Origin of the sequence: Streptomyces sp. NPDC048255, from assembly GCF_040652415.1 — a bacterium.
Lineage (GTDB): Bacteria > Actinomycetota > Actinomycetes > Streptomycetales > Streptomycetaceae > Streptomyces.
In genome coordinates this window covers 1-93,160 of the sequence record NZ_JBEZMA010000027.1, presented here as the reverse complement: position 1 = coordinate 93,160, position 93,160 = coordinate 1, and the positions used below count along the sequence as shown (strand labels likewise).

Genomic DNA, 93,160 nt, shown 5'->3' with positions numbered 1-93,160 from the left:
GCCCGGTTACATTCCGAACCCGGAAGCTAAGCCTTTCAGCGCCGATGGTACTGCAGGGGGGACCCTGTGGGAGAGTAGGACGCCGCCGAACAATCATTGCGGAAGCCCCGCACCAACCCGTTCCGGGTTCGGTGCGGGGCTTTTCTGCGTTCCGGGCACGTGTGCGGTCTCCTGTAGGGTCAAGGGGCATCGTTCAACTTTTCTATCGTCACAGTGGAGGCCCCCGGGTGGAGGTCCAGGAGACTCGGGTTCAGACAGACCGAATTTTCACCATTCCGAACGTCCTGAGCATGGCTCGCCTGGCCGGCGTACCCCTGTTCCTGTGGCTGATCCTCGCGAAGCACGACGGGTGGGCCCTGGCCGTCCTCATGCTCAGCGGTATCAGCGACTACCTCGACGGGAAGCTCGCCCGGCGCTGGAATCAGATCAGCAACCTGGGGCGGCTGCTCGATCCGGCCGCGGACCGGTTGTACATCCTGTCGACGCTCTTCGGTCTGACCTATCGCGAGCTTCTGCCACTGTGGCTCACCGGCGCCCTGCTGGCGCGTGAGCTGATGCTGGTGGTCATGGTGTTGATCCTGCGCCGCCACGGCTATCCGCCGCCGCAGGTGAACTTCCTGGGCAAGGCCGCGACCTTCAATCTGATGTACGCGTTCCCCCTGCTCCTGCTCAGTGACGGCACCGGTTGGTTGGCCTGGATGGGGTCAGTTTTCGGATGGGCGTTCGCAGGATGGGGTACAACCCTCTATTGGTGGGCAGGAGTGCTGTACGTGGTCCAAGTCCGCCGTCTTGTGAAGGCGGACGCCACGGCCGATTGAGCTCGCTCGGCGCCGGCTGACGCGGAGGAGTTGCGGAGTCACCGTCGGGACGGGTGAGGTCGGCGAGAACGTCGTCTCTCAAGGAGGACTCTTCCGACATGAAGGCCGTCGTGATGGCCGGTGGCGAAGGCACTCGTCTTCGCCCCATGACCTCGAGCATGCCCAAGCCGCTCCTGCCGGTCGCCAACCGGCCGATCATGGAGCACGTGCTCAGGCTGCTCAAGCGGCATGGGCTCAATGAGACCGTGGTCACCGTGCAGTTCCTGGCGTCGCTCGTCAAGAATTACTTCGGTGACGGCGAGGAGCTCGGAATGGAGCTCACCTATGCCAACGAGGAGAAGCCACTCGGGACCGCCGGCAGCGTGAAGAACGCCGAGGAGGCCTTGAAGGACGACACCTTCCTCGTCATCTCCGGCGACGCGCTCACCGACTTCGACCTCACCGACCTCATCCGTTTCCACAAGGAAAAGGGCGGGCTCGTCACGGTGTGCCTGACCCGGGTGCCGAACCCGCTGGAGTTCGGCATCACCATCGTGGACGAAGAAGGCAAGGTCGAGCGCTTCCTGGAGAAGCCGACCTGGGGACAGGTGTTCTCGGACACCATCAACACCGGCATCTACGTGATGGAGCCGGAGATCTTCGACTACGTGGACCCGGACGTCTCCGTGGACTGGTCCGGAGATGTCTTCCCCCAGCTGATGAAGGAAGGCCGGCCGATCTACGGCTACGTGGCCGAGGGCTACTGGGAGGACGTCGGCACCCACGAGAGCTACGTCAAGGCGCAGGCCGACGTGCTCGAAGGCCTGGTCCAGGTCGACATGGAGGGCTTCGAGATCTCCCCCGGCGTGTGGATCGCCGAAGGCGCCGAGGTCAGCCCTGACGCGGTGCTGCGCGGGCCCCTGTACATCGGGGACTACGCCAAGGTCGAGGCCGGTGTGGAGATCCGCGAGCACACGGTCATCGGCTCGAACGTCGTCGTGAAGAGCGGGGCCTTCCTCCACAAGGCCGTCATCCACGACAACGTGTACATCGGGCCCCACAGCAACCTGCGCGGCTGCGTCATCGGCAAGAACACCGACATCATGCGGGCCGCGCGGATCGAGGACGGCGCCGTCATCGGCGACGAGTGCCTCGTCGGTGAGGAATCCATCGTTCAGGGGAACGTGCGGGTCTACCCCTTCAAGACGATCGAGGCCGGTGCCTTCGTCAACACGTCGGTCATCTGGGAGTCCAGAGGGCAGGCACATCTGTTCGGAGCCCGGGGAGTCACGGGCATCCTGAACGTGGAGATCACCCCGGAGCTGGTGGTACGGCTCGCGGGAGCGTACGCGACGACCCTGAAGAAGGGCGCGATCGTCACCACGGCCCGTGACCACTCCCGAGGTGCCCGAGCGCTCAAGAGAGCCGTGATCTCGGCGCTCCAGGCCAGCGCCATCGACGTACGGGACCTGGAGAACGTACCGCTCCCGGTGGCGCGGCAGCAGACCGCGCGGGGCAGTGCCGGCGGGATCATGCTGCGCACCTCGCCGGGGGTGCCGGACTCCGTCGACATCATGTTCCTGGACGAGCGGGGAGCCGACCTCTCGCAGGCCGGGCAGCGCAAGCTGGACCGTGTGTACGCGCGGCAGGAGTACCGGCGTGCCTTCCCCGGCGAGATCGGTGACCTCCAGTTCCCGTCCAGCGTCTTCGACTCCTACACCGGCTCCCTGCTGCGGCGGGTGGACACCACCGGTATCGCTGACGCCGGGCTCAAGGTGGTCGTGGACGCCTCCAACGGCAGCGCCGGGCTCGTCCTGCCCAGCCTGCTGGGCCGGCTCGGGGTGGACGCCCTGACGATCAATCCCGGTCTCGACGAGACCAGGCCCACGGAGAGCACGGAGTCCCGGCGGGCGGGCCTGGTGCGGCTCGGGGAGATCGTGGCCTCGGCGCGGGCGGCCTTCGGGGTGCGCTTCGACCCGGTGGGCGAGCGGATCTCCCTGGTGGACGAGCGCGGGCGGATCATCGAGGACGACAGGGCCCTGCTGGTGATGCTCGACCTGGTGGCCGCGGAGAAGCGCAGCGGCAAGGTGGCGCTGCCGGTGACCACGACGCGGGTCGCCGAGCAGGTGGCCGCCTACCACGGTACGCAGGTGGAGTGGACGACGACCTCGCCCGACGACCTGACCCGGGTGGGCCGGGCGGAGACGACCATCTTCGGCGGCGACGGCCGGGGCGGGTTCATCGTTCCGGAGTTCAGCAGCGTCTTCGACGGCTCGGCGGCCTTCGTGCAGCTGCTCGGCCTGGTGGCGCGGACCCAGCTCACGCTGAGCCAGATCGACGCCCGGATCCCGCGGGCCCACGTGCTCAAGCGGGACGTGCCCACGCCGTGGGCGGTGAAGGGGCTCGTCATGCGGCGGGTCGTGGAGGCGGCCGGAGACCGGCAGGTGGACACCACCGACGGGGTGCGGGTGGTCGAGGCCGACGGGCGCTGGGCGCTGGTCCTGCCGGACCCGGCGGAGGCGGTCACCCACCTGTGGGCCGAAGGCCCGGACGACACCTCGGCGCAGGCCCTGCTCGACGAGTGGGCCGCTGTGGTGGACGGCGCCGGGCACTGAGCGCCCTTCGCCGTAGGACGTGGGACCGAAGTCCTGTGGGCCGGGCGCGCGGCGTGCGCCGCCCGGCCCACAGGGTGGGCGCATTCGGTGTGTACGGCGCCGACATGCGACGATGAGCGGCATGTCGCAGCCGTCCCACAACAGGAGTTCGGCGTCCCCGCCCGCGCGCCCGGACGCTTCCATGTCGCTGCTGACGCACGTGATGGACCACAGTCTCGACGAGGGCTACGCGGAGGCCTCGGCCCGGCGCGAGGCCGAGGGCACGACAGGTCTGCCCCGCACCCTCAAGGCCAAACTGGGGCTCGCCGCCGGGCTCGTGCTCGCCGCCATGGTCGTCACGCTGGGTGCGGCCGAGGCGCGGATAGCCGCTCCGGTGCTGGCCAAGGAGCGGCAGGAACTGATCGACCGGGTGGAGCGGGCGGACGAGCGGGCCGACGGCCTGGGGCAGGACATCGACCGGCTGCGGGAGAACGTCGCGGACCGCCAGCGGGCGGCGCTCAAACAGCACGGCGGGGACCAGGGCCAGCTCGTGGCGCTGCTGTCCGGTGCCACGGAGGTCCGCGGCCCCGGCGTGAAGCTGGTGGTGGACGATGCCAAGGGCGCCTCTGCGGGCGATGGCGGCGGTCCGCGGGAGAGCGCAGGGTTCTCGGACACCGGCCGGCTCCGCGACCGCGACATGCAGAAGATCGTCAACGGGCTCTGGCAGTCCGGGGCCGAGGCCGTCTCCATCAACGGGCAGCGTCTGACGGCGCTGTCGGCGATCAGGGCCGCGGGCGACGCCATACTGGTCGACAACAGGCCGCTCGTGCCGCCGTACGAAGTGCTGGCGGTCGGTGACAAGAAGCGGCTCGGGACCGCGTTCCAGGACTCGGCCGACGGCCAGTACCTGCACGTGCTGCAGGAGAGCTACGGGATCCGCTACACCCTGTCCCCCCAGGACGAGGTGCGGCTGCCGGCCGCTTCGAGCATGACCGTGCGGACGGCCACAGCAGAAGAGCAGCAGAAGGGTGCATCGTGATCGCGGTACTGGGCCTCGTGGCCGGAGTGGTGGCCGGACTTCTGGTCCGGCCCGAGGTGCCGGCCGTGGTGGAGCCTTATCTGCCGATCGCCGTGGTGGCGGCGCTGGACGCGGTGTTCGGCGGCTTGCGCGCGATGCTGGACGGCATCTTCGTGGACAAGGTCTTCGTGGTGTCGTTTCTGTCGAACGTGGTCGTGGCCGCCCTGATCGTCTTCCTCGGCGACAAGCTGGGCGTCGGCTCGCAGCTGTCCACGGGTGTGGTCGTGGTCTTCGGCATCCGCATCTTCTCCAACGCCGCGGCCATCCGCCGGCACGTGTTCCGGGCGTGAGGCCGATGAGTACGAGCGACAACCCGCCCGAGCGGCCCGAGGGACCGCAGGGTTCCGGTGGGCCCGTGGACCCGGTGACTCCCGGGCCGTCCACGCCGCAGACGCCGGCGACGCCCCCGACGCCCCCGACGCCTCCGACGTCCCCCGGTGGGCCGGCGCAGCCGGCGGCTCCCGGCGGGCCCGCGGAGCCCGGGCAGACCGGCCGGCAGCGGCTCGCGGCCGGGCTGTGGCCGCCGCGGGTGAGCCGCGCGCAACTGATCGTCGCGCTGCTGCTGTTCGTCCTCGGACTGGGACTGGCCATCCAGGTGCGGTCGACCAGCGACTCCAGCGCGCTGCGAGGTGCCCGCCAGGAGGACCTCGTACGGATCCTCGACGAGCTCGACGGGCGGACCAAGCGCCTGGAGGACGAGAAGCAGCGTCTGGAGGATCAGCGCAGGGAGCTGGAGAGCAGTTCCAACCAGGCCGAGGAGGCCCGCAAGCAGACCGTGGAGAAGGAGCGCCAACTCGGCATCCTGGCCGGTACGGTGGCAGCGCAGGGGCCGGGCATCACGCTGAAGATCACCGATCCCACGGGCCAGGTGACGTCGGACCAGCTGCTGGACACGCTCCAGGAGCTGCGGGCGGCCGGGGCCGAGGCGATCCAGATCAACGGTGTGCGCATCGTGGCGAGCTCGTACTTCTCGGACGCGGACGGCGGGGTCGCCATCGACGGTAAGAAGATCACACAGCCTTATGAGTTCAAGGTGATCGGCAAGCCCCAGGACTTGGAGCCGGCGCTCAACATCCCCGGCGGTGTGGTCCAGACGCTGGAGAAGGAGCAGGCGACGGTGGCCGTCACACGGTCGGCGAAGATCGTTGTGGATGCCTTGCGGGTTGCGAAGCAGCCTGACTACGCTCGGTCGTCATCGTCATGAGACGGGGCGGAGTGTGGACCGGCTCACGTGGGCGGATGCCTGCGGGGGGTCGGCGCACCGAAGTCGCGGTGCGTGGTGGAAACTGTCTGGTGGTTACGGACGTTGTGAGAATGTCCGGGTCGGCAGGTGTGTGCATGCGGAGTTCGTCCTGCCCCACGGGCGGGTCTATTTCGGTCAAGGGGAATCGCCCGTGAAGTTGTTTGAGAAGTTGTTCGGCAAGAAGAACCGCGAGGAAGGCGGCGCGGCACGGCACCGTGCCGGGCAGGGTAGCGCGGAAGGGCAGGGCGACCGGCCGCTCTTCCGCGACGAGGTCGCGGGCGGCGGTGATGTTCCGGGCGCCCCCGGCGCGTCGGCTGTTGACCCTGCCGGTACCGGACGCATAGGTTTCGGTGAACCGTCAACCTCAAGTTCGGGTGGAGGGTTTGCCCCCGACCCGTATGCCACCAATGCCTCCGCGGGGCAGCCGCGGCGCGAGGAGCCGTCCATGTCGGCCGAGCAGATTTGCAGCAGGTGCGGACACCGCAGCGATGCGGCGAGCCGGTTCTGCTCCAACTGCGGGGCGCCGCTGCGGGCGGGCCTGACGCCGGAGCGTGCCTCGGAGACCACGTCCACCATCTCGATCTCGGGCCTCGAGGCCTACGAGGCCGAGGTGTCGGGACAGACGCACGCGTCGTCCTCGCTGTCCCCCGAGGCCCAGGCCGCGGTGGAGGCACTGCCCCCCGGTTCCGCCCTGCTGATCGTGCGGCGCGGTCCCAACTCCGGCAGTCGCTTCCTGCTGGACGGCGAACTGACCACGGCAGGCCGGCACCCGCAGAGCGACATCTTCCTGGACGACGTCACCGTCTCCCGGCGGCACGTCGAGTTCCGCAGGAGCCAGGAAGGCGGCTTCACCGTCTCCGACGTGGGCAGCCTCAACGGCACGTACGTCAACCGTGAGCCGATCGACTCGGTCGCCCTCCACAACGGCGACGAGGTCCAGATCGGCAAGTACCGGCTGGTCTTCTACGCGAGCCTGCGGGGCATCTGATCCGTCAAGGAAGGCCCCATGCTGCGCACCCCGACCGGCGGTGCCCCGAAGAACGGCACCGCCGGGACCACCGGCCCGGCCGGGCGGCTGGTGAGCATCGGAACGGTGCTCACCCAGCTCCGTGACGAGTTCCCCGAAGTCACGATCTCGAAGATCCGCTTCCTGGAGGCGGAGGGGCTCGTCGAGCCCAGGCGCACACCTTCCGGATACCGCAAGTTCAGCCCCGAGGACATCGAGCGGCTGGCGCGCATCCTGCGCCTCCAGCGCGATCACTACATGCCGCTGAAGGTCATCCGCGAGCAGCTCGACGCGCTCGACCGCGGGGAGCAGATCCGCATCCCGGCGCCCACGGCGCACCGGGACCCCGGTGGCGCGGTCGACCCCGCCAGCCCCGCCGCCCTGTACGGCGAAGTGGGCCGTGAGCGGCCCACGGCGCCCCGTGTGGGCCGGGCGGAGCTCATCGCCGCCGCGGAGGTGGACGAGGTGCAGCTGGTCGAGTGGGAGTCCTACGGGCTGCTCGCCGAGGCGCCCGGCGGCGGTTTCGACGCCGAGGCCGTCACGGTGGCCCGGCTGGTCGCGGACCTGGGGCGATTCGGGCTGGAGCCGCGGCACCTGCGGGCGATGAAGGCCGCCGCAGACCGGGAGGCCGGCCTGGTCGAGCAGGTCGTGACGCCGCTGCGCAGGCACCGCAATCCGCAGACCAGGGCGCATGCCGAGGCCACCCTCAAGGAGCTCGCGGGGCTCTCCGTACGGCTCCACGAGGCCTTGGTACAGACCGCTCTGGGCGTCCGTTTGCGGTGACCGCGCTGGTCGGAGTGGAGCCCCGACTACCCAAACCTGCCAGGCAGGTCCTAGGGTTGCTGTGTGAACGAGCTCGACGTTGTGGGTGTCCGGGTGGAAATGCCCTCCAACCAACCGATCGTGCTCCTGCGTGAAGTGGGAGGCGACCGGTACCTCCCCATCTGGATCGGTCCAGGGGAGGCGACCGCCATTGCCTTCGCACAGCAGGGCATGGCCCCTGCCCGCCCGCTGACGCACGACCTGTTCAAGGACGTGCTGGAGGCGGTCGGTGAGGAGCTCACCGAGGTCCGGATCACGGATCTGCGGGAGGGCGTCTTCTACGCGGAGCTCGTCTTCGCCAGCGGGGTCGAGGTGAGCGCGCGGCCTTCCGACGCCATAGCCCTCGCCCTGCGGACGGGGACGCCGATCTACGGCAGTGACGGCGTGCTGGACGACGCCGGAATCGCCATTCCGGACGAGCAGGAGGACGAGGTGGAGAAGTTCCGCGAGTTCCTCGACCAGATCTCGCCCGAGGACTTCGGCACCGGCCCGCAGTGAGGCGCCGGCCGCGTCGTCCACGCGGAACTGCCAGCCCATTCGAGTAGCCTTTCCCCGCAAAGGGATACGGGAAACCACTCTCAGGGTGATTATCACTCGGCGTGCCGAGTGTGGCGATCGTTGACGCACCCCTGGTGACTGCCTACCTTCAAGGTGGGCAGGTCAAGGACGGAGGGTCGGCGTGAGGATCACGGGCGACGGTACGACCGGGGGCACCCCCGCACGGAGTGACGGTGGACCGTACCCGTTGCACGGCAGCACGGTGGGTTCCGCGCGCCGCCAGCCGGAGTCGACACCGGTCGGACCGGTGAGCGGCGACCCGGCGCCCGAGCAGGTCGGCTACCGCGGGCCGACCGCGTGTGCCGCGGCCGGGATCACCTACCGGCAGCTCGACTACTGGGCGCGCACCGGGCTGGTGGAGCCCAGCGTGCGCCCCGCCTACGGCTCGGGCACCCAGCGCCTGTACAGCTTCCGGGACGTGGTGGTCCTGAAGATCGTCAAGCGCTTCCTGGACACCGGGGTGGCGCTGCAGAACATCCGCACCGCCGTGCAGCACCTGCGCGACCGCGGATTCTCCGACCTCGAGCGCCTGACGCTGATGAGCGACGGCGCCACCGTCTACGAGTGCACCTCGCCCGACCAGGTGGTGAGCCTGCTGCAGGGCGGGCAGGGCGTCTTCGGCATCGCCGTGGGCGTCGTGTGGGGCGACGTGGAGAACGCGCTGTCGCAGCTGCACGGGGAGCGCGTGGACACCGGCGAGACCGTGGTCGGGCACAACCCGACCGACGAACTGGCGGCCCGGCGCAACCGGGCCGGCTGAGCACCTGCTCTTGAGGCCCGCCCGCCCGGCCGGGACCCGGTCCGCCGGGTCGGCCGCGTTGTCAGAGGCGTGAGGGACCATCGGGGTGTGAGAGCCGCGCCGACCATCCTGCACCTGGACATGGACGCCTTCTACGCCGCCGTGGAGCAGGCGTCGAAGCCGAGCCTGCGCGGGAAGGCGGTCATCGTCGGGGGACTGGGGCCGCGCGGGGTCGTCGCCACCGCCTCGTACGAGGCCCGCCGGTTCGGGGTGCACTCGGCGATGCCCATGGGGCAGGCGAGGCGGCTCTGCCCGAACGGCGCCTGCCTGATTCCGCGCTTCAGCCTCTACCGCGAGGTCAGCGACGTGGTCATGGCCCTCCTGCGGGAGCTGTCACCGCTCGTGGAGCCCCTCAGCCTCGACGAGGCCTTCGTGGACCTGGAGGCGGGCGGTACGGCCTTCGACGGGCCCGGGGCCCGGGCTGCGGGCGAGCGGCTGCGGGCGGACATCAGGGCGGCCACGGGGCTCAGCGGGTCCGTGGGGCTGGCGGGGTCCAAGATGCTGGCCAAGGTGGCTTCCGAGGAGGCCAAGCCCGACGGGCTCCTGCTGATCGAGCCGGGCACCGAGCGCGAGCTGCTCGCCCCGATGTCGGTGCGGACCCTGCCGGGGGTGGGGCCGGCCACCGGGGAGCACCTGCGCCGGGCCGGGATCACCATGGTGGGGGAGCTGGCCGAGGCCGGTGAGGACGAGCTGGTCCGCATGCTGGGGCGCTCGCACGGGGTCGGGCTCTACCGGATGGCCCTGGGGCTGGACGACCGGCCGGTGGTCGCGGAGCGGGACGCGAAATCGGTGTCGGTCGAGGACACCTTCGACGTGGACCTGCACGACCGGGTCCGGATCCGCGGCGAGGTCCAGCGCCTCGCCGACCGGTGCGTACAGCGCTTGCGGGGGTCGGGGCACTCGGGGCGCACGATCGTGCTGAAGGTGCGGCGGTACGACTTCTCGACGCTGACGCGGTCCGAGACGCTGCGCGGGCCGACGGACGACGCGGGGGTGGTGCGGGAGGCCGCCGCGCGGCTGCTGGAGTCCGTGGACACCACGGGAGGGGTGCGTCTGCTGGGGGTGGGGGTCACCGGGCTGGCGGATTACACGCAGGAGGACCTGTTCGCGCAAGCACTGGCCGCCGAGCCGGCCGCGGAGGGCGGGCCGGCCGGAGAGGGCGGCACTGCCGGGGAGAGCGGGACGGCGGGGCCTGAGGCGGCCGCTGGGCCGGGTGGGGAGCCCGGAGGGGCTCCGGGGGCCCAGGAGGGCGCGGAGGCGCCCCCGCAGCCGGAGCCGGCCGCCGAGCGGCGCTGGGCGGCCGGGAGCGACGTACGGCACGCGGTGTACGGGCCCGGATGGGTGCAGGGCAGCGGGGTCGGGCGGGTGACCGTACGGTTCGAGCAGCCGGGATCGGCGCCCGGCCGGGTGCGGACCTTCCGGGTGGACGACCCGGAGCTGGAGCCGTCCGATCCGCTGCCGCTGGTGGGGGAGGGGTCCGCCGTGCCCGCGGACAGGTCCTAGCTTCCCGCGCCCTGCTCCCCGGCCAGGCGGCCGAAATCGCGGTCGGGGTCGGCGGCGGGCGGCTGGTGGAACTCGCTGGGGAGGGTCACGTCCAGGCCGTAGTGGTGGTAGAGCTGGAGTTCCTGTTCCGGGGAGAGGTGGCGGCCGACGCCGAAGTCCGGGGCGTCCTTGATGAGGGAGCGTTCGAAGGGCACCCGCAGGGTGTCGCCCACCAGCTCGCTCGGCTCCAGGGGGACGAACGCGTCCCGGCTGAACAGCCCGGTCCGGACGGCGGCCCACTCCGGGGTGCCCGTGGCATCGTCGAGGTAGACCTCGTCCACGGTGCCGATCTTGGTGCCATTGCGGTCGAACGCCTTGCGGCCGATCAGGCTGCGCGGATCGATGTCGGTCTGCACGGTCCCTCCAAATGGTCGCAACTGCTCCGTAATGACTACAGAAGTGCATATCGGGAGCGGAGGCCACTCGGGGAGGGTCCGGATCCTCGCTGGTAGGCTGGGTGATGGCTGTCGACCCTGTGCGGGAGAGTCCTCCGAGAGAACGTGACGGAGGCGCCGAAGGAGCAAATCCTCCCCGGAATCTCTCAGGCATACGTACCGCACGGACGAGGCCACTCTGGAAAGCAGGAGCGGGTACCGGGCACTCAGTGCAGGTTCCTCTCCTCACCGACGGTGAAAGCCGGATCTCTCGGGAGACCCCCGTGAGGCCCGGTGAAGCTCTCAGGTTGAGATGACAGAGGGGGAGGCCGTCCGGGTGCCCGCGCCGTGGTGCCCCTCGCAGGTCATACGACCAGGAGGCCTCCGTACATGACCGCCAACCGCATTCCGCTCTCCCAGCTGGAGCGAGGCATCCCCTTCGAGCAGCGCCACATCGGCCCGGATGCCGAGGCGCAGGCGAAGATGCTCGCCCAGGTGGGCTACGGCTCCCTGGACGAACTGACCGCCGCCGCGGTACCGGATGTGATCAAGACCGCCGAGGCGCTGAACCTGCCCGAGGCGCGGACCGAGGCCGAGGTGCTCGCCGAGCTGCGCTCGCTCGCCGACCGCAACCAGGTGCTGTCCTCCATGATCGGTCTCGGCTACTACGGGACCTTCACGCCGCCGGTGATCCTGCGCAACGTCATGGAGAACCCGGCCTGGTACACCGCGTACACGCCGTACCAGCCGGAGATCTCGCAGGGCCGCCTCGAGGCGCTGCTGAACTTCCAGACGGTCGTCGCCGACCTGACCGGCCTGCCGACCTCCGGCGCCTCCCTGCTCGACGAGGGCACCGCGGCCGCCGAGGCGATGTCGCTGGCCCGCCGCGTGGGCAAGGTCAAGGGCGGTGTCTTCCTGATCGACGCCGACGCGCTGCCGCAGACCGTCGCCGTGATCGAGACCCGCGCCGAGCCCACGGGCGTCGAGGTCGTCGTCGCGGACCTCTCGGACGGCATCCCGGCCGAGATCGCCGAGCGCGGTGTCTTCGGCGTGCTGCTCCAGTACCCGGGCGCCTCCGGCGCGGTCCGGGACATCAAGCCGGTCATCGACCAGGCGCACGAGCTCGGTGCGATCGTCACCGTCTCCGCGGACCTGCTCGCCCTGACCCTGCTGACCTCCCCGGGCGAGCTGGGCGCGGACATCGCGGTGGGCACCACCCAGCGCTTCGGCGTCCCGATGGGCTTCGGCGGCCCGCACGCCGGCTACATGGCCGTCCAGGCCAAGCACGCCCGCTCGCTGCCCGGCCGCCTCGTGGGCGTCTCCGTGGACGCGGACGGCAACAAGGCGTACCGCCTGGCCCTGCAGACGCGCGAGCAGCACATCCGCCGCGAGAAGGCCACCAGCAACATCTGCACCGCGCAGGTCCTGCTGGCCGTCATGGCCGCGATGTACGCCGTCTACCACGGCCCGGACGGCCTGCGGACGATCGCCCGCCGCACCCACCGCTACGCCTCCCTGCTCGCCGCGGGCCTGAAGGCCGGCGGGGTCGAGACCGTGCACGGCGCCTACTTCGACACGATCACGGCCCGTGTCCCGGGCCGCGCGGCCGAGGTCGTCGCCGCTGCCCGCGAGGGCGGGGTCAACCTGTACCAGGCCGACGCCGACCACGTCTCCGTCGCCTGCGACGAGACCACCCTGCGCGCGGACGTCGAGGCCGTCTGGGCGGCCTTCGGTGTCACCGCGGACATCGAGGCGCTCGACGGGACCACGGCCGACACCCTGCCCGAGGGTCTGCTGCGCTCGGACGACTACCTGACCCACCCGGTCTTCCACCAGCACCGCTCCGAGACCGCGATGCTGCGTTACCTGCGCAAGCTCTCGGACAAGGACTACGCGCTGGACCGCGGCATGATCCCGCTGGGCTCCTGCACCATGAAGCTCAACGCGACCACCGAGATGGAGCCGGTCACCTGGCCCGAGTTCGGCCAGCTGCACCCGTTCGCCCCGGTCGAGCAGGCCGAGGGGTACCTCACGCTCATCACCGAGCTGGAGGAACGTCTCTGCGAGGTCACCGGCTACGACAAGGTCTCCATCCAGCCCAACGCCGGCTCCCAGGGTGAGCTGGCCGGGCTGCTGGCCGTACGCGCCTACCACCGCGCGAACGGCGACGAGCAGCGCACCGTCTGCCTCATCCCGTCCTCCGCGCACGGCACCAACGCCGCCAGCGCCGTCATGGCGGGCATGAAGGTCGTCGTCGTCAAGACCGCCGACGACGGCGAGGTGGACGCGGACGACCTGCGCGCCAAGATCGAGCAGTACCGCGACGAACTCTCCGTGCTGATGATCACCTACCCGTCCACGCACGGTGTGTTCGAGGAGCACGTCGCCGACATCTGCGCCCAGGTGCACGAGGCCGGCGGCCAGGTCTACGTGGACGGCGCCAACCTCAACGCCCTGGTGGGTCTGGCCAAGCCGGGTCACTTCGGCGGCGACGTCTCGCACCTGAACCTGCACAAGACCTTCTGCATCCCGCACGGCGGCGGCGGTCCGGGCGTCGGCCCGGTCGGTGTCCGGGCGCACCTGGCCCCGTACCTGCCGAACCACCCGCTCCAGCCGACGGCCGGCCCCGAGACGGGCGTGGGTCCGATCTCGGCCGCTCCGTGGGGCTCGGCGGGCATCCTGCCGATCTCCTGGTCGTACGTGCGCCTCATGGGCGGCGAGGGCCTCAAGCGCGCCACCCAGGTGGCCGTGCTGGGCGCCAACTACATCGCCAAGCGCCTGGAGCCGCACTACCCGGTGCTCTACACCGGCCCGGGCAACCTGGTCGCGCACGAGTGCATCATCGACCTGCGCCCGCTGTCGAAGGCGACGGGCGTGAGCGTGGACGACATCGCCAAGCGTCTGATCGACTACGGCTTCCACGCGCCGACCATGTCCTTCCCGGTCGCCGGCACGCTGATGATCGAGCCGACGGAGTCCGAGGACCTCGCCGAGATCGACCGCTTCTGCGACGCGATGATCGCCATCCGCGGCGAGATCGAGCGGGTCGCGGCCGGCGAGTGGCCGGTGGACGACAACCCGCTGGCCAACTCCCCGCACACCGCGGCGGCGCTGGGCGGCGAGTGGAACCACCCGTACACCCGTGACGAGGCCGTCTTCCCGGGCGGGGTCACGGCTGCCGAGAAGTACTGGCCGCCGGTGCGCCGCATCGACGGCGCGTTCGGTGACCGGAACCTGGTGTGCTCCTGCCCGCCGCTGGACGAGTACGACAACTGATCGCTGTAGCTGCGTGAAAGGGCCGGCCCGGGAGTTCCTCTCCCGGGCCGGCCCCTTTTCCGTGCTGTCAGGCCGCCGCGAGCGGGCGGTGCGGGGCGATGATCTGGCCGTCCGGCAGCAGCTCACCGGTGTCCTCGAAGAGCAGGACGCCGTTGCACAGCAGGCTCCAGCCCTGTTCCGGGTGGTTGGCCACCGGGAGCGCGGCTTCCCGGTCGGCGGAGTCGGCTGACGGGCAGGCTGGCTGGTGCTGGCACATGGATGCGTTCTTTCGCTGCGATGTGGTCTGCGTGCTACGGCTCGATGCGTGGTTCATGGCCGTCCCCCTGGGTCATCCCCGCACCCGCGGGGAGCTTGTCATCAGTCTTCCCCCACGACAGCCGCTTCGCAGGTATTTCCCCGCAGCTGTCCTCATAGATTGATGACGCATCACTCGTGCGGGCGGTTCAGGCCAACTGCCCTGTCATTTCGGGTGGTTCACGAGTGGTCCCAGCGGACTAGGCCGAATGGGTCACTCGGATCAGGCGGCGGGCGCGGCCAGCGAAGGAGGGGCGGCGGCGGGGGTCAGTCTGTGGGTCAGCACGGGCAGCAGTTCGGACACCAGGTGCGGCCGGTGCGCTGCGATGCCGGGCGGGGCCGGTGCCAGCGGCACCAGCACGTCCTCGTCGGCCGGCAGCCCGGCCGAGGCGTCGGCGCCCACCGCCCCGTGCAGCCACAGGGTCAGCATGTACAGCTCCGGTACGGACAGCAGCCGCGGCTGGTAGCTCTTGCCGAGCGACTCCGCCTGGTGCAGGGCGCGTTCCGTCGCCGCGACGTAGGGGCCCTCGAAGAAATGGGAGAAGGTCCAGCCGTCCGGAGTCAGCCGGGTGTCGGCCGCGGCGACGTAGCGGTCACCACTGCGGATCAGGAACCGCCATCCTGTGAGCCGGGTGCGGGGCGGCCTGCCGCCCGCCGCGAGGCTCGACAGTTGCAGCCGGTCCAGCACGTGGACCGGCAGCGGGAGTTCGGCGGTCATCGGACCCTGCAGCGCGCGCAGGGCCGGAGTGTGCGCCTCGTGGACGGCGGTGGGGGATCCGAGTGCCGCGAGGACGCTGCGCAAGGCGGGTGCGGGAGCCGGGGGGACATGCAGCGGCATGGTGGGTCGCCTCTCACTTGGGAGACCGGTGGAACGGGGGCAGGTGCGGACGGCGCTGTCGCATTCTGGGGCCAGAGGGGGGCTGAGGGGCAATGGCCGCGCGCCAACTCTCTGCCTCGTTTGCGGAGTTTATACGACATGTGTTCACGCAGTGTTTCGGCTAGCTGTCCCGGCTATTGCCGACAAGGCGCTTACCGGTCCCGCTGTCACGGGATTCATGCCGTACGGGCGCGAACATGTCGCGCTGACCTGGGAGGCTACCGGACGGGGGCTCGGCTGGAAAGCGTCGGTTATCGAAAACCGGCAAAGTCGCCGCGGAATTTGCGCGGAGCGAGTTGCCAGGTGAATGTGCCGAAGCGCCGTTCGGCCAAACCGGCGCGCGCTCCTCGCCACTCGCGCCCCCACGGCGTTATGGATCACTCTGCCGGGGCATCATCGACCGTACACGCGCGCCTGGGTGCACCGGGCCGGGCGCACTCGAGGAGGGACGCTTCGATGGGGGAGAAGGTCGTGGCAGGCGGGTTCGACCTGTCCGATCGGCAGCGGTATCGAAGGAAGCTTCACGAGTGCCTGGAGGGGCTGGAGCGGCTTCTGGCGGAGAAGAGGTTCGATCGCCCCAAGAACATGATGGGGCTGGAGATAGAGCTGAATCTCGCGGGTGCCGACGGGTTGCCGAGAATGGTGAATGCGCAGGTGTTGGAAAGGATTGCGAGCACCGATTTCCAGACCGAACTCGGAATGTTCAACCTGGAGGTGAACGTCCTTCCGCACCGACTCGGCGGCCGGGTATTCGACCAGCTCGCCGAGGAACTCAGTGCGGGTCTGGCATATGCGCACCGGCAGGCATCGGAGATCGACGCCGGGGTGGTGATGATCGGAATTCTGCCGACGATCTCCCGCGACGACCTGGTCACCGCGAACCTTTCTGCGGTGGACCGCTACTCGCTGCTGAACGAGCAGATCCTGATGATGCGGGGTGAGGACTTCGCGCTCGACATCGACGGCGTCGAACGGCTCGTGTGGACCTCCGGGTCGATCGTGCCGGAGGCCGCCTGCACCTCCGTACAACTGCACCTCCAGGTGACCCCCGCCCGCTTCTGCGACGTGTGGAACGCGGCGCAGGCGGTGACCGCCGTGCAGATAGCCGTCGGCGCCAACTCGCCGTTCCTGTTCGGGCGCGAGCTGTGGCGGGAGTCGCGGCCGCCGCTGTTCACGCAGGCCACCGACACCCGGCCGCCGGAGCTCCAGGCGCAGGGGGTACGGCCGCGCACCTGGTTCGGGGAGCGCTGGGTGGACTCGGCGTACGAGCTCTTCGCGGAGAACGTGCGCTACTTCCCGGCCCTGCTGCCGATCTGCGACGAGGAGGAGCCGCTGCGGGTGCTCGCGGAGGGCGGGGTGCCGAGCCTGCAGGAATTGGTCCTGCACAACGGCACGGTCTACCGGTGGAACCGGCCCGTGTACGGGGTCGCCGACGGGGTGCCGCACCTGCGCGTGGAGAACCGGGTGCTGCCCGCGGGGCCGACGGTCGCCGATGTCGTCGCCAACGCCGCCTTCTACTACGGGCTCGTCCGCACCCTCGCCGACGAACCCCGCCCGGTGTGGACCCGGCTGCCCTTCGCGGAGGCGGAGGCCAACTTCGACGCGGCCTGTCGGTACGGGATCGACGCGCGGCTGCGCTGGCCCCGGCGCGGCCGGGCCGGGGGGCTGGTGAGCGTGCCCGCCGTACGGCTGGTCCAGGACGAGCTGTTGCCGATGGCCGCGGCCGGGCTGGACGCGTGGGGCATCGACCCCGCCGACCGGGACCACTACCTCGGCATCATCGAAGAGCGCTGCCGGCGCCGGGTGAACGGGGCGACCTGGCAGGTGGACACCTACCACCGGGCGCTGGCGGCAGGTCTGGAACGGGACGAGGCGCTGGCCGCGGTCACCCGCCGGTACAGCGAGCTGATGCACAAGGGTGACCCCGTGCACACCTGGCCCGTCGGGCTCGCGGAGGAGGAGGTGAGCACCACGGCGGCCGTCGGGCGCTGAGCCCACTGCCGCCCGGAGCCGTCCGCTACTCGTCCGGCGCCGTCCGGTGATCCTGCCGCGACCACCCCCTCGCTCCGCCGAGGAGGCAGTATGGGGTGGTCGTCAACGGGATGCCGCGGTGGCATGGAGGGACAGGAGCGGGGCGTGCGGGCGGAGCCGGAGCCGGTGGTCGTAGGGCTGGATGAGGGCGGACCGGGTACCGGACGGGCGGTCCTGCGCACCGAGACGCTGCTCGTGCTGGCGCTGTCACTGGGCGCGAGCGGCGTGTCCGCGCTCATCAGCTTCATCGGCTCGCTCACCAAGCCGGGCGGGCTCAAGGACCAGGCCGCCACGCTCAACGGCTCGTACGCCCCCGGCCGGCCCTGGCTGGACCTGGCCTGGCAGCTGTTCGGCATCGCGAGCGCGCTGGTACCCGTCCTGCTCGTGGCGCACCTGCTGACCCGGGAGGGCGCGCCGGGGCTGCGGGTGCTGGGCTTCGACCGCAGCCGTCCCTGGGGCGACCTGGGGCGCGGCGCCCTGGTCGCGGCCGGGATCGGGAGCGCCGGGCTGGCCTTCTACCTGGCGGCGCGGGCCACCGGGTTCAACCTCACGGTGGTGCCGGAGGCGCTGCCCGACGTGTGGTGGAAGTTCCCCGTACTGATCCTCTCCGCGGTGCAGAACTCCGTGGTGGAGGAGGTCATCGTGCTGGCCTACCTGCTGCGCCGGCTCGATCAGCTGGGCTGGTCCCCGACGGCCGCGCTGCTGGCCAGCTCGGTGCTGCGCGGCTCCTACCACCTCTACCAGGGCATCGGCGGGTTCATCGGCAACATGGTGATGGGCGTCGTCTTCGTACTGGCCTACCGCCGCTGGGGCCGGGTGGGGCCGCTGGTCGTCGCGCACGCACTGCTCGACATCGTGGCCTTCGGCGGGTACGCGCTGCTCGCGGGCAAGGTGGGCTGGCTGCCCACGCCGTGACGGGCCGGGCGGGCCGGCGGAGGACCTGTCGCCCTGCCCGCCGCGCCCCGCCCCGTCCCGGCCCGCGGCGGTGGGACCGGCCGTCACGCGGAGGTGAGGAGCTCCCCGTCGAGGACGGTGACCGCGTGTCCGCTCAGCAGCGTGCGGTCGCCCGCCAGCGTGACCCGGACCAGACCCCTGCGGGCTCCGCCCTGGAGGCCGGTCAGCTCGGTGCGGCCCAGGCGCCCGGCCCAGAAGGGGGCGAGCGCGGTGTGCGCGCTGCCCGTCACCGGGTCCTCGTCGATCCCGAAGGCCGGGAAGAAGCCCCGCGAGACGAAGTCGTACCCGCGGGAGGGGTCCTCGGCGGCCGCGGTGACGATCACCCCGCGCTTGGCGAAGGTGCGCAGGGCGGCGTGGTCCGGCGCCAGTTCGTGCACGGTCTTCTCGTCGGCGAGCTCGATCAGCAGGTCGCCGATGTGAGCGGCGGTGTCGTGCACGGACAGGATCGGGACGCCGCCGAGCGCGTGGTCCACCGCGCCCGGCGCGTCGGCCGGCGTCAGGGAGGACGTCGGGAAGTCCATGGTGATCGTGCCGTCCTCGGCGGTCTCGGCCGTGAGGACGCCGCAGCGCGCGGTGAACCGGATCAGGCCCGTGGCCAGGCCGCTCGTGGCGAGGACGTGCGCGGTGGCGAGCGTGGCGTGGCCGCACATGTCGACCTCTGCGGCCGGGGTGAACCAGCGCAGTGCCCAGTCGGCGTCCCCGCCGGGCGGCAAGGGGTGGGCGAAGGCGGTCTCGGAGAGGTTCATCTCGGACGCGACCTGCTGGAGCCAGGCGTCCGGCGGGAACTCGGAGTCGAGGAGCAGGACCGCGGCGGGGTTCCCGTGGAAGGGCCGGTCGGTGAAGGCGTCGACGATTCGGATGCGCATGTCCCCGACGGTAGGGCGCTTCCGTGAACGCTGACAAAGGCCAATCCGGGGTGATTGGCATCCTCTTTCCCGGGGAACCCCGGACGGTCTCGCCGGGTCGGCCCGTCAGCGCAGGTCGAGTCGCATCAGGACGCGGGGATGACCGGCCAGCACCGAGGTGGTGTCGGCGGCGTGGGTGAACCCGGCGCGTTCGAAGTTCTTCCGGATCCCGGCGTAGGCCATCGTCAGGTCGACCTTGGCGCCGCCGTCGGCGCCGTTGTCGATGGGATAGGCCTCGATCGCGGGCGCGCCGCAGCTGCGGGCGTACTCGACCGCGCCGGCGATGAGGGCGTGCGAGATCCCCTTCTTCCGGTGGCCGGGGCGTACCCGGATGCACCACAGCGACCAGACCGGCAGGTCGTCGACGTGCGGGATCTTCCGGTTGCGTGCGAAAGAGGTGTCCGAGCGCGGTGCCACGGCTGCCCAGCCGACCGGTTCGTCGCCGTCGTAGGCGAGCACGCCCAGGGGCGGTCCCGTACGGCACAGCTCGGCGACGTAGTCACCGCGGGCCGTGCCGCGCAGCTCCTTGTTGAGCTTGGAGGGGATCCGGTAGCTCAGGCACCAGCAGACGCTGGCGTCGGGCGACTTCGGCCCGACCAGGGTGCGGAGGTCCTCGAAGACCGAGGCCGGGCGGACTTCGATGGTCATGGCACCACGATGCCATGTCCGGGCGGTTCGCTGAAGTAGTTTCCGATATATCGTTGACGCATCGCGATGGGTCAACGATAGTTGAGATATCGGACAGTCATCGGACGGCCGATGACGAGATCGCGAAAAGATGAAAGGAGCGCAGTCATGCGTTCACGCGGACAGCACGGACAGGACCACGGACACGAGCGGGGCCGGGGCCACGGCCACTGCGGGCCCGATCGTCGGGAGGAGTTCGCAGGGCTGCGCGCCGCCTTCGGCCCGTTCGGACCGCCCTTCGGCGGCGGACCCTTCGGCGGGCGCGGCGGCCGCGGCGGACCGCGGGGCCGGGCGCGCCGCGGCGACGTGCGCGCCTCGATCCTGGCGCTGCTCGTCGACCGGCCGATGCACGGTTACGAGATGATCCAGGAGATCGTCGAGCGCAGCGGCGGGGCCTGGAAGCCCAGCCCGGGCTCGGTCTACCCGACCCTGCAGCTGCTCGAGGACGAGGGTCTGATCAGCAGCGAGAGCGAGGGCGGCAAGAAGCTGTTCACGCTCACCGACGCCGGCCGGACCGAGGCCGAGTCGGGCCCGGCGGCCCCCTGGGCCGAGGCGGGGCGCGGCTTCGACTTCGAGGCGATGAGCGAGATCCGGACGGCCGGATTCGGCCTGATGGAGGCCTTCGGCCAGGTCTGGAAGACCGGTTCGGCCGAACAGCGGGACAAGGCCGTCGCCGTCATCAACGACGCCCGCAAGAAGCTCTACCTGATCCTCGCCGACGAGCACTGAGCGGCGGCCGGCCGCCGAGAGCGGCGGCCGCGGAAGGCAGGGCGGCGCGCCCCGTGGGATCTCCTCGCGGGGCGCGTCGCCGTGCGTGCGTCGGTGCGCACGTACCTACGGGTCGGGGGAGGTCAGGCGACCAGGCCGGCCAGCTTGCGCAGCGATTCGTTCAGCGCGGCGGTGGCGGAGTCCTTGAGCTTGCCGGCCATCAGGGAGACGGCGGCTCCCGTGAACTCCCCGTCGATGCGGACGGTGGTGGCCCCGCCCTCGGGGGTCAGGGTGTACCGGGTGAGGACGGCCACGCCCATCGGGCCCTTGCCGGTGATCGCGAAGAGGCGCTCGGCCTCCAGCTCCGAGACCGTCCAGACGACCTCGGCGGGGAACCCCATCATCTTCATGTTCTCCGCGAAGGTGGCCCCGACCGCGAAGGTCTCCGGGCCGCCCTTGGGGAAATTCGTGTGGGTCATGCTCCACTGGCCGTAAGCGTCCCAGTCCGTGAGCTGGGCCCAGAGCTTCGCGGCGGACGCCTCGATGCGTGATTCCGCGGTGACTTCGGCCATGCGACCACCCCTTCTCGTCGGGTACGTGCGGCGGAACGTAGCCCTGGCGGCCGGAACATTCAATACTGACGACCTGTCAGATATTGCCGGTTCCGGAACGGTGCGGCGTCGAGTCCGTCTCAACAGGCGTCTGGTGCATGACGGTGCTGACCGGCCCTGTCATGATGGCCCGATGCAAGCGTCAGGGAGAAACGCCGGACTGGGCCTCGCCCTCGTCTCGGCGTGCGCGTTCGGTGGTTCCGGAGTGGCGGCGAAGCCGCTGATCGAGGCGGGTCTGGACCCCCTCCACATGGTCTGGCTGCGGGTGGCCGGGGCAGCGCTCGTGCTGTCCCCGCTGGCCTGGCGCCACCGCGACCTGGTGCTCCGCAAACCCGCGCTGCTGGCCGGCTTCGGACTCGTCGCCGTCGCGGGCGTGCAGGCCTTCTACTTCGCCTCCCTGTCGCGGATCCCGGTCGGAGTGGCCCTGCTGCTGGAGTACCTGGGACCGGCGCTCCTCCTCGGCTGGATCCGCTTCGTGCAGCGCAAGCCGGTGACCCGGGCGGCCGCCGCCGGCGCCGCGGTGGCCGTCCTGGGCCTGGCCTGCGTCGTCCAGATCTGGGCCGGGCTGAGCCTGGACCCCCTCGGGGTGCTGCTCGGCCTCGCCGCGGCCTGCTGCCAGGCCTTCTACTTCGTCTTCGCCGACCAGGGCGCCGACGGGGACGGGGCGCCCGACCCGATCGGGGTGATCGCCTACGGCATGCTCGTCGGCACCCTGGTGATGACGGTGATCGCCCGGCCCTGGGAGATGGACTGGGGCGTACTGGCCGGACAGGCGGCCGTCGGCGACACGACGATGCCCGCGGCGGCGCTGCTCGCCTGGGTGGTGCTCATCGCGACCGTCTTCGCCTACCTGACCGGCGTGGTCTCGGTGCGCAAGCTCTCCCCGCAGGTCGCCGGGGTGGTGGCCTGCCTGGAGGCGGTCGTCGCCACCGTGCTGGCCTGGGTCCTGCTCGGCGAGCACCTCGCGACCTGGCAGATCGTGGGCGGGGCGCTGGTGCTCGGCGGAGCCTTCATCGCGCAGTCCTCCCGGGCCACCCCGCCGGGCGCGGCCGACCCGGCCGTGCTCGACCCGAAAGGCGGGAAGGACCGGGAGCCCACCGGGGCCCGCTGAAGCCGCCGCTGCGGGCCGCGCCCCCGCGCCTGGCGTGAGCGGCCCGGCACCCCGTAGGGTGGCGATCATGCCGACGACCGTGCTTCCGCCTCCCGCCGCCTAGCGCGGGCGGCGCCTCCACGACGTAGAACCCGGCCCGGGGCCGTTCCCGGGTGGGTGCGCGCTGCCCGCGAAGAGATGACCTGCTCCTCTCCTTCACGCATGCGCGGAGACCACACGTGTCGAACCATTCGCCCGCTGCCGGGCGCAGTCTGCTGTACCTCGTCGTCGCCGGAGCCGCCTGGGGCACCGCCGGGGCGGCCGCCTCCCTCCTCTTCCTGGCCAGTGACCTCGGCCCGCTCGCCCTGTCCTTCTGGCGGTGCGCGGGCGGGCTCGTCGTGCTGCTCGCGGTGCTCGCCGTACGCCGCCGCCCCGCGGCCGGGCGGACGCGGCCGTCGGCAGGCTCCCTGATCGGAACGGGGCTGCTGTTCACCCTCTTCCAGGCCGCCTACTTCGGCGCGGTGCGCGAGACCGGCCTCGCGGTCGGCACCGTGGTCACCCTCGGCGCCGGGCCGGTGCTGATCGCCGTCGGGGCCCGGTACTGGATGGGCGAACGCCTCGGCCGGGGCGGGGCCGTCGCAGTCGTGGGGGCGCTGGCCGGGCTGGCCGTACTGGTGCTGGGCAGCGGAGCCGGGGAGGTGCGGCCGCTCGGCGTCGGCTGGGCCCTGCTGTCGGCCGCGGGGTACGCGGCGATGACCCTGCGGGCCCGGTGGCTGGGGCAGCGCGGGGCGGGCGGGGACGCGCTGGTCACCACCGCCTGGTCGGTCGCGGTGGGCGCGGTGTGCCTGCTGCCGCTCGCCGTGCTGGAGGGGATGGCTCCGCACGCCGCCGAACCGGGGCGGGTGTTCTGGCTGCTGGTGTACGTGGCCGTGGTTCCGACGGCCCTGGCGTACGCGCTCTACTTCACGGGGGCCGCCGCGGTGCGGGCCGCGACCGTCTCCGTGATCATGCTGATCGAGCCGGTGAGCGCGGCCGCGATCGCGGTCCTGCTCCTCGGGGAGCGGCTGACCGGCGCCGTGGTGCTGGGCACCGTACTGCTGCTGACGGCGGTGGGGGCCCTGATCGCAGCGGAATCCCGCCGGCCGGCGGGCGGGCCTGCCGGGGGTCCGGCGTCGCGGCCCGCCGCCGTGCGGCAGAGTCCTCAGAGCGCGGCGAGGTAGCCCGGGGCGGCGATGCCGGGGGCCAGGTCCGCGGCGGGCACGGGGGTCCCGTACGCCGGGGCGACCGGGACCACACCCGACCAGTAGGGCAGGTCCAGGTCCTCGGCGTCGTCGTTAGGGCCGCCGGTACGGAGCTTCGCGGACACCTCGTTCAGGTCCAGGCGGATCACGGCGGTGGCCGCGAGCTCCTTGGCGCTGGCGGGCCGGGAGTCGGCGGACCGGCCCGGCACCACCTGGTCGACGAGGGCGTCCAGGGCCATGCGGCGCTCCGCCTCGTCGGTGACCTGGTAGGCCGTGCCCTGGACGACGACCGAGCGGTAGTTGAGGGAGTGGTGGAAGGCCGACCGGGCCAGCACCAGGCCGTCCACGTGGGTCACGGTCACGCAGACGGGCAGCCCCGGGTCGGCCTTGCCCGCGGCGAGGAGCGGGCGCGATCCGGTGGAGCCGTGGATGTACAGGGCCTCGCCGACCCGGCCGAAGAGCGTGGGCAGGACCACCGGGGCGCCGTCCCGGACGAAGCCGAGGTGGCAGACGTACGCCTGGTCGAGTATCGAGTGCACCGTCTCGCGGTCGTAGCGGGCCCGGTCGCGGGAGCGGGTGGGGACGGTGCGGCCGGTGGGTTCGTAGGCGCTGGTCGACTCGGTGACGGGCGTGGCAGCCATGATGACTCCGTTGTACTAGTGCATACTTATCTTTGTGCTAGAAGATTATCGGATCCTTGGACGCCGCGCATCGGATATCGCGGCCAGTGTCGAAGCGGGCGTGGGCTCGGGCGCGCTCGCCCCCGGAACGCTGCTGCCGCCGATGCGGGAACTGGCCGGTGTGCTGGGGGTGAACCCGAACACCGTGGCCGCCGCGTACCGGACCCTGCGCGAGCGCGGTGTCATCGAGACCGACGGGCGCCGCGGCAGCCGGGTGCGGCCCCGCCCGTCGAGTGCGCCGCGGGACGCACCGCCGATGACCGTGCCGGCGGGCGTACGCGACATCTCGGCGGGCAATCCCGACGTGGCGCTGCTCCCCGCGCTCGACGGGGCGCTGGCGGCCGCCGCCCGGCGCTACGCGCAGGCGCCGACCCTCTACGGGGAGGCCCCGGTCGTCCCGGACCTGGCGCGCCTGGCCCGCGCCGGCTTCGAAGCGGACGGGGTGCCGGCCGGGCCGGTCGCGGTCACCTCGGGGGCTCTGGACGGGATCGAACGGGTGCTGTCCGCGCACCTGCGGCCTGGGGACGCGGTCGCGGTCGAGGACCCGGGGTGGGGCAGCGTGCTGGACCTGGTCCCGGCGCTCGGGCTGCGGATCCTGCCGGTCGCCGTGGACGACGACGGTCCGGTGGCCGGGGCCGTGGAGCGCGCGCTGGCGGAGGGGGCGCGGGCGTTGGTCGTGACCGCCCGGGCACAGAACCCGACCGGGGCGGCGGTCGGTGAGGCGCGGGCGCGCGAGCTGCGGGAGGTGCTCGCCGGGTACCCCGAGGTGCTGCTGGTCGAGGACGACCACGGGCACAGCTTCGTCGACCTGCCGTTGTGGACGCTGACCGGCGTGACCCGGAAGTGGGCGCTGATCCGGTCCACGGCGAAGGCGTACGGGCCGGACCTGCGGCTGGCGGTGCTGACGGGCGACGAGGTGACGCTGGACCGGGTGCGGGGGCGGCAGCGGCTGGGCCCGGGGTGGGTGAGCCGGCTGCTCCAGTACGCGGTGGTGGAGCTGTGGACCTCGGGGGCGGTGGACCGGGCCGCGGTGGCGCGCGCGTACGGGGTGCGGCGCGACGGGCTCGTCGGGGCCCTGCGGGAGAGGGGGGTGCCGGCGCACGGGCGGAGCGGGATGAACGTGTGGGTGCCCGTCGCCGACGAGACGGGGGTGGTGACCCGGCTGCTGGCCGAGGGCTGGGCGGTGGCCGCGGGGGCCCGCTTCCGCGTGGAGACGGGGCCGGCCGTGCGGCTGACGGTGTCACAGGTGGCGGCGGAGGAGGTGCCGGGCCTGGCGGCCGCGGTGGCGGCGGCGGTCCGCCCGGGAACGTCGGGGGTCCGCTACGACTGACCGGGGCCGGGCGGGGCCGGACGGGGTCGGTGGGTTTGTTGGGCCCGGCGGGGCCGGACCGGGCCGGACGTCGCCGACGGGGTTGCTGGGGCCGGCCGGGGCTTCGGGTGCCGGGTCCCGGCGCCCGAAGCCCCGCCCGGCGTCAGGCGAGTTCTGCCAGGCCCGCCAGGGCGACGACGGAACCGCCCAGGGCCATCGCCGTGCCGGGGAACCGGTACAGGCCGGCCGAGAGCCGCCGCTGCGGCGGGCCGAGCTCGCCGCGGGCCTGCATGCGCATCTCCGTGTTGCGGTTGCCCCAGCGGGCCAGTGAGGCGGCCGCGCCCCGCACGTCCAGTGCGAGCCACCCGCCGGGTACGGCGCCGGCCGGTCCCAGCGTCAGCAGGAAGATGCCGATGTACATGTGCTGCCCCCCAAGGAGATGATCGCCAGGAAGGCAGCAGGCGTCAGGCGGGGCTGCGCCGGCCGGTGCGGGTCTGGGTGAGGGCGGCGCCCGCCAGGATGACCGCCGCGCCGACCGGGGTGTTCCAGTGCAGCTGTTCGCCGAGGACCAGGACGCCCGCCGCGGTGGCGATGACGGGGATGAAGTAGGTGACCATCTGGGCGGTGGTCGGGCCGATCTCCGTCACCAGGCCGTACTGCATCTGCAGGGCCATGCCCGTGCCGAGGGCGCCCAGCGCGACGACCGACAGCGTGGGCCAGAGCGGGAAGGAGGCCGGGGCCGAGGTGAACAGGGCGCTGACGAGGCCGAGCTGGAGCGTGGAGACCAGGAGCTGGGCTCCGGTCAGCGCCACCGGGGAGCCGGGCGCGGCCGCCAGCGTGCGGCGGACGTAGATCCAGCCGATGGGGTAGCAGAGCGCGGCCAGCAGGGCGAGCGCCGTGCCCTTGGCGTCGACTCCGGAGAAGCCCTGCCAGGCACCGAGGACGACCAGTACGCCGAGGAATCCCAGGCCCAGTCCCGCGAACCGGCGGCGCGTCGGGCGGTCCTCCGACAGGGCGACCATAGACAGGGCCATGCCCCACAGCGGGGAGGTGGCGTTGCAGATGCCGGCCAGGCTGGACGGGATGCTCAGCTCCGCGTAGGCGAAGAGGGAGAAGGGCAGGGAGTTCAGCAGGACCGCCGCCACAGCGAGGTGGCCCCAGGTGCGCAGGCCCCGGGGAAGCGGCTCGCGGCGCACCAGCAGCACGCCGAGCAGGGCGAGCGCCCCGAACAGGACCCGGCCCAGAGCCACCTGGAAGGGCGCGTACGCCTCCGTACCCACCTTGATCAGCAGGAAGCTGAAGCCCCAGATCACCGAGAGGATCGCGAAACGGACGCGCCAGTCCAGGCAGCGGACCCGGCGGCCCTCGCGGACCCGGCGGACGGACGGCCGGGCCGTCGCGGGGGAGGCGGGGCGGGAAGGTGCGGCGCTGGTCGGGAGGGTCGGGAGGGTCGGCCGGGGCGGGCTGGGTGCGCTCATGCCACTTACTGTGCTCGCCGCAACTTCGTAGGACAAGCGAGACTTCGTGGGAGTGACGGCGTAGCATCGCTTACATGTTGAACCTGGATCGGCTGCGCACCCTCGACGCCCTCGCCCGCCACGGCTCGGTCAGCGGCGCGGCCGACGGGCTCCACGTCACCACCTCCGCCGTCTCCCAGCAGATGGCCAAGCTGGAGCGCGAGGTCGGCCAGCCGCTCGTCGCCAAGAACGGGCGCGGGATCCGACTCACGGACGCGGGCCGCCTGCTCGCCGATCACGCGGCCCGGATCATCTCCCAGGTGGAGCTCGCCCAGGCCGATGTCGAGGCGCAGCGGGGGTGCGCCGTCGGCGAGCTGCGGATCGGCGCCTTCCCGACCGCCATGCGCGGACTGCTGCCCCGGACCCTGTCCGCCCTGCGCACCGACCATCCCGAGCTGCGGGTTCTCGCACGGGAACAGGAGCCGGCGGTGAGCATGGCCGCCGTCGTGCGCGGGGACCTCGACCTGGCCCTGGCGATCGACTGGTACAACAAGCGGATGCCGGTGCCGGCCGAGCTCACCCGTACGCCCCTGCTGGACGACTCCGTCGACATCGCGGTCCCGGCCGGCCACCGGCTGGCCGATCGCACCGAGGTCTCGCTCGCCGAATTCGCGGACGACGACTGGATCTCCTGGAACGAGGGCCAGTTCTGTCACGAGTGGCTGGTCTACACCCTGCGCGGTACGGGGACCGAGCCGCGGATCACCCACATCGCCGAGGAGCACCACACCCAGCTGGCCTTCGTGGAGGCCGGGCTCGGGGTGTGCGTGACGCCGAGGCTGGGGCGCGGGCCGGTGCCGGAGGGGGTCCGGCTGCTGCCGGTCTGCGACTCCGTGCGCCGTCACGTGTACGCCGTCTGGCGGGCGGACGCCGACCGGCGGCCGTCCGTCCGGGCGGCCGTCGAGGCTCTGCGGCGGGCGGCCTCGACCCCGTAGGCGGTGTCTTGCCGGTCAGAGCTTGCGGAAGTCCCACGAGACGATCGACTCCGGGGTGAGGCGGATCCAGGCGTGCCGGCCGTCGTGCGGCATCTCCTCGATGCCGAAGTTCTTGACGGGGAAGATCCGTTCGGCCTCCGCCAGCTCCGGGCAGGGCTCGCCGGTGCGCGGAGCCTCGCCCACGAAGACGGCGGTGCCGGACAGTTCCACGCCGCGCAGTTCGTCGTAGGAGTCGCCCGCGTCCACGACCACCGAGAGCCGCGGGTCCTTGCGCAGGTCGGACCAGCGCCGGCTGCGCGTGATCGAGTACAGCCACAGCGAGGCGCCGTCCCAGGCGAACCACAAGGCGCCCACGTGCGGCCGCCCGTCCGGTGAGACGGTCGCCACCCGGCAGGTCCTCTGCTCGCGCAGGAAGGCGTCCACCTCGGCCTCGGTCATCATGATCCGGCGGCCGCGCCGCTGTCCCTGGTCCGTCCGGCCGTTCGGGGCAGTCCGGTCCGCCGTCCGGTCTGCCGTCTGATCTGCCGTCCGGTCCGTCCGGTCCACGTGTGTCTCGTCCATGGGTCCTGCACCCCTTCACATCTGACTGTGTGTCAGGAATCATGAGGGCTCTTCCGTCGCCACGCCAGGGGGAGCCATGCCGGACCTCGATCCCGCGACCACCGCCCTGCTCACCGTCGAGTGCCAGAACGGTGTCGTCGGCGAGGAGAGCGCGCTCCCGGAACTCGCCAAGGAGGCCCGGGACTCCGGGATGCTCGGCCGGATCGCCGCGCTGGCCGACGCCGCGCGCGGGGCGGGCGTACAGGTGCTTCACGCGGTCGCCGAGCGGCGGCCGGACGGGCTCGGGGCCAACACCAACGCACGGCTGTTCCGCGCCGCGGGCAGGCTGCCCGTACGGCAGCTGACCGGGAGCCCGGCGGTGGAGGTCGCGGCCCCCATCGAGGTCGCCGGGCGGGACCTGGTCGTCCGCAGGCTGCACGGGCTCTCCCCGATGGCCGGCACCGATCTGGACGCCCTGCTGCGCAATCTCGGCATCCGCACCCTCGTCGTCACGGGCGTCTCCTCCAACATCGCGATCCCGAACACCGTCTTCGACGCCGTGAACCTCGGCTACCAGGTCGTCGTCCCGGCCGACGCCATCGCCGGAGTGCCCGCCTCCTGCACCGCCGAGGTGATCCGCAACTCCCTGGCCCTCGTCGCCACCATCACGACCGCCGAGGTCCTGATCGGGCAGTGGGCTCCAGCGCGCTGACGGCGCGAACCGCCCCGCGGGCTTCCCGTCTGCGGGACACGGGTCGGCGCGCGCGGCCGACTTGACGGTTAGCCTGGGCGGATGCTGTCCGAAGTGATCGCGACCCGCTACGTCACGCCCCTGCGTGAGGGCGGCTCGCTCCCGGGAATCGTCGAGGCCGACGACCTCGGTACCTACGTCATGAAATTCACCGGAGCCGGCCAGGGCCGCAAGACCCTGGTCGCCGAAGTCATCTGCGGCCGCCTGGCCCAGCGGCTGGGCCTGCGGGTCCCGCGGCTGGTGCAGATGCAGCTCGACCCCGTCATCGGGCTCGGCGAGCCCGACGAGGAGGTCCAAGAGCTGCTCAAGGCCAGCGGCGGGCTCAACCTCGGCATGGACTACCTGCCCGGCTCGATCGGCTTCGACCCGCTCGCGTACCAGGTGGACCCGGTCGAGGCGGGGCGCGTGGTCTGGTTCGACGCCCTGATCAACAACGTCGACCGGTCCTGGCGCAACCCGAACATGCTGGTCTGGCACGGGGACGTCTGGCTCATCGACCACGGCGCCACCATGATCTGGCACCACAACTGGCCCACCGCCCAGGCCGCGTCCGCCAAGCCCTACAACGCCTCCGACCACGTACTGGCCCCCGTGGGACCGGACATCGAAGCCGCGGCCGCCGCGCTCGCGCCGCTGGTCACCGAGGAACTGCTCACCGAGGTGGCGGCCGACGTCCCCGACGAGTGGCTGGTCGACGAGCCCGGCTTCGACTCCACCGACGCGCTGCGCCGCGCCTATGTGGAGGCGCTGCTGCCGCGTGCGGCCACGATCCACGAGAGGATCTCGATGGAGGCCGAGGTGAAGCCGCGGTCCGGACCGCCCGGCTGGCTCGCCGAACGCCTCGCCCCCCAGCCCCACCTGAAGAAGAGCGACAGCGAGTGATCAAGCGGGACGTGTTCGAGTACGCGCTGGTGCGCGTGGTGCCCCGGATGGAACGCGGCGAGTGTTTCAACGCGGGCGTGATCGTCTACTGCCGCGCGCACTCCTACGTCGCCGCGCGCACCCACCTCGACGAGGCCAAGCTCCTCGCCCTGGACCCCGGGGCCGACGTGGCCGGGGTGCGGGCCGCCCTGCGCGGGGTCGAGGGCGTGTGCGCGGGCGGCGAGTCCGCCGGGCAGGCGGAGGGTGACGACGCCGGCCGCCGCTTCCGGTGGCTGATCGCGCCGCGCAGCACGGTGGTCCAGCCGGGCCCGGTCCACACCGGCCTGACGGCCGACCCGGCCGCGGAGGTGGAGCGGCTGCTGGATCTCCTGGTCCGCTGAGCGGGGTCCCGCCGGTGGTCGGGTGCGGCGCAGGCGCGGGGGCCCTGCCCCCGCGCCTGCGCGCCTCGAACGCCGGCGCGGCTGGATCCGCCTCCCGTTGACACGGAGTGTCAGGACTCCTAGCGTCTCCTCAGCTGAAGCTACTAAGCGGTTGCTCACCTCTGGGCGGCCGTCTCTCAAGGGCGAGGAGATCCAGCATGTCCACCACCGAGCAGCGCGTCGCGATCGTGACCGGGGCGGCCCGGGGCATCGGCGCGGCCACCGCCGCGCGCCTGGCCGCCGAGGGCCGCGCGGTCGCCGTACTCGACCTGGACGAGGCGGCCTGCAAGGACACCGTGGAGGCGATCACGGCAGCCGGCGGCAAGGCCCTGGCGGTCGGCTGCGACGTCTCCGACGGCGCGCAGGTGGAAGCGGCCGTCGCGCGCGTCGCGGGCGAGCTCGGCGCTCCGACCATCCTGGTCAACAACGCGGGCGTGCTCCGCGACAACCTGCTGTTCAAGATGAGCGAGACCGACTGGGACACGGTCATGAACGTGCACCTGCGCGGCGCCTTCCTGATGTCGAAGGCCTGTCAGAAGTACATGGTGGAGGCCAAGTTCGGCCGCATCGTGAACCTCTCCAGCAGCTCGGCGCTCGGCAACCGCGGCCAGGCCAACTACTCCGCCGCCAAGGCCGGGCTGCAGGGCTTCACCAAGACCCTGGCCGTCGAGCTCGGCAAGTTCGGCGTCACCGCCAACGCCGTCGCCCCCGGCTTCATCGTCACCGAGATGACCGCCCAGACCGCCGCCCGCGTCGGCATGGGCTTCGAGGACTTCCAGGCGGCCGCCGCCACCCAGATCCCCGTACAGCGCGTGGGCCGGCCGGACGACATCGCCAACGCCATCGCCTTCTTCACGGGCGAGGCCGCCGGCTTCGTCTCCGGCCAGGTCATGTACGTGGCCGGCGGCCCGCTCAACTGACGAGCTCAAGAAAGGCAGGGCGTACGGCATGACGTACAACGGCATCGACAGCGGCAAGGTCGCGCTGATCACCGGGGCGAGCCGGGGCATCGGCTACGGGATCGCCGAGGCGCTGGTCGCCCGCGGCGACCGGCTCTGCATCACCGGGCGCAACGAGGAGGCCCTCAAGGAGGCCGTCGAGCGGCTCGGCGCCGATCGGGTCATCGGGGTGGCCGGGAAGGCGCACGACGAGGCCCACCAGGCCGTCGCCGTGGAGCGCACGATGGAGGCCTTCGGCCGCGTCGACTTCCTGGTGAACAACGCGGGCACCAATCCGGTCTTCGGCCCGATCGCGGACCTGGACCTCGGGGTCGCGCGTAAGGTCTTCGAGACGAATGTGATCTCGGCGCTCGGTTTCGCCCAGCGGACCTGGCACGCCTGGCAGAAGGAGAACGGCGGTGCGATCGTGAACATCGCCTCGATCGCCGGGGTCTCCGCCTCGCCCTTCATCGGCGCGTACGGGATCAGCAAGGCCGCCATGGTCAACCTGACCCTCCAGCTCGCCCACGAGATGGCTCCCGGGGTCCGGGTCAACGCGATCGCCCCCGCCGTGGTCAAGACGAAGTTCGCGCAGGCGCTCTACGAGGGCCGGGAGCAGGAGGCCGCGGCCGCCTATCCGCTCGGCCGGCTCGGGGTTCCGGAGGACATCGGAGGGGCCGCGGCATTTCTCACCTCCGCGCAAGCGGAATGGATCACTGGGCAAACTCTCGTCGTCGACGGGGGAATGTTCCTCAATGCCGGAGTGCACTGACCGATAATCGGACGCATTTGCCTCCAAAAGGGAGGCAAATGCGTACCGAATATGCACGGAACCGGTCAAGTGCCCCACGAAACCAACGCATTGGATTCGGGGGGCACTGCGGTAGGGTCTGCCGCACCCCTGGCTGATCGAGGAGCGTGCACGTGTTCAACCGGACCAGATGCCTGCAGATCACTGCGGCCCTTGCGTCCATATCCCTGCTCGCCGGATGCGGCCTGGTGTCGGACGACGGCGACGGCGAGGCCAAGCGCATCGTCGTGGGCACGACGAGCGCACCGAGCACCCTCGATCCGGCGGCGGCATGGGACGGTTCCTGGGAGCTGTACCGGAACGTCTACCAGACCCTGCTGGCCTTCCCCACGGGCTCCACCAAGCCCCAGCCGGACGCCGCCCAGAGCTGCGAGTTCACGGACGCCGCGAACGCCGCGTACCGGTGCACCCTGCGCAAGGGCCTGAAGTTCTCCAACGGGGAGCCGCTCGACTCCAAGGCCGTGAAGCACTCCCTGGACCGGATCCGGACCATCGGCTCCAAGGTCGGCCCCAAGGACCTCTTCGGCAGCCTGGACAAGATCGAGGCACCGGACGCGCTGACGGTCGTGTTCCACCTGAAGACCCCCGACGCCACCTTCCCGTACGTCCTCGGCTCGCCCGCCGCCTCGCTGGTGGCGCCCAAGGACTACCCCGCGGACAAGGTGCGCGAGGACGGCAAGGTGACCGGTTCCGGCCCTTACGTCCTCGACTCGTACAAGGAAGGCGCCGAGTCGGTCCTCAGCGGGAACGGCAACTACACCGGCTTCGCCAACCGCCGTAACGACGCGGTCACCATCCGCTACTTCACCGACTCCACGAAGATGGTCTCGGCGCTCAAGGCCAAGGACATCGACGCCACCTACCGAGGCCTGTCCGCCCCGGAGATCAGGGACCTCCAGAGCCCCGAGTCGCACTCGAAGGGCGTCCAGGTCGTCGAGAACGTCGGCGCCGAGATCCGCTACCTGGTCTTCAACCCGAAGGACCCGGCGGTCAACAAGCTCGCGGTCCGCCAGGCGATCGCCCAGATCGTCGACCGGGGGGCGCTCGTCTCCAAGGTCTACCAGGGCACCGCCGAGCCGCTGTACTCGATGGTCCCCAAGGGGGTCGTCGGCCACAAGACGCCGTACTACGACCAGTACGGGCACGCGGACGTCGAGAAGGCCAGGAAGCTCCTCAAGGACGCCGGGATCAACCAGCCGGTGGAGCTGACCTTCTGGTACACCACCGACCGGTACGGCTCCTCCACCGCCGACGAGTTCACCGAGCTCAAGCGGCAGCTGGACGAGAGCAAGCTGTTCAAGATCACCCTGCGCAGCCAGCCCTGGAAGGCCTTCCAGGAGGGCTACAAGAACGGCGAGTACCCGATCTTCGGCCGCGGCTGGTTCCCCGACTTCCCGGACCCGGACAACTTCATCGCGCCGTTCGTCGGCAAGGAGAACGCGGTCGGCACCCCGTACGAGCCCGCCAACATCCTGAACGAACTGCTGCCCAAGTCCCGCCGCGAGAGCGACCGGTCGGCCGGTGTCCGGGAGTTCGAACAGGCCCAGCAGACCTTCGCCCAGGACGTCCGGCTGCTGCCGCTGTGGCAGGGCAAGCTCTACGTCGCCGCGCGCGAGGACATCGCGGGCGCCGAGCGGGCGCTGGACCCGCAGACCGCCATGCAGATGTGGGAGCTGTACCGCAAGACCAGCTGGTAGCCGCTCCGGGTCCGGCGGCACAGGCGGCCGGAACGATTGTCAGTGGCCCCCGGTAGGTTCATAGCAGTTGCACGAACTTGTACCGGAGGTTGTCGCCGTGACCCAGATGCTGCCCGAGTCCTGGCTCCCCGTCCTCGGCGGGGAGCTGGACCAGCCCTACTTCAGGGAACTCACCGAGTTCGTCGAGAAGGAGAGGGCGAACGGGCCGGTCTACCCGCCCCGCGAGGAGGTCTTCGCGGCCCTGGAGGCCACACCCTTCGACCAGGTCAAGGTGCTGGTCCTCGGCCAGGACCCGTACCACGGCGCCGGCCAGGGCCACGGCCTGTGCTTCTCCGTGCGCCCCGGGGTCAAGACCCCGCCCTCGCTGCGCAACATCTACAAGGAGATGAAGGAGGAGCTCGGCCTGCCGGTCCCGGACAACGGGTACCTGATGCCGTGGGCCCGCCAGGGCGTCCTCCTGCTGAACGCGGTCCTCACCGTCCGCGAGGCCGAGCCCAACTCGCACAAGGGCAAGGGCTGGGAGAGGTTCACCGACGCCGTGATCCGCGCCGTGTCCGAGCGCCCCGACCCGGCCGTCTTCGTGCTGTGGGGCGCCTACGCCCAGAAGAAGCTCCCGCTGATCGACGAGGAGCGGCACGTGGTCGTCAAGGGGGCCCACCCCTCCCCGCTGTCGGCCAAGAAGTTCTTCGGGTCCCGGCCCTTCACCCAGATCGACGCGGCCGTCGCCGCCCAGGGTCATGAGCCGATCGACTGGCGGATCCCGGACCTCGGCTGACGTCCCACCGCGCCTCGGCGCCATTGCCGGCGCCTCCGGCTAACTTCTTGATGATCGGACCGGAGCAGGTCCGGCAGAACAAGCCGGAGGCCGCCTTGAGGGAGCAGCAGGAGGCGTCGGAGGACGCCGTCATGACCAGGATCGGCCAGGCGGTCATCCTGCTGCACGCCGGGGACCGCGAGGAGGCCCGCAACCGGCTCGGTGAGATCTGGTCCGAGATCGGCGAGGCGGGCGACTCCCTCCACCGGTGCACGCTCGCGCACTACATGGCCGACGCCCAGGACGACCCCGCCGACGAGCTGGCCTGGGACCTGCGGGCCCTGACCGCGGCCGACGGGCTCCGGGACGCCCCCTCGGCGGAGCCGGAGCCGCACCTCGCGATGCGGGTGTTCTACCCGTCCCTGCACCTCAGCCTGGCCGCCGACTACATCAAGCTCCAGCGGCCCGAGGCGGCCCGGGTGCACCTGGCGCGGGCCCGGGCGGCCACCGGGGCACTGTCCGACGACGGGTACGGGAACGGCGTACGGGCCGCCATCGCCCGGCTGGAGCGGCGCCTGGCCACGGAACCGGGCGGGGGCCCCCGGCCGTTCCCCGAGCAGTCCCCGTAGGGCCCCTCAAGGGCTCCCTAGGGCTCCCGGGGGTCTCCAGGGGGCGGCTCCGGGCTCCGGTCAGCCGTCGCGGACGCCCGCGCAGATACGGGCCTCCGGGCTGTCCGGGTGCCAGCGCCCGTGCCGCCGCCCCAGCGCACACACATCTGCGGGGCGCACGGGCAGCTGCCGCATCAGCTCGCGCGGCGCCTCCGCGTCGGACCGGGGACGGTGCGGCCGGCCGCCCCGGTGCTCCACCGTGAGCCCCGAGGGCTCCGCCGCTCCGGCGGCCTCGGGAACCCGCGGTGCGGCCTCGGCGGGCCGGACCGCGGCACCGCGCGGAGTGTGCCCGGAGACCGGGGCAGCGGGGGCGGAGGGCGCCTGCCGGGCGGGCCGCTCCGGCGCCGCCTCCAGTGCCTCCAGGGCGGGCGCCCGGACGACCACCGGCAGGCTTCCCGGTCCGCCGCGCGGCTCGTGCTGCGGCGGCGCCCCGGAGGAGGGGGCGGCCGCGGGGTGCGCGGGGCCGGGGCTCACATTCACACAACCGGAGGCGGCCGAGACGGCGCAGGCGACTCCGAGCAGCAGCGTTGTCGTGGTTCGGGTTGGATGCACCCACGCAACTCTGCTGCGTGAGCACCCCGTTGCGAAAACCCGCGGCCGATATTCACCCCGCACGGGTGACGCGGAAGACGGTGTCCGGCCGATCGGCCCGGGCCCGGAGGCCCGGGCCCGGAGGCCCGGGCCCGTCCGGCCCGGGCCCGTCCGGCCCGGGCCCGTCCGGCCCCGGACGGGCCCGACAGCCGCCGCTACTCGCCCGTCGCGCCGTCGATCTGCTCGCGCAGCAGGTCGGCGTGGCCGTTGTGGCGCGCGTACTCCTCGATCATGTGGTGGTACACCCAGCGCAGGCTGAACACCTCGCCGCGGTGGTGGCTCGCGGAATCCGACCGGAGGTCCAGCGCCTGGCCCTTCACGGCCTGCCGCGCCAGCTCGATCTCGGTCTGCCACACCTGCTCGGCCCGGGCCCAGGTGGCGGTGGAGGTGAAGTGGAAGTCGCCGTCCGGGTCCTCGCTCGTGCAGTACAGCTCGGGGAGCTCCTCGCCCGCCATGATCTCCCGGAACCAGTACCGCTCCACCTCCGCCAAGTGCCGTACGAGGCCCAGCAGGCTGAGTTCGGAGGGGGCGAGCGGGGCGCTGCGCAGCTGCTCGTCATCGAGCCCCTCGCACTTCCAGGCCAGGGTGGCGCGGTGGTAGTCGAGCCAGCCCTCCAGCATCTCCCGCTCGTCGGCGGTGGTGGAGGGCTCGGTGCGGTGTGATCCGGAACTGGTGGTCATGGGGCCCATCCTCGGCGAACCACGGCCCCGCCACCAGGGATTAAGCTGCGAGCGTCCCACAAGGAACGCATGAGCAAACGCACCAGGAGGCTCCCGGTGAAGGTCGGCTGCATCGGACTCGGCGACATCGCGCAGAAGGCGTACCTGCCCGTCCTCACCACCCGCCCGGGAGTGGAGCTGCACCTGCAGACCCGCACCCCCGCCACCCTGGAGCGGACCGGCGAGTTCCACCACATCCCGGCCGCGCGCCGCCACACCGGTCTCGACGCGCTGCTCGCCGAAGGCCTCGACGCGGCCTTCGTGCACGCACCGACCGCCGTCCACCCCGAGATCGTCACGAAGCTGCTGGAGGCCGGCGTACCGACGTACGTGGACAAGCCGCTCGCCTACGAGCTCGCGGACTCGCGGCGGCTGGTGGAACTGGCCGAGGAGCGCGGGGTGTCGCTGGCCGTCGGCTTCAACCGCCGTCACGCGCCCGGCTACGCGCAGTGCGCCGAGCACCCGCGCGAACTGATCGTCATGCAGAAGAACCGGGTCGGCCTGCCGGAGGACCCGCGCACGCTGGTCCTGGACGACTTCATCCACGTCGTCGACACCCTGCGGTTCCTCCTGCCGGGGGAGGCCGACCACATCGACGTCCGAGCCGTGGTGCGCGAGGGGTTGATGCACCAGGTGGTGCTCCAGATGTCCGGGGACGGTTTCACCGCGCTCGGCATCATGAACCGGCTGTCCGGTTCCACCGAGGAGATCCTGGAGGTCTCCGGCCAGGACACCAAGCGACAGGTGGTCAACCTCGCGGAGATCATCGACCACAAGGGCCAGCCCACCGTGCGGCGGCGCGGGGACTGGGTGCCGGTCGCCCGCCAGCGGGGCATCGAGCAGGTCGTCGACGCCTTCCTGGAGGCCGTCACGACCGGCAAGACCCTCAGCGCCCGGGACGCCCTGCTCACCCACGAACTGTGCGAGCGGGTGGTGCGCTCCGCTCTGGACCAGGCCTCCTGAGCGAACGGGAACCCGCCACCGCGCAGTAGGCGGCCAGGGCCGCCAGGGCCGCGGCCACCGGCCAGTCCCCGAAGCGGACGTACGGGGTCGTGCCGCGGGCCAGCGGGACCTCGTACACGGCCGCGGTACTCGCCGAGGTGGGCAGGGCGGCGCCGATCCGCTCGCCGGAGGGGCCGTGCACCGCGCTGATGCCGGTGAGGGTGGCGTGCACCATCGGGCGGCCGCTCTCGGCGGCCCGGAGGGCGGCCAGCGAGGCGTGCTGCGCCGGGGCCCAGCTGTCCTGGAAGCTGGAGGTCGCCGACTGGGCGACGAGCAGGCCGGCGCCCTGGCGGGTCAGGTGCCGGCCCATGTCGGGGAAGGCCGACTCGAAGCAGACGAGCGGGCCGACGCGCGCGCCCGCGGGCAGGTCCATGACCACGGGTGCGGCGCCGCGCATGCGGTCCTCGCCGGCCGCCTTGCCGACGGAGGTGGCCCAGCCGAGCAGGGCTCGGGCCGGTACGTACTCGCCGAAGGGGACGAGCCGCATCTTGTCGTACCGCTCCCCGATGGGGCCCAGGGGGCCCACGAGCACCGAGCTCTTGTAGATCCCCGGGTGGTCCGAGCGGCGCGCGTCCACGTTCACCAGCAGCGGGGCCCCGACCTCCGCGGACAGCGAGGCCAGCCGCCGGGCCAGGTCCGGGCGCGCGGTCAGGTCCGCGCCGACGCTGCTCTCGCCCCACACGACCAGGTCCACGGCCTGCCCGGTGCCGGTGCCGGCGTCGGTGTCGGTGCCGGCGTCGCTGTCCGTCCCGGCGTCAGCTCCCGCCCCCGCTCCGGCCAGGGCCCGGGTCAGCCACTCCCCGGCGGCGAACCGGCGTTCCACACTGTCCTGGCCCGCCACCGGGCCCGGCTGTACGACGGCCACCCGCAGCCCGCCCGCCACCTCCGGCCGGGGCGCCCACAGCCACACCGCCCCCGTCAGTACCGCGCAGCCCGCCACCCCCGCCACCGCGGGGACCCGCGCCCCCGGCACCGCGACCAGCAGCACCAGCGCGCAGTTCACCGCGACCACCAGCAGGCTCACCAGCCACACGCCGCCCACCGAAGCGAGCCGCAGCGCGGGCGGCACCTGCCACTGGCTCGCCCCCAGCAGCCCCCAGGGCCCGCCCAGCCCCTGCCAGGACCGGGCCAGCTCCGACAGCAGCCAGCCCGCCGGTACGAGGACCAGCGCGGCCGCCGCCCGCCCCGCCGCCGGGACGCCGCCGAGCAACTCCCGCACCAGCAGGGCCCAGGGGATCCAGAGCAGGCCCACCAGGGCGGCCACCGGAATCAGGAACACGTGCAGGCTGGGCAGCAGCCAGTGGTGGACGGCCACGATGAACGCGGCGCCGCCGAGCCAGCCCTCCAGGGCCGCGCGCCGCCCGGTGGCGGCCGACCTCAGCAGCAGCATCCAGGGCACGAGGGCGACGTAGGCGAACCACCAGAGGGCGGGGGCGGGGAAGGCGAGGGCGGGCAGCGCCCCGCAGACGAGGGCGGCCGCGGGGCGCCATCGAGGGGACCATCCGTTGCGAACCGGGACCATGGCACGCCTCCGCTTCCAGTGTGGCAGTGACGGACGGACCGGGCCGACCCGGTCACACCGAGACGTGGCGCCACTTCTCGTGCACGGTGACGCGGGTCAGCCGCCAGCCGTCGGGGGTGCGCGCGAGGAGGAAGGCGTAGCGGCCGGCGGCGACGAAATTGGGCGCGGTCACAGCCCCGGCACCTCCGGCGTCCTGCGGGCGGGCCTCCTCCGGTCCGGCCAGCCGCATCGGATTGAGGAAATCGGCCTGCACCTCGGCGCGGTCGCCGGGCGAACCGCCCAGGTCCTCCAGCCGGATCAGCCGGTTGACGACCAGGTGCTGGCGCACCGGGAACAGCTTCATGGTCTCCGCGAGCCAGTCGGCGACCTCCCCGGCGGGCCCCTCGATCCCGCCCGCCGAGCGGTAGTCGGCCCTGCCCCCCGCGGTGAACAGGGCGCGGTACGCCGCCCAGTCGCCGTCGTCCACGGCCACCGCGTACCCCGTGACCACCTCGTCGACGGCCAGCCGGTCCATTACGGTCGCGAGGTCCACACGCTGCGTCATCGGGTCAGTGTGGGGCTGCGGGAGGCCGACGCCAAGGGGCCGGTCGTGGCGGGCTCGCCGAAAACGCACGGCGGCGGCCCGTCAGTGACCGGAATACGCCTCCCGCTGCCGGACCACGACGAGGAACGCGTCGCTGTCCAGGTCCATCACCACCTCGGCCTGGACGCCCTCCCTCATCCGCTGCGCCGCGTACTCCTCGGCGGGCCAGCTTCCCCTCGGACTTCCGGCCGGAAAACGCTCCAGCACCACTCGACCCATTGGGACACCCCCTGCTGCTTGCCTTCAGGTCTCTCCGGGCACAACGACGCAAAGGCCGCCCGGGAACGTTCCCGGGCGGCCTGCGGTACACGCGAAGCGGTGATGGGGGGCGGTGCGGGGGGTCCCGCTAGGAGCCGGACTCGCCCGCGTGCGGGCTCAGCACGTCCGTGCCGATCAGCACGAACAGCAGGATGCCGAGGAGGATCCGGTAGATCACGAACGGCATGAAGCTCTTGGTCGTGATGAACTTCATGAACCACGCGATCACGGCGTAGCCCACGAAGAAGGCGATGACCGTCGCGAAGATCGTCGGACCCCAGGAGATGTGGCCCGGGTTCTCGACCACGTCCTTGATCTCGAAGGCGCCCGAGGCCAGCACGGCCGGGATGGCGAGGAGGAAGGAGTAGCGCGCCGCGGCCTCACGGGTGAAGCCCAGCAGCAGGCCGCCGGAGATCGTCGCACCGGACCGGGAGACGCCCGGGATCAGGGCCATCGCCTGGCAGAGACCGAAGATCAGACCGTCCTTGACGCCCAGCTCGCCCAGCGTCTTGCGCTCGCGGATCGCCCGGTGCCGGCCGCCCTCCTCGTCGCGGGCCGCCAGCCGGTCGGCGATGCCGAGGACGATGCCCATCACGATGAGGGTGGTGGCCGTCAGCCGCAGGTCACGGGCCGGGCCCACGATCGCGTCCTTGAACACGAGGCCGAGGACACCGATCGGGATCGACCCGACGATCACCAGCCAGCCCATCTTCGCGTCCTGCTCGGAACGCAGCGACCTGGTGTACAGGGACCGGAACCAGGTGGAGACGATCCGCGCGATGTCCTTGCGGAAGTAGATCAGCACCGCAGCCTCGGTGCCGATCTGGGTGATGGCGGTGAAGGCCGCTCCGGGATCGTGCCAGCCGGCGAACGCCGCGGTCAGCCGCAGGTGGGCGCTGGAGGAAATCGGGAGGAACTCCGTAAGCCCCTGGACGAGACCGAGGATTAGGGATTCGAACCAGCTCATGTCGGGGTGCGCTCGTCCTTGTGATCGTCGGGCAGTTCGCGTCCGATGCTAGGGCCCGTGCGAGGTGCCGCTGACCACAGGGGGGTGCTGGGGCATCAGTTCGTACGCCGTGACGGGCGTTCGAGGCGGTGCCAGGCGGTGCCGTTTGCGCCAGGCGACGGCTCCGCCGACCGCCATGGAGACGGCGATGAACCCGAACGCGGCCAGGAAGGCGGGCGATCCGGGGGAGGAGGAGCTGGCCCCCGCGATCACGTAGGCCGCGGTGTTCGGGATGACGCCCAGCCCGGTGGCGAGCAAGAAAGGGGACCAGCCGCAGCGCGACACGGCCGCGCAGTAGTTGGCCACCACGAACGGCACCCCGGGGAAGAGCCGCGCCGCGAGCATCGAGCGGAAGCCGTGCCGGCTGAGCTGGCCGTCGGCCGCCGCCAGCCAGCGCCCGCGCAGGAACGGACGCAAAGCCTCCTGGCCCATGACCCGGCCCAGGCCGAAGGTGATGCCCGCGCCCAGTACCGAGCCGCCGACCGCTGCCACCAGGCCGAACTGTGTCCCGAAGAGGGCACCCGCCGCCAGGTTCAGCAGGGGGCGCGGCACGAAGGCCGCCGTGCACACCCCGTACGCGGCCGCGAACAGCACCACCGCCGCACCGACCGGCAGCCCCGCCGGCCAGCCCTCCGAGAGGATGCGCTGGGGCTCGAACAGCAGCACGCACACCCCGGCCGCGACCAGCAGCACGACGAGCAGCGACAGCCGGGCGCGCGGCGCGAGGAGGAGGGACATTCCGGGAGGGTAACCGAGGTGTGCGGCGGCGCGCCGTAATCTGGGCCTCACCCGGGAGAACCCGGGGCGACGCCCTGGTCCGCGAGCGGTGACCGGCGTCACCCCCGCCCCACCCCCCGCTCGAACCGCCCGCTGCCACCGCGCGCGGCAGCGCGGTGCGCAAGGACCGCCGGGCGAACGGAAATTCGGTCGACGCGTCACGGGCGGTCCGGCAGGATCAGGGGCATGTCCCGGTACGCCTTCCTCGCAGCGCCGTCCGCAGTCGCGGACGCGCCGAAGGCTGCCGCATTCGCGGGCGCACCCGCCTTCGCCGCATTCGACGGCGCACGAAGCTGACCCTTCCCGGATCGTCCGGCGGACCCCGCAGGGGGAGGGTCGGTTCGGTTCAGGGGTCCCGTTCCAGCTTCGAGCTACGGGAAATCATCATGGCCAAGACGGCCTTCGTGCGGACCAAGCCGCACCTCAACATCGGCACCATGGGTCACGTCGACCACGGCAAGACCACCCTCACCGCCGCCATCACCAAGGTCCTCGCCGAGCGCGGCGGCGCCTCCTTCGTGCCGTTCGACCGGATCGACCGGGCCCCCGAGGAGGCCCGGCGCGGAATCACCATCAACCTCACGCACGTCGAGTACGAGACCGACACCCGGCACTACGCCCACGTGGACATGCCCGGTCACGCGGACTACGTCAAGAACATGGTCACCGGCGCCGCGCAGCTCGACGGGGCGATCCTCGTCGTCTCCGCGCTCGACGGGGTCATGCCACAAACGGCCGAGCACGTGCTCCTCGCCCGGCAGGTCGGCGTCAACCACATCGTGGTGGCGCTCAACAAGGCCGACGCGGGCGACCCCGAGCTGACCGACCTGGTCGAGCTGGAGGTCCGCGAGCTGCTCAGCGCGCACGGGTACGGCGGGGACACCGCGCCGGTCGTACGGGTCTCCGGGCTCGGGGCGCTGGAGGGCGACCCGCGGTGGACCGGCGCGGTCGAGGCGCTGCTGGACGCGGTGGACACGTACGTGCCGATGCCGGTGCGGTACACGGACGCGCCGTTCCTGCTCCCGGTGGAGAACGTGCTGACCATCACCGGGCGCGGGACCGTCGTGACCGGCGCCGTCGAGCGGGGCGGCGTACGCATCGGCGACCGCGTCGCGGTCCTCGGCGGCGACGGCGAGCCGGTCGAGACGGTCGTCACCGGGCTGGAGACCTTCGGGAAGCCGATGGAGTCCGCCGAGGCCGGGGACAACGTCGCGCTGCTGCTGCGCGGGGTCCCGCGCGACGGCGTGCGCCGCGGGCACGTGGTGGCCGCGCCCGGCAGCGTGACGCCCACGCGGCGCTTCACCGCGCAGGTGTACGTGCTCTCCGGGCGAGAGGGCGGCCGTACGACGCCGGTCGCCACCGGCTACCGGCCGCAGTTCTACATCCGCACCGCCGACGTGGTGGGGGACGTGGACCTGGGGGAGGCCGGGGTGGCCCGGCCGGGGGAGACGGTCACGATGACCGTCGAGCTCGGCCGGGACGTGCCCCTGGAGGCCGGGCTCGGCTTCGCGATCCGTGAGGGCGGGCGGACCGTCGGCGCAGGCACGGTGACCACCGTGCTCGGCTGATCCGGTCCCTCGTCGGGGCCCCCGATCGGGCCCCTGTGTGGTGACGGCGGCCGGGCTGCGTCAGACTGCCGTCACCACGGGCGAACGCGGAGGGCGGCTGAGATGAGCGGCGACACGGCACTGGTGCTGGGCGGCGGCGGGCTGACCGGCATCGGCTGGGAGTGCGGGATCCTCTACGGACTCGCCCGCGCGGGCGTCGACCTGGCCGCCGCCGACCTCGTCGTCGGCACCTCCGCCGGTTCGGTGGTCGGCGCCCAGCTGACCTCCGGGCTGCTCACCCCGCAGGAGCTGTACGAGCGCCAGCTCGGCGACGCCGCCGGGGAGAGCGCGGCGCGGCTCGGGGCCGGGCTGCTGGCGCGGTACGCCCTCGCCATGGTCCGCTCGCGGGACCCGAAGGCCTACCGGCAGCGGGTCGGCGCCATGGCCCTGGCCGCCCGCACCGCCGAGGAGGCGGAGCGGCGCCTGGTGCTGGAGGCCCGGCTCGTCTCGCACCAGTGGCCGGAGCGGCGGCTCGTCGTCACCGCGGTCGACGCGCACACCGGCGAGCCGGCCGACTTCGACCGGGAGAGCGGGGCCGGGCTGGTCGACGCGGTGTCCGCGAGCTGCGCGGTGCCCGGGGTGTGGCCGCCGGTCACGGTCGGCGGGCGCCGGTTCATCGACGGAGGCGTCCGCTCCGCGACCAATGCCGACCTGGCCGCCGGCTACGCCCGCGTGGTGATCCTCGCCCCGCTCGCCCTCGGCTCCGGGCTCGTCCCCTCGCCCGCCGCGCAGGCCGCCCGGCTGCGCCAGGCGGGGGCGCGGGTGCTGGTGATCACCCCGTCGGCGGCGGCGCGCAAGGCGTTCGGCCGCAACGTGCTGGACCCTGCCCGCCGGGATCCGGCCGCGCGGGCGGGCCTGGCGCAGGCGGCCGCTCACGCCGCCGAGGCGGCCGCCGTCTGGTCGGGCTGAGAACGGCCCGACAATGGTGGGGTGAGCGACGAACAGATCCCGGTGATCCGGGACGTGGGCCAGGGCACCGCCAAGCTGATGCCGGACGTGGACCGGGACCGGGCCTGGCTGCTGACCGTGGACGGCGCTCCGCAGTCGTACGTGGACCTGGACGAGCCGGAACACCTGGAGTTCGAGTACGTACGCCGCCTCGCGCACGTCCTGGACTGCGCGGCGGGACCGGGGCGCGCGCTGGACCTGCTGCACCTGGGCGGCGGCGCGCTGACCCTGCCGCGCTACGCGGCGGCGACCCGGCCGGGCTCCCGCCAGACGGTCGTCGAATTCGACGCCGCCCTGGTCGAGCTGGTCGCCGAGCACCTGCCGCTGCCCGAGGGCTCCGGGGTCACGGTGCACACCGCCGATGCCCGGGCCTGGCTGGAGGCGGCGCCCGCGCGGAGCGCGGACGTGGTGGTGGCCGACGTGTTCGGCGGCTCACGGGTGCCCGCGCAGCTGACCTCGGTGGAGTACGCGCGCCAGGCGGCGCGGGTCCTGCGGCCCGGCGGGCTGTACGCGGCGAACCTGGCCGACGGGGCCCCCTTCGCCTTCCTGCGCTCGCAGCTGGCCAACTTCGGGGCGGTGTTCACGGAACTCGCTCTCATCGCCGAGCCGTCTGTACTGCGGGGGCGCCGCTTCGGCAACGCGGTCCTGCTGGCCTCGGACGCACCGCTGGAGGTGGCCGCTCTGGCCCGGCGGTGCGCCGCCGACGCGTTCGCGGCCCGGGTGGAGTCCGGGGACCCGCTGGCCCGGTTCATGCGGGGCGCCGTGCCCGTGGCCGACGCCGACGCCGCGCCCTCCCCGGCGCCGCCGCAGGGCGCGTTCAGCCTGGGGTGACACGCTCCGGGGAGCGGGGGCCCGCCACGAAGACGGGGCCGGGAATCCCAATGGATTTCCGGCCCCGGTCCCGGGATGCGGTGGAGATCAGCTGCCGGTGAGGCGGACCGAGCTCGCGATCTTGTCGTAGGTCTCCTGGGTGACCTCACCCTGGACGCCGACCCGGCTGTGGAGGATCCAGCTGGAGAAGTCGCCGTTGGTGGTCCTGAAGCTGAAGGCCATGGCCCGGCCGTCGGAGGAGCACTTGTTCTCCTTCGGCAGGCCGGAGGCCGTCGCCGTGGCCACGTGCCCCTTGAGGCCCGAGGAGGAGGTGAACTCCTTGGCCTCGGAGACCTTGATGCTCTCCTTCGGAGCCTTCTGCGCGTAGGCGCCGACGACCCAGCTGGCGGCCGCGTTACGCGAGGCCTCGCCCGTGTCCTTGGCGCCCTGGGCACCCTTGGTGCCGGTGCCCGCCAGGCCGTAGGTCTCCTCGCTGCCGTTCTTGTCGGAGTCGAACTTGCACCAGTCCTCCTTGAAGTAGGCCGGTGCGGACATGCTGACGAACGGGCTGCCGTCGTTCTTGGTCTCGTCCGAGAAGCCGGTGATGACGCCCGAGCCGGCGACGTTCCACTCCGGCGGAACGTCGAACGCGGTGCCGTACTTGGGGTTGATGACCACCTTCCAGCCCGGGATCACGGGCTTGATGTCCTCGCCGGCGCGCGGGTTCGCGGCGCTGCCCGACGGGGCGGGCGCCGAGGAGGCGGGCGGAGCGGAGGAGGCGGGCGGCTTGTCGTTCGCCTCGGTGTTCTTCGTGTCGTCCCGGGTCAGCACGAAGGCCCCGGTGGCGGCGGCCGTCACGACGACCGCCGAAGCCGCCACGATGGCCACGGTCTTGGTCGAGAACGGGCTCCCGCCACCGCCCTGGGGCGGCTGGAGCTGCTGGGGCTGGCCCCAGGGCTGGACGGGAGGAACGCTCGGGGGCTGCTGGTACCCCGGCTGCTGGGGGTACCCGTAACCGGGCTGCTGCTCGCCGTATCCCGTCTGCTGCTGGTACGGGTTCGGCTGCCCCGGCTGTCCCGGCTGCTGCTGGTACGGGTTCTGTTGCGCGTCCTGGGGGTTGTTCTCGCCCCCGGGCGGCTGCTGCTGTCCTGGCCACATGGCCGGTAACGATAGTGGGCGAGGGCCCCGGGAGCCACGGCCGCCCCCGGCAGGGCTCTGGCCAAGGGTATGTACTCACGGGTAACATCGCGCGTCATGAGCGCAGACCAGATGAACGTGGGCGAACTGCTCGCCGCGACCGTGCCGATGGCCCGGACCCTGAACCTCCAGTTCCTGGAGACCACCCCCGAGCGCGCGGTCGTCCGGCTGCCGGACCAGCCCGACTTCCACAACCACGTCGGCGGCCCGCACGCCGGCGCGATGTTCACCCTCGCCGAGTCCGCGAGCGGCGCGATCGTCCTCGCCGCCTTCGGCGACCAGCTCTCGCGCGCCGTACCCCTGGCCGTGAAGGCCGAGATCGGCTACAAGAAGCTGGCCAAGGGCGTCGTGACCGCCACCGCCACCCTCGGCCGCCCGGCGGCGGAGGTCGTGGCCGAACTCGACGCGGGCGGACGCCCCGAATTCCCGGTCACCATCGCCATCCAGCGCGAGGACGAGGCCGTGACGGGCGAGATGACCGTCGTCTGGACCCTGCGCCCCAACGCGTAGCCGCCGGCCCGCGGGCGAGCGCGGAGACCGAGGTGGCCGAGGCCCCCGCCCCCGAGGGGCGGGGGCCTCGCCGTCGTCCCGGAGCCCAGCACGCGGCCCGGCGGGCCCGGAGACGCTCGGTCCCGCGCGCGGCCGGCGGGGACGCAACGGCGGAATACCTGTGACCGGTTCGTGTGGGCCGATAGAGTCCCCGGACGACGATGGAGGGGGTACCCGTGGCCAAAATCAACATCAGCCTCGACGCCGAGCTCGTGGTCGAGGTCATGGTCCTCGCCGGGGTCGGCTCGCCGCAGGACGCGGTGGAGGCCGTCGTACGGGACTACATCGCGCGCGGCCACCGCACGGAGGCGCGGGTCCAGCGCCAGGACGAGGCCCGCCGCGACGCCGACAGCGTGCCGCCCCCGCCGCAGGGCTGAACCTCGGCGCCCCGGTGGCGCGTCTGAACGGGCCCCGCAGGCCCCGCGGCGCACAGTGGGCGGGGGAGCGGGCCGGCGCGGGCCCGCTCCCGCCGGCCCACACCGCAGGGAGCGCCCATGAGCCAGGCCGTGTCCAGACGTACGGCGATGCGGCTGCTCGGAGCGGTGGGCGCGGCCCTCGGCACGGGCGGCTGCGTGGCCACCGTGCCGCCGGACGCGGCGCTGCGCGGGGCCTCGGCCGGGACCCCGGAGGCGCCCCCGCCCGCCGCCGGTCCCGGCAGCGCGGCCCGGGTCGACGCCCTGCTGGAGCGGCTCACCCTGGAGGAGAAGACCGCCCTGCTCCACGGCGCCCAGGACCCGGCCCCGCTCGGCCAGGCCGGCTACCTGCCCGGCGTACCGCGGCTCGGCATCCCGGCGCTGCGGCTCGCCGACGGGCCCGCCGGAGTACGGGTCGCGGCAGCCGCCACCGCCCTGCCCGCGCCCGTCCTGCTCGCCTCCGCCTTCGACCCGGCGCTGGCCCGCGAGTACGGCCGGGTCATCGGCCGCGAGGGCCGCGCACTGGGCCAGGACATCCTCCTGGCGCCCATGGCGAACCTCATCCGGACCCCGTACGCCGGGCGGAACTTCGAGACCTTCGCCGAGGACCCGCGCCTCACCGCCGACCTCGTCGCCGAGGTGGTCCGCGGCATCCAGGACGAAGGACTCGTCGCCACCGTCAAGCACTACGCCCTCCACAACCAGGAGCAGGGCCGCGACACCGTCGACGTGACTGCCGCCGAACAGACCCTGCGCGAGACCGAGCTGCGGGGCTTCGAGGCCGCCGTGGCCGCCGGAGCGGGCGCGGTGATGGCCGCGTACAACAAGGTCAACGGCGTCCACGCGGGCGAGAGCGAACCGCTGCTGGGCGAAGTGCTGAGGGAGGACTGGGGGTTCGACGGCTGGGTGATGTCCGACCGGGACGCCACCCACAGCACGGTCGCCGCCATCGGCGCCGGCCTCGACATGGAGATGCCCGCCGGCACCCACTTCGGGCGCCCGCTGCGCGAGGCGGTGCGCGGGGGCTCCGTACCCGAGGAGAGCGTCGACCTCGCCGTACGCCGGGTCCTCGGCACCCTGGACCGCTTCGGGCTGCTGGACGCCCGCCCCGCGCGGCGGCCCCCGCGCGACGCCGCCGCGGGGGCCCGGACCGCCCGTACGGTGGCCGCCGCCGGCGCGGTGCTGCTGCGCAACGAGCAGGAGACCCTGCCGCTGACCGGCGCGGCCGCCCGCTCGATCGCCGTCATCGGGCCCACCGGCCAGGTGCCCTTCGTCAGCGGCGGCGGCAGCGCGCACGTGGTCCCGGACGCCGCGGCCGCCCCGCTCGCCGCCATCCGCCGGCGCGCGGGCAACGGTTCCACCGTGCGCTACGCCCTCGGCGAGGACCTGTACGGGCGGCCCCTTCCCGCGCGGCTGCTGACCCCGCCGGCAGCCCTCGACGACCGCAGGGTGGACGCGGGGCGCGGCTGGAGCCACGAGGGGGAGTTCCGCCTCGCGGCGGACGACGAATGGACCCTGCTCGTCCACTACACCGGGCAGCGGCCGGGCGTCCGCCTCGACGGGGAGGAGCTGTTCCCCGTCCGGCAGGGCGTCGCCGAGTACTTCGCGGGCGGACTGCTCGGTACCGCGCCCGACGGGATGACGGTCCGCCGCCGCACCCTCGCGCTCAAGGCGGGCACCCACCGGCTCGCCGTCAACGCGCAGGGCGGAGCCGGGGGCCAGCGCTTCCGGCTGCGGCACACCACCGGCGCGACCCGGGCCGCGGACCTCGCCGAGGCCGTGAACACCGCCAAGGCCGCGCGCAGCGTGGTGCTGTTCGCCTACGAGGACGCCACCGAGGGCCGCGACCGGACCTCCCTCGCCCTGCCGGGCGGACAGGAGCAGCTGATCGAGGCCGTCGCCGCCGTGAACCCCCGCACCACCGTCGTCCTCAACACCTCCTCCAGTACGACCATGCCGTGGCTCTCCCGTACCGGAGCCGTCCTCCAGATGTACTACCCGGGCCAGGAGGGCGCGGGCGCCACCGCCGGGATCCTCTTCGGGGACACGGACCCGGGCGGCCGGCTCACCCAGACGTTCCCGGCCGGCGAACGGGCGACCCCGGTCGGCGGGCAGCCGCTGCGCTACCCGGGCGTGGGCGGCCGGCTGGAGTACGGCGAGGGCGTCCACGTCGGCCACCGCTGGTACGACGCGCAGCAGGTGGCCCCGCTGTTCCCCTTCGGGCACGGGCTCTCGTACACGACCTGGCAGTACGAGAAGCTGACCGTCCGGCCGGGCGGTGCGGGCGTTCCGGGCGGTGCCGGCGGGGAACGCGGCGGGCTGCGCGTGGAGTTCACCGTCCGCAACACCGGCCGCCGCAAGGGCACGGAGGTGGCCCAGGTGTACGTCGGCCCCTCCGCGGAGCTGAAGCTCGACCAGCCCGTGCGCGCGCTGGCCGGCTACCGCAGGCTCACCCTGGCCCCCGGCGAGGCGCAGCGCGTCACCGTCGACGTGGACGCTCGCGCGCTGTCGTCCTGGGACCCGGAGGAACACGCCTGGGTGCTGGGGACCGGCCGCCGGGAGGTGTTCGCGGGCCGTTCCTCGCGTGACCTGCCGCTGAGGTCAAAGGCGGTGGTGAGGAGCCGATAGGCTGCCCGTTCGGCGTGTCACAGGGGGCCCGCCGGGGACGACTCGGGAGGACGTACCGGTGCACATCCAGGAATGGCTGGAGACGATTCCGGCGGTCGCCATCTATCTCCTGGTGGGGCTGGTGATCGGGCTGGAGAGCCTGGGCATCCCGCTGCCCGGAGAGATCATCCTGGTGAGCTCGGCGCTGCTGGCCTCGCAGCACGGGGAGATCGACCCCGTGGTCCTCGGGATCTGCGCGATCACCGGGGCGATCGTGGGCGACTCGATCGGTTACGCGATCGGGCGCCGGGGCGGCAAACCGCTGCTGGAACGGCTCGGGCGGCGCTTCCCCAAGCACTTCGGGCCGGAGCACGTGGCCATGGCGGAGCGCTCCTTCGACAAGTGGGGCATGTGGGCCGTCTTCTTCGGCCGGTTCGTGGCGCTGCTGCGGATCTTCGCCGGACCGCTGGCGGGCGTGCTGCACATGCCGTACTGGCGGTTCCTGATCGCGAACGTCTTCGGCGGCATCCTCTGGGCCGGCGGCACCACGGCCGTCATCTACTCGGTCGGCGTCGTCGCGGAGCCGTGGCTGAAGCGGTTCTCCTGGATGGCGCTGCTGCTGGCCGTGCTGATCGGCATCACGGTGACGCTGGTGGTGCGCACCCGGATGAAGAAGGCGGCCGAGGCGGTCCGTACGGAGACGGCGGACGCGGCACCGGACTCCGGGGCGGCGCTCCCGGAGCCCGCCGCGTCGGCCCGCTCCGGCGGTTGACGGAGCTGAGCTGATACGGGGCCTACGCCTCCGCAGTGACGGCGGCGCTGTGCTGCTTGGCCAGCTCCACGTACATCGCGGCGTTCACCTTGATGCCCTCGCGCTCCTCCTCGGTCAGCGGGCGGCGCACCTTCGCCGGGACCCCCGCGACCAGTGAGCCGGGCGGGACCACCATGCCCTGCGGGACCAGCGCCTGCGCGGCCACCAGCGAACCGGCGCCGATCACCGCTCCGTTCAGCACGGTCGCGCCCATGCCGATCAGGCAGTCGTCCTCGACCGTGCAGCCGTGCACGACGGCGTTGTGGCCGATGGAGACCCGCTCGCCGACGGAGACCGGGAAGCCGGGGTCCACGTGGAGCGTGCAGTTGTCCTGCACGTTGCTGTCCGCGCCGAGCGTGATCGGGCCGCAGTCGGCGCGCAGCACCGCCGAGTACCAGATGCTCGCCCCGGCCGCCAGGGTGACGTCGCCGACCACGACGGAGGTGGGCGCCGTGAAGGCCGTGGGGTCGATGGCCGGGGTCTTCCCGCCCACCCCGGCGACGAATGCCGGGGCCGCCTGATGCGTCATGTCTGTTCTTCCTCTGTGCTTCGTCGGTGCTCGCCGTTCGGATGCCGCGCCTACCGGCACCGTAGGGCACGCGGCCCGCGGACCGGGTGATGGGGTGAACATCACAGGATCACCGCCCCGACGTGCGCCGTACGGCGCACTACCGTGGCCGGGTGCCGAAGAACCAGAACACGTTCTCATCTCTGACGGCCCTGCGCCGCAGGTTCGCGAACCGGGCGGTCCACGCCGGCTGGCGCTGGATGCAGCGGGCCGGCGCGGTCACCGCGCAGACCCCGGGGCGGTTGCGCTTCGGCGCGATCGGGCACGGCACCCGGCTCGCCTTCCCCCAGGGCACCGTCTTCGGTGAGCCCTGGATCCGGCTCGGCGACTACTGCATCATCGGCGAGCAGGTCACCCTCACCGCGGGCATGATGCCGGACCTCGACCTCGGCACGGAGCCGATGCTGGTCCTCGGCAACGGGGTCGTGATCGGCCGCGACAGCCACGTCATCGCCGACGCCCGGATCGCCATCGGGGACGACACCTTCTGCGGCCCCGGCGTGTACATCACGTCCACGAACCACAGCTACGACGACCCGCACCAGCCCGTCGGCAAGCAGTGGCCGCGCAGCGAGCCGGTCGAGATCGGCCCGGGCTGCTGGCTGGGCACGGGCGCGGTGATCCTGCCGGGCGCGCGGCTGGGCCGCAACGTCGTGGTGGCCGCGGGGGCCGTCGTACGGGGCGAGGTGCCGGACCACGCGGTGGTCGCGGGCGCCCCGGCGCGGGTCGTCCGGCGCTGGGAGCCCGAGACGGGCTGGCAGCCGCCGCTGCGCACCCCGGCGCCGGTCCCGATCCCGGACGGCATGACCCCCGAGCAGCTGCGGGGCCTGGCGGAGCTGGCCGAGGCCGAGACCGCGTAGGGGGTCTCCCGTCGATCAGACTCCCCTAGAGCGCCGGGATCTCGATCGCCGGGCAGCGGTCCATGACCATGCTCAGCCCCGCCTCGCGGGTGCGCTCGAAGGCGGCCTCGTCGATCACGCCGAGCTGGAACCAGACGGCCTCGGCACCGATGGCCGCCGCCTGGTCGGCGACCGGCCCCGCCAGCTCGCTGTTCACGAAGACGTCCACGACGTCCACCTTGAACGGGATCTCCTCCAGCGAGGCGTACCCGGGCTCCCCGTGCACCGTCTCCGCCTTCGGGTGCACGGGCACCACGCGCTTGCCGAAGTCCTGGAGGACCCGCGCCACCCCGTAGGCCGCCCGGTCCCGGTTGTTGGACAGCCCCACCACGGCCCAGGTGTCGCCCAGTTCGGTGAGGATCTTGCGGATGGTTGCCGGGTCGCCGTACACGTGTGCCGCCTCCTGAGGGTCTGGACCTGCCTGCTCTTCCGCATTCAACCGAAAGGACACATGTCCGATTCCCCGTAGACACCTCAGGGTCCTAACTCGTCAAGTGGGATGGGCATAGCCGCTGTGTAACCTGTCGATCTGTTCGAACGAGCAAGGGGGACGCCGGGGTGGACACCGAAGGAGCGCATGCTGCGATCCAGCTCCCTGAAGGCAATTGGTGGGACTGGGACGTGATCGCCTGGGACAGTGGGCAGCTCAGGCTTGCTGCCGGCTACGACCTGGCTTACCACCACGGCCTGGAACTGGTCTTCGGCGATCCGTTCTTCGTCTGCTGCCCGTCGGTGTTTCACGATCCGACCTTCCGTGCACCGACGGCGGACGAGCTCCTCAGAGTCACGCGTCAGGTCGGCGAAAAGCCACCCGTCGTGGTCGCCTTCGAGGCCGACGCGGGCGGGCAGGAGCCGGTCTCGTGCCTGATCGCAGCCGAGCGGTTCGATGTCGTCCAGGAATGGGTCCTGCGGTACTGGCGCGAGGATGTAGGCCCGGAGCAGCGCTTCGCCCCCTGGGTGCGGTCCCCGGACCAGCAAGCGGCCTCCAGCTAGGCGGCCGCTGTGCCCATCGGAGAAGGTGAGGTTGGGAAGGCCAGCTCCTCGTCATAATGCTGGCCCTGCTGGAGGCAGTGGTAGAGCTGGCCGATCATGCGGTTGAAGAGGTTGCGCTGGGCGGCGGCGTGCCAGTCTGCGTGGTTGTCGCGCCGGCGCCGGTAGTGGGCCTTGGCGCCGGGTGAGGCGGTGATCGCGGAGAACGCCCAGAGGTAGCCAGCGTGGTTGAGGCGGTCGTTCTTCACCCAGCGTCGGGTGATGCTGGACTTTTTGCCGGAGGCCCGTGTGATGGGGGACGCGCCGGCGTAGGCCTTCAGGCCGCGGGCGTCGGCGAACCGTTGCCGGTCGTCTCCGATCTCGGCGAGCACCCGGGCGCCGAGCTGGGTGCCGAGGCCGGGAAAGCTGAGGATGATCTCGGCGTCAGGGTGCTGAGGGAATGCCTCTTCGACTGCCTCGGCGAGGTTGTCGGCCGCGGTGCAGGCCGCCTCCAGCTGGACCAGGAGGGCGAGCATCTGCTTGCCGAGTGCGTCCTCGACCAGCTGCGGCTGGTGGGCCCAGTCTGCTCGGAAGACCTCGCGGAGCCGCTCGGCGTCGGCGGTGATGCCCCGCTGTCGGCCGGCCCGCTTGAGCGCGGCTTGGAGCTGGGTTCGCGTGAGGCGAGCGGCCTTGGCTGGCGTCGGGGCAAGCTTGAGGAGCTGGTGGGCCTCGGGGCGGCAGAGGCCGTTCTTCCAGGGTGCGAAGGCGGCGAGCGCGGCTGGGTAGTACTCGCGCAGTAGGGATCGGAGCTGGTTGGAGATCTGCTGGCGGTTCCACGTGGCGTCCTGCTGAGCCCGGGCGAGGACGGCGACGGCCCGGGCCAGGTCGCTGTCCTGGGGAAGCGGCCGGTGCGCGTGCATGTCGGTGCGGAGGATGTTTGCCAGCACCAGGGCGTCGCCGGGGTCGGATTTCTTGCGTGAGACGGAGTGCCGGTCGCGGTAGCGGGCCGCGGCCATCGGGTTGATCGCGAACACCTGCCGCTTCCCGGTCCGCAGCACCGCGACCAGCAGGCCTCGGGATGTCTCAATCGCGACTGGGATCGGGGACTCCTCCGTGTCGCCGTACTCAGCGAGTAGATCCAGCAGGATCTTGTAGCCAGTGGCGTCATCGGTGATGTGCCGCTTGGCCAGTAACTGGCCGCTGTCGTCGACCAGGGCGACGTCGTGTGTCTTCTCCGCCCAGTCGATGCCACAGTAGATCAAGATTCCCCTCCCGGTGTTCGGCTGTTTGTACTGGTCACGAGCTCATGCGGGACCACGCAGCGACCTAATCCCAGGACTCGACGCGAGGCCGGTCCGCCACCTCAGTAGCCGTTCGTGGCACCAGCTCACTCCGCGGGCCTCGGTCTATGCGGGAGCTCGGGGAGGCTCGGGCATCATGAGAGGTCACCGTGTAGTGGGCTCGCACCACCTGCAGCAACGAGTGAGGACTGCGTCTGGTGGTGGCGGCCAAAAGGACGCCGAACGTCGAACTGTCTAAATAGAGGCATCAAGTGCCGGGAGGTCAAAAGGCATCCGTTCGGCGTCCGTGTGGCCGCCACCACCAAGAGCGCCAGGACCGTCCACCGATCTACGGGAAGGCGTCGCAAGCCCGGGTGGAGCCAGATGTGACGGCCCTGGCGCTCGAACAGCCCACCCGGTTCTTCCTCCGGCCGGACTGCTCTTAACCACGGATTAGGGTGGAGCGGTGAAGGCAGACCAGTACGTGACGGTGGCCCGTGAGGGCGTGCACGAGTCCGAGATCAACCGTTCGCGGTTCCTCTGCGCGCTCGCGCCCGCCGCGACCGAGCAGGAGGCGCAGGACTTCGTCGCGCGCGTCCGCAAGGAGCACCCCACCGCCTCGCACAACTGCTTCGCCTACGTCATCGGCGCCGACGCCTCGGTCCAGAAGGCCAGCGACGACGGCGAGCCCGGCGGCACCGCCGGGGTCCCCATGCTGCAGATGCTCATGCGGCGCGACATCCGCTACGCCGTCGCCGTGGTCACCCGCTACTACGGCGGCGTGAAGCTCGGCGCGGGCGGTCTGATCCGGGCCTACGGCGGAGTCGTCGGCGAGGCCCTCGACGAGCTCGGCACCGTCACCCGGCGCCGCTACCGGCTGGCCACCGTCACCGTCGACCACCAGCGGGCGGGCAAGACCCAGAACGACCTGCGCTCCACCGGCCGGACCGTGGTGGACCTGCGCTACGGGGCGGCGGTGGAGATCGAGGTCGCCCTCCCGGAGGCGGAGCTGCCCGCCTTCGAGGCCTGGCTCGCCGACAGCACGGCCGGCAGCGCCACCCTGACCCTCGGCGGGGAGACGTACGCGCCCTGAGCGTCCTGGGGACGGGTTAGCGTAGAGGGGTTCAGCGAGCGGGAGACGACCAGGGGGAGACGGCATGTGCGGCGGGGCCGGCGAGTGAAGTTCCTGCACACCTCCGACTGGCACCTCGGCCGGTCCTTCCACCGCGTGAACCTGCTCGGAGCCCAGGCCGAGTTCATCGACCACCTCATCGAGACCGCCCGCGAGCACGAGGTCGACGCCGTCCTCGTCTCCGGAGACGTCTACGACCGGGCCGTGCCCCCGCTGCCCGCCGTCGAGCTGTACGACCGCGCCCTGCACCGGCTCGCCGAGCTCGGGGTCCCCACCGTGATGATCTCCGGCAACCACGACTCGGCCCGCCGCCTCGGCGTCGGCGCCGGGCTGATCGACCGGGCCGGGATCCACCTGCGGACCGACCCGGCAGGCTGCGCCGACCCCGTGGTGCTGGCCGACGTACACGGAGAGGTGGCGCTGTACGGGCTGCCGTACCTGGAACCGGCCCTGGTCAAGGACGAGTTCGGCGCGGCGAAGGTCAGCCACGAGGCGGTGCTGGGAGCGGCCATGGACCGGGTCCGGGCCGACCTGGCCACCCGCGCGCCGGGCACCCGCTCCATCGTGCTGGCCCACGCCTTCGTCACCGGCGGGCAGGCGAGCGACAGCGAGCGCGACATCGCCGTCGGCGGGGTCGAGGCCGTGCCCGCCTCCGTCTTCGACGGGGTGGACTACGCCGCCCTCGGCCACCTCCACGGCTGCCAGACGATCAACGAACGGGTCCGCTACTCCGGTTCCCCGCTCGCCTACTCCTTCTCCGAGGAGACCCACCGCAAGACCATGTGGCTGATCGAGCTCGGCGCCGACGGGGAGATCACCACCGCCGAGCGGATCGACACCCCCGTCCCGCGGGCCCTCGCGCGCCTGCGCGGCCCGCTCGACGCCCTGCTGGAGGACCCGGCGTACGCGGCGCACGAGGACTGCTGGGTCGAGGCCACGCTCACCGACCCGGTCCGCCCCGAGGATCCCATGGCCCGGCTCGCCACCCGCTTCCCGCACACCCTCAGCCTCGCCTTCGACCCCGAGGGCCGCGAGGAGGAGACCGGCGGCTCCTACGCGCAGCGCCTCAAGGGGCGCAGCGACCAGGAGATCGCCGAGGACTTCGTCGCCCACGTGCGCGGCGGCTCCGGTCGCGCCGACGAGGCCGAACGGGCCGTCCTCCAGGAGGCCTTCGACGACGTACGGGCCGACGACAGCCGCCAGGAGACCCACCGATGAGGCTGCACCGGCTGCGGATCACCGCCTTCGGGCCGTTCGCCGAACCCCAGGAGATCGACTTCGACGCCCTGTCCGGCGCCGGGATCTTCCTGCTGCACGGTCCCACCGGCGCGGGCAAGACCTCCGTCCTGGACGCCGTCTGCTACGCCCTCTACGGATCGGTCCCCGGCCCGCGCCAGGGCCCCGGCACCAGCCTGCGCAGCGACCACGCGGCGGCCGAGACCCCCACCGAGGTCACCCTGGAGCTCACCGCGGGCGGCCGCAGGCTGGAGATCACCCGCCGCCCCGAACAGGACCGGCCCAAGAAGCGCGGCACCGGCACCACCAAGGACAAGGCCCAGAGCTGGCTGCGCGAGCACACCGGCGAGGGCTGGGCGGCGCTCAGCCGCTCGCACCAGGAGATCGGCGAGGAGGTCGAGCAGCTGCTCGGCATGAGCCGCGAGCAGTTCTGCCAGGTCGTGCTGCTGCCGCAGGGCGAGTTCGCCCGGTTCCTGCGCGCCGACGAGGCGGCCCGCGGCCGCCTGCTCGGCCGGCTCTTCGACACCCGCCGCTTCGCCGCCGTAGAGGTCCTGCTCGGCGAACGCCGCCGGGCCGCCGAGGCCAAGGTGCGGGCCGGCGACGAGAAGGTCCTCCACACCGCCCAGCGCCTCGCCCAGGCCGGCGGGGACAGCGCCGACCTGCGGGCCTGGCCGCTGCCCGGGCACCAGCCCGGCGATCCCGGACTCGCCGCGGCCGTCCGGGCCTGGGCGGCCGTCGCGCGCTGCTCCGCCCGGGAGCGCCTCACGGTCGCCGAGTACGCGCTGGCCGCCGTCGAGGGCCGGCACGCCGCCGCCCGTCGGGCCGCCGAGGACGCCCGCGAACTCGACCGGCTCCAGCGCCGGCACGCGGAGACCGCCCGGCGGGCCGCCGTACTCGCCGAAGCGGGCCCCGAACGGGAGCGGGTACGGGGCCTGCTGGACCGGGCCCGGCGGGGCGCCCTCGTGGCACCCGCCCTGGAACTGCGCGGCGCGGCCTCCGGCGCCCACCTGGCCGCCGCGCACGCCGAGGCGGCCGCCCGCGCCGAGCTCCCGCCCGCCCTCGCCGAGGCGGGCACCGAGCAGCTGGCCGCCGTCGAGCAGCGGCTGCGCGAGGACCTGGGCGCGCTCGGCGCCGCCCAGCGGGCCGAACAGCGCAGCGCCGAGATCGGCCGCGAGCGGGCCGACCTGGAGCGCGAGGCCCGCGCGGCCGAGGAACAGCACCAGGAGTCCGCCGAGTGGCTGGAGCGCTGGGAGGCCACCCGGGGCGCCCTCCAGGAGCGCGCCGACGCCGCCCAGCAGGCCGCCACCCTCGCCGAGCAGCTCGCCGGGCGGCTGGAACCGGCCCGGCTGCACCTGAACGCCGCCCGGCGGCGGGACGAGCTGGCCGCCGCCGCGGAGCGGGCCGGGGCCGAACTGCTCTCCGTACGCGAGGAGTCGGCCGCCGCACGCGAGCGCTGGCTGGAGCTGAAGGAGGCCCGGCTGCGCGGGATCGCCGCCGAACTCGCCGAGGCACTGGTGGCGGGGGAGGCCTGCGCCGTCTGCGGGTCGGCGGAGCACCCCGCTCCGGCCCGGCCCGCGCCCGGCCATGTGGACCGCGCCGCCGAGGACGCCGCCCACGCCCTCTTCGAGCGGGCCGAGGAGGCCCGGGCCGCCGTCGAGCGCCGCCTCGCCGCCGTCGAGGAGGCCCGCACCGAGGCCGCGGCCGCCGCCGGGGACGCCACCACCGCCGAACTCCTCGACCTCACCTCGGACCTGAGCTCCCGGCACGCCGCCGCCCACGCCGCGGCCGCCGGACTGCACGCCGCGCGCGAACGGCTGGCCCGCGCCGACCGCGAGCACGCCGCCCGCAGCGCCGACCGGCTCGACTCCGAACGCCGGGCCGCCGCCAGGGTCTCCCGCCGCGAGGCCCTGGACCGGGAACAGGCCTCGCTGGAGACCGAGCTGGCCCGGGTACGGGGCGACGCGCCCACCGTCGCGGCCCGCGCCCGCACCCTGGAGGACCGGGTCCGGGTGGTCTCGGGAGCCGCGGGCGCGCTGCGCCGCGCCGAGGCCACCGCCGCCCGGCTGAAGGAGGCCGACGACCAGCTCGCCGACGCCGCCTTCAAGGCCGGCTTCGACACCGTGGAGGCCGCCTCCGACGCCGTCCTGCCCGAGTACGAACGCACCGCGCTCCAGCACCGGCTGGACGCCTGGCAGGCGGAGGAGGCCACACTGGCGGACCGCCGCGCCGAGGCCGGCACCGCCGAGGCCGCCGCCCTGCCCCCGGCCGAACCGGAACGGGCCGAGGCGTACGCGGTCCAGGCCGCCGCGAAGCTCCGTACGGCAGGCTCGGCCTTCGACGCGGCCCGGGTGCGCTGCGCCGAACTGGACCGGCTCTCGCGCCAGGCGGAGCAGGAACTACGCGCCCTGGGGCCGCTGCGGGAGGCCTACGACCGGGTGGCCAGGCTGGCCGGGCTCACCGCGGGCACCTCCGCCGACAACGAGCGCCGGATGCGCCTGGAGGCGTACGTACTGGCCGCCCGCCTGGAGCAGGTCGCCGCGGCGGCGACGGTACGGCTGCTGCGCATGTCCGGCGGCCGCTACACCCTGGTCCACTCCGACGCGCGGGCCGGCGGACGGGGCCGCTCCGGCCTCGGGCTGCACGTGGTCGACGCCTGGACCGGGAGCGAGCGGGACACCGCCACCCTGTCGGGCGGCGAGACCTTCTTCGCCTCCCTGGCCCTGGCCCTCGGACTGGCCGACGTGGTCACCGACGAGGCGGGCGGCATGCGGCTGGACACCCTGTTCATCGATGAGGGCTTCGGCAGCCTCGACGACCAGGCCCTGGACGAGGTGCTGGACGTCCTGGACTCGCTGCGCGAACGCGACCGCAGCGTCGGCATCGTCAGCCACGTCGCGGACCTGCGGTCCCGGGTCCAGGCCCAGCTGGAGATCGTCAAGCAGCGCGGGGGCTCCGTGGTGCGCCACCGCACGGCGGGGCTCACGGACTGAGCGGCCGCCGCCCGAGCGGGGACGAGTAGACAATGCTCGTGGTCACCGGGCCGAGGCCGGCGATCCGTCCGGTGACCTCCTCCAGGTGCGCCATCGAACGGGCGGCGACCTTGAGGACGAAGCAGTCGTCGCCCGTGACGTGGTGGGCCTCCAGGATCTCGGGGGTGGCGTCGAGGAAGTCGTGGAACGGCTTGTAGTTGCCGTGCGGGTAGCGCAGGCGCACCAGGGCGAGGATCGACTTGCCCAGCTTCTCGTGGTCGACCACTGCGGTGTAGCCGGTGATGACCCCGACCTCCTCCAGGCGGCGCACCCGCTCGGTGACGGCGCTGGCGGACATCGACACGGCGCGGGCGAGCTCCGTGAAACTGGCCCGGCCGTCCTGCTGGAGGACCTCCAGGATCCGCCAGTCGGTGGCGTCAGGGGAATATGCGGTCATGTGGCTTGTCTAGCAGGGGAATCCCCGGGGGAACAAGGGAAAGGCCGGGGAAATCCACTTCCGGAGAAGATCAACAGATCGTAGATTTTGAGCCATGACGACGACAGAGAACACCGCCGCCGCCCCTGCCGCCTCCACCACCTCAGCCGGCACCGCCACCTCCGCGGCCCCCGCCACCGCCAACCCCGTGCTCCGGGTGCCGCCGGCCTCCCCGGCCGCGGCCGCGGCCTACTTCGCCGCGAGCCTGGCCTTCCACGCGGACGTGTCCGATGTCGCCGCCGCCTTCAAGGCCCACCGCGAGGAGGGCGCCGAGCTCGGCTTCCAGCTGATCGACTCCCGCTCCACCCCGTCCTGGGACCAGGCCCACGTGCCGGGCGCCGTCCACCTGCCCACCGCCCTCATCCCCGAGCAGGCGGAGCGGATCCTGGACAAGAACGTCCCCGTGGTGACGTACTGCTGGGGCCCCGGCTGCAACGGCGGCACCCGTTCCGCTCTGGCGCTGGCCGAACTCGGCTTCCAGGTCAAGGAGATGCTCGGCGGCATCGAGTACTGGATCCGCGAGGGCTTCGAGGTCGAGACCTGGCAGGGCACCGAGCAGCGCGCGGAGGCCGACCCGCTGACCGCCCCCACCGACTCGGACGACTGCGGCTGCTGAACCGCCGCCCCGCACGCGGACGGGCCGCCCTCTCCCCCGGGGAGGCGGGCGGCCCGCGCGCGTGACGTGTCACCTGCGACCTGCGACCTGCGACTTGTCACGTGTGACCTGCGGCGCGTCCGACGTGCTGTGTGCCGTATGTCGTGTGCCGCGTGCCGCTGCCGTGTGACGCGGGGGATCAGAGCTTCGAGAGCTCGTCCACCAGGTCGTCCAGGCCCAGCGAACCCTGCGACAGCGCCGCCATGTGCCAGGCCTTCAGGTCGAAGGAGTCACCGTGCGCCGCACGGGCGTTGTCCCGGCCCAGGAGCCAGGCGCGCTCGCCGAGCTTGTACCCGATGGCCTGCCCCGGCATCGACAGGTAGCGCGTCAGCTCGCTCTCGATGAAGTCCGCCGGACGCCCGCTGTGCAGCCCGAAGAATTCCTGCGCCAGGTCCACCGTCCAGCGCTCGCCCGGGTGGAACGGCGAGTCCGCCGGGATCTCCAGGCCCAGGTGCATGCCGATGTCCACGATCACCCGCGCGGCACGCATCATCTGGCAGTCCAGGTAACCCAGGCGCTGCTCCGCGTCCTTGAGGTAGCCCAGTTCGTCCATCAGCCGCTCCGCGTACAGGGCCCAGCCCTCGCAGTTGGCGCTGACCCAGCCGACGGTGGACTGGTAGCGGGAGAGCTGGTCCGCTACGTGCGTCCACTGCGCCAGCTGGAGGTGGTGGCCCGGAACGCCCTCGTGGTACCAGGTGGAGACCAGGTCGTACACGGGGAAGCGGGTCCGGCTCATGGTCGGCAGCCAGGTGCGGCCCGGACGGGAGAAGTCCTCCGACGGGCTGGTGTAGTACGGAGCCGCCGCACCGCCCGGCGGGGCGATCATGGACTCGACCCGCTTGACCCGCTCGGCGAGTTCGAAGTGGGTGCCGTCGAGGTTCTCGATCGCCTCGTCCATCAGGCCCTGGAGCCACGTCCGGACCTCGTCGACCCCCTCGATGTGGGTGCCGTGCTCGTCCAGGTGGCGCAGCGCGTCCCACGGGCCGGAGCCCGGCAGGATCTTGGCCGCCTCCGCCTTCATCTCGCCGAGCAGCCGGTGGTACTCCGACCAGCCGTACGCGTAGGCCTCGTCGAGGTCCAGGTCGGTGCCGTTGAAGTAGCGCGACCAGCGGGCGTAGCGCTCGCGCCCCACCGTGTCCGGCGCGTCCGCGACGGCCGGGGCGTACACGTCGCGCATCCAGTCGCGGAGTTCGACGACGGCCGCCGTGGCGGCGGCCGCCGCCCCGTCCAGCTCCGCGCGCAGCCCCTCGGGCCCGTCGGCGGCGAACGCGCCGAAGTAGTCGCGGGCGCCGTCGTCGTCCTGGCCGGCCCAGGTGGTGAGCTGCTCGACGAAGGTGGCGGTCGGGCGCGGACCGCCGTACAGCCCGCGCTCCAGGCCCAGCGCGAGGCTCTCGCGGTAGCCGGCGAACGCGGCCGGTACGGCGCGCAGCCGCTCCGCGATCGCGGCCCACTCCTCGTCGGTGTCGGCGGGGGTCAGGGCGAAGACCTCGCGGACGGAATGGGCCGGGGAGTGGATGTTGCTGACGGCGCGCAGGCTCTCGTCGGCCTCGTGCACCGCGAGCTCGGCGGTCAGCCGCTCCCGCAGCAGGCGGGCGCAGCGGCGCTCGGCGTCGCTGTCCGCGCCCGGCAGCTTCTCGGCGTCGTCGAGGCGGGCGAGGGTGGTGCGGGACAGCTCGGCCGCCGCCGCGGAGCCCGCGGGGGAGAAGTCCGGGAGCTTGCTGGAGCTCGCGGCGACACCGAGGTAGGTGCCCGTGATCGGATCGAGGGCGATGAGTTCGTCGACGTATGCGTCGGCTACCTGGCGGGGCAGCCGGGTGGCGCTGCCGCTGTGGAGGATCTCTGACATGGGGCCATCTTCGTACGGCGGGTGTGGTCCCGTCATCACCGTTTACTGTCAACCTGCTGACCTGATCGGGACCAACGGTCCGGGCCCGGATTCCCTCCCGCGCGGTTCGGGGGAGCGGTCCGGGCCCGGATTCCCTCAGCGCTGCTACCGCGGGCTGCGCCGGCCGCCCGGAAGCTCGCCCGGGGTCTCGCGCGTCACCTCGTACGGCAGGCGGGAGCTGACCGGAGTCGCGTCCAGCCGGGCCGTGATCACCAGGGTGCCCTCCTCGATCTGGTAGTCGAGGGGGAGGCCGAGGCCGCGCATGGCGGCGACCATGCCGGTGTTGGAGGCCCGCGTGACGGCGTACACGCTGTCGCACCCGGCCTCGACGGCCATCGCGATCAGGCGGCTCAAGAGCTCGGAGCCGATGCCGCGGCGCTGCCAGTCGTCCTCGATGAGGAGCGCGACCTCGGTCTCGTCACCGTCCCACAGCAGGTGGCCGAGGGCGACCAGCTTGCCGGAGGCGGTGGTGGCGGCGAGGGTTCGGCCGAAGCGGGGGCTCAGCAGGTGGTCGAGGTAGCGGTCGGCGTCGGCGACGGGGCCGTGGTAGCGCAGCGACAGGGTGCGCTCCGAGCAGCGGTCGTGCATCGCGCGGGCGGCCGCCTGGTCGGAGCCGTCGGCGCGGCGGACGGTGATCTCGTTGCCCTCGGGCAGGGTCAGCACGTCCTGGCTGCGCGGGACGCGGGGGCCGAGCCGGGCGTCGAGCTCGACCAGGGCGCGGGCCCGGGCGAATTCGGTCGGGGTGAAGGGAAGGTAGGGCCGCTCCACGGTGATCGCGCCGCCGGAAGGGTCGCGCAGCCGCATGACGGTGGCCTCCAGGACCCCTTCGACCGGGGCGTCGGCGCCCGCGTTGGGGCGGCCCGAGAGGGTGGTCGCCGGGATCGAGTGGATGGTGCAGCGGCCGAGGAGCTGGCGCAGCGCGAGGGGGAGTTCGGCGGCGTCCAGGGCGGTGCGGGTGGCCAGGCCCAGGACGCGGGTCGGAGTGTCGACGAGGTCGTGGGCGTCGGCGCGCTCGATCCAGGTGCTGTGGCCGCCGGCCCGGGCGACTGCGCGGGTGAGCTCGGCGGAGGGCAACTGCTGCGGCGCGCGCAGCAGGAACTCGTCTACCGTCCCGCCCTCGGGGAGCGGGTGCGTCTGGAGGGTCAGGATGTCGACACCGTTACGGGCGAGGGTCGTGCAGAGCGCGGCCAGGGAGCCGGGTTCGTCCCGTACGGTCGTCCGCATGCGCCACAGCGCGGCGCTCGCCCCGGCCGCGAGGGGCGCGGCCGCGGGGTACGGCGCCGGAACCGTGGGCGCTGTGGTGCCCGGCGGCGGCGCATGGCTGTGGCGCCGCGCCCACCATGTGTGGAACGCGGCGGTCACCAGGAGTGCGACGGCCGAGGCGACCAGCAGGATCGGGCCCCTTGGACCGTGCACGACGAGGTTCGCGATGGCGTCGGCGACCGCGACGGCGCAGAACAGCGCGGCCAGTTCGACGAGGTCACGGCGCCAGTGGTGGCGGTGGTGGCGGTGGGCGGGGGCGGGGATGCGCTCAGTCATGCACATCACTGTGGCCCAGGGGTGTTGCGTGATCACGAACGATCTGTGACCGACTGGTTAAGTATCCATCTGGCCGATTTCATCCAGTTTTCTGGGTCCTGTCCGGAATTCGCGGTCGTCCGCGGGCGTCCGCGTTCGTGCCCGGGAGTCCGTACCGGTTACTGGTCCCTACTGGCCCACGCGCCCGGGACGGAGCGTCTTGGTGAAGAGCACCCCGCCGCCCTGGCGCCGCAGCCGGACGGTCAGTTCCCCGCCGGCCCCGTCGATGTCCACCTCTCCGTAGTACGGGGGGTTCTCCGAGGGGGACATGTTGGCGAGCGGAGCCGACTGGACGCACGCCGTCTCCGGGCCGAAGGTGGCGTCGAGTCGCCCGGCCGGGAAGCCGCCCGCGCCGATCGGGCCCGAGACGAACTCCCAGAAGGGTGCGAAGTCGGTGAAGGCGGCGCGCTCGGGGGCGTAGTGGTTGGCCGCGGTGTAGTGGACGTCGGCGGTGAGCCAGACGGTGCCGGTGATGCGCTGGTGCTTGATGTGGCGCAGGAGTTCGGCGATCTGGAGCTCGCGGCCCAGCGGGGCGCCGGGGTCGCCCTGCGCGACGGCCTCGAAGTTCGCGGCCCCGTCGGCGACCACGATGCCCAGCGGCATGTCGGCGGCGATGACCTTCCAGGTGGCGCGGGAGCGGGAGAGCTCGCGCCGCAGCCAGGCCAGTTGCTCGGCGCCGAGGATGCCGGTCCGGTCCTCGGTCTGCGTACCGGGGGAGTTGGCGTTGCGGTAGGTGCGCATGTCGAGCACGAAGACGTCGAGCAGCGGGCCGTACCTCATCACCCGGTACATCCGGCCCTCCGCGCGCCCGCCGCGCAGATCGGTGACGGGGAAGTACTCGCCGAAGGCCTGGCGGGCGCGGGCGGCGAGGGTGTCCGCGTCCCTGACCGTGTACCGGGGGTCGTCGATGAGCTGGCCGGGGTACCAGTTGTTGCGCACCTCGTGGTCGTCCCACTGGGCGAGGACCGGGACCTGGGCGTTGAAAGCGCGCAGGTTGCCGTCGAGCAGGTTGTAGCGGAAGTTCCCGCGGAACTCGGCGAGGGTCTCGGCGACCTTCGCCTTCTCCTCGGTGGTGATGTTGCGCCAGAGGCTGCCGTCGCGCAGGGGGACGGAGGGCTGGATGGGGCCGTCGGCGTAGATAGTGTCCCCGCTGAAGAGGAAGAAGTCGGGGTCGCGCTGCCGCATCTCCTCGAAGACGCGGTAGCCGCCGAGATCGGGGTTGATGCCCCAGCCCTGTCCTGCCAGGTCCCCGGACCACAGGAAGCGCACGTCCTGGCGGCGGGAGACGGGCGTGGTGCGGAAGGTTCCGTGGACCGGCTCGCTGGTGCGCCGCGGGTCTTCGGGGTCGGCCAGGAGCACCCGGTAGTGGACCTGCTGCCCGGGCGGCAGGTCGCGCAGGACGGTGGTCCCGGTGAAGTCGGTGGACGGGCCGAGGAGCGGGCCGCGGTGGCGGCGTACGGCGTAGCGGAACGATTCGCTCGGGGAGGTCTCGACGTACATCCGCGCCAGGCGGTCGGAGCGGGTCCAGACGGTGGCCGAATGGGCGGTGATCTCGCCGGACTGGACGCCCCAGGCCGCGCTCGGGCGGCCGGAACGGGCGAGGGCGGGGGCCCCGAGCACCGGTGTGGCGAGCAGTGCGGAGGACAGGGCGAGCGACCCGCCGAGGAGGGTCCGTCGGGTGTGCGGCATCGGTGCCATCGGTGCTTCTCCAGGGGCCGGCGGGGACGGGTCGGACCAGCGTGCCGCCGCACACCGGCCCGGTCGCGTCCGCCACGCGAACCGCGGATGAACAGCCGTCAGCGGCTCTGCCGTGGGGCTGGAGCTGTGGGGCTGGGACTGCGGCTGCTGCTGAGCGGCTGAGGTGCTCAGCCGTTTCGCTGCTCAGTCGCTCAGTCGCTCAGTCGCTCAGCCGATTAGTCGCTCAGCCGTTTCGCCGCTCCGGGCGGCGGGTGGTCAGGCGGGGAGGCGGCTCGTGCTGCGGGCCGTGTCCAGGATCACCCGGGCGACCAGCGCGGGATCGTCGTTCATCGGGACGTGACCGCAGCCGGGCAGCCGGACCAGCCTGGCGCCGGGGACGGTGTGCTTGGCGCGCACGCCCTGGCGGCGCAGCAGCAGCCGGTCCCGGCTGCCCCAGGCGATGGTGACCGGCAGCCCGGGGACGTCGTCGGTGAACCGTACGGAACCGCCCGCGGCGAGGGTCTGCGCGAAGCCGGTGGCATGGCGCAGGGCGAGGGTCTCCGCGACCACGGCCCCGGGCGAACGCCGGGCCGGGCGGGCGTAGATGGTCCCGGTGAGGGCGGCCCGGCCCGCGGCGCTGCGCGCGAGCCGCTCCACCGCAGGTCGGGGCAGCGCCTTGGCGCCCGCGCGCATCGCGAGGAGGGTGGCGAAGGCGTAGCGGCGTTCGCCCTGCGTCCAGAACCCGGCGGGGGAGAGGGCGGTGACCGAGCGGACGAGGCCGGCGCGTCCCATCTCGAGGGCGAGCAGCCCGCCGAGGGAGTTGCCCGCGACGTGCGGGCGTTCGACGCCGAGGGCCGTGCACAGCGCCCCGAGCGCCGGAGCGATGCTTGCCAGGTCGTACGGAACCCCGTCGGGCAGCGGCTCAGAGGCACCGAAGCCGGGCAGGTCGACGGCGATCACGTCGTGCTCGGTGGCCAGGATGTCGGTCACCGGGTGCCAGGCCTGGAGGTGATGGCCTATGCCGTGCAGCAGGAGAAGCGGTTCGCCCGCGCCCTTGCGCTCGTAGGCGACGGTGGCGGTGCGGGCGCCGAGCGGCGAATCGATCGTGAAGGAGACCGTGGCGGTCATGCTGCTCCTCGTCGGTGGACGCATGTGAGACAGGCTGTCAGTAGTGGCTACCGCCATCACTACCGTCCGGTAGCCCTTGACTACAAGCCTTCGGAGCGCACGAGAACATCCCATGAACGGCTTGATACGTATGCCCGGTCTGCCCGGCAAAGGGATAAGCATTGGTCTTGACCAAGGGGGTGCGCCGTCCTATCGTCGCAGGGATAGTGCAGGAACCTTTAATAAACAAGGGCGCGGAACTGCCGCTGGAACACGGCGAGTGCAGCGATGGCAGGAGGAGTCAGGGTGGGGACCACGCAGCTCGAAACGGTGCCGGAGCCGAAGTACTGGCACCTCAAGACCGTCCTCAGCGAGGCGCTCGACCAGGACTTCGCCGTGGGCGAGGTGCTGCCGAACGAGCGTGAGCTCGCCGCCCGCTTCGGAGTTGCCCGCGCGACCCTGCGCCAGGCCCTGGAGCAGCTGGAACTGGAAGGCCGTCTGCAGCGCCGCCGCGGGGTCGGAACCACCGTCGCCCCGCCGCGCGTCGGCGTGGCCGTCGGGACCGCGCAGCACAGCTGGCCCGGCGAGGGCGTCGACGGCTGGGAGCCGGTGGATGCGGCCGAGGGCGTGGCGCCCGCCGCCGTCGCGAGGCTGCTCGGTACGGGCGGCGCTTTCGCCGCCGATCAGCCGTTGCACACGGTGCGCCGGACCCGGGTCGCGCACGGCCAGGCCGTCGCCGCCGAGCTGCTGTACGTGCCGGCCGACTCCGTGCCCGGTCTGCCCGCCATCGAGGCCCCGGCCGGACCCGCCCGCGCCCGCGCCGTCCTGCGCGAACTGCAGCGGCTGGTCCTGGACGGCCAGGACCGCTCGGTGGAGCTGGGCTCCGCCCGCGCCGACGACGCCAAGGAACTCGACCGCCTGCCCGGCGCCCCGGTGCTCCTGGTCACCACCCGCTACTTCACCGCCGCGGGCACGGCGGCCGTCTCGGTCGCCACCTACCGGGCCGACACCTGCCGCCTCACCTTCGGGGACTCGGGCGCCGTCGAGATCACCCACGAACCCCGCGTCGCTTCCTGACGTTCGCGCTGTCGGCTGTCGGCTGTCGGCTGTCGGCTACTGGCTCTCGCCTGTCGGCTACCAGGGTGGCGGGTGTGGTGCCGGTGCTGTGCCGAGGCCGCCCGGTGATGCCGGGCGGCTCTGGAGCGGCCTCGCGGTGGCGGGGTCAGCGGCGGCGGGCCGTGACCGTCTTCTCCACGGCGAAGAGCTCCTCCTCGACGTGCTCCATCGCGAGCCGTAGCGCTCCGGTGGCCACCGCCGCCTCGCCGAGGAGGGACAGGGTCACCCGGGGCGGGCGCAAGCAGTAACGTTCCAGCTCCTGCCGCAGGGGGTCCAGGACCCCGTCAAGCCCGGCCGCCCAGCCGCCGACCACGACGAGCTCCGGGTCCATGGCCAGGACCAGCGCCGCCACGTCGTGCACCAGCCGCTGCAGGAACCGCTCCACGGCGGCCACGGCCCGCTCGTCGCCCCGCTTGGCCATCGCGAAGACCTCGGCGACCGCGGGCTCGTCCAGCGGGTGCAGCGGTTCGCCGGTGGTCGACAGCAGTTTCTCCGGCGTGACCTCGCGGCCCAGCAGGTGCAGCGCGCCGATCTCTCCGGCCGCCCCGCCGAAGCCCCGGTGCAGCCGTCCGCCGATCAGTGAACCGGCGCCGGGGCTGAGCCCCGCCATCACGAACACCATGTCGTCGGTGTCCCGCGCGGCCCCCTTCCAGTGCTCAGCGACCGCCGCCGCGTTGGCGTCGTTCTCCACCTGCACCGGGCAGCGGAACGAGCGCCGCAGCCGGTCCCCGAGCGGCAGCCCGGTCCAGCCCGGCAGCGCCGTACCGAGGCGGACCGTACCGTCGGCCTCCACGATCCCGGGGCTGCCGACCCCGACCGCGCGCAGGGAGTCCCGGGGCACACCCGCCCGGCGCAGCAGGTCGGCGACCGCCGACCGCACCCGTTCCAGGCGCTCGTCGGCCGAGGCCGTCTCGGCGACGTCCTTGGTACCGGCGCCGATCACCCGCCCGTCCAGCCCGGACAGGAGCACCGCGATCCGGTGCGAACCGATCTCGATGCCCAGCAGATGCCCGGCCTCGGCCCGGAACCGGAAGCGCCTGGCCGGTCGCCCCTGCCGCCGCGCACCTTCTTCCGCGTCGGCCTCGACGACGAGACCCGTCCCGATCAGCCCCTCCACGACCCCCTCGACGGTGGGCCGGGAGAGCCCGGTCACCCGGGTGAGGTCGGTGAGGGTCGGTGATCCGGCCGCGCGCAGTGCCCTCAGGACCACGGCGGAATTGATCCGCCGGAGCAGGGAGGGGTCCCCGCCGGTCAGCTGCCCCAACGTGTGTCCTCCCAGCTAGCGAGCTTGTCAGCCGGATCGTACTGCCCACCGGCTGCGGCGGCGAGAAGCAGCCCCCCATCGGCCGGAACCGGTCTCCCTCAGGCCGGGGCGACGAACCCCGACTCGTACGCCGTGATCACCGCCTGCGTCCGGTCCCGCGCTCCCAGCTTCGCCAGGATCGCGCTGACGTGCGACTTCACCGTCTCCGCCCCGATGATCAACTGGGACGCGATCTCGACGTTCGTCAGACCCCGCGCCATGAGCCGCAGGACCGCCTCCTCCCGCTCGGTCAGCGCCGCCCGCTCCAGCACCGCCCTGGCCTGCCGGTTCCCGTACTCCGCGGCCAGGGCCCGCACCGCCGCCGGGAAGAGCAGCGTCTCGCCCTCCGCCACCAGCCGTACCGCGTGCACGATCTCCGAAGGCCGGGCGCGCTTCAGGAGGAACCCGTCGGCGCCGGCCCGCAGGGCCTGGTACACGTACTCGTCGTTCTCGAAGGTGGTCACCACGAGGATCTTCGGCGGGGCGTCCACCGACCGCAGGACAGCCCGGGTCGCCTCGATGCCGTCGAGCAGCGGCATCCGCACGTCCATCGCCACGACGTCCGGCCTCAGCTGCCGTACGAGCGGGACGACGGAGGCACCGTCGGCGGCCTCGCCCACGACTTCGATATCGGGCTGGGCATCCAGGACGGCACGCAGACCCGCGCGCACCAGGGGTTCGTCATCGACGATCAGTACGGTAACCGGCATCCGGTCAGCGTATTCGCTCCAGCGGGAGCCGTGCGCGCACCCTCCAACTGCCCTCGTGCGGACCCGTTTCGGCCTCCCCGCCGAGCAGCGCGGCCCGCTCCCGCATGCCGCGCAGGCCGCTGCCGCGGCCCGTCATCAGCGCGGGACCCGCCGGGAGCGGGTTGGTCACCTCCAAGTCCAGCCTGCCCACCGCCATTTCGATCCGTACCCGTACCGGAACCGGCCCGCTGTGCCGCAGTACGTTGGTCAGTGCCTCCTGGAGGATCCGGTACCCCTCCCGGGTGACCGGGCCCGGCAACGTCTCCAGCGGCCCGGACAGTTCGGCGTCCACCGAGGCGCCGGAAGCGCGCGCCGACTCCAGCAGCCGGTCCGCGTCGGCCAGGGTGGGGCGCTGGGAGGGAGGCTGCGCGGACTCCCGGAGCACCAGCAGCACCCGCTCGAGATCCTCCATCGCGGCCCGTCCGGTCTCCTCGATCGCGCACAGCGCGCGCTCGGTGAACGCCGGGTCGCCCGCGGCTCGGGCTGCTCCCGCCTGGACCACCGCCACCGTGAGTGCGTGCCCGATGGAGTCGTGCAACTCCCGTGCTATCCGAGTCCGTTCCAACAACTGCTCGGTGCGCGCTTCCAGCGCGCTGAGCCGCTCGGCCGCCGAAGGGCCCAGGAGCCTGCTGGCGATGGCCGTGACGGCTTGGCCGAGCAGCACCACGATGACCAGCAGCAGGATCAACGGAACCGGCACGAGGAGGATGGCCAGCCAGCGAGGCGGGATGAAGGGCAGGATCACGACGTCCGCCCCGAGCGAGCGCCCGGCGCCGGTGACGGCGAGTTCCAGGGCCATCATCGGCAGCCACACGGTCGCCAGCGTGGCCGCGCCCGCCAGCACGAGACGTATCTCCAGCCAGGCGACGGTGCGCCAGCGGTCCGCCCAACGCCCGGACGCCGCCGTGCTGATGGAACCGTCGTGCCGGCCCCGCTCGTGCGGGGTCAGGAGGAACTGGGCCTGCAAGCCCTCGGCCAGCCGCACCCATGGGACGAGCCCGAACGGGGCGACGATCAGGGCGGGCATCCAGGGCCATGCGGGCTCTATGAAGAGCCAGATGGACACGATCAGGATCGGTACGAGCAGGTGGAGCCAGCGTGTGTACGTGACCCCGCGAAGAGGAGCACGAAGCAGTCGGTACATGGCTTCATCCTGGCAGTTGGCAGATGGGCGGCGTCTCCCCCGTGCGGGGGAGACGATCCCCCCGCGTGGGGGAGGTCAGGGGGTGTGGCCGACGGCGAATCTTGAGACATGAACCGCATCGAGATCCGAGACCTGACCAAGGAATACGGCGCCACCCGCGCCGTGGACCACCTCACCTTCGACGTCCTGCCCGGCCGCGTCACCGGATTCCTCGGGCCCAATGGGGCCGGCAAGTCGACCACGATGCGGCTGCTGCTGGGGCTCGACCGGATCACCTCCGGGACGGCCACCATCGACGGTCGGCAGTTCACGGCATACCCCGATCCTCTCCACCGGGTCGGCGCGCTCCTCGACGTCCAGGCGATCCACGGCGGCCGGAGCGCGCGGAACCACCTGCGTTTCCTCGCCGCTTCGAACCGGATCCCGATGCGCAAGGTGGAGGAGGTGCTGGAGCGCAGCGGCATAGCCCCGGCCGCCGATCGCCGGGTCAAGACCTTCTCGCTCGGCATGCGCCAGCGGCTCGGCATCGCCGCCGCCCTGCTGGGCGATCCGGGGGTCCTGCTGCTGGACGAGCCGACCAACGGGCTCGACCCCGAGGGCATCATCTGGATCCGCGAGCTGATGCGCGGACTGGCCGCCGAAGGGCGGACCGTCCTGGTCTCCAGCCATCTGATGTCCGAGACCGCCGCCCTGGCCGACCATCTGATCGTGCTGGGACAGGGCAAGCTGCTGGCCGACACCTCGATGGAGGCGTTCATCGACGCGCGCAGCACCCCACGAGTGCGGCTGCGCACCTCGGACCCGGCGCGCCTGCGGGCCGCCCTGGCCCGGGACGGCTTCGAGCTGATCAGCGTCGACGGCGGGCGTTGGACCGTCGACGGCATACAGGCGGAGCAGATCGGCAGCATGGCCGCCCGCGAGGGCATCCCGATGCTGGAGCTCGCCGACGAGCGGGCCTCACTGGAACAGGCCTACCTCGACCTGACGGCTGACCACGCCCAGTTCGCCGCCACCCACTGACATACCGACCACTCGTCCCGGAGGCCTTGCCATGAGCGTCGCTCTGCCCACCTTGCCCGTCCTGCACTCCGAATGGATCAAGATCAGATCGCTTCGGGGTACGTTCGGCGCCCTGATAGCCATCCTCGCCACCACCGTCGGCATCCAGGCGTTCACGGCCTGGGCGATAGGGACGGCGGAGGCAGGGAGCATGGGCGACGATCCACTCTTCGCGGCGTACTACGCCGTCAACTTCGGCCAGGTAGCGGCCATCGCCTTCGGGGCCAACGCCTTCTCCGCCGAATTCCACAACGGGGCCCTGCGCACCACCTTCGCCGCAGTGCCGAACCGTAGTCGGTTCTATCTGTCGAAGATGGCCGTCATCGGCGGACTCGCCTTCCTGGCGGGTCAGGTGACGGGGCTGCTCACCTTTGTCGCCGGGCAGGCGTTCATGGGGCAGTACGCCCTGGAGCTCGGCGCCCCGGGCACCGTGCGGTCGATCATCGGATGCGGTCTCTACCTGACGGTCATCACGTTGTTCGCGGCTGGCCTGACGGCGATCCTGCGCAGTGGTGTCGCCGTGCTCAGCATTCTCGTCCCCTTCGTCCTGCTCCTCTCCTTCGTCATCAGCGGGGCCGCCAGTGACATCGGCCAGTTCATGCCGGACAAGGCCGGGCAGATGGTGTTGCGGAGCGAGTCGATAGGCGGCGTACTCGGCCCGTGGACCGGGATGGGTGTGGCGATGCTGTGGGCCGCGGCGGCGGTGATCGGCGGCTGGGTCGCGGTGCGCCGGCGGGACGCGTGACGCCGGGCCAGTTGTCAGTGGTGGTCGGGATACTGACGGTATGACCACGGCAGAGCATCTCGACACGATCGACCGGCTCCGGGTGACGGATTTTCCGCCCGAGCCGGTCCGGTCCGGTGGGCGGAGCAGCGGTCCGGGTTACCACCTGGTAGAGGTCAGCCGGGCCGCGGACCTCGGTGAGGACGGCGGAGCCGGCCGGGGCGAGGCGATCGACCAGACCAACGCCGAGTACGGGGCACTGACCCAGGCCCTGACCGGCCGGTGGGGGGAGGCGCAGGTGTTCAGCGTGATGTCGCTCAGAGCCAGGGGGCTCGAGGGGGAGGAGATACCGGCGCCCTGGGACAGGGTGAGCAGCAGCACCGACCACGTGCACGCGTGGCAGGCGGAGGGCTGGTGGCTCGTGGCCTACGTGGCGCAGTGGGACGGCGGTGAACCGTACGCGCTGATGGCAGGGGTCACGGTGATCGACCCGCCGTAGCCGGGGCGGACGGCGGGGCAGGGTGGCGGGGTCAGACTGGCCGGGGGCCGGGGGCCGGGGGGTGTGGTGGCCGGGCCTCGCCTCCAAATGGGTGGCGGCACAACGATTCTTCGAGCATCGAAAGGGTGATGGGGGCGTCGCGCTCCCTCTCGGCAAAGCAGCATGGGGCCGTCTGAATTGCCGCTTTGAAGGAGTCACTTTCATGCTTGGTCGTCGTTCCGTTCCCGCTGCTCTCGGAGCAATTGCCCTCGTGCTGGGGCTGGGCGCGGCTACCGCCCCCGCAGCCGTTGCCGCTCCTTGCGGTTTCTACGAGACGGGCAGTGACGCGTACTACAACCACTGCACGGGCGATGGCTCCCGGGTCGTGATCGAGGTCGAGGTGTGGGGGCCCAACTACGAGAAGTGCGTGGGGCCGGGCACCACATGGCTGGGGTCGGCGAAGAAGATTGACGGCGCCCACTACGTCCACCGCACCTGCTAGCCCCTTCTCGCTCAGGCCTGGTCAGGGCTCGAACAGGGGGAGCGGTCAGGAGGCGTCGGGGGATTCCGCGGCCGCGCGGAGGCGGGCGTACTCCTGGGCCATGGTCTCGGCGGTCCAGTGGGCGTTGAGGCCGCTGGGGTTGGGGAGGGCCCAGATGCGGGTGGAGCCGATGGTTCGTTCCTGGGGGCCGATCTGGGCCTTCCTCTCGCCGAAGGCGGTGCGGTAGGCGGTGACCCCGACGACTGCCAGCCACTGGGGGCGCAGGAGTTCCACCTTGGCCGTCAGGATGCGGCCGCCCTCGCGGAACTCCTCGGCGCTCAGTTCGTCGGCGCGCGCCGTGGCGCGGGCCACGACGTTGGTGATGCCGAGCCGGTAGGTCAGCAGTTCCTCCTGCTCCGCGGGGGCCAGGCGGCGCGGGGTGAAGCCCGACAGGTGCAGGACGGGCCAGAAGCGGTTGCCGGGGCGGGCGAAGTGGTGGCCCGTTGCGGCGGAGAGAAGACCCGGGTTGATCCCGCAGAACAGCACGCGAAGACCGCCCGCGACCACGTCCGGGAGGACGCGGTCGCGGGCGGCGGTCAGCTCGTCGGGGGTCAGAGGATCGACCCCGGCGCGTACCCGGCGGCCTCCGGGTACTGCTTGGCGATCGCTTCGATGCGGGAGACCACCGCGGCGACCTGGTCGCCGGCGGCGCCCGTGAAGGACAGCTTGTCGGCCATCAGGGCGTCGAGCTGGGCCCGGTCCAGCGGCATCCGCTCGTCGGCTGCCAGCTTGTCCAGCAGCTCGTTGCGCTCGGCGCCCTGCTCGCGCATGGCGAGTGCGGAGGCCACCGCGTGCTCCTTGATGACCTCGTGGGCGGCCTCGCGGCCCACCCCGGCCCGCACCGCGCCCATCAGGACCTTGGTGGTCGCGAGGAACGGCAGGTAGCGGTCCAGTTCCCGGGCGACGACCGCCGGGAAGGCGCCGAACTCGTCCAGGACGGTCAGGAAGGTCTCCAGCAGGCCGTCGAAGGCGAAGAAGGCGTCCGGCAGGGCCACGCGGCGGACCACGGAGCAGGAGACGTCGCCCTCGTTCCACTGGTCGCCGGCCAGCTCGCCCGTCATCGAGGCGTAGCCGCGCAGGATGACCATCAGGCCGTTCACGCGTTCGCAGGAGCGGGTGTTCATCTTGTGCGGCATCGCGGAGGAGCCGACCTGGCCGGGCTTGAAGCCCTCGGTGACCAGCTCGTGGCCGGCCATCAGGCGGATCGTCTTGGCGATCGACGACGGAGCGGCGGCCAGCTGCACCAGGGCGGTGACCACGTCGTAGTCGAGCGAGCGGGGGTAGACCTGGCCGACCGAGGTGAAGGCCTGGGCGAAGCCGAGGTGGGCGGCGATGCGCTGTTCCAGGTCGGCGAGCTTGGCGGCGTCGCCACCGAGCAGGTCGAGCATGTCCTGGGCGGTGCCGACCGGGCCCTTGATCCCGCGCAGCGGGTAGCGGGCGAGGAGGTTCTCCAGGCGGTCGTAGGCGACCAGCAGCTCGTCGGCGGCCGTCGCGAAGCGCTTGCCCAGGGTGGTGGCCTGCGCGGCCACGTTGTGGGAGCGGCCGGCCATGACCAGCTCGGCGTGCTCGCCCGCCAGCTTGCCGAGGCGGGACAGGACGGCGACCGTGCGGTCACGGGCCAGTTCCAGCGAGAGCCGGATCTGGAGCTGCTCCACGTTCTCGGTCAGGTCGCGGGAGGTCATGCCCTTGTGGACGTGCTCGTGACCGGCGAGGGCGTTGAACTCCTCGATGCGCGCCTTCACGTCGTGCCGGGTGACCTTCTCGCGCTCGGCGATGGAGGCGAGGTCGACCGTCTCCAGGACGCGCTCGTAGTCGGCGAGGGCGGCGTCCGGAACCTCGATACCGAGGTCCTTCTGGGCGCGCAGCACGGCGAGCCACAGCCGCCGCTCCAGCGTCACCTTGTACTCGGGGGACCACAGGACGGCGAGCTCCGCGGAGGCGTAGCGGCCGGCCAGGACATTGGGGATGCGGGGCTTGGCTGTCACGTGTAGGGATTCTACTTGGGCCGCGGCTGTGCGTTTACGCAGGTAGGGACCCCGGCTCCGATTGTGCCTTGCTACGAGAGCCGCTCGCCCCCGGAGGCCTCGTACGGCAGCAGTTCCGGGCGCTTGGCGGGGCGGCCGTCCCCGGAGGAGCGGCCCGTCAGGCGGCGGCCGACCCAGGGCAGCAGGTGCTGCCGGGCGAAGCTCAGGTCCTGGGAGCGGCGCAGGGCCCAGCCCGGGGGCGCGGAGGCGGGAAGTTCGGTGCGCCAGTCCGCCTCGGGCGGCAGGCCCAGGGACTGCCAGACGGCCTCCGCCACCCGGCGATGCCCCTCGGCCGTCAGGTGCAGCCGGTCCACGTCCCACATCCGCGGATCCGCGAGCGCGGCGGCCCCGTACAGGTCCACGACCACGGCGTCGTGCCGGGCGGCGAGTTCCTCGATGAGGGCGAAGAGCTCCTCCATGCGCGGACGGAAGCGTTCCATGACCGGCCCGTTGCGCCCCGGGGAGCGCATCAGCACGAGCTTCTTGCAGGAGGGGGCCAGCAGCTCCACGGCCTCTTCCAGGTGCCCGCGGACCCGGCCCATGTCGACCTTGGGGCGCAGCGTGTCGTTCAGCCCGCCCACCAGGCTCACCACGTCGGCCCCCATGGCGGCCGCCACGGGCACCTGCTCCTGCGCGATCTGTCCGATCAGCTTCCCGCGGACGGCGAGGTTCGCGTAGCGGAAACCCGGCTCGCACGCGGCGAGCCGGGCGGCCAGCAGATCGGCCCAGCCCCGGTAGGAACCGTCCGGGAGCAGGTCGGACATGCCCTCGGTGAAGGAGTCGCCGACCGCGACGAAACTGGTGTAAGAGGCATTCATTTCCATGGCGGAGCGATGTTACCGCGCGGTACCCCGGCCCTGCAGGGCCGGGGACCCAGGACGTCTCTTTCGGACTTGTCGGCCGGGGGAGACGTCCTGGCTGGACGCGGCTACGCCGACGCGGGCCGGCCGAACAGCTCGCGCAGCACGTCCTCCATCGTGACCAGGCCCGCCATGGTCCCGTCCGCCCCGAGCACGGCCGCCAGATGGGTGCGGCTGCGCCGCATGGCGGTCAGTACGTCGTCCAGAGGAGTCTCCGCGCGGACCTGGGCGATGGGCCGCAGCGCCGACAGCGGGAACGGTTCGTCCCGCTCCGGCCCGTCCGCGTCCAGGGCGTCCTTGACGTGCAGGTAGCCCAGGATCCTGTGCTGTGCGTCGACTACGGGGAAGCGGGAGTAGCCGGACGTGGCCGACAGCCGCTCCAGGTCGGCCGGAGTGATGCCCAGCCATGCGGCGACCACATGGTCCGCCGGCAGCACCACATCGGTGACCGGCCGTCGGCCCAGCTCCAGGGCGTCGTGCAGCCGCTCGCTCGCCCGGTCGTCGAGGAGCCCCGCGTCGCTGGAGTCCTTGACCATCCGGGCCAGCTCGTCGTCCGTGAACGTGGCGCCGACCTCGTCCTTCACCTCCACCCGCAGCAGGCGCAGGAGGGCGTTGGCGAAGGCGTTGATCGCGAAGATCACCGGCCTCAGCGCCCGCGTGAGGGTCACCAGGGGCGGCCCCAGCAGCAGGGCGGTGCGCACCGGCTCCGCCAGGGCCACGTTCTTCGGCACCATCTCGCCGAACAGCATGTGCAGGTACGTGGCCAGCGCCAGCGCCACCACGAAGGAGATCGCGTGCGTCAGGCCCGCGGGCACCCCGACCAGGTCGAACAGCGGGGTCAGCAGGTGCGCGATGGCGGGCTCGGCCACCACGCCCAGCACCAGGGTGCACAGCGTGATGCCCAGCTGCGCCGCCGCCATCATGGCCGACACGTGCTCCAGGCCCCACAGGACGGCACGGGCCCGCCGGTCGCCCTCCTCGGCGTACGGCTCGATCTGGCTGCGCCGGACCGAGATCAGCGCGAACTCCGCGCCGACGAAGAAGGCGTTGACGACCAGGGTCGCCAGGCCGATCAGCAACTGGATCGCGGTCATCGGTCCCCCTCCGCACCCTGGTTCTCGGCCGGTCCGTCCGGCGCGTGCAGCAGCACCCGCGCGGCCCGCCGCCCGCTGGCGTCCACCACGTCCAGCCGCCACCCGTCCAGCTCCAGGCTGTCGCCCACGGCCGGGATCCGGCCGAGCTCGGTCGCTATCAGGCCGGCCAGGGTCTCGTACGGGCCGTCCGGGACGCGCAGTCCGATCCGCTGGAGCTGGTCGGTGCGCGCGGCGCCGTCGGCGGAGTAGAGCAGCCGTCCGGAGGCGTCCGTACCGGCCGGGGCCAGGTCAGGGGTCTCGTGCGGGTCGTGCTCGTCGCGGACCTCGCCGACGACCTCCTCGACGATGTCCTCCAGCGTGGCCACGCCGGCCGTGCCGCCGTACTCGTCGATGACCACGGCCATCGTGCGCTTGCCCGACAGCCGGTCCAGCAGCCGGTCCACGGTCAGGGACTCCGGTACGAGCAGCGGCTCGCGCATCAGGTGCGACACCGGGGTGCGGTGGCGCTCCGGCGCGGGCAGGGCCAGTACGTCCTTGATGTGGACGGTGCCCACGACGGTGTCGAGGCTGCCCCGGTAGACCGGGAAGCGGGACAGGCCGGTGGCCAGCGTCGCGTTCGCCACGTCCTCGGCCGTGGCCTGCGCGTCGAGGGCGGTGACCTGGACGCGCGGGGTCATCACGTTCTCCGCGGTCAGGTCGGCCAGGTTCAGGGTGCGTACGAACAGCTCGGCGGTGTCCTTCTCCAGCGCGCCGGCCTTGGCCGAGTGCCGTGCCAGCGCGACCAGCTCCTGCGGGGTGCGGGCCGAGGCCAGCTCCTCGGCCGGCTCCATGCCGAGCCGGCGCACCATGTGGTTCGCCGTGGTGTTCAGATGGCCGATGAGCGGCTTGAAGGCCAGGCTGAAGACGCGCTGCAGGGTGGCCACGCGTTTGGCGATCGCCAGCGGGGAGGAGATCGCCCAGTTCTTGGGCACGAGTTCGCCGACCACCATCAGGACGACGGTCGACAGCACGGTGCCGAGGACCAGGGCGGTGGAGGAGGCGGCGCCGGACGACATGCCGACGGCCTTGAAGGGGCCCTGGAGCAGGGCGGCGATCGAGGGCTTGGAGATCATGCCGATGACCAGGCCCGTCACGGTGATGCCGAGCTGGGCGCCGGAGAGCTGGAAGGTCAGGCTGCGGACGGCGGCCAGGGCGCTGTCGGCCCCGCGCTCACCCCGCTCGACGGCTCGTTCGAGCTCGCTGCGCTCGACGGTGGTCAGCGAGAACTCGGCCGCGACGAAGACTCCACAGGCAAGGCAGAGCAGCAGCGCCACGACGAGCAGGAGCACTTCGGTCATCGGTCGGTCACCTCCGTCCCATGGTCGGCCAGGAGGAGGGGTGTCGCGCGATGTCGCATACCGGAATGCCGGGGACTGGGAGGCTCGCCCATGGGCGGACGCTCACACCTTTCGTTCGAGTGGGCTGGTGACCACATGGTAAAGGACGGGCAAAGGGAGCTCATCATCCTTCTGGTGGAGCGGACCGGATGATGGGATCCCGACATGAACGATCTTCACATCGGCCCCGCGGGCGCAGCCGATCTCAGCTCCGTACTCGACTTCTGGAAGAGCGCGGCTGAAGGAACGAGTATCAGCGACGACCTCGCCGGGATCGAGCGCCTCCACCAGCGGGACCCCGGCGCGCTGCTGCTCGCCCGCCGCGACGGAGAACTCCTCGGTACCGTGATCGCCGGTTTCGACGGCTGGCGCTGCCACCTCTACCGGCTCGCGGTCCACCCGGAACTCCGCAGGCAGGGCATAGGCACGGCGCTGCTCGCCGCCGCCGAGGAACGGTTCGCGGAACTCGGCGGGCGGCGCGCGGACGCGATGGTGCTCGACCGCAACGAGCGGGCGCACCCGGCGTGGGAAGCGGCCGGGTACGGGCCCGAGGAGCAGTGGACGCGCTGGGTCAAGCCGCTCGGCGGCTGACCCTCACTCGGGGGAGCGGCGGGCGGAGCCGATCACGCAGTACGAGGTGGGCAGGGCCGGACCGCGCTCGGGCAGCCGGAAGGCGCGGTGCGAGACGATCCGGAAGCCCGCGGCCTCGATCGAGGCGAGCGGGTCGCGGGAGGTGTGGCAGCCCCCGAAGAGGCGGGGCCAGACGGTCCGGTCCAGCCCGCGCTGGACGGCGGCCATGCCTGGCCCCGGGGCCAGGCCGTGCTCCAGGAAGCGCAGCTCGGCGTCGGGGCGCAGGACGCGGTGCAGCTCGGCGAGGGTGCGCGGGAGGTCACGTACGGTGCACAGCACCAGGGAGGCGACGGCGGCGTCGAAGGCCTCGCTCTTGACCGGGAGGGCTTCGGCGACACCGGGTACGACGTCCACCGGGACCTCGGCGCGCAGGGCGGCGGAGACCGCGAGCCGGCGGAGGGTGCGCTCCGGTTCGACGGCCACCACCTCGGAGACGGCGCGCGGGTAGTGGGGGAAGTTCAGGCCGTTGCCGGCTCCGATCTCGATCACGCGGCCGGAGACGCCGTGCAGCAGCTCGCGGCGGAGGGCGGCGATGCCGTGGGTTTCGGCGGTGGCGCTGGCGCGGGCGTAGAACCGGGCGAAGAGCGGGTGGTGCACGGAGTCGGGGGGCTGGGCGGCCGGTTTGCTGCGCGGCGACATGACGGACCTCCCGGGGCGGGGGACGGGGCGCATACCTTCAGCGTGCCCTTTCCGCTGGCGCTCATCCCTGGTGGGTGCGGCGCCGTTGCGGGGGCTCCGCCCCCGGGCCCCCGCGCCTCAAGCGCCGGCGGGGCCGGATGTGGCTCGGCGGGGCTGGATGTGGGTCCGCCCCGTCGGTGCGGCGATTCGTTACGCCGGCCAGGTGGTCAGGAAGGACTGGGCCGACCAGGTTCCGTGCAGGGGTGGGGCCAGCCATGAGGGGGCCGCGGTGCGGAAGGCGGGCGGGGGGATGGAGCCCGCGCCGTGCGGGACCGCGCCCAGCAGGGGCAGGTCCGAGACCTTCGGGAGGTCCGCGAGGTTGCACCGGGAGGCCAGGTCCGGGTCCGCGGGCCAGCTGCCGACCACCAGGCCCAGTCCGGTCAGGTCCCGCGCCCGGAGGGCTTCCGCCGTCAGGGCGGCGGAATTGAGGGTTCCGAGGCCTGCGGGGGCCACCACCAGCACCGGGGCGCCGAGCAGCCGGGCCGCGTCCGCGAGGGTGTGGCCTTGCTCGTCGAAGCGGACGAGCAGCCCGCCCGCGCCCTCCACCAGCACCAGGTCGTGGTCCTGGGCCAGCCTCTCCGCGGCCTGCGCGATGTCCGCCGGCGAGAGCGACGGCAGCCCCGCGCGGCGGGCCGCGGTGTCCGGGGCCAACGGCTCCGGGTAGCGGGCCAGTTCCACCGCCGTGACGGAGGGGCCCGCCAGCCGGACGGCCTCGGCGGCGTCCCCCGGCTCGTCCGGACCCACGCCCGTCTGGGCAGGCTTGAGCACCGCCACCGAGCGGCCGCGGGCCACGGCCGCGGCGGCGATCGCCGAGGTGACCACCGTCTTGCCGATCTCCGTGCCCGTCCCGGACACGACCAGTACGGACATCTCAGCCTTCCCGGGCCGCCGCGCACACCGCGCGGCAGATGCGGGCGACGTCGGCGTCGCCGGTGACGAAGGGCGGCATCGTGTAGAGCAGGTCCCGGAAGGGGCGCAGCCACACGCCTTCCCGGACCGCCGCCCGGGTGGCGGCCGCCACGTCCGCCTCGTGGTCCAGCTGGACCACGCCGATGGCGCCCAGCACGCGTACGTCCCGGACCCCGGGCAGTGCGGCCGCCTCCGCCAGGCCCTCGCGCAGGCCCGCCTCGATCCGCTTGATGTCCCGGGCCCAGTCCTGGCCGAGCAGCAGGTCGATGGAGGCCAGGGCGACCGCCGTGGCCAGGGGGTTGCCCATGAAGGTCGGCCCGTGGGCCAGCACCGGGACCTCGCCCTGCGAGATCCCCTGCGCGACCCGCTCGGTGCACAGGGCCGCGGCGAGCGTGAGGTAACCGCCGGTCAGCGACTTGCCCACGCACAGCACGTCGGGCGTGATCCCCGCGTGGTCGGCCGCGAAGAGCGCGCCCGTACGGCCGAAGCCCGTGGCGATCTCGTCCAGGATCAGCAGGACCCCGTACTCGTCGCAGAGCTCGCGCAGCACCCGCAGGTATCCCGGGTTGTGGAAGCGCATCCCGCCCGCGCCCTGCACCACCGGCTCCACGATCACGGCGGCCAGCTCGTGCGCGTGCGCAGCGATCAGGGTGCGCAGGTGGGCGGCGTACGCGGGGTCGACGGGCGTGTCGAAGCCGCCGGGCGGCGCGTCCGCGAAGACCTGCTTCGGCAGGTGGCCCTGCCACAGCTCGTGCATCCCGCCCTGGGGGTCGCAGACGGCCATCGGCTGCCAGGTGTCCCCGTGGTAGCCGCCGCGCCAGGTCAGCAGCCGGGTCTTGCCCGTCCGCCCCAGCGAACGCCAGTACTGGAGGGACATCTTGACCGCGACCTCGACGGCGACCGAGCCCGAGTCGGCGAGGAAGACGTGCTCCAGGCCGGCCGGGGTGATCTCCACCAGCTTCGCGGCCAGCCGGACGGCGGGCTCGTGGGTGAGCCCGCCGAACATCACGTGGGACATCCGGCCCAGCTGGCCGGTCACGGCCTCGTTCAGCACCGGGTGGTTGTAGCCGTGGATCGCCGACCACCAGGAGGACATGCCGTCGACCAGCTCGTCCTGCCCCTCGGCCGGTGCGGCGAGCCGCAGCCGGACACCCGAGGCGGAGGAGACGACCAGCGGCTCCTGCCGCCCGGGCATCGGGCCGTACGGGTGCCAGACGTGCTGCCGGTCCAGAGCGAGCAGCTCCTCGACCGGCAGCGGGTCGTGCGCGTGGTGCGGATCAGGCATTGGGGGCGAGGTCCGTTCCCGCTCCGCGACGGCGCACCGCCACCAGGTCGGACCGGACCTCACCGGCGCCGGCCTGCGAGGCCACCGGTACCGGCGCCGGCTCCTGCGCGGCGGGCCCGTGCCCGGAGCAGCCGCCGCAGGCCGAGCCGCAGCCCGCCTCGTCGGCCGCACCGGAGGGAGCCGCCGTACCGCAGACCGAGGCGCCGCCGCCGTGCGAGCCGCAGCCCCCGGCGGAAGCGGCCTCCGCCACGTCGGCACGGTGCGCGGGAAGGGTCGTCGTACCGGCGCCCTCCACCTCGAAACCGGCGTCCGCGATCATGTCGAGGTCGGCCTGGCCGGCCTGGCCCTCACTGGTGAGGTAGTCGCCCAGGAAGATCGAGTTGACCAGGTGCAGGGCCAGCGGCTGCATCGTGCGCAGGTGCACCTCGCGGCCGCCCGCGAGCCGGACCTCGACGTCGGGGCAGACGAAGCGCACCATGGCCAGGATCCGCAGGGCGCGCTGCGGGGTGAGGTTCCACTCCTTGGCGAGCGGGGTGCCCTCGAAGGGGATCAGGAAGTTGACCGGCACCGAGTCCGGGTCCAGCTCGCGCAGCGAGTAGACGACGTCGACCAGGTCCTCGTCGCTCTCGCCCATGCCCGCGATCAGGCCGGAGCAGGCGGACAGGCCGGCGGCGTGCGCCTTCTGCACCGTGTCGACCCGGTCCGCGTAGGTGTGGGTCTTGGTGATCTGGCCGTACGTGGCCTCGGAGGTGTTGAGGTTGTGGTTGTACGCGTCCGCGCCCGCGTCGCGCAGCCGCTCCGCCTGGCCGTCCGAGAGCAGGCCGAGGCAGGCGCAGACCTCGACGCCCTCGTTCTGCTCCTTGATCGCCGCGATGGTCTTCCCGACGCGGTCCACGTCCCGGTCCGTCGGACCGCGGCCGCTCGCCACCAGGCAGACCCGCTTGGCGCCGCCCGCGACACCGGCCGCGGCGGCCTGGGAGGCCTCCTCCGGCTTCAGCCAGGTGTACTTGAGGATCTCGGCCTTGGAGCCCAGACGCTGGGAGCAGTACGAGCAGTCCTCGGGGCACAGGCCCGACTTCAGGTTGACCAGGTAGTTCAGCTTGACCCGACGCCCGAACCACTGGCGGCGCACCTTGCCGGCCGCGGCCACCACGTCGAGCAGTTCGTCGTCAGAGGTCGCCAGCACGGCGAGTGCCTCTTCGCGGGTCGGCAGCTCGCGCCGCAGCCCCTTGTCAACCAAGGTGTTCAGCAGATCCATGACGCCGATCCTGGACCACACGACCACTCCCGGCCAAGGAGAGAATGAACAACATGGCCGGAACCTAGTGTGTGTATCGCCACACCTGACGCTCAAGTCACGGCGGTTAAGGTCGGGCAGGTCTGTGGACTGCCGACAAAAACCGAGGACGCGCCGATGCCCCAGCACAGCCCCGATCCCGTGGACGTCTTCGCCTGGATTGATGACGCCGAACGGGCCCGCGAGCAGGCAGGACTGGTGCGGACGCTGCGGCCGCGCCCGGCCTCCTCGCCGCTCCTCGACCTCGCGAGCAACGACTACCTCGGCCTGTCCAGGCACGCCGGGACCGTCCGCGGGGCACGTGAGGCGGCCGAGCGCTGGGGGGCCGGAGCCACTGGATCGCGGCTGGTGACGGGTACGACCGAGCTTCATGCCGAGCTCGAGCGGGAGCTCGCCGCCTTCTGCGGATTCGAGGCGGCGCTGGTGCTCTCCTCCGGCTACGCGGCCAACCTCGCGGCCGTGACCGCGCTCAGCGACCGGGGCACGCTGGTGGTCTCCGACGCCGGGAACCACGCCTCCATCGTCGACGGCTGCCGCCTCTCGCGCGCCGAGATCGCCGTGATCCCGCACTCCGACCCGGACACCGCGCGCAAGACGCTCGCCACCCACGAGGGCCGGGCGCTGCTGGTCAGCGACTCGGTCTTCTCCGTCGACGGGGACGCGGCCCCGCTCGCGGCCTACGCGGCGGCCTGCCGGGACGAGGGCGCGGCCCTGGTCGTGGACGACGCGCACGGGCTGGGCGTACTGGGCGAGGGCGGCCGGGGCGCGCTGCACGCGGCCGGGCTCGCGGGCGCGCCGGGGGTGGTGGCCACGCTGACGCTCTCGAAGTCCCTGGGCAGCCAGGGCGGTGCGGTGCTCGGCCCGGCCAAGGTGATCCGGCACCTGGTCAACACGGCCCGGACCTTCATCTTCGACACCGGGCTCGCGCCCGCCGCCGCGGGCGCGGCGCTGGCGAGCCTGCGCCTGCTCCAGCGGGAACCGGAACGCGCGGAGCGGGCCCGCGAGGTGGCCGCCGAGCTGTACGGGCGGCTCACCGCGTCCGGCCTGACCGCGGCCCGGCCGGACGCGGCCGTGGTGTCGGTGCGGGCCCCGTCGGCTTCGGCGGCACTGCGCTGGGCCGCCGACTGCCGCGAGGCAGGTCTGTCCGTGGGCTGCTTCCGCCCGCCGTCGGTGCCGGACGGCATCTCCCGGCTGCGGCTGACCGCCCGGGCCGATCTCACGGGGGAGGAGATCGACCGGGCCGTCGGGACGATCCTGGGGACCGCGCCCGCCGGGGCCACGGACCGGTAGGCGGGGTTACGGGAGCAGGTCCGCCCGGACCGAGGCGAGGAAGCCGTCCCAGGCCGGCCCGGTGAAGAGCACGGCCGGGCCGTCCGTCCGCTTGGAGTCGCGGACGGCGAGCAGGCCACCGCTGAGGGCGGCCGCTTCCACACAGTTGTTCATTCCGGTGCTGCGGCTGCTCCGCCGCCACCGCGCGCTGTTCAGAAGTCCGCTGGTGGATAAGGGGGTTGCGGACACGGGGGTGCCTCCTTACGCGTCGTCAGCGAGTGAGCTGATGAGATCCGACGAGTCCTGGGGCGGGAGTGCGTGCGCCTGGATGGTGCGGAACGCGGCGCTGTACGCCTCTAGGTCTTCCTTCCGCTCCAGATAGAGGCTACTCGTCAAATGGTCGAGTACCACCACATCCAGATCAGCGATGTTCGGAAATGAGAAGATGACGAACGGTCCGGTGAGGCCGAGATGGCCCCCCACGCTGAACGGAAGTACCTGCAACCGCACTTGGGGCAGTCGTCCCACCTCCACCAGGTGTCGCAGCTGCTCCTTCATCACCCCGGGCCCGCCGATCTGCCGGCGCAGCACCGCCTCGTCCAGTACCGCGCTCAGCTCCAGCGGGGGATCGGCCCGCAGCACCGACTGCCGTGCCAGCCGTACGGCGACCAGCGCGTCCACCTTCGGCTCGGGCAGCCCGCCCAGCGCGGCCCGGGTCACGGCCCGCGCGTAGCCGGGGGTCTGCAGCAGCCCCGGCACCACGGAGAGCTCCACCGTACGGGCCGACCGGGCCCCGGCCTCCAGGCTGATGAAGTCCCGGTACTCCTGGGGCAGCAGACCCCGGTAGTCGTGCCACCACTGGCGGCCCCGCCCGGTGTCGCCGCTCGGGCCGGGGCCCGCCGCCGAAGCCGACAGGGCCTCCAGCAGGGCCCGCTGCTGGGCGCTCACGACGTCCCCGTAGGCGTCCAGCAGGAGCCGGATGTCCTCGGGCTTGACGCCGCTGCGCCCCGTCTCGATGCGGCTGATCTTCGACTGGTGCCACCCCACGATCCGGGCCGCCTCACCACTGGTGAGTCCGGACCGGTCGCGCAGGGCACGCAGTTCCTCGCCGAGCTTGCGTCGGCGCACCGCGGGACCGTGCTGCACACCCGCCTCCTTCCACCGGCACAGCTCGCACCAGTCTGCCGTCCAAATACGCTCTTCCGTAGCAGAGTTCACCGCATTGAGGGACAGATATATGCATATCTTGGGGGATCGGCAGAAACGGCGGCACGATGGGTGGCACTCTGGCGTCCAGCACAGATCCGGGGCGGCTTGGCCCCGGTGGGAAAGGGACCGTCGCCATGGCAGATCACCAGGAAGCATCCGTCACTCTGCCGAGCGATCCGGCCTCGGTCGCCGCCGCCCGCCGCTATGTCGCGGAGGTGCTGGGCGAATGGGGACTGCCCGATGACGCCGACACCGCGGACAGTGTCAGACTGATCGTCTCGGAGCTCGCGACCAACGCGGTCCAGCACACCTTCGGCCAGTCGCCCACCTTCACCGTCGACGTCCGGCTGGAGCGCGGGGAGTGGCTGCGCGTCGGAGTGACCGACAGCCACCCGCGCTGGCCCAAGCGGCTGCCGGCCGCGGTGCAGCAGGACAACGGCCGCGGGATGGTCATCATCCGCTGGCTCACCGCGGAGGCGGGCGGCCGGCTCTCGGTCAGCCCCACCGAGGACGGCGGCAAGACGGTGTGGATCGCCCTCCCCTGGACGGTCGGGGCCCCGGCGCGGAACGCCGTCACCGGCTGCTGAACGGCGGCGGGGCCGTCAGGCACGGCGGGACCGGCGGCGGCCGGTCTCAGCCGAGCCCGCGCTCCGACGCGCTCCGCTCGATGCACAGCTCGTTGCCCTCGGGGTCCTCCAGTACGACCCAGCCCAGTACGCCGTCCGGGGCGCGCCGGTCGTCCACGAGCTTCGCGCCGAGCCCGATCAGGCGCTCCACGGTCTCGTCCCGGGTGCCGGTGGGCGGCTGGATGTCCAGGTGGACGCGGTTCCTGAGGGACTTGGCGTCGGGGACGCGGACGAAGAGCAGCCCGGGCACGCCGGGCTGCGCCGGCTGCGGTTCGAGGAGGATCTCGTCGTCGCCCTCCTGGTCGTCCGGGTGGATGGAGAAGCCGGTCACGGCGGACCAGAACCGCGCGACCGCGTAAGGGTCGAGGGCGTTGAAGGTGATGTGCCGGACGGGATTGACGAACACGCGTCTCCTCGGTGAAAGCTGTCTGAGCTCCGGTGGAAGGCCGCCTGCGGGCTGCCTGACGGCCGTATACGGAACGGGGTTCGCCCCGCCCGGCCGCTGAACCGAGTGTCTCCCCGAAACGTGGGTTAACTCAACGGAAAAACGGGCGGCCTAGCGTGGCGGCCACGTTCCTCCGCCAACGATCGCCCATGATCCGGTAAAGCCGCGGTGGTCGGGACGGAAAGGCTTTCCCTGTGTTGGGCAAGACACGCTTGGCTCGGATATGTGCAGGTCAACAGAGTGTTGACGGCCAGTAGGGTCGCCCCGGCACGATGTTGATCTTGTCCCGGAAGCTTGGTGATTCGTGTGCATCTGACACCGCACGAGCAGGAGAGACTGCTCATCCACGTGGCCGCCGACGTGGCCCAGAAGCGCAAGGCCCGAGGGGTCCGCCTCAACCATCCCGAAGCGGTCGCCCTGATCACCTCGCACATCCTCGAAGGCGCCCGCGACGGCCGCACCGTGGCCGAGCTGATGGCCTCCGGCCGTACCGTCCTGCGCCGCGAGGAGGTCATGGAGGGCATCCCCGAGATGATCCACGACGTCCAGGTCGAGGCGACCTTCCCGGACGGCACCAAACTCGTCACCGTCCACGACCCGATCGTCTGAAGGGCGTACCCGCATGATCCCCGGCGAAATCGCCTACGGGGACGGCCCGGTGCTCCTCAACGAGGGCCGCACCGTCACCCGTCTCGTCGTCCTCAACTCCGCCGACCGGCCCGTCCAGGTCGGCTCCCACTACCACTTCGCCGAGGCCAACCCCGGCCTCGACTTCGACCGCCGCGCGGCCCACGGGCTCCGGCTCAACGTCGCCGCCGGCACCGCGGTCCGCTTCGAGCCGGGCATCCCGGTCGCGGTGGAACTCGTACCGCTGGGCGGGCTGCGCACCGTACCGGGACTGCGCGGGGAGACCGGAGGGCCGCTCGATGGCTGAGATCTCGCGCCAGGAGTACGCCGACCTCTTCGGGCCGACCACCGGTGACCGGATCCGGCTGGCCGACACCGACCTCTTCGTCGAGATCGAAGAGGACCTCAGCGGCGGACCCGGCCGGTCCGGCGACGAGGCGGTCTTCGGCGGCGGCAAGGTCATCCGCGAGTCCATGGGCCAGGCCCGCACCACCCGCGCCGAGGGCGCCGCCGACACCGTGATCACCGGGGTCGTCGTCCTCGACCACTGGGGCGTCGTCAAGGCCGACCTCGGCATCCGCGACGGCCGGATCTGCGGCATCGGCAAGGCCGGCAACCCCGACACCATGGACGGGGTGGACCCCGCACTGGTCATCGGCCCGGAGACGGAGATCATCGCCGGCAACGGGAAGATCGTCACGGCCGGCGCCATCGACGCCCACGTGCACTTCATCTCCCCGACGGTCATCGAGGAGGCCCTGGCCTCCGGGATCACCACCCTCGTCGGCGGCGGCACCGGACCGGCCGAGGGCACCAAGGCCACCACCGTCACCCCCGGCCCCTGGCACCTCGCCCGGATGTTCGCCGCGCTGGAGGCCTACCCCGTCAACATCGGCCTGCTCGGCAAGGGCAACACCATGTCCACCGAGGCCATGCACTCCCAGCTGCGCGGCGGCGCGCTCGGCTTCAAGATCCACGAGGACTGGGGGTCCACCCCCGCCGTCATCGACGCCTGCCTGAGCGTCTGCGAGGAGACCGGGGCCCAGGTCGCCATCCACACGGACACGCTCAACGAGGCCGGATTCGTGGGCGACACCCTCGCCGCCATCGGCGGGCGCACCATCCACTCGTACCACACCGAAGGGGCCGGCGGCGGGCACGCCCCCGACATCATCACCGTGGTCTCCGAGCCCAACATCCTGCCCAGCTCCACCAACCCCACGCGGCCGCACACCGTCAACACCGTCGAGGAACACCTCGACATGCTGATGGTCTGCCACCACCTCAACCCGGCCGTCCCCGAGGACCTCGCCTTCGCCGAATCCCGCATCCGGCCCTCGACCATCGCCGCCGAGGACGTCCTGCACGACCTCGGGGCGATCTCCATCATCTCCTCCGACTCCCAGGCCATGGGCCGCGTCGGCGAGGTGGTCCTGCGCACCTGGCAGACCGCCCACGTGATGAAGAAGCGCCGGGGCTTCCTGCCCGGCGACGGGCCCGCCGACAACCACCGGGCGCGCCGCTACGTCGCCAAGTACACGATCAACCCGGCCGTGGCCCAGGGCCTCGCCCGCGAGATCGGCTCGGTCGAGACCGGCAAGCTCGCCGACCTCGTCCTGTGGAACCCCGCCTTCTTCGGGGTCAAGCCCGAACTGGTCATCAAGGGCGGCCAGATCGCCTACGCGCAGATGGGCGACGCCAACGCCTCCATCCCCACCCCCCAGCCGGTGCTGCCCCGGCCGATGTTCGGCGCCCACGGGCGGGCACCCGGCCTCAACTCGCTCAACTTCACCGCGCAGGCCGCACTCGACGACGGACTGCCCGAACGGCTCGGACTCGGCAAGGAGTTCGTGGCCATCGAGAGCACCCGCAAGGTCAGCAAGGCGGACATGCGCAACAACGACGCCATGCCGAGGGTGGAGGTCGACGCCGACACCTTCACCGTCAGCATCGACGGGGAAGCCGTGGAACCGGCGCCCGCCACCGAACTGCCCATGGCCCAGCGCTACTTCCTCTTCTGATGACAGGCCTTCCGATGACAGGCCCCACCCGATGAGCCTCGCCGCCCTGCTCGTCCTCGCCGACGGCCGCTTCCCCGCCGGGGGCCACGCCCACTCCGGCGGGGCCGAAGCCGCCTGCAAGGCGGGCCGCATCCACGACGCGGCCACCCTGGAGGAGTTCTGCCGGGGCCGGCTGCACACCGCGGGCCTCACCGCCGCCGGCCTCGCCGCCGCCGCGGCCCTCGGGCTCGACCCGGCGGAGCTCGACGCCGCCGCCGACGCCCGCACCCCCTCGCCGGCGCTGCGCACGGCCGCCCGGCGGCTGGGCCGGCAGCTCATGCGCGCCGCCCGGGCCACCTGGCCGTCCCCCGAACTGGAGGAACTGGCCGCCGCCTTCCCGCGCGGAGCCCATCAGCCCGTGGTGCTCGGCGTCACCGCCCGGGCGGCCGGGCTCGGGCCGCGCGACGCGGCGCACGTGGCGGCGTACGAGGCGGTCGGCGGGCCCGCGACCGCGACCGTCCGGCTGCTGGGCCTGGACCCCTTCGAGGCGAGCGGGGTCCTGGCCCGCCTCGCCCCGGAACTCGACGCCGTCGCCGCCCGGGCGGAGCGAGCCGCGCTGCGCGCCCGCTCGGAGGGCCCGGACGCCCTGCCCGCGGCCTCCTCACCCCTGCTGGAGATCGCGGCGGAGATCCATGCCGACTGGCCGGTACGCCTGTTCGCCTCCTGAACCGCGCCCCACCGGCCGTCCCGACCACCCCAAGGAGACCCCTCCCATGCACCTCGACCACGCCGTGACCTACCCCCACCGGCACACCCACAGCGCCGCGCCGCTGCGGGCCGACGGCTCGCGCCGCGCCCTGCGCATCGGACTCGGCGGACCCGTGGGCTCCGGCAAGACCGCCACCGTCGCCGCGCTCTGCCGCGCCCTGCGCGCCGAGTTCTCCATGGCGGTCGTCACGAACGACATCTACACGCGGGAGGACGCCGAGTTCCTGCTCCGCGAGGCCGTGCTGCCGCCCGAGCGGATCACCGCCGTGGAGACCGGGGCCTGTCCGCACACCGCCATCCGCGACGACATCTCCGCCAACCTGGAGGCCGTGGAAGAACTGGAGGAGGCCTTCCGGGAGAGCGGCCCGCTCGACCTGATCCTCGTCGAGTCCGGCGGGGACAACCTCACCGCCACCTTCTCCCGCGGCCTGGCCGACGCCCAGATCTTCGTCATCGACGTGGCCGGCGGGGACGACATCCCGCGCAAGGGCGGCCCCGGCGTCACCACCGCCGACCTCCTCGTCGTCAACAAGACCGACCTCGCCCCCCACGTCGGCTCCGACCTGGACCGGATGGCCCGCGACGCCGCCGAGCAGCGGGGCGAACTGCCCGTCGCCTTCCAGTCCTTGCGCGGCCCGGACGGGGTGGCCCCGGTGGCCGCCTGGGTGCGCGAGCGGATCGCCGCCTGGACCGTACGGTGACCAGCGCGCCGGCCCTCGCTCCGCCGCCGGCCACCGCTCCCGCCGTCCCGGCGGCCACAGCCCCCGCCGTCCCGCCGGCCACAGCCCCCGCCGCCCCGGCGGCCACAGCCCCCGCCGCCCCGGCTCCGCCCGCGGCGGGCCTGCGGGCCACCGCCCGGATCCACGCCGTCGCCGACGGGCGTGGCTCCACCGCCCTGCCCCTGCTGGCCGGGGAGGGGCCGCTCGCGCTGCGCCGCACCCGCGGTCGCGGGGCCGAGGCCGGGGTCATGCTGGTCGGCGCGATGAGCGCCCCGCTCGGCGGGGACCACCTCACCGTCGAGGCCACCGCCGGGCCCGGGGCCCGCCTCGCCCTCGCCTCGGCGGCGGCGACGCTGGCGCTGCCCGGCCGCGGCGGCGAGCCCGCGCGCTACGACGTACGGCTCGACCTGGCGGAGGGGGCCTCGGTGCGGTGGCTGCCCGAGCCGCTGGTCTCCGTACGGGGCAGCGACCTGAGGGTGCGCACACGGGCCGAACTGGCCCCCACCGCACGGCTGCTGCTGCGCGAGGAGCAGGTGCTCGGCCGGACGGGGGAGAGCCCGGGCCTGCTGCGCAGCCGGCTCACCGTCGGCCTCGGCGGCCGTCCGCTGCTGGACCAGGAACTCACCTGCGGGCCCGGGGCGCCCGGCGGCTGGGACGGCCCGGCCGGACTGGCGGGCCACCGGGCGCTCGGCCAGCTCCTGGTCGTGGACCCGGCCTTCGCCGGGGCGCCGCCCGCGGCCGGGCCGCTGGGGGAGTTCGCGGCGGTGACCCCGCTGGCCGGTCCGGCCGTGCTCGTGACGGCCCTGGCCCCGGACGCCCTGCGCCTGCGTGAACTGCTCGACACGGCCCTGCGTTCCTACGGCTGGTGACCTAGGGCCTGTCTTTCGGGTCAGGCCCTAAAGGTTGTTGCAGAAGGCTCAGTCTTGGGCATTTTGCTTGTATGGGTGGGGTGTTGCGGACTGAGCCGTTGTGGGTGGAGACGTTCACGGGC

The 93,160-nt window shown here is 72.6% G+C and carries 95 protein-coding genes, 1 rRNA gene and 1 riboswitch; of the genes, 55 read left to right on the top strand and 41 right to left on the bottom strand.

The window, feature by feature from the left end:
• From rrf to AB0D94_RS21810, 11 genes are all read left to right on the top strand, one after another.
• A 5S ribosomal RNA gene (gene rrf, locus AB0D94_RS21860) occupies positions 1 to 91 on the top strand; the annotation flags it as partial.
• A 136-nt stretch (positions 92 to 227) separates the two neighbouring features.
• Positions 228 to 818 carry a CDP-alcohol phosphatidyltransferase family protein gene (locus tag AB0D94_RS21855; protein ID WP_362054417.1) on the top strand — a complete coding sequence of 197 codons (591 nt, stop codon included), beginning with the start codon at positions 228 to 230 and terminating at the stop codon, positions 816 to 818.
• A gap of 98 nt (positions 819 to 916) precedes the next feature.
• Positions 917 to 3,412 carry a mannose-1-phosphate guanyltransferase gene (locus AB0D94_RS21850; protein WP_362054414.1) on the top strand — a complete coding sequence of 832 codons (2,496 nt, stop codon included), beginning with the start codon at positions 917 to 919 and terminating at the stop codon, positions 3,410 to 3,412.
• A 112-nt stretch (positions 3,413 to 3,524) separates the two neighbouring features.
• A complete protein-coding gene (locus AB0D94_RS21845; protein WP_362054411.1) occupies positions 3,525 to 4,430 on the top strand; it encodes a DUF881 domain-containing protein in 906 nt (301 codons plus the stop codon).
• A complete protein-coding gene (locus tag AB0D94_RS21840) occupies positions 4,427 to 4,759 on the top strand; it encodes a small basic family protein (protein WP_362054409.1) in 333 nt (110 codons plus the stop codon). Before AB0D94_RS21845 ends, AB0D94_RS21840 begins: the two co-directional genes overlap by 4 nt.
• Entirely contained in the window at positions 4,756 to 5,673 is a 918-nt protein-coding gene (locus tag AB0D94_RS21835; protein ID WP_362054406.1) for a DUF881 domain-containing protein, read from the top strand. The genes AB0D94_RS21840 and AB0D94_RS21835 overlap by 4 nt, the downstream gene beginning before the upstream one ends.
• 82 nt (positions 5,674 to 5,755) lie before the next feature.
• Positions 5,756 to 6,700: an FHA domain-containing protein gene (locus tag AB0D94_RS21830; protein WP_362054448.1), complete on the top strand. Its 945-nt coding sequence runs from the start codon at positions 5,756 to 5,758 to the stop codon at positions 6,698 to 6,700.
• An 18-nt stretch (positions 6,701 to 6,718) separates the two neighbouring features.
• Entirely contained in the window at positions 6,719 to 7,501 is a 783-nt protein-coding gene (locus AB0D94_RS21825; RefSeq protein WP_362054403.1) for a MerR family transcriptional regulator, read from the top strand.
• Between the two features lie 63 nt (positions 7,502 to 7,564).
• Positions 7,565 to 8,038, top strand: coding sequence for a bifunctional nuclease family protein (locus tag AB0D94_RS21820; RefSeq protein ID WP_007262890.1), 474 nt, complete (start codon positions 7,565 to 7,567; stop codon positions 8,036 to 8,038).
• A 181-nt stretch (positions 8,039 to 8,219) separates the two neighbouring features.
• A complete protein-coding gene (locus AB0D94_RS21815) occupies positions 8,220 to 8,858 on the top strand; it encodes a MerR family transcriptional regulator (RefSeq protein ID WP_362054399.1) in 639 nt (212 codons plus the stop codon).
• Between the two features lie 87 nt (positions 8,859 to 8,945).
• The gene (locus AB0D94_RS21810; RefSeq protein WP_362054396.1) at positions 8,946 to 10,400 is read left to right on the top strand and encodes a DNA polymerase IV; all 1,455 of its coding nucleotides are present in this window, start codon (positions 8,946 to 8,948) and stop codon (positions 10,398 to 10,400) included.
• On the opposite strand, the gene AB0D94_RS21805 is transcribed toward AB0D94_RS21810, so the two are convergent.
• Positions 10,397 to 10,795, bottom strand: coding sequence for a PRC-barrel domain-containing protein (locus AB0D94_RS21805; RefSeq protein WP_362054394.1), 399 nt, complete (start codon positions 10,793 to 10,795; stop codon positions 10,397 to 10,399). The genes AB0D94_RS21810 and AB0D94_RS21805 overlap by 4 nt on opposite strands.
• Positions 10,796 to 10,907: 112 nt before the next feature.
• A riboswitch (glycine riboswitch) is annotated at positions 10,908 to 11,006 on the top strand.
• Between the two features lie 197 nt (positions 11,007 to 11,203).
• On the opposite strand from AB0D94_RS21805, the gene gcvP reads away from it, so the two are divergent.
• Positions 11,204 to 14,089, top strand: coding sequence for an aminomethyl-transferring glycine dehydrogenase (gene gcvP / locus AB0D94_RS21800; RefSeq protein WP_362054391.1), 2,886 nt, complete (start codon positions 11,204 to 11,206; stop codon positions 14,087 to 14,089).
• A gap of 67 nt (positions 14,090 to 14,156) precedes the next feature.
• Here the strand turns inward: gcvP and AB0D94_RS21795 are convergent, their stop codons facing one another.
• A complete protein-coding gene (locus AB0D94_RS21795) occupies positions 14,157 to 14,345 on the bottom strand; it encodes a DUF5999 family protein (RefSeq protein WP_031147109.1) in 189 nt (62 codons plus the stop codon).
• 261 nt (positions 14,346 to 14,606) lie between these two features.
• Positions 14,607 to 15,221, bottom strand: a complete 615-nt coding sequence (locus tag AB0D94_RS21790; RefSeq protein ID WP_362054387.1) for a hypothetical protein — start codon at positions 15,219 to 15,221, stop codon at positions 14,607 to 14,609.
• Positions 15,222 to 15,716: 495 nt separating this feature from the next.
• Here AB0D94_RS21790 and AB0D94_RS21785 point away from each other — a divergent pair, with 495 nt between their 5' ends.
• Entirely contained in the window at positions 15,717 to 17,252 is a 1,536-nt protein-coding gene (locus AB0D94_RS21785; RefSeq protein WP_362054384.1) for a glutamate-cysteine ligase family protein, read from the top strand.
• Positions 17,253 to 17,375: 123 nt separating this feature from the next.
• Positions 17,376 to 18,206: a type II CAAX endopeptidase family protein gene (locus tag AB0D94_RS21780; protein ID WP_362054381.1), complete on the top strand. Its 831-nt coding sequence runs from the start codon at positions 17,376 to 17,378 to the stop codon at positions 18,204 to 18,206.
• 83 nt (positions 18,207 to 18,289) lie between these two features.
• Here AB0D94_RS21780 and AB0D94_RS21775 read toward each other — a convergent pair whose 3' ends face one another.
• Entirely contained in the window at positions 18,290 to 19,111 is an 822-nt protein-coding gene (locus tag AB0D94_RS21775) for a PhzF family phenazine biosynthesis isomerase (protein ID WP_362054378.1), read from the bottom strand.
• A gap of 105 nt (positions 19,112 to 19,216) precedes the next feature.
• Entirely contained in the window at positions 19,217 to 19,798 is a 582-nt protein-coding gene (locus AB0D94_RS21770; RefSeq protein ID WP_362054375.1) for a GNAT family N-acetyltransferase, read from the bottom strand.
• Positions 19,799 to 19,945: 147 nt separating this feature from the next.
• On the opposite strand from AB0D94_RS21770, the gene AB0D94_RS21765 reads away from it, so the two are divergent.
• Positions 19,946 to 20,566 carry a PadR family transcriptional regulator gene (locus tag AB0D94_RS21765; protein ID WP_362054372.1) on the top strand — a complete coding sequence of 207 codons (621 nt, stop codon included), beginning with the start codon at positions 19,946 to 19,948 and terminating at the stop codon, positions 20,564 to 20,566.
• A 122-nt stretch (positions 20,567 to 20,688) separates the two neighbouring features.
• Here AB0D94_RS21765 and AB0D94_RS21760 read toward each other — a convergent pair whose 3' ends face one another.
• On the bottom strand, positions 20,689 to 21,117 hold the full coding sequence (locus tag AB0D94_RS21760) for an SRPBCC family protein (protein ID WP_362054369.1): 429 nt from the start codon (positions 21,115 to 21,117) through the stop codon (positions 20,689 to 20,691).
• Between the two features lie 172 nt (positions 21,118 to 21,289).
• On the opposite strand from AB0D94_RS21760, the gene AB0D94_RS21755 reads away from it, so the two are divergent.
• Complete coding sequence (locus AB0D94_RS21755) at positions 21,290 to 22,267, top strand: EamA family transporter (protein WP_362054366.1); 978 nt, start codon at positions 21,290 to 21,292, stop codon at positions 22,265 to 22,267.
• Between the two features lie 218 nt (positions 22,268 to 22,485).
• On the top strand, positions 22,486 to 23,466 hold the full coding sequence (locus AB0D94_RS21750) for an EamA family transporter (protein ID WP_362054364.1): 981 nt from the start codon (positions 22,486 to 22,488) through the stop codon (positions 23,464 to 23,466).
• On the opposite strand, the gene AB0D94_RS21745 is transcribed toward AB0D94_RS21750, so the two are convergent.
• Complete coding sequence (locus AB0D94_RS21745; RefSeq protein ID WP_362054361.1) at positions 23,448 to 24,128, bottom strand: pyridoxamine 5'-phosphate oxidase family protein; 681 nt, start codon at positions 24,126 to 24,128, stop codon at positions 23,448 to 23,450. The two genes, AB0D94_RS21750 and AB0D94_RS21745, sit on opposite strands and share 19 nt — an antisense overlap.
• A gap of 34 nt (positions 24,129 to 24,162) precedes the next feature.
• On the opposite strand from AB0D94_RS21745, the gene AB0D94_RS21740 reads away from it, so the two are divergent.
• Complete coding sequence (locus tag AB0D94_RS21740; protein WP_362054358.1) at positions 24,163 to 25,497, top strand: aminotransferase class I/II-fold pyridoxal phosphate-dependent enzyme; 1,335 nt, start codon at positions 24,163 to 24,165, stop codon at positions 25,495 to 25,497.
• 142 nt (positions 25,498 to 25,639) lie between these two features.
• Here AB0D94_RS21740 and AB0D94_RS21735 read toward each other — a convergent pair whose 3' ends face one another.
• Complete coding sequence (locus AB0D94_RS21735; RefSeq protein WP_362054355.1) at positions 25,640 to 25,897, bottom strand: hypothetical protein; 258 nt, start codon at positions 25,895 to 25,897, stop codon at positions 25,640 to 25,642.
• 43 nt (positions 25,898 to 25,940) lie between these two features.
• Complete coding sequence (locus AB0D94_RS21730) at positions 25,941 to 26,954, bottom strand: DMT family transporter (RefSeq protein WP_362054352.1); 1,014 nt, start codon at positions 26,952 to 26,954, stop codon at positions 25,941 to 25,943.
• Between the two features lie 74 nt (positions 26,955 to 27,028).
• On the opposite strand from AB0D94_RS21730, the gene AB0D94_RS21725 reads away from it, so the two are divergent.
• Positions 27,029 to 27,928 (top strand): LysR substrate-binding domain-containing protein, encoded by a 900-nt coding sequence (locus AB0D94_RS21725; RefSeq protein WP_362054349.1) that lies wholly within the window; start codon positions 27,029 to 27,031, stop codon positions 27,926 to 27,928.
• Positions 27,929 to 27,943: 15 nt separating this feature from the next.
• Here the strand turns inward: AB0D94_RS21725 and AB0D94_RS21720 are convergent, their stop codons facing one another.
• Positions 27,944 to 28,369, bottom strand: a complete 426-nt coding sequence (locus AB0D94_RS21720) for a pyridoxamine 5'-phosphate oxidase family protein (protein ID WP_362054444.1) — start codon at positions 28,367 to 28,369, stop codon at positions 27,944 to 27,946.
• Positions 28,370 to 28,565: 196 nt separating this feature from the next.
• On the opposite strand from AB0D94_RS21720, the gene AB0D94_RS21715 reads away from it, so the two are divergent.
• The 8 genes from AB0D94_RS21715 (at position 28,566) to AB0D94_RS21680 (ending at position 35,349) form a co-directional block, all read left to right on the top strand.
• Positions 28,566 to 29,180, top strand: a complete 615-nt coding sequence (locus AB0D94_RS21715) for a cysteine hydrolase (protein WP_362054346.1) — start codon at positions 28,566 to 28,568, stop codon at positions 29,178 to 29,180.
• Between the two features lie 81 nt (positions 29,181 to 29,261).
• Positions 29,262 to 30,101 carry a HipA family kinase gene (locus tag AB0D94_RS21710; RefSeq protein ID WP_362054343.1) on the top strand — a complete coding sequence of 280 codons (840 nt, stop codon included), beginning with the start codon at positions 29,262 to 29,264 and terminating at the stop codon, positions 30,099 to 30,101.
• Positions 30,098 to 30,481, top strand: coding sequence for a DUF3037 domain-containing protein (locus tag AB0D94_RS21705; RefSeq protein ID WP_362054340.1), 384 nt, complete (start codon positions 30,098 to 30,100; stop codon positions 30,479 to 30,481). Before AB0D94_RS21710 ends, AB0D94_RS21705 begins: the two co-directional genes overlap by 4 nt.
• A gap of 197 nt (positions 30,482 to 30,678) precedes the next feature.
• On the top strand, positions 30,679 to 31,440 hold the full coding sequence (gene fabG, locus AB0D94_RS21700; protein WP_362054337.1) for a 3-oxoacyl-ACP reductase FabG: 762 nt from the start codon (positions 30,679 to 30,681) through the stop codon (positions 31,438 to 31,440).
• Between the two features lie 28 nt (positions 31,441 to 31,468).
• Positions 31,469 to 32,230 carry an SDR family oxidoreductase gene (locus AB0D94_RS21695; protein WP_362054334.1) on the top strand — a complete coding sequence of 254 codons (762 nt, stop codon included), beginning with the start codon at positions 31,469 to 31,471 and terminating at the stop codon, positions 32,228 to 32,230.
• 152 nt (positions 32,231 to 32,382) lie between these two features.
• Complete coding sequence (locus tag AB0D94_RS21690) at positions 32,383 to 33,966, top strand: ABC transporter substrate-binding protein (protein WP_362054332.1); 1,584 nt, start codon at positions 32,383 to 32,385, stop codon at positions 33,964 to 33,966.
• A gap of 106 nt (positions 33,967 to 34,072) precedes the next feature.
• Complete coding sequence (ung, locus tag AB0D94_RS21685) at positions 34,073 to 34,741, top strand: uracil-DNA glycosylase (RefSeq protein WP_362054441.1); 669 nt, start codon at positions 34,073 to 34,075, stop codon at positions 34,739 to 34,741.
• 95 nt (positions 34,742 to 34,836) lie between these two features.
• Positions 34,837 to 35,349 (top strand): hypothetical protein, encoded by a 513-nt coding sequence (locus AB0D94_RS21680; RefSeq protein WP_362054438.1) that lies wholly within the window; start codon positions 34,837 to 34,839, stop codon positions 35,347 to 35,349.
• A gap of 60 nt (positions 35,350 to 35,409) precedes the next feature.
• Here the strand turns inward: AB0D94_RS21680 and AB0D94_RS21675 are convergent, their stop codons facing one another.
• Together AB0D94_RS21675 and AB0D94_RS21670 are read right to left on the bottom strand one after the other, a co-directional pair.
• On the bottom strand, positions 35,410 to 35,940 hold the full coding sequence (locus AB0D94_RS21675) for a hypothetical protein (RefSeq protein WP_362054330.1): 531 nt from the start codon (positions 35,938 to 35,940) through the stop codon (positions 35,410 to 35,412).
• Positions 35,941 to 36,134: 194 nt separating this feature from the next.
• Positions 36,135 to 36,659, bottom strand: a complete 525-nt coding sequence (locus AB0D94_RS21670) for a DinB family protein (protein WP_362054327.1) — start codon at positions 36,657 to 36,659, stop codon at positions 36,135 to 36,137.
• A gap of 96 nt (positions 36,660 to 36,755) precedes the next feature.
• On the opposite strand from AB0D94_RS21670, the gene AB0D94_RS21665 reads away from it, so the two are divergent.
• A complete protein-coding gene (locus AB0D94_RS21665; protein ID WP_362054435.1) occupies positions 36,756 to 37,661 on the top strand; it encodes a Gfo/Idh/MocA family oxidoreductase in 906 nt (301 codons plus the stop codon).
• Here AB0D94_RS21665 and lnt read toward each other — a convergent pair.
• From lnt to AB0D94_RS21640, 5 genes are all read right to left on the bottom strand, one after another.
• The gene (gene lnt / locus AB0D94_RS21660; protein ID WP_362054324.1) at positions 37,606 to 39,222 is read right to left on the bottom strand and encodes an apolipoprotein N-acyltransferase; all 1,617 of its coding nucleotides are present in this window, start codon (positions 39,220 to 39,222) and stop codon (positions 37,606 to 37,608) included. The two genes, AB0D94_RS21665 and lnt, sit on opposite strands and share 56 nt — an antisense overlap.
• Before the next feature lie 52 nt (positions 39,223 to 39,274).
• Positions 39,275 to 39,766 carry a nuclear transport factor 2 family protein gene (locus AB0D94_RS21655; protein WP_362054321.1) on the bottom strand — a complete coding sequence of 164 codons (492 nt, stop codon included), beginning with the start codon at positions 39,764 to 39,766 and terminating at the stop codon, positions 39,275 to 39,277.
• 81 nt (positions 39,767 to 39,847) lie between these two features.
• Complete coding sequence (locus AB0D94_RS21650; protein WP_362054318.1) at positions 39,848 to 40,024, bottom strand: hypothetical protein; 177 nt, start codon at positions 40,022 to 40,024, stop codon at positions 39,848 to 39,850.
• 127 nt (positions 40,025 to 40,151) lie between these two features.
• Positions 40,152 to 41,030, bottom strand: coding sequence for an undecaprenyl-diphosphate phosphatase (locus AB0D94_RS21645; protein ID WP_362054315.1), 879 nt, complete (start codon positions 41,028 to 41,030; stop codon positions 40,152 to 40,154).
• 48 nt (positions 41,031 to 41,078) lie between these two features.
• Positions 41,079 to 41,807 (bottom strand): VTT domain-containing protein, encoded by a 729-nt coding sequence (locus tag AB0D94_RS21640; protein ID WP_362054312.1) that lies wholly within the window; start codon positions 41,805 to 41,807, stop codon positions 41,079 to 41,081.
• Positions 41,808 to 42,232: 425 nt separating this feature from the next.
• On the opposite strand from AB0D94_RS21640, the gene tuf reads away from it, so the two are divergent.
• The 3 genes from tuf to AB0D94_RS21625 all read left to right on the top strand — a co-directional run bounded on the left by tuf (position 42,233) and on the right by AB0D94_RS21625 (position 45,232).
• Positions 42,233 to 43,414, top strand: coding sequence for an elongation factor Tu (gene tuf, locus AB0D94_RS21635; protein WP_362054309.1), 1,182 nt, complete (start codon positions 42,233 to 42,235; stop codon positions 43,412 to 43,414).
• Between the two features lie 102 nt (positions 43,415 to 43,516).
• Positions 43,517 to 44,362: a patatin-like phospholipase family protein gene (locus AB0D94_RS21630; RefSeq protein WP_362054306.1), complete on the top strand. Its 846-nt coding sequence runs from the start codon at positions 43,517 to 43,519 to the stop codon at positions 44,360 to 44,362.
• Between the two features lie 78 nt (positions 44,363 to 44,440).
• On the top strand, positions 44,441 to 45,232 hold the full coding sequence (locus tag AB0D94_RS21625) for a fused MFS/spermidine synthase (RefSeq protein WP_362054432.1): 792 nt from the start codon (positions 44,441 to 44,443) through the stop codon (positions 45,230 to 45,232).
• An 87-nt stretch (positions 45,233 to 45,319) separates the two neighbouring features.
• Here the strand turns inward: AB0D94_RS21625 and AB0D94_RS21620 are convergent, their stop codons facing one another.
• Complete coding sequence (locus AB0D94_RS21620; RefSeq protein WP_362054303.1) at positions 45,320 to 46,369, bottom strand: hypothetical protein; 1,050 nt, start codon at positions 46,367 to 46,369, stop codon at positions 45,320 to 45,322.
• 96 nt (positions 46,370 to 46,465) lie between these two features.
• Here AB0D94_RS21620 and AB0D94_RS21615 point away from each other — a divergent pair, with 96 nt between their 5' ends.
• The 4 genes from AB0D94_RS21615 (at position 46,466) to AB0D94_RS21600 (ending at position 50,749) form a co-directional block, all read left to right on the top strand.
• Positions 46,466 to 46,918 (top strand): DUF4442 domain-containing protein, encoded by a 453-nt coding sequence (locus AB0D94_RS21615; protein WP_078904414.1) that lies wholly within the window; start codon positions 46,466 to 46,468, stop codon positions 46,916 to 46,918.
• Positions 46,919 to 47,133: 215 nt separating this feature from the next.
• Positions 47,134 to 47,334, top strand: a complete 201-nt coding sequence (locus AB0D94_RS21610) for a type II toxin-antitoxin system VapB family antitoxin (RefSeq protein ID WP_362054299.1) — start codon at positions 47,134 to 47,136, stop codon at positions 47,332 to 47,334.
• 117 nt (positions 47,335 to 47,451) lie between these two features.
• Positions 47,452 to 49,998, top strand: coding sequence for a glycoside hydrolase family 3 N-terminal domain-containing protein (locus tag AB0D94_RS21605; RefSeq protein WP_362054296.1), 2,547 nt, complete (start codon positions 47,452 to 47,454; stop codon positions 49,996 to 49,998).
• Positions 49,999 to 50,056: 58 nt separating this feature from the next.
• Positions 50,057 to 50,749: a DedA family protein gene (locus AB0D94_RS21600; RefSeq protein WP_362054293.1), complete on the top strand. Its 693-nt coding sequence runs from the start codon at positions 50,057 to 50,059 to the stop codon at positions 50,747 to 50,749.
• Between the two features lie 22 nt (positions 50,750 to 50,771).
• Here the strand turns inward: AB0D94_RS21600 and AB0D94_RS21595 are convergent, their stop codons facing one another.
• Positions 50,772 to 51,317, bottom strand: coding sequence for a gamma carbonic anhydrase family protein (locus AB0D94_RS21595; RefSeq protein ID WP_362054290.1), 546 nt, complete (start codon positions 51,315 to 51,317; stop codon positions 50,772 to 50,774).
• Positions 51,318 to 51,469: 152 nt separating this feature from the next.
• Here AB0D94_RS21595 and AB0D94_RS21590 point away from each other — a divergent pair, with 152 nt between their 5' ends.
• Entirely contained in the window at positions 51,470 to 52,216 is a 747-nt protein-coding gene (locus AB0D94_RS21590; protein WP_362054287.1) for an acyltransferase, read from the top strand.
• A 25-nt stretch (positions 52,217 to 52,241) separates the two neighbouring features.
• Here AB0D94_RS21590 and AB0D94_RS21585 read toward each other — a convergent pair whose 3' ends face one another.
• Entirely contained in the window at positions 52,242 to 52,646 is a 405-nt protein-coding gene (locus AB0D94_RS21585; RefSeq protein ID WP_362054284.1) for a CoA-binding protein, read from the bottom strand.
• A gap of 167 nt (positions 52,647 to 52,813) precedes the next feature.
• Here AB0D94_RS21585 and AB0D94_RS21580 point away from each other — a divergent pair, with 167 nt between their 5' ends.
• A complete protein-coding gene (locus AB0D94_RS21580) occupies positions 52,814 to 53,248 on the top strand; it encodes a hypothetical protein (RefSeq protein WP_362054281.1) in 435 nt (144 codons plus the stop codon).
• On the opposite strand, the gene AB0D94_RS21575 is transcribed toward AB0D94_RS21580, so the two are convergent.
• Complete coding sequence (locus AB0D94_RS21575) at positions 53,245 to 54,489, bottom strand: IS110 family transposase (RefSeq protein ID WP_362054429.1); 1,245 nt, start codon at positions 54,487 to 54,489, stop codon at positions 53,245 to 53,247. The genes AB0D94_RS21580 and AB0D94_RS21575 overlap by 4 nt on opposite strands.
• Positions 54,490 to 54,970: 481 nt before the next feature.
• On the opposite strand from AB0D94_RS21575, the gene AB0D94_RS21570 reads away from it, so the two are divergent.
• The 3 genes from AB0D94_RS21570 (at position 54,971) to AB0D94_RS21560 (ending at position 59,862) form a co-directional block, all read left to right on the top strand.
• Positions 54,971 to 55,597, top strand: a complete 627-nt coding sequence (locus tag AB0D94_RS21570; RefSeq protein ID WP_362054278.1) for a YigZ family protein — start codon at positions 54,971 to 54,973, stop codon at positions 55,595 to 55,597.
• Positions 55,598 to 55,681: 84 nt separating this feature from the next.
• Positions 55,682 to 56,854: an exonuclease SbcCD subunit D gene (locus AB0D94_RS21565; protein ID WP_362054275.1), complete on the top strand. Its 1,173-nt coding sequence runs from the start codon at positions 55,682 to 55,684 to the stop codon at positions 56,852 to 56,854.
• Complete coding sequence (locus AB0D94_RS21560; protein WP_362054272.1) at positions 56,851 to 59,862, top strand: SMC family ATPase; 3,012 nt, start codon at positions 56,851 to 56,853, stop codon at positions 59,860 to 59,862. The genes AB0D94_RS21565 and AB0D94_RS21560 overlap by 4 nt, the downstream gene beginning before the upstream one ends.
• Here the strand turns inward: AB0D94_RS21560 and AB0D94_RS21555 are convergent.
• Positions 59,852 to 60,298, bottom strand: coding sequence for an Lrp/AsnC family transcriptional regulator (locus tag AB0D94_RS21555; protein ID WP_362054269.1), 447 nt, complete (start codon positions 60,296 to 60,298; stop codon positions 59,852 to 59,854). The two genes, AB0D94_RS21560 and AB0D94_RS21555, sit on opposite strands and share 11 nt — an antisense overlap.
• Positions 60,299 to 60,392: 94 nt before the next feature.
• Between AB0D94_RS21555 and AB0D94_RS21550 the strand changes: the two genes are divergently transcribed.
• Positions 60,393 to 60,953 (top strand): rhodanese-like domain-containing protein, encoded by a 561-nt coding sequence (locus tag AB0D94_RS21550; RefSeq protein ID WP_362054266.1) that lies wholly within the window; start codon positions 60,393 to 60,395, stop codon positions 60,951 to 60,953.
• Positions 60,954 to 61,131: 178 nt separating this feature from the next.
• On the opposite strand, the gene AB0D94_RS21545 is transcribed toward AB0D94_RS21550, so the two are convergent.
• The 4 genes from AB0D94_RS21545 to AB0D94_RS21530 form a co-directional block, all read right to left on the bottom strand.
• Positions 61,132 to 62,838: a DUF885 domain-containing protein gene (locus AB0D94_RS21545; protein ID WP_362054263.1), complete on the bottom strand. Its 1,707-nt coding sequence runs from the start codon at positions 62,836 to 62,838 to the stop codon at positions 61,132 to 61,134.
• Between the two features lie 144 nt (positions 62,839 to 62,982).
• The gene (locus tag AB0D94_RS21540; protein ID WP_362054260.1) at positions 62,983 to 64,416 is read right to left on the bottom strand and encodes a GNAT family N-acetyltransferase; all 1,434 of its coding nucleotides are present in this window, start codon (positions 64,414 to 64,416) and stop codon (positions 62,983 to 62,985) included.
• 168 nt (positions 64,417 to 64,584) lie between these two features.
• Positions 64,585 to 66,144, bottom strand: a complete 1,560-nt coding sequence (locus AB0D94_RS21535) for an alkaline phosphatase D family protein (protein WP_362054426.1) — start codon at positions 66,142 to 66,144, stop codon at positions 64,585 to 64,587.
• Positions 66,145 to 66,408: 264 nt separating this feature from the next.
• Positions 66,409 to 67,260 (bottom strand): alpha/beta fold hydrolase, encoded by an 852-nt coding sequence (locus AB0D94_RS21530; protein ID WP_362054257.1) that lies wholly within the window; start codon positions 67,258 to 67,260, stop codon positions 66,409 to 66,411.
• Positions 67,261 to 67,545: 285 nt separating this feature from the next.
• Here AB0D94_RS21530 and AB0D94_RS21525 point away from each other — a divergent pair, with 285 nt between their 5' ends.
• On the top strand, positions 67,546 to 68,316 hold the full coding sequence (locus tag AB0D94_RS21525; RefSeq protein ID WP_362054254.1) for a GntR family transcriptional regulator: 771 nt from the start codon (positions 67,546 to 67,548) through the stop codon (positions 68,314 to 68,316).
• 145 nt (positions 68,317 to 68,461) lie between these two features.
• Here the strand turns inward: AB0D94_RS21525 and AB0D94_RS21520 are convergent, their stop codons facing one another.
• The 3 genes from AB0D94_RS21520 to AB0D94_RS21510 all read right to left on the bottom strand — a co-directional run bounded on the left by AB0D94_RS21520 (position 68,462) and on the right by AB0D94_RS21510 (position 71,551).
• On the bottom strand, positions 68,462 to 69,619 hold the full coding sequence (locus AB0D94_RS21520; protein WP_362054251.1) for an ROK family transcriptional regulator: 1,158 nt from the start codon (positions 69,617 to 69,619) through the stop codon (positions 68,462 to 68,464).
• Positions 69,620 to 69,717: 98 nt separating this feature from the next.
• Positions 69,718 to 70,368 (bottom strand): response regulator transcription factor, encoded by a 651-nt coding sequence (locus AB0D94_RS21515; protein WP_362054248.1) that lies wholly within the window; start codon positions 70,366 to 70,368, stop codon positions 69,718 to 69,720.
• 4 nt (positions 70,369 to 70,372) lie between these two features.
• Entirely contained in the window at positions 70,373 to 71,551 is a 1,179-nt protein-coding gene (locus tag AB0D94_RS21510; protein ID WP_362054245.1) for a histidine kinase, read from the bottom strand.
• Between the two features lie 108 nt (positions 71,552 to 71,659).
• Here AB0D94_RS21510 and AB0D94_RS21505 point away from each other — a divergent pair, with 108 nt between their 5' ends.
• The 4 genes from AB0D94_RS21505 (at position 71,660) to AB0D94_RS21490 (ending at position 74,314) form a co-directional block, all read left to right on the top strand.
• Entirely contained in the window at positions 71,660 to 72,571 is a 912-nt protein-coding gene (locus AB0D94_RS21505; RefSeq protein WP_362054242.1) for an ATP-binding cassette domain-containing protein, read from the top strand.
• Positions 72,572 to 72,602: 31 nt separating this feature from the next.
• A complete protein-coding gene (locus AB0D94_RS21500) occupies positions 72,603 to 73,355 on the top strand; it encodes an ABC transporter permease (RefSeq protein WP_362054239.1) in 753 nt (250 codons plus the stop codon).
• A 40-nt stretch (positions 73,356 to 73,395) separates the two neighbouring features.
• The gene (locus tag AB0D94_RS21495) at positions 73,396 to 73,833 is read left to right on the top strand and encodes a hypothetical protein (protein ID WP_362054236.1); all 438 of its coding nucleotides are present in this window, start codon (positions 73,396 to 73,398) and stop codon (positions 73,831 to 73,833) included.
• Positions 73,834 to 74,035: 202 nt separating this feature from the next.
• Complete coding sequence (locus AB0D94_RS21490) at positions 74,036 to 74,314, top strand: DUF6355 family natural product biosynthesis protein (RefSeq protein ID WP_362054233.1); 279 nt, start codon at positions 74,036 to 74,038, stop codon at positions 74,312 to 74,314.
• A 45-nt stretch (positions 74,315 to 74,359) separates the two neighbouring features.
• Here the strand turns inward: AB0D94_RS21490 and mug are convergent, their stop codons facing one another.
• The 5 genes from mug to AB0D94_RS21465 all read right to left on the bottom strand — a co-directional run bounded on the left by mug (position 74,360) and on the right by AB0D94_RS21465 (position 79,668).
• Positions 74,360 to 74,908, bottom strand: a complete 549-nt coding sequence (gene mug, locus AB0D94_RS21485; RefSeq protein ID WP_362054423.1) for a G/U mismatch-specific DNA glycosylase — start codon at positions 74,906 to 74,908, stop codon at positions 74,360 to 74,362.
• The gene (purB, locus tag AB0D94_RS21480) at positions 74,905 to 76,338 is read right to left on the bottom strand and encodes an adenylosuccinate lyase (protein ID WP_362054230.1); all 1,434 of its coding nucleotides are present in this window, start codon (positions 76,336 to 76,338) and stop codon (positions 74,905 to 74,907) included. The genes mug and purB overlap by 4 nt, the downstream gene beginning before the upstream one ends.
• A gap of 71 nt (positions 76,339 to 76,409) precedes the next feature.
• On the bottom strand, positions 76,410 to 77,201 hold the full coding sequence (locus AB0D94_RS21475; RefSeq protein ID WP_362054227.1) for an SGNH/GDSL hydrolase family protein: 792 nt from the start codon (positions 77,199 to 77,201) through the stop codon (positions 76,410 to 76,412).
• Positions 77,202 to 77,305: 104 nt separating this feature from the next.
• Positions 77,306 to 78,331: a hemolysin family protein gene (locus AB0D94_RS21470; protein ID WP_362054224.1), complete on the bottom strand. Its 1,026-nt coding sequence runs from the start codon at positions 78,329 to 78,331 to the stop codon at positions 77,306 to 77,308.
• Positions 78,328 to 79,668 (bottom strand): hemolysin family protein, encoded by a 1,341-nt coding sequence (locus tag AB0D94_RS21465; protein WP_362054221.1) that lies wholly within the window; start codon positions 79,666 to 79,668, stop codon positions 78,328 to 78,330. The genes AB0D94_RS21470 and AB0D94_RS21465 overlap by 4 nt, the downstream gene beginning before the upstream one ends.
• A gap of 204 nt (positions 79,669 to 79,872) precedes the next feature.
• Here AB0D94_RS21465 and AB0D94_RS21460 point away from each other — a divergent pair, with 204 nt between their 5' ends.
• On the top strand, positions 79,873 to 80,298 hold the full coding sequence (locus tag AB0D94_RS21460) for a GNAT family N-acetyltransferase (RefSeq protein WP_362054218.1): 426 nt from the start codon (positions 79,873 to 79,875) through the stop codon (positions 80,296 to 80,298).
• A gap of 3 nt (positions 80,299 to 80,301) precedes the next feature.
• Here the strand turns inward: AB0D94_RS21460 and AB0D94_RS21455 are convergent, their stop codons facing one another.
• From AB0D94_RS21455 to bioB, 4 genes are all read right to left on the bottom strand, one after another.
• Positions 80,302 to 80,976 (bottom strand): class I SAM-dependent methyltransferase, encoded by a 675-nt coding sequence (locus AB0D94_RS21455; RefSeq protein ID WP_362054215.1) that lies wholly within the window; start codon positions 80,974 to 80,976, stop codon positions 80,302 to 80,304.
• A gap of 189 nt (positions 80,977 to 81,165) precedes the next feature.
• Positions 81,166 to 81,885, bottom strand: coding sequence for a dethiobiotin synthase (bioD, locus tag AB0D94_RS21450; protein WP_362054212.1), 720 nt, complete (start codon positions 81,883 to 81,885; stop codon positions 81,166 to 81,168).
• A 1-nt stretch (position 81,886) separates the two neighbouring features.
• Complete coding sequence (locus AB0D94_RS21445; protein WP_362054209.1) at positions 81,887 to 83,209, bottom strand: adenosylmethionine--8-amino-7-oxononanoate transaminase; 1,323 nt, start codon at positions 83,207 to 83,209, stop codon at positions 81,887 to 81,889.
• Positions 83,202 to 84,467 carry a biotin synthase BioB gene (gene bioB, locus AB0D94_RS21440; protein ID WP_362054206.1) on the bottom strand — a complete coding sequence of 422 codons (1,266 nt, stop codon included), beginning with the start codon at positions 84,465 to 84,467 and terminating at the stop codon, positions 83,202 to 83,204. Before bioB ends, AB0D94_RS21445 begins: the two co-directional genes overlap by 8 nt.
• Before the next feature lie 156 nt (positions 84,468 to 84,623).
• On the opposite strand from bioB, the gene AB0D94_RS21435 reads away from it, so the two are divergent.
• A complete protein-coding gene (locus tag AB0D94_RS21435) occupies positions 84,624 to 85,796 on the top strand; it encodes an 8-amino-7-oxononanoate synthase (RefSeq protein WP_362054203.1) in 1,173 nt (390 codons plus the stop codon).
• A 6-nt stretch (positions 85,797 to 85,802) separates the two neighbouring features.
• On the opposite strand, the gene AB0D94_RS21430 is transcribed toward AB0D94_RS21435, so the two are convergent.
• Positions 85,803 to 86,024 carry a DUF397 domain-containing protein gene (locus tag AB0D94_RS21430; RefSeq protein ID WP_362054200.1) on the bottom strand — a complete coding sequence of 74 codons (222 nt, stop codon included), beginning with the start codon at positions 86,022 to 86,024 and terminating at the stop codon, positions 85,803 to 85,805.
• A gap of 12 nt (positions 86,025 to 86,036) precedes the next feature.
• A complete protein-coding gene (locus AB0D94_RS21425; RefSeq protein ID WP_362054197.1) occupies positions 86,037 to 86,921 on the bottom strand; it encodes a helix-turn-helix transcriptional regulator in 885 nt (294 codons plus the stop codon).
• 197 nt (positions 86,922 to 87,118) lie between these two features.
• On the opposite strand from AB0D94_RS21425, the gene AB0D94_RS21420 reads away from it, so the two are divergent.
• The gene (locus AB0D94_RS21420) at positions 87,119 to 87,571 is read left to right on the top strand and encodes an ATP-binding protein (protein ID WP_362054194.1); all 453 of its coding nucleotides are present in this window, start codon (positions 87,119 to 87,121) and stop codon (positions 87,569 to 87,571) included.
• Between the two features lie 46 nt (positions 87,572 to 87,617).
• On the opposite strand, the gene AB0D94_RS21415 is transcribed toward AB0D94_RS21420, so the two are convergent.
• Entirely contained in the window at positions 87,618 to 88,016 is a 399-nt protein-coding gene (locus AB0D94_RS21415) for a VOC family protein (protein WP_362054191.1), read from the bottom strand.
• A 345-nt stretch (positions 88,017 to 88,361) separates the two neighbouring features.
• Between AB0D94_RS21415 and AB0D94_RS21410 the strand changes: the two genes are divergently transcribed.
• The 6 genes from AB0D94_RS21410 to AB0D94_RS21385 all read left to right on the top strand — a co-directional run bounded on the left by AB0D94_RS21410 (position 88,362) and on the right by AB0D94_RS21385 (position 93,038).
• Positions 88,362 to 88,664 carry an urease subunit gamma gene (locus tag AB0D94_RS21410; protein WP_362054188.1) on the top strand — a complete coding sequence of 101 codons (303 nt, stop codon included), beginning with the start codon at positions 88,362 to 88,364 and terminating at the stop codon, positions 88,662 to 88,664.
• Positions 88,665 to 88,677: 13 nt separating this feature from the next.
• Complete coding sequence (locus AB0D94_RS21405; protein ID WP_362054185.1) at positions 88,678 to 88,989, top strand: urease subunit beta; 312 nt, start codon at positions 88,678 to 88,680, stop codon at positions 88,987 to 88,989.
• On the top strand, positions 88,982 to 90,703 hold the full coding sequence (locus AB0D94_RS21400; RefSeq protein ID WP_362054182.1) for an urease subunit alpha: 1,722 nt from the start codon (positions 88,982 to 88,984) through the stop codon (positions 90,701 to 90,703). The genes AB0D94_RS21405 and AB0D94_RS21400 overlap by 8 nt, the downstream gene beginning before the upstream one ends.
• A 31-nt stretch (positions 90,704 to 90,734) precedes the next feature.
• Positions 90,735 to 91,409, top strand: coding sequence for an urease accessory UreF family protein (locus tag AB0D94_RS21395; RefSeq protein WP_362054179.1), 675 nt, complete (start codon positions 90,735 to 90,737; stop codon positions 91,407 to 91,409).
• Positions 91,410 to 91,455: 46 nt separating this feature from the next.
• Positions 91,456 to 92,151 carry an urease accessory protein UreG gene (gene ureG, locus AB0D94_RS21390; protein WP_362054176.1) on the top strand — a complete coding sequence of 232 codons (696 nt, stop codon included), beginning with the start codon at positions 91,456 to 91,458 and terminating at the stop codon, positions 92,149 to 92,151.
• 140 nt (positions 92,152 to 92,291) lie between these two features.
• Positions 92,292 to 93,038, top strand: a complete 747-nt coding sequence (locus AB0D94_RS21385) for an urease accessory protein UreD (RefSeq protein WP_362054420.1) — start codon at positions 92,292 to 92,294, stop codon at positions 93,036 to 93,038.
• Positions 93,039 to 93,160 lie beyond the last annotated feature (122 nt).

Coding starts and splice junctions, on each gene's coding strand:
- AB0D94_RS21850 (WP_362054414.1), top strand. CDS start 917: ATGAAGGCCGTCGTGATGGCCGGTGGCGAAGGCACTCGTCTTCGCCCC.
- AB0D94_RS21845 (WP_362054411.1), top strand. CDS start 3,525: ATGAGCGGCATGTCGCAGCCGTCCCACAACAGGAGTTCGGCGTCCCCG.
- AB0D94_RS21825 (WP_362054403.1), top strand. CDS start 6,719: ATGCTGCGCACCCCGACCGGCGGTGCCCCGAAGAACGGCACCGCCGGG.
- gcvP (WP_362054391.1), top strand. CDS start 11,204: ATGACCGCCAACCGCATTCCGCTCTCCCAGCTGGAGCGAGGCATCCCC.
- AB0D94_RS21795 (WP_031147109.1), bottom strand. CDS start 14,345: ATGTGCCAGCACCAGCCAGCCTGCCCGTCAGCCGACTCCGCCGACCGG.
- AB0D94_RS21790 (WP_362054387.1), bottom strand. CDS start 15,221: ATGCCGCTGCATGTCCCCCCGGCTCCCGCACCCGCCTTGCGCAGCGTC.
- AB0D94_RS21785 (WP_362054384.1), top strand. CDS start 15,717: ATGGGGGAGAAGGTCGTGGCAGGCGGGTTCGACCTGTCCGATCGGCAG.
- AB0D94_RS21780 (WP_362054381.1), top strand. CDS start 17,376: ATGGAGGGACAGGAGCGGGGCGTGCGGGCGGAGCCGGAGCCGGTGGTC.
- AB0D94_RS21775 (WP_362054378.1), bottom strand. CDS start 19,111: ATGCGCATCCGAATCGTCGACGCCTTCACCGACCGGCCCTTCCACGGG.
- AB0D94_RS21770 (WP_362054375.1), bottom strand. CDS start 19,798: ATGACCATCGAAGTCCGCCCGGCCTCGGTCTTCGAGGACCTCCGCACC.
- AB0D94_RS21765 (WP_362054372.1), top strand. CDS start 19,946: ATGCGTTCACGCGGACAGCACGGACAGGACCACGGACACGAGCGGGGC.
- AB0D94_RS21760 (WP_362054369.1), bottom strand. CDS start 21,117: ATGGCCGAAGTCACCGCGGAATCACGCATCGAGGCGTCCGCCGCGAAG.
- AB0D94_RS21755 (WP_362054366.1), top strand. CDS start 21,290: ATGCAAGCGTCAGGGAGAAACGCCGGACTGGGCCTCGCCCTCGTCTCG.
- AB0D94_RS21745 (WP_362054361.1), bottom strand. CDS start 24,128: ATGGCTGCCACGCCCGTCACCGAGTCGACCAGCGCCTACGAACCCACC.
- AB0D94_RS21735 (WP_362054355.1), bottom strand. CDS start 25,897: ATGTACATCGGCATCTTCCTGCTGACGCTGGGACCGGCCGGCGCCGTA.
- AB0D94_RS21730 (WP_362054352.1), bottom strand. CDS start 26,954: ATGAGCGCACCCAGCCCGCCCCGGCCGACCCTCCCGACCCTCCCGACC.
- AB0D94_RS21725 (WP_362054349.1), top strand. CDS start 27,029: ATGTTGAACCTGGATCGGCTGCGCACCCTCGACGCCCTCGCCCGCCAC.
- AB0D94_RS21720 (WP_362054444.1), bottom strand. CDS start 28,369: ATGATGACCGAGGCCGAGGTGGACGCCTTCCTGCGCGAGCAGAGGACC.
- AB0D94_RS21715 (WP_362054346.1), top strand. CDS start 28,566: ATGCCGGACCTCGATCCCGCGACCACCGCCCTGCTCACCGTCGAGTGC.
- AB0D94_RS21710 (WP_362054343.1), top strand. CDS start 29,262: ATGCTGTCCGAAGTGATCGCGACCCGCTACGTCACGCCCCTGCGTGAG.
- fabG (WP_362054337.1), top strand. CDS start 30,679: ATGTCCACCACCGAGCAGCGCGTCGCGATCGTGACCGGGGCGGCCCGG.
- AB0D94_RS21695 (WP_362054334.1), top strand. CDS start 31,469: ATGACGTACAACGGCATCGACAGCGGCAAGGTCGCGCTGATCACCGGG.
- ung (WP_362054441.1), top strand. CDS start 34,073: ATGCTGCCCGAGTCCTGGCTCCCCGTCCTCGGCGGGGAGCTGGACCAG.
- AB0D94_RS21670 (WP_362054327.1), bottom strand. CDS start 36,659: ATGACCACCAGTTCCGGATCACACCGCACCGAGCCCTCCACCACCGCC.
- lnt (WP_362054324.1), bottom strand. CDS start 39,222: ATGGTCCCGGTTCGCAACGGATGGTCCCCTCGATGGCGCCCCGCGGCC.
- AB0D94_RS21655 (WP_362054321.1), bottom strand. CDS start 39,766: ATGACGCAGCGTGTGGACCTCGCGACCGTAATGGACCGGCTGGCCGTC.
- AB0D94_RS21650 (WP_362054318.1), bottom strand. CDS start 40,024: ATGGGTCGAGTGGTGCTGGAGCGTTTTCCGGCCGGAAGTCCGAGGGGA.
- AB0D94_RS21645 (WP_362054315.1), bottom strand. CDS start 41,030: ATGAGCTGGTTCGAATCCCTAATCCTCGGTCTCGTCCAGGGGCTTACG.
- AB0D94_RS21640 (WP_362054312.1), bottom strand. CDS start 41,807: ATGTCCCTCCTCCTCGCGCCGCGCGCCCGGCTGTCGCTGCTCGTCGTG.
- tuf (WP_362054309.1), top strand. CDS start 42,233: ATGGCCAAGACGGCCTTCGTGCGGACCAAGCCGCACCTCAACATCGGC.
- AB0D94_RS21630 (WP_362054306.1), top strand. CDS start 43,517: ATGAGCGGCGACACGGCACTGGTGCTGGGCGGCGGCGGGCTGACCGGC.
- AB0D94_RS21625 (WP_362054432.1), top strand. CDS start 44,441: ATGCCGGACGTGGACCGGGACCGGGCCTGGCTGCTGACCGTGGACGGC.
- AB0D94_RS21620 (WP_362054303.1), bottom strand. CDS start 46,369: ATGTGGCCAGGACAGCAGCAGCCGCCCGGGGGCGAGAACAACCCCCAG.
- AB0D94_RS21615 (WP_078904414.1), top strand. CDS start 46,466: ATGAGCGCAGACCAGATGAACGTGGGCGAACTGCTCGCCGCGACCGTG.
- AB0D94_RS21605 (WP_362054296.1), top strand. CDS start 47,452: ATGAGCCAGGCCGTGTCCAGACGTACGGCGATGCGGCTGCTCGGAGCG.
- AB0D94_RS21595 (WP_362054290.1), bottom strand. CDS start 51,317: ATGACGCATCAGGCGGCCCCGGCATTCGTCGCCGGGGTGGGCGGGAAG.
- AB0D94_RS21560 (WP_362054272.1), top strand. CDS start 56,851: ATGAGGCTGCACCGGCTGCGGATCACCGCCTTCGGGCCGTTCGCCGAA.
- AB0D94_RS21555 (WP_362054269.1), bottom strand. CDS start 60,298: ATGACCGCATATTCCCCTGACGCCACCGACTGGCGGATCCTGGAGGTC.
- AB0D94_RS21550 (WP_362054266.1), top strand. CDS start 60,393: ATGACGACGACAGAGAACACCGCCGCCGCCCCTGCCGCCTCCACCACC.
- AB0D94_RS21545 (WP_362054263.1), bottom strand. CDS start 62,838: ATGTCAGAGATCCTCCACAGCGGCAGCGCCACCCGGCTGCCCCGCCAG.
- AB0D94_RS21540 (WP_362054260.1), bottom strand. CDS start 64,416: ATGACTGAGCGCATCCCCGCCCCCGCCCACCGCCACCACCGCCACCAC.
- AB0D94_RS21535 (WP_362054426.1), bottom strand. CDS start 66,144: ATGCCGCACACCCGACGGACCCTCCTCGGCGGGTCGCTCGCCCTGTCC.
- AB0D94_RS21530 (WP_362054257.1), bottom strand. CDS start 67,260: ATGACCGCCACGGTCTCCTTCACGATCGATTCGCCGCTCGGCGCCCGC.
- AB0D94_RS21515 (WP_362054248.1), bottom strand. CDS start 70,368: ATGCCGGTTACCGTACTGATCGTCGATGACGAACCCCTGGTGCGCGCG.
- AB0D94_RS21510 (WP_362054245.1), bottom strand. CDS start 71,551: ATGTACCGACTGCTTCGTGCTCCTCTTCGCGGGGTCACGTACACACGC.
- AB0D94_RS21505 (WP_362054242.1), top strand. CDS start 71,660: ATGAACCGCATCGAGATCCGAGACCTGACCAAGGAATACGGCGCCACC.
- AB0D94_RS21500 (WP_362054239.1), top strand. CDS start 72,603: ATGAGCGTCGCTCTGCCCACCTTGCCCGTCCTGCACTCCGAATGGATC.
- AB0D94_RS21495 (WP_362054236.1), top strand. CDS start 73,396: ATGACCACGGCAGAGCATCTCGACACGATCGACCGGCTCCGGGTGACG.
- AB0D94_RS21490 (WP_362054233.1), top strand. CDS start 74,036: ATGCTTGGTCGTCGTTCCGTTCCCGCTGCTCTCGGAGCAATTGCCCTC.
- AB0D94_RS21475 (WP_362054227.1), bottom strand. CDS start 77,201: ATGGAAATGAATGCCTCTTACACCAGTTTCGTCGCGGTCGGCGACTCC.
- AB0D94_RS21470 (WP_362054224.1), bottom strand. CDS start 78,331: ATGACCGCGATCCAGTTGCTGATCGGCCTGGCGACCCTGGTCGTCAAC.
- AB0D94_RS21465 (WP_362054221.1), bottom strand. CDS start 79,668: ATGACCGAAGTGCTCCTGCTCGTCGTGGCGCTGCTGCTCTGCCTTGCC.
- AB0D94_RS21460 (WP_362054218.1), top strand. CDS start 79,873: ATGAACGATCTTCACATCGGCCCCGCGGGCGCAGCCGATCTCAGCTCC.
- AB0D94_RS21455 (WP_362054215.1), bottom strand. CDS start 80,976: ATGTCGCCGCGCAGCAAACCGGCCGCCCAGCCCCCCGACTCCGTGCAC.
- bioD (WP_362054212.1), bottom strand. CDS start 81,885: ATGTCCGTACTGGTCGTGTCCGGGACGGGCACGGAGATCGGCAAGACG.
- AB0D94_RS21445 (WP_362054209.1), bottom strand. CDS start 83,209: ATGCCTGATCCGCACCACGCGCACGACCCGCTGCCGGTCGAGGAGCTG.
- bioB (WP_362054206.1), bottom strand. CDS start 84,467: ATGGATCTGCTGAACACCTTGGTTGACAAGGGGCTGCGGCGCGAGCTG.
- AB0D94_RS21435 (WP_362054203.1), top strand. CDS start 84,624: ATGCCCCAGCACAGCCCCGATCCCGTGGACGTCTTCGCCTGGATTGAT.
- AB0D94_RS21420 (WP_362054194.1), top strand. CDS start 87,119: ATGGCAGATCACCAGGAAGCATCCGTCACTCTGCCGAGCGATCCGGCC.
- AB0D94_RS21405 (WP_362054185.1), top strand. CDS start 88,678: ATGATCCCCGGCGAAATCGCCTACGGGGACGGCCCGGTGCTCCTCAAC.
- AB0D94_RS21400 (WP_362054182.1), top strand. CDS start 88,982: ATGGCTGAGATCTCGCGCCAGGAGTACGCCGACCTCTTCGGGCCGACC.
- AB0D94_RS21395 (WP_362054179.1), top strand. CDS start 90,735: ATGAGCCTCGCCGCCCTGCTCGTCCTCGCCGACGGCCGCTTCCCCGCC.
- ureG (WP_362054176.1), top strand. CDS start 91,456: ATGCACCTCGACCACGCCGTGACCTACCCCCACCGGCACACCCACAGC.